This window comes from Blastomonas sp. (genome assembly GCF_046294995.1).
GTDB lineage: Bacteria > Pseudomonadota > Alphaproteobacteria > Sphingomonadales > Sphingomonadaceae > Blastomonas.
The window spans coordinates 113682-226093 of the sequence record NZ_JBKBOG010000003.1 but is presented as its reverse complement, the minus strand read 5'-3'; the positions used below and the strand labels follow the sequence as shown (position 1 = coordinate 226093).

Here is a 112412-nt window from a genome sequence, read left to right as displayed (position 1 = left end):
CCGGACACGGGGCGGGGTGGCGCATGCGGCAGCGGCGCTATCCAGATTGCCCGGCGGATCACCGGTAAGCGTCGCCAGCGCGAACAACGCCGCACGCTGTTCGGCATCGAACTGCGGGATCTGCGCCTGCGCCTGCGCCACGAGCAGTTCGGCATTGGCGACATCGCGCCGCTGGCCGCGCCCGGCAGCCGACAGGCGCTGGGTCAGATCGAGCGTGCGTTGCTGCGCCGCGAGCGATTCGCGGGCGATATCGGACTGCAACCGGCTCGAACAGGCGAGCGCGTAATTGCGCGCCACCTCGGCAGCGACACTGACGCGCGCTGCATCGAGCTCAGCCTGCGCCGCGAGCGCGTCACCGCGCGAGGCCTCGACCGACCGGCGAATGCCGCCGAACAGATCGATCTCGTACGATGCGTCGGTGGCGAGTTGGTAGAAGTCGAAGGTCAGGGGTTCGGCAGGCTCAAAGCCGACCCCGGCATTGGCACCGGTGCCCACCTGATTGGTGCTCGCCGATGCGCTTGACGAAAGGCTGGGCAGCTGGCCCGCCCGTGCTTCGCGCACCAATGCCCTGGCGCGGCGAAGGTTGGCGCTGGCTTCGCGCACGCTGGTGTTGCGCTCGAGCGCGCGGGTGACGAGAGCATCGAGCGCGGGGTCCTCGAACAGCCGCCACCAACCATCGGGCAGCGGGGTCTGGGCAAAGCGCGGGTCGCTGCCCTCGACGAACGCGCCTTCGGCGACAGTGCCGGGGGTGGCAGGCCGTTCAAAGTCCGGGCCGACGGTGCAGGCGGCGAGCGTCGCCGAAAGGGCAGCGCAGGCGAGCAGGCGGGTTTTCAGTATCATGGCTGGCTGCCTTCCACGACAGGCTGGGCAGGGGGGGCAGGCGGCGGGAGATCGCTGCGCTTGCGGTTCGCCGACCACGCCTTGATCCGGTCTTCCAGCGTCCGCACCATCACATAGAAGGCAGGCGTGAACAGCAGACCGAAGATGGTCACGCCGATCATGCCGAAGAACACCGCGATCCCCAGTGCCTGGCGCATCTCCGAGCCCGGACCCGAGGAGATCACCAGCGGCAGCACGCCCAGGATGAAGGCGAGCGAGGTCATCAGAATCGGGCGCAGGCGCTGCGCAGCGGCGTGCCGTGCAGCATCGAGGATCGACTGGCCATGGTCCTCATTGTGCTTGGCGAACTCGACGATCAGGATCGCGTTCTTGGCCGCAAGCCCGATCAGCACGACAAGCCCGATCTGGGTGAGGATGTTGTTGTCCCGTCCCATCAGGTTGACCCCCAGGATCGCAGCCAGCAGGCACATCGGGACGATCAGGATCACCGCGAGCGGCAGCACCAGGCTTTCATATTGCGCCGCCAGCAGCAGGAAGACGAACACCACGCCGAGCAGGAACACGAGCGTTCCGGTGCTGCCCGCCGCCTTTTGCTGGAAGGCAAGTTCGGTCCATTCGAAATCGAAGCCCTGCGGCAAGGTCCGCCGCGCGAGCGCTTCCATGGTGTCGAGCGACTGGCCGCTCGAATAGCCGGGCAATGTATCGCCCTGCAATTCGGCCGAGCGGTAGAGGTTGTAGCGCACCACGCGATAGGCACCCGAATCGTTGCGCAGGTTCATCACCGCATCGAGCGGCACCATCTCGCCGCTGGACGACCGCGTCCGCAGCCGCCCGATGTCCGAGATGTCGTCGCGATAGGGCGCGTCGGCCTGCGCGGTCACGCGGAAGGTACGTCCCAGGAAGTTGAAGTCGTTGATATAGCTGGAGCCCAGATAGGTGCCGAGCGTCGAGAAGATGTTCTCCACCGGAACGCCCAGCTGTTCGGCGCGGGCGCGGTCGATATCGGCAAACAGCCGCGGAGTGCGCGTGTTGAAGGTGGTGAACGCGCCTGCGATGCCCTCGGTCTGCGCCGCTGCGCCCATCATCGCGAACGCTGCGCCTTCCAGTGCCTGCAGCCCGGCGTTGCCGCGATCCTCGATGATCATCTTGAAGCCGCCGCCCGTGCCGAGCCCGGCCACGGGGGGCGGGGCGATGACGAGGATGCTGCCAGCGGTGATGCCGGACATCGCGCCGCGCAGTTCATTGGCAAGGTCGTCCGCGCTGGCGCGGGTGCCTGCTTCCTTCAGCGTGATGAAGATCGCGGCGGCGTTGGGGGCATTGGTGAAGGTCGCGCCATCGAACCCTGCAAAGGCGATGGTGCTGATCACGGCATCGTTCTGAAGCGCGATCTTCTGCGCCGTGTCGAGCGCGGCGGTGGTGCGCTGGAGCGAGGCACCGGGCGGCATCTGCAGAACGCCGATCAGATAGCCCTGATCCTGCGCGGGAATGAACCCGGCCGGCGTCGCGCTGAAGCGCCATCCGGCGACCGCGATCAGGCACAGATAGGCCAGCCCCATGAACATCAGGCTGCGGATGGTGCGTGCCGTCAGGCGACCGTAACGCTCCGACAATTTGGCAAAGCCCCGGTTGAAGCCGCCTGCGAACCTTTTGCCCCAGCCGCGCCAGCCGGCCGGAACGGCGCTGTCATCATGCGTGCGCGGGCGCAGCAGCAAGGCGGCAAGCGCCGGCGACAGCGTCAGCGAAACGAAGGCGGAAAACGCGGTGGCGCCAGCGATGGTCACGGCGAACTGCTGGTAGAACGCGCCGGAAATGCCTGGAATGAACGCGGTCGGGATAAACACCCCGCACAGCACCAGAGCGATCGCGATCAGCGCGCCGGACACTTCGTCCATCGTCTTGTGCGCGGCATCGAGCGGGCTCAGCCCCTCTTCCTCCATCAGTCGCTCGACATTTTCGACCACGACGATCGCGTCATCGACGACGATCCCGATCGCCAGCACCATGCCGAACAGCGAGAGGCTGTTGAGCGAGAAGCCCAGCGCCGCCAGGATGGCGATGGCGCCGGCCAGCGCGATGGGGATGGCGATGATCGGGATGATGGCGGCACGCCAGCTCTGCAGGAACACCAGCACCACAATCGCCACAAGGATGATCGCCTCGACCAGCGTGTCCTGCACCGCCTCGATCGATGCCTCGACGTAAGTGGTGGGGTTATAGGGGATCGAGTAGGTCATGCCCGGAGGGAAATCGCCCGAAGCACGCTTGAGCTCGTCCTCGACCGCCTTGGCCACGGTCAGCGCGTTGGAGCCGGGCAATTGCGAGATTGCCAGCGCCACGGTCGGGCGCCCGTTGTTGAACGCGTTGATGCTGTAATCCTGCGCGCCCAGTTCGATGCGGGCGACGTCGGACAGCCGGGTAAGGGCAAGGCCATTGCGCTTGATGACGATCTGGCCGAACTCTTCGGGCGTGCTCAGCCGGCCTTGCGTCTGCACGCCAAGCTGAAACGCGGTGCCGCTGGTGTTGAACGGCGGCTGGCCGATCGAACCTGCCGAAACCTGCGCGTTCTGTGCGCGGATCTTGCCGACGATTTCATCGACGGTCAGGTTGCGCGATGCGGCGAGCTCGGGATCGATCCAGACCCGCATATTGTAGTCGCGCCCGCCGAACAGACGCGCCGATCCGATGCCGTCGATGCGCGAGATGCGATCGATGATCTGCAGCGTGGCATAGTTGGAGATATATTGCTGGGGCAGCGAACCATCAGGCGAGAAGAAATTGGCCACCAGCAGCAGATCGGGCGAGTTCTTGCGGACGGTGACGCCGATCTGGCGAACCTCCTGCGGCAGACGCGGTTCGGCGGTGCTCACCCGGTTCTGCACCAGCACCTGTGCCTGATCGACATCGGTGCCCTGCGCAAAGGTAACGGTGATTGCCAAATTGCCGTCGCCGGTGGACGAGGACGACATGTACAGCATGTCCTCGACCCCGTTGATCGTCTCTTCCAGCGGCGCGGCGACCACATCGGCGATCGTCTCGGCTGTGGCGCCCGGATAGCTGGCGCTGACCACCACCGTGGGCGGCGCGATCTCGGGATATTGCGACACCGGCAGCGTCGGATAGGCGACGACGCCGAAGATGACGATGAGGATGGACAGCACCGCCGCGAAAATCGGGCGGTCTATGCAGAAATGGGCGATCCGCATCGGCTTAGCGCGCCGTTGCCTGGGCGGGGGCAGGGGCCGTGGTCGGCTGCGCGATCGGCGCATCTCCCTTGGCACGGGCCTTGATCTGCCCCTTACGCGGGGTGACCACCATACCAGGCTGCATCCGGGCGAGGCCATCGATCACGATCCGCTCGGTCGGCACAATGCCATCGCGGATCACGCGCAGCCCCTCGACCATCGGTCCTGTGGTCACCGGGCGCGGGGCAACCTTGTTGTCCTTGCCCAGCACGTACACCAGCTTGCGGGTCTGATCGGTCAGGATCGCCTCGTCGGGCACCAGCATCGCCTTGTAGGTTCCCGATCCCAGCAGCCGCGCGCGGCCGAACATTCCGGGGACGAGGAAACCATCGGCATTGTCGACGATGGCATAAGCCTGGATCGTTCCGGTGTCGGGGCTGATGCCGTTGTTGAGGAACTCCATCCGGCCGCGCCAACGAAATTCCGACTCGTCCGCGAGCTGGATTTCCACTGGATTGGCAGTGTAGCGCGAGCTGCGCCGCTGGCCCTCGGCGTCCTGGCGAATGTATTTGAGGTAAAAGCTCTCGGCGCCATCAAAGCTGAAACGGATCGGGTTGACGCGCATGATGCGGGTCAGTTCGGTCTGGCCGGCGGTGACGAAATCGCCGACATCGACCAGCCGGTTGGAGATGCGGCCGGAGATCGGCGCGCGGACTTCAGTGAAGGAAAGGTCGAGCTGCGCCGCCTGGCGGCGCGCCTCGGCACCGGCCAGCGTCGCGCGCGCCGAACGCAATGTCGCTGACAGATTGTCGGCTTCCTCGCGGCTGATCGCATCGAAGTCCACGAGTTCCTGGCCTCGGGTCGCCTGCGACTGCGCGTTGGCAAGCGATGCGCGCGCGCTGGCAACGCTGGCTTCGGCCTCGGCGAGCGTGGCACGGAACGGCCGCTGGTCGATCACGAACAGCAGGTCGCCCTTGCGGACGTCGCGGCCGTCGCGAAACGCAACGCGGGAGATCGGGCCCGAGACTCGTGCGATCAGTTGCACGTCTTCATCTGCCACGAAACGCCCGATATATTCGTCCCAGTCCACGACCACGCGCTCCAGCGGAGTGGCGATGGTGGCCGTCTGGGGGGGTGGGGCTGGCGGCGGTTCCGAGCCGCAAGCGCCGACCAACAACATGAATGCTGCTGCGACAGGCGCGCATCTGGGGGGGACGCGCATAGAATTCTCCGCATGTGATATTGCACTGCAACAAATGGCGGAAAAGCCACAGCCGGTCCAGCAAAAAAAGTTGCAAACAACAACTAATATATGTGCATTTTATGCAACCCGGCTTCTAAGTGCAGCAATTTAGTGCATTATAGACTATTCGCCAAGCACCGCGGCGGCTGCGGCCAACGCCAGTCCCGGAAACAGGACATGCTCCATGCGCACCGCGCCCGCCCTGGTCATCTCGCCCATTGACGCGGCGACACCTTCGGCCAGCGCCAGGCTGGCGGACTGCCGGGACATTTCCCATCGTGGTTTGAGCGCCGCGGCCAGCACCGAACTGCGAACCAGCATTACATCGACGATCGCCGGCCCTGGAACCGCACCCAGTGCCCGTTTGTAGCCGGTGTCGCCCGATCCCCAGTCGATCCGCTCGATGCCGCGTGCGATCGAGTCGTTGATCAGATGGGTGGTGACGATCTGGCCGGGGCTGAAGCGCGCCATGTCCTCGGCGTAGCTCGATGCTATCCCATACAGCGTGCTGCCTGCTTCCAGATCGAACGAAAAGGCGATCGGCCGCCCCCCGGCGTAGAGCATGGTCGCGCGCAGCCGACTTGCGATCACCGGATCGCTGCAGGCGGTGCGCCAATGCTTGAGGTTGGCGGGGTTGATGAACTTCGCGCCCGAATGGTCGGTCTTCGTACCCACCCAGCTTGCCGATTCGATGGCGGCCAGCTGTTCCCAGACGGTGTCGTTCCATTCCTCGCCGGCGACGACGCGCAGTTCCACATCACCCTGCGTTTCACGCAGCTTGCGCTCATAGCTCTTGTGCTTGCGCAGCCGCGACTTGCCCGGCCAGATGCCGGCCGCGCTCTGCTCTGCGATATTCTGGACGAAGCAGGTGCCCAGTTCGCGTGTCAACACCGACCATCCCAGGCTTTGCGCCACGGTCGTCAGCATGGTGACGCCGCGGTCGTCGGCATAGACCGGACCGATTCGCAGCGCCGCACCGATGGCGCGCTGCACGATCGCGCAGCCCAGCATGGCGGCGACCTCTGCTTCGGTCGCATCGGCGGCGATCGGAAAACTGCGATAGGGCCAGTAGCTGGAGGCGATGCTGCGGGCATTGATCACCATCGGCCCCAACGGATGAGTCGGGATCGCCAGTACCGGCGTGCCGTCGCGGCGGCGCGCCAGCAATGTGCACAACCCTGGCCGCGCCTTGGCCTGGTACCATGCGCGGCGCAGGAAGCTGCGCGCGGGATCGCCAGCTTCGGCAAGCCGGTCCAGATCCGGTGGCAGCGCCGTCTCCAGCGCGCAGGTGATCACGTCCGCGCGCGCGGAATGCCCTGGCATCGCTGCGACGGTGGCGGCGCTCACACTGTGTCCTTGTGACGGTGCATCCGGTACACCTACGCCGGAAATTCTACCGTCAAGTAAACGCGCAGGCATAATTGCATCCAGCGCGTCTTCCAAAGGCCGGTTGTCCAACGCCGGTTGTAGAGCCTGGCCAGGGTACCTATCTGACAGGCCGGTTTGCAATTTGAGGGGGTTTGCCTGCGATGCTGTATCACGATGCCGACGATGATAACGATGTGGCCAACCAATGCAAAATTCCCGTGCCGGAGGACGTCCAGCAGGCAATCGTGACGCTGCTGCGCTGGACGGGCGATGATCCTTCGCGTGAAGGCTTGCGCGACACGCCGTTGCGCGTCGCGCGGGCGTGGAAGGAATATTGCTCGGGCTATGATGACGATCCCAGCATTCACCTGAGCCGCACCTTCGAGGAGGTCGGCGGCTACGACGAACTCGTGCTGCTCAAGGACATTCCGTTCCAGTCGCACTGCGAACACCACATGGCGCCGATCATCGGGAAGGCATCGATCGCCTATATGCCGCGCGACAGGGTTGTCGGAATCTCGAAACTCGCGCGCGTGCTGCACGGCTTTTCGCGTAGGCTGCAGGTGCAGGAAAGGCTGACGGCGGAAGTCGCGGCGTGCATCTGGGAGCACCTGCACCCGCATGGCGTCGCTGTCGTAATCGAGGCCAGCCACAGCTGCATGACCGCACGCGGCGTCCGTACCCCCGGCGTTTCGATGATCACCAGCCGCCTGCTCGGCTGCTTCCTTGACGACCACCGCTCGCGCGAGGAAGTCATGAGCCTGATGGGGTATTGATGAAGTTGCTCTCTCCCCTTCAGGGGAGAGAAGCGAGACTTGGCAGCTTGCTGCCTAGTCGCAGCAGAGAGGGGCGGCGGTACGTCATCCCCCTCTCCCAACCCTCTCCCCTCAAGGGAAGAGGGCTTTAGGGCCGCTTAGAGCTGCTCGAGCATGTAGTCCGCGCTGCTGACCTTGAAGTCGCCGGGTTCTTCGACGAACAGCTTGTCGACGACGCCGTCCTTGACGACCATCGCGAAACGCTGGCCGCGCTTGCCCATGCCGAAGCCGCTGCCGTCCATCGTCAGGCCGACGGCTTCGGCGAAATCGGCATTGCCGTCGGCGAGCATGGTGATCGCGTCGGCATTGGCGCCCTTGCCCCAGGCGCCCATCACGAATGCGTCATTGACCGCGGTGCAAGCGATTTCGTCGATGCCCTTGGCCTTCAGCGCATCGGCCTTTTCGACGAAGCCGGGCAGGTGACGTGCCGAGCAGGTCGGGGTGAACGCACCGGGCACCGAGAACAGCGCGACGGTCTTGCCCGCGAAGTAATCCTTGGATTCGACCTGTTGCGGGCCTTCTGCGGTGGCGCGGACGAATTTGGTGTTGGGGATGGTGTCGCCGACTTTGATCATGGCTTTTGCTCCTGCTGTAAAACGGGTCGTGCCGCATGTTGTCGCGTGCGCGGTGCATTGCAAGGGTTCATCGCGGCGACGCGCTGCCTGCCGGGCGAGGGCTGACACGGAGGCGGGCGAAAACATCATATAAAGGATTCTTTATATTTGCCTGCAAGGGCAAGTCTGGCTATGGGGGCGATAGTTTCCGGTGGCCCTGTTGGTGCACCGGCCGTCTGACTCAGGAGAATTTACGTGGCCAGTGCCCCGACCCTCGACCGCAACGATTACGTCGTCGCCGACATTGCGCTTGCCGATTTCGGCCGCAAGGAAATCACCATCGCGGAAACCGAAATGCCCGGCTTGATGTCGATCCGTGAAGAGTATCGTAACGAACAGCCGCTCAAGGGTGCAAAGATCACCGGATCGCTGCACATGACGATCCAGACCGCCGTGCTGATCGAGACGCTGGTCGCTCTGGGCGCTGAAGTGCGCTGGGCCACCTGCAACATCTATTCGACTCAGGACCACGCCGCTGCCGCGATCGCCGCGCAGGGCATCCCGGTTTTCGCCATCAAGGGTGAGAGCCTGGAAGAGTATTGGGACTATGTCGATCGCATCTTCGACTGGGGCGCCGAAGAGGGCAACACCTGCAACCTGATCCTCGACGATGGTGGCGATGCCACCATGTTCGCGCTGTGGGGCGCACGCGTCGAAGCCGGTGAAGAACTGTTCACGCCTTCGAACGAGGAAGAAGAGTATTTCGTCAAGATCCTGAAGCGTCGTCTGGCGCAGACCCCGGGATACCTCACCAAGACGGTGCAGGCGATCAAGGGCGTTTCGGAAGAAACCACCACCGGCGTTCACCGCCTTTATGACCTCGCCAAGAAGGGCAAACTGCCTTTCCCTGCGATCAACGTGAACGATTCGGTCACCAAGTCGAAGTTCGACAACAAGTACGGCTGCAAGGAATCGCTGGTTGACGGCATCCGTCGCGGCACCGACGTGATGATGGCCGGTAAGGTCGCCGTCGTGTGCGGTTATGGCGATGTCGGCAAGGGTTCGGCAGCATCGCTGCAGGGCGCCGGCGCCCGCGTGATCGTCACCGAAATTGACCCGATCTGCGCGCTTCAGGCGGCGATGGACGGCTTTGCCGTGCAGACCCTCGAAGACGTCGTTGCCACGGCCGACATCTTCGTGACCACCACCGGCAACAAGGACGTCATCACCATCGACCACATGCGGGCGATGAAGGACATGGCGATCGTCGGCAACATCGGTCACTTCGACAATGAAATCCAGATCGGTGCTCTAGAAAACATGAAGTGGACCGAGATCAAGCCGCAGGTCGACATGATCGAGTTCCCCGGCGGCAAGCGCATCATCATGCTGTCGAAGGGCCGTCTGCTCAACCTCGGCAACGCCACCGGCCACCCCAGCTTCGTGATGTCGGCCAGCTTTACCAACCAGGTGCTGGCCCAGATCGAACTGTTCAAGGGTGCCAACAAGTACGAAAACCAGGTCTACGTTCTGCCCAAGCACCTCGACGAGAAGGTCGCGCGCCTTCACCTCGAAAAGCTCGGCGTCAAGCTGACCGAACTGACCAAGGAACAGGCCGATTATATCGACGTTCCGCTGACCGGTCCGTTCAAGAAGGACGAATACCGCTACTGATGCGGGCTCCCTGCTGACCGCAGGGGCGCAAGATCAAGAAAGCCCGTCCCGCAAAGCGCGGGGCGGGCTTTTTTGTATCTCGCGCTTGCTCGTTAATCCGCCTCTCCCTTGATGGGAGAGGCAGCGAGACTTGGCAGCTTGCTGCCTTAGTCGCAGCGGTGAGGGTGATGGTGCGTCTGGGCACCTCCTAACAATCCGGAGAGATCACCCCCACCCAACCCTCCCCCATCGAGGGGGAGGGCTTTATGGGCGGACCCTTGGGACAACATCGGCCCCTCAACTCATCGCGCTGCCCATCGTTTTCCGATTGCGTCCGGGCGCAGCGGGTTTAGCTTGAGCGTATACGATAAAAGACTCCGGGGAACATCACCATGAAAGCACTGCGTTTTTCCGCCGCCATCGCGGCGCTGGCCCTGTCCATGCCTGCGCTGGCCCAGAACAAGCCCGCCGACACGCCTGCCGCATGGGATATCAACGCGCCGCCGATGAAGACGCGGTCCATCCCGATCCGGGTCGACGAGGGCACCTGGATGAACCTCGACGTCAGCCCCGACGGCAGCCGGATCGTCTTCGATCTGCTCGGCGACATCTACACGATGCCCATCGCAGGCGGAGCAGCGACCCGGATCGCCGAAGGCCTGGCCTATGAGCAGCACCCGCGCTTTTCGCCCGACGGCAGCCGCATCGCCTTCACTTCGGATCGCGGCGGTGGCGACAACATCTGGATCATGAATGTGGATGGCTCGGACAAGCGCCAGCTCACCAAGGAAACCTTCCGGCTGCTCAACAACCCGAGCTGGAGCCCTGACGGCCAGTATATCGTTGCGCGCAAGCACTTCACCACCGGGCGCTCGCTCGGCACCGGCGAGCTGTGGCTCTACCATGTCAGCGGCGGCAACGGCGTGCCGCTGGTCAAGCGGCCAAGCGAGGCGCACCAGAAGGAACTGGGTGAGCCGATGTTCGCGCCCGATGGCAAGGGTATCTTCTACAGCAAGGACGCCACCGGCGGGCCGATCTTCGAATATGCGCAGGATTCCAACGGCCAGCTGTTCGTCATCGAACGCTATGACATGGCCAGCGGCAAGGTCGAGCGGATCACCGGCGGCCCCGGCGGCGCGGCCCGGCCGCAGCCGTCGCCCGATGGCCGTTATATGGCGTTCGTCCGCCGCGAACGCGCCAAGACCAAGCTGTATGTCCGCGACATGGCCAGCGGCCAGGAGCGCAAGATCTATGACGCGATGGACCGCGACGTCCAGGAGACATGGGCGGTGCACGGCGTCTACCCGAACATGGGCTGGACCCCCGACAGCGCCCGCGTGATCTTCTGGGCGGGCGGCAAGATCCGCTCGGTCGATGTCACCAGCGGCGCCGAAAGCGTGATCCCGTTCAGCGTCAACGACACCCGGACGATCATCGATCCGATCCGCCCGCAAAAGCCGGTCGCGCCGGATACCGTGGCCGTCACCATGCCGCGCTTTGCCAGCGTCTCGCCCGATGGCAGCCGGATGGTGTTCGAGGCTCTGGGCAAATTGCACCAGCAGCCCGCCAGCGGCGGCGCGGCACAGCCCCTGGTCAGCAATGGTGGGACCGATTTCGAGCTGTTTCCGTCCTATTCGCGCGATGGCAGCCAGATCGTCTATGTCAGCTGGGACGATGCCCGGCTGGGCGAACTGCGCGTCGTGGGCGCAGCCGGCGGCGAGGCGCGGACGATCAGCAAGACGCCGGGCCATTACCGCCGCCCGCAATTTTCGCCCGATGGCCGCTTGGTGGTCTATGAGGCCGGAGGCGGCGGCGGGCTGACGTCGGACAGCTATGGCGCTGCTCCGGGGGTTTACCTGCTCGATATCGCCAGCGGGGAGACCCGCCGGATCACCGATGACGGCGCCGAACCCCACTTCGGTGCGACATCGAACCGGGTCTATTTCAGCCGCGGCGGCGGTGGCAAGCTGGCGCTGGTCAGCAGCGATCTGGGCGGCGAGGCCGAGCGTACCCATGCCAGCGGCGAAATGGTGAGCGGCTATGCGCTCGCGCCCGACGGCAAGACGCTGGCTTTCCGGCAGAATTACGCAGCCTATGTCATGCCGTTCATGGCCGGTGCGGTCGATCTGGGTGCAGGCGGCGGTGCGCTGCCGGCGGTCAAGGTCAGCGATGGCGGCGCGACCTTCATGCAGTGGAGCCACGCGGGCCGCCAGCTCAACTGGTCGCTGGGGCCGGTGGTCTATTCGGCAGACGCGGCGCGTGCAATCTCGTCGGGACCGGTGGCCAAGACCGACGCGAAGTTCGCGCCCCCCAAGACCGGCGTCGCGATCAACGTCACGGCGCCCGCAGACAAGCCCTCGGGCACGGTCGCGTTCACCAACGCGCGCATCGTGACGATGTCCGATGACGCAGGCGGCATCATCGAGCGCGGCACGGTGGTGGTGCGCGACAACCGGATCGTTGCGGTGGGCGCGAACGTTGCCGTCCCGGCAGGCGCGCAGACCGTCGATGTCGCGGGCAAGACGATCATTCCCGGGCTGATCGACGCGCACGCCCACGGGCCGCAGGGGCAGGACGACATCATTCCGCAGCAGAACTGGCATGCGGTGTCGCATCTGGCGCTGGGCGTCACCACGATCCATGACCCCAGCAACTCGGCGAGCGAAATCTTCCCCGCCGCGAGCTATCAGCGGACCGGCAAGTACCTGGCTCCACGCATCTTCTCGACCGGCGAAGTGGTCTATGGCGCCAAGGCGGCGGGCATCTTCGCCGAGATCGACAGCCTGGCCGATGCGCGCGCGCACACCACGCGATTGAAGATGCAGGGCGCGCACAGCGTCAAGAACTACAACCAGCCCCGGCGCGATCAGCGCCAGCAGGTGGTGGCGGCATCGCAGGCAGATGGGCTGGCGAGCGTTGCCGAGGGCGGGTCGCTGTTCAGCCAGGACATCACGATCATCGCCGACGGCAACACCACGCTCGAGCACAACATCCCGCAGGAGCGCTTGTACGAAGACGTGCGCAGCTTCTTCTCGCAGAGCAAGGTGGGATACACGCCCACGCTGGTCGTGACCTTCGGCGGCATGGGAGCAGACCCGTACTGGCGCAGCCACACCGATGTCTGGCAGCACCCGATCCTGAGCAAGCACGTGCCGCGCCGTCGTCTGGAAGCGACGACCGTGCGCCGCGAGATCGGACCCGAAGAGGATTATGCCGACACCGCCTCGGCGCGCGAGGCGATGGAGCTGGCCAGGCGCGGCGTTCCCGTCGGCATCGGTGCGCACGGCCAGGAAGAGGGGCTCGCGTCTCACTGGGAGCTGTGGAGCTTCGTCAAGGGCGGGATGACGCCGATCGAGGCGCTGCGCACCGCGACCATCAGCGGCGCACGCTCGCTGGGCTTCGACAAGGACATCGGTTCGATCGAGCCGGGCAAGCTGGCCGACATGGTGATCATCGATGCCGATCCGGTCGCCGACATCCGCCAGTCCGACAGGATCACCCACGTCATGCTCAACGGGCGGCTGTACGAGGTGCCGACGATGAACGAGACGGTGACGGGGACCGCGACGCTGAGGCCGTGGTATTGGGAGAAGTGAGCTACCGCAATTGTGCGGCCTTGGAGGATGCTTTTAGGGTGACCACAGGGCCGCAATTGGGGCGCGCACGTCCCTCGACTTCGCTCGGGAACACGGACGTGGTGGTCGATCATGACAGTGTTGGGGAACTGCAGGCACCCGAGTCCGCCTGTCCCGAGCGTAGTCGAGGGACGTTGCGGAACCGGTGCAATCATTTCCCTCTCAGCCTGTTTTGCCTTGCGCCGGAATTCGGGTAGGGCAAAGCGGATGAACTGGCTCCTCGCTTCAGACAGACTAACGGCGATTCGGCCATGGTGATTGGCAATGGCAGCCTACTGGTCGTCGCGCTGGTGTTCGCGGCCTGGACAGGCGCAGCGATATGGGCGCTGGTCACCGGCCTGCAGATGCGCACCGCTGCCAGCACCGGACGGCGCCAGTTGCGCAGGCTCACCCGCCTGATCGAATCCGGCCCTGCCGTTCCGCTGATCGTGAGAGCGGATTCGCGGATCGAGGGGCCTGAAAAGGTCGCGCGCTGGCTGGGTCTGGCCAAGCTGCCGCCCTATCTTTCCGAGCTGGCACAAGAGGGCAGGGGGCTCTCGCGCGAGGCGCTCGATGCGCTGGGTACCCAGATCATCACCGCGCAGAAAAGCGGCGCGCGGTTCGAGACCGCAATCACCGCACTGGGATCGAACCGCCGGCTCAGAGTCGAAGGCATGCTCGCCGACCCGCAGACGATCGCGGCCGGTGCGGTACTGCTGTGGCTGTACGACGCGACGGAAAGCGAGACACGGATGGCGGCGTTGGTCGAGGCCGAGGCCGAAGCCAGGCGCGCGTTCGATGCGCTGTCCGGTCTGATCGAAGCCGCGCCGATCCCGATGTGGTTCCGCCGCGAGGACCTGTCGCTGCTGCTGGTCAACACCGCCTATGTGCGCGCGGTGGGCGGATCCAGTGCCGCAGACGTGGCGCAAGCCGGGCAGGAACTGGTCGAGGTTGTCGATGGCGTCACCCCGATGGCGATGGCCGCGCGGGCGATGGAGAGCAACACCCCCTCCAGCCGCACCGTCACCACCACCATCGCCGGAACGCGGCGCACGATGGAAATCGTCGATCTGCCGATCAAGGGCCGCGGCGTTGCGGGCTATGCCATCGACGTGCACGACCTGATCCTGGCGCGGCAGGCGACCGACCGGTTCCGCGATGCCCAGCGCGACATGCTCGACAATCTCTCGGCAGGCGTGGCGCAGTTCGACGCGCAGCGCCGCCTGATTTTCGTCAACCAGCCGTTCGTGCGTATGTTCGCCTTGAAGCCGCAATGGCTGCAGGATGGGCTGGAGTTCGAGCGGCTGATCGACCGGATGCGCGAAGCGGGTCGCGTCCCCGAAGTGCGCGATTTCCCAGCCTGGCGCGACGAGAAGCGCGAGTGGTTCCATTCTGCAGAACCCACCGAAGAGGTGTGGCTGCTTACCGATGGTACGCATCTGCGCGCGATTGCGCAGCCGACGCCGGACAACGGCCTGCTGCTGGTGTTTGAGGACCGCACCGAGCAGGTCCAACTGGCGACCGCGCGCGATACGCTGCTCAGGGTGCGCACGGCGACGTTCAACAATCTGTTCGAGGCGCTCGCGGTGTTCACCTCCGATGGGCGCCTGCATTTGTGGAACACGCGTTTTGGTGCGGTGTGGGATATCGACGAGAATATCCTCGCCCAGCATCCGCGTGCCGACGAACTGCTCAAGGCGATCGCGCCGCAGCTCAAGCGTCCTGCCCAGATTTCCGCGTTGCGTGAAGTGATCCGTGCCGCCACGCTCGACCGGGCGCAACGCGCCGGCCAGCTGGTGATGAAGGACGGACGTGTCTTCGATTTCGTCGGCATTCCTTTGCCCGATGCCAGCGCGCTGTTCACGATGATCGACGTGTCCGATGCCAAGAAGATGGAAGACGCGCTGCGCGAGCGCAACGAGGCGCTGGTCGAAGCCGACGCGATAAAGACGCGGTTCCTCGCCAATATGAGCTATGAATTCCGCACACCGCTGACCTCGATCGGCGGCTTTGCCGAGCTGCTGGCGAGCGGCGTGGCAGGTCCCCTGTCCGAGCAGGGCCAAGATTATGCCAAGGCGATCATCGATTCGGTCGAACGCTTGTCGGCGCAGATCAACATGGTGCTCGATCTCAGCCAGAGCCAGGCGGGCACGCTGCCGCTGAAGCTCGAGCCGACCGATATCGGCGCGCTGCTGGTCGATGTCGCCAAGAGTGCATCGGGGCTCGCCGGCGGCCGCAACATTGCGCTCGAGCTCGACGTCAACGGCGGGCCGGGCGTCGCCGATGTTGATCGCGCGCGCTTCTCGCAGGCGATCGGGGCTGTGGTCGACAATGCGCTGCGGTATACGCAGGAAGGTGGCCGCGTGCTGCTGCTGGCGGATCGCTTCCGCAACAAGCTGCGCATTATCGTGTCGGACAACGGCCCGGGCCTCGACGCGCGGGCACAGGCGCGCGCGCTCGATGGCGTGCTGCAGGCCGATGATGCCGGCGGCAAGCCGGTGCAGAAGCGTTCGGGGCTTGGCCTGCCGTTGGCGAAGAATCTGATCGAAGCACATGGCGGACGAATGGAACTGATGAGCGAACCCGGCGCGGGGACGATCGTCACGATCCTGATGCCATGACGATACGGATCCCATCGCTTGAAGCCATGCAGGTGCTGGGCGCTGCGCTCGCCGAAGCGGCGCAGCCCGGCGATGTCATCGCGCTGTCCGGTGACCTCGGCGCAGGCAAGTCCACTCTTGCGCGGGCGATCCTGGCGGCTTTGGGATTCGCGGGCGAAGTGCCCAGTCCGACCTTCGCGCTGATCCTGCCCTATGATCCGCCCGAGGTGCGCATCCCGGTGATCCACGCCGATTTCTATCGGCTCGACGGAGCTATGGACCTCGATGAACTGGGTCTTGATGCGGGCGAGCCGGCGCTGCTGATCGCCGAATGGCCCGAGCGGGTCGGCGGGCTTGCCGGACCCGACACGCTGGAATTGCGGATCGAGGGCACCGATGCTAGCGAGCGCACGATTACCGCGCAGGCCGGCACCAACTGGCACGCGCGCTGGCAGCAGATTGCAGGTGGCAGGTCTTGAACGAGCGCGATTCGGTTATCCGGGAATTTGCCGATGCGGCTGGATGGGGGGCGGCACAGGTTGCCCCGATCGTCGGCGACGCGTCGTTCCGCCGCTATTTTCGGCTGATAGAGCCCAGCCGCCACGCGATCCTGATGGATGCGCCGCCTCCCGAGGAAGACCCGCGCCCGTTCATCGATGTCGCGAAGTATCTCACCGGACAAGGCCTGCGCGCGCCCGAGATCCTGGCGGCCGATGCGGACGCCGGGCTGGTGCTGCTCGAGGACTTTGGCGATGTCCGCATGCGCGAAACAGTCGATGCCTCGGATGCCGAAACCGAGCGTGCGGTCTACACCCGTGCGATCGAAACGTTGGCGCAGTTGCATGCGTGCCCCGCCGCCCGGGTGCCGCTCTACGACCGCGCTGTGTACCAGCGCGAAGCGGGACTGCTGACCGAATGGTATTGCGCGGCGCGCGGGCTCGATGTCGACGTTGCAGGCTATGCGCAGGCGTGGGACAAAGTGCTCGATACGATGGACGCGGCTGCGCCGCAGGTCACGGTGCTGCGCGATTACCATGCGGAGAACATCATGCTGCTGGAGGATGGCGGGCAGGGGCTGCTCGACTTTCAGGACGCTTTGGTCGGGGACCCTGCGTACGACCTCGTCTCGCTGCTTCAGGATGCGCGCCGTGATGTTGCACCCGCGCTGGAGGCAGAGATGATCGCGCATTATCGTGCCCTCGCGAACCCTGCGTACGATTTCGATACCGCCTATCATGTGCTCGGCGCGCAGCGTAATGCCAAGATCATCGGCATCTTTGTGCGGTTGTGGAAGCGTGACAGCAAGCCGCGTTATCCGCTGATGATTCCGCGGGTCTGGGATGCGCTCGAGCGCGATCTCAAGCACTCTGCGCTTGCGCCCGTGGCGCAATGGTTCGATGCTAACATCCCGGCGGAGCTGCGCGACCCCGCAGGCACGCTCGGCGGGGAGTTCGCGCTATGAGCTCCAGTCCGCCTTTCGCGCGCACCGCGATGGTGATGGCCGCAGGGCTGGGCAACCGCATGCGCCCGCTGACGATCACCACGCCCAAGCCGCTGGTTCGGGTCGGCGGCAAGCCGCTGATCGATCATGTCATGACGCATCTCGCCGAGGCCGGCATGCAGCGCGTCATCGTCAACGTGCATTATCTCGCCGATGCGCTCGAGGCGCATCTGAAGGCGCGCCATTATCCGTTCGAACTGCTGATCTCCGACGAGCGCGACCTGCTGCTCGAAACCGGCGGCGGGCTGGTCAAGGCGCTGCCGATGATCGGCGAGGATCCGTTTTTCTGCCTCAACAGCGATAATGTGTGGTTGGAGAGCGCGCGCTCGTGCTTCGACGAATTGCGCTCCGCCTGGGACGACAGCCGCATGGACGCGCTGTTGCTGCTGGTGCCGCACAGCCGTGCCGCCAATTATCAGGGCGTCGGCGATTTCCACCTCGACCAGATGGGCCGCATCATCCGGCGACGCCCTGCGAAGGTCGCGCCCTATATCTACACCGGTATCCAGCTGCTTTCGCGGCGGCTACTGGCGGGTGCGCCCGAAGGAGCGTTCTCGACCAACGTGCTGTGGAACCGGGCCATCGCCGAGGGCCGATTATACGGGATCGCGCATCTGGGCCAATGGTTCGATGTCGGGACGCCGGGCGCGATCGAGCCGACCGAAGAGGCTCTGTTGAATGCCTGATCGTGTGCAGACCAGCGTTTTTGCCATCGGGGCGCAGCGCGGGTTTGCGGACGTTCTGGCGAGCGGACTGCTGAGCCGGTTCGGCAAGGATCCGATGGGCCTGGCCCGCGTCACGCTGTTGATCCCCAACCACCGCGCCGGGCGCGCGATCACCGAGGCGCTGGTGCGCCATGCCGCCAATGGCCTGCTGCTGCCGCGCATGGCGCAGATCGGCGACATTGATCTGGACGAAAGCCTGGGGGCGTTGCTCGATCCATTGGGTGAGGGTGAGGTGATCCCGCCTGCAATCGACCCGCTCGAACGCCGGTTCAGGCTTGCAGCGATCATCGCGCGCGAAGGCAAGGGGCGCCCCGGGGCGCACGATCCGGCGGAGGCGCTTCGGCTGGCCTGCGACTATGCCCGCGTGCTCGACCAGTTGCAGGTCGAGGAAAAGACGCTCGATCAGCTCGATACCGTCGATGTCGAAGCGGAGCTTGCCGACCACTGGGCGCAGGCGCGCGATCTGTTCCTGCGCGTCGGCCGCGCCTGGGAGCGGGAGTTGGCAGGCGAGGGCAAACTTGACCCCGCCGAACGTCGCAACCGCTTGCTGAACAAGGCGGCCGAGCGTTGGCAGGCGCACCCGCCCGAAACCCCGGTGATCGCAGCAGGGGTCACCACATCGGCGCCAGCGATCGCGCGGTTGCTGCGCAGCATCGCGCATCTGCCGCAGGGGATGGTGGTGCTGCCGGGGCTGGATCTGGAGATGGACGAGGCATTGTGGGCGGCAATCGGCGCGCCGGTGCCGGTCACAACGCCGGTGGAGGCACCGCCTGCCGAGCGACCCGCGATCACCCATCCGCAATATCATCTCAAGCATTTGCTCGACGCGATGAGCATCGACCGCGCCGAGGTCGAGCCATGGCTCCCCGAACCGCGTACCGGACTGGCGGCTGACCGTGCCAATTTGCTGCGCAGCATTTTTCTGCCCGCGCGGCTCAGCGATCGCTGGGTGACCCTGCCTGCTGCCGAACGCCGGACCAAGGGCATCCGCATCATCGAGGCCGCCAATCCCGATGAGGAGGCGCAGACGATCGCGCTGCTGGTGCGGCAGGCGCTCGACATACCGGCGCGCCGCGTTGCGATCGTGACGCCAGACCGTACGCTGGCGGCGCGGATCGTCGCGCATTTGAAGCGCTGGAACATCGAGGCCGACGACAGCGCTGGCGAGCCGCTGCCGGTAACGCCTCCGGGGCGCTTCCTGGTCGCGGTGGCGCATTGCCTGGCGGAGGATTTCGCGCCGGTCGAATTGCTCGATCTGCTCAAGCACCCGTTGGCGCAATCCGGCGACGCGCGGCTGCCCTGGCTCGAGCAGGTTCGTGCGCTCGACATGCGGCTGCGCGGGCCGCGACCGGCGCAGGGGCTGAGCGGGATCGATGCCAGCATCGGCCAGCCCGAATTGCGCGAATGGTGGGCGGGCGCGAAGGCGCTGCTGTCGCCGATCGCCAGGCTTCCGCGCGATCCGCAGCCGCTGTCCGCCGTCGTCACCGCGATCGTGGCTACGGCCGAAGCTCTGAGCGACCAGGCAGTGTGGAACGGCATCGCGGGCCGCAGCGCGTCTGATCTGATGCAGCAGCTTTTGGCACGCACCGGCAGCCACGACCCGCTGGTCACGGCGCGCCAGGCGGCGACCATCCTGTCGCGGCTGATGGGCGAAAAGGCGGTGCGTCCTCCGTTCGGCAAGCATCCGCGCGTCGCGATTTACGGACTGCTCGAGGCGCGGCTGCAAAGCGCCGACCTGGTCATCTGCGCCGGCCTCAACGAAGGCGTCTGGCCGCAGATTCCATCGCCCGATCCCTGGCTGGCACCGATGGTGCGCAATGCGCTCGGCCTGCCGCCGCTCGAGATGCGCGTTGGGCTTGCGGCTCAGGATCTGGCAGGCACGTTCGCCTCGCCCGAGGTGGTGCTCACCCGTGCGCAGCGAGACGGCAGCGCGCCGACGGTCGCCTCGCGCTTTTTGCTGCGGTTGCAAGCGGTCGCGCCAGACAGGCACATGGAGGACACTACCGCCCTGGCGCTGGCCCGCGCGCTCGACCGGCGGATGCCGCAGGTGCGCATCGAAAAGCCTGCTCCCCGGCCATCGCGCGCGCAACGCGCGGTGAAGCTCTCGGTGACCGAGCTTGACCGTCTGCGCGCCGATCCGTTTGCCTTTTATTCCAAGCGGATCCTCGCGCTGCGCTCGCTCGACCCGGTCGATGCCGAACCCAGCGCGGCATGGCGCGGCACGCTGGTGCACGAGATACTGGAGCTGTGGCACAAGGAGGACGGGCTTGATCCCGTCGCTCTGGTGCCGCGCGCCAATCTGTTCCTTGCCCGGGCCAACGTACACCCGCTGATCAAGGCGCTGTGGCGGCCCAGGCTTGTCGCGGGGCTCGAATGGATCGTCCAGCAGACACTCGGCAATGCCGAGACCGGGCGCAGGATGCTCGATGCCGAACGCAGCGGGATTATGATCGTCGATGGGGTCAAGATTTCAGGCAAGGCCGACCGCATCGACCGCATGCCCGACGGAAGCCTCGCGATCGTCGATTACAAGACCGGCAAGCCGCCCTCGGCAGCGCAGGTGGAAACAGGATTTGCACTGCAGCTGGGGCTGTTGGGGATGATGGCCGAGCGCGGCGGGTTCAACGAGGACACTGCGCGCACCCCGATCACCGGCACTGCCACCAATTTCGAATATTGGTCGCTGACCCGCAACAAATACAGCGAAACCGGCTTTGGTCACGTCGACAGCCCGGTGTTGAAAAAGGGCAGGCGCAGCGGCCTTCCTGCAGAGGACATCGTGCCGACCAGCGAGCGTTTTCTGCGCGAGGCTCTGGCAGACTGGATCCTGGGCGACGCGCCGTTCGAGGCGAAACTTGTGCCCGATCATGCGCTCTACACCGAATATGACCAGTTGATGCGCCTCGCCGAATGGTATGGTCGCCAAGGAGGTCTGGCATGAGCAGCGGCACGGCAAGCCTGCATCCGCTGCACGGCGACCAGGCGCTGGCGGTGTCACCCGCCGACCAGGTCTGGCTCAGCGCGTCAGCGGGGACCGGCAAGACCCAGGTGCTCACCGCGCGGGTGTTCCGCTTGCTGCTCGAGCCCGGGGTCAATCCCGATGCGATCCTGTGCCTGACCTTCACCAAGGCGGGCGCCAGCGAAATGGCCAACCGCATCAATGCCCAGCTCGCCGCCTGGGTGCGGATGAGCGATACCGCGCTGGGCGCCGATCTTGCCAATATCGGCGCGCCGGTCGATCGAGACACGCTCACCCGCGCGCGCCGCCTGTTCGCACGCGTGCTCGATGCGCCGCAGGGGGGCCTGCGCATCCAGACGATCCACAGTTTCTGCCAGTCGCTGCTGGCAAGCTTTCCCGAAGAGGCGGGGCTGGCCCCCGGCTTCCGCCCGATCGAGGACCGCGACCGGGTGCAATTGGCGCGCGACACGCTGGGCGCAATGCTGGTCGAGGCCGCGCGCAACGGCGACACGCGGCTGTCCGAAAATCTCGAGGCAATGAGCCTCAAGCTCGGGGCTGAGGCGACCGAGAAGTTCCTGATGCGCTGTGCGGCAAAACCCGATGCGATGGACGCGCTCAAGGGCGACATCCGTCCGTATATCAACGCCGCGCTCGATCTGCGGCGCGACGAGGATGGCAGCGACCTTGCCCGGCTGTGCAGCGACGGGCTGTTCGACATCGCCAATCTTGAGGCGGTGCAGGACAGCAACGTGCGCTGGGGCACCGCCACCGGGCAGAAACATGCCGATGCAATCAAGACCTGGCTCGACATGGACGATGCCGAGCGGCTTGAGCACCTTGACCTGATCTGGTGCGTTGTCGCGATCGGCAACGGCAACCCGCGCTCGTTCACCCAGTCGCCCAAGAAGGTCGATCCCGATTACCCTTACAAGGCCGAAAGCCTGTATTCGGACCTGTTTTCACTGCAGCAGCACAAGGCGCTGGTCGGCTTTTCGGGCGAATATGCGCGCGCGCTTGAGGTGGGCCGGGCCTTTGCGTGGGCGTTTGCCGAGGCGAAACGCCAGGCGGGGCTGCTCGATTTCGACGACCTGATCCGCGCTGCGGCCGAGCTGCTTTCGGGCTCGACGATGGCGCAATGGATCGCGTTCAAGCTCGACCAGCGCTTCGACCATGTGCTGGTCGACGAGGCGCAGGATACCAACCCCAGCCAGTGGGCGATCGTCGGCGGGCTGATTGCGGATTATTTCGCTGGCCAGGGCAGCAAGGCCGACCGGTTCCGTACGCTGTTCACGGTGGGCGATTTCAAGCAGGCGATTTTCGGGTTCCAGGGCACCAGCCCGCAATATTATGCCGCCGCGCGGATGCGCATAGGGCAGCAAGCGATGGATGCCAGCCAGGCGTTTCTTGATCTCAGCCTCGATCGCAGCTTCCGCTCGACCCAGCCGGTGCTCGATATGGTCGATGCGGTGCTCGGCGATCTGGGGCCGGCAGCTTTGGGTATCGCCGATGACGTGCTGCCTCTCCACGAAGGCCGGAACGGCCCCGGAATCGTCGAACTGTGGCGGCCGGTGGGCGAGGGCATCGAGACCGAGGACGGCGAGACCGATGCCGGACCCGAGGGCGAAGCGGCGGAGGAATGGCTGTCGGGCGCAGATCTGCGGTTCGCGCACCAGCTGGCCGATCGCATCGCGGGCTGGTTGCACCCAGCCTCGCCGCAGCGGCTGTGGCTGGCGCGACGGTCGGACGGCAGCGCCGGATGGGCTGGCGCGGGCGATATCATGATCCTGCTGCGCCGCCGCGGCGATCTTGCCGCGCTGATTGTGGCGCGGCTGTATGCTGCGGGCGTTCCGGTGGCGGGGATCGACCGCTTGCGGCTGGGCCAGCCTCTGGCGGTGCAGGATCTGGTCGCCGCGATCCGCTTTGCGCTCCAGCCGCTCGATGATCTCACCTGCGCCGCGCTGCTGGTCTCGCCGCTGTGCGGATGGACGCAGGAAGAACTGCTGAAGTACGGCCACCGCCCAGAAAAGCGTTCGCTCTGGCCGCATCTTCGCGATCAGGCGCGGGACGATGCAGCGATGCGCGCGCGGCTGGAGCCGTTATACGCCCTGCTGGGGATGGCCGATTTCGGCACGGCCTACGATTTCCTCGAGCAGGTGCTGACCGGTCCGATACAGGGCCGCGCAAGACTGGTCGCGCGGCTGGGCGAGGAGTCGCTCGATCCGATTGCCGAGCTGCTAGCGCTGGCGCAGAAGTTCGCAGCGTCGCATGATGGCGGGCTGCAGGCGTTTTTGCACTGGTTCGATGCGGGCGACGAAGAGATCAAGCGCGAGCTTTCGGGCCAGTCGGACATGGTGCGGGTGATGACCGTGCACGGATCGAAGGGCCTGCAGGCGCCGATCGTGATCCTGGCCGATGCGTGTGTCGATCCCACCCGCAAGGTGGACAGCAGCTTCGACTGGCCGGTGGAGATCGCAGGGCTGGGCGCAAGCTTCGACTTCCCCGTCTACAGTCTGCCGAAAGCCGAGCGGGTCGGGCCGCTGGCCGACGCGCACGAGGCGGCACGCGAAGCCGATATGCAGGAACACTGGCGGCTGCTCTATGTCGCGATGACCCGCGCGGCGGAACGACTTTACATCGGCGGCACGCTGGGTCGCCGCGCCAAGGCACCGCCCGACCTCAGCTGGTACGCAGCGATCGAGCGGAGCTTCATGGCGCTGGGTTGCGACTGGCAGGATGAGGGCGATGGCGCTTGTCGGCGCTTCGGAACCGGCGCGCTGCCATCCGATCTGGCTAGGCAACAGGCCGCGCAGCCGACCGCTGCTTCGACTGCATTGCCCGATTGGGCGCTCACCCCCGCCGCGCCCGAACAGCGCCCGCCGACCCCGCTGGCCCCATCGTCGCTGGGCAAGGATGACACCGCCAGCCCGCCGATCTTCGGGCCTGATCTCGCCAAGGCGGCGCAGCGCGGGCTGATCATGCACAGCCTGTTCGAACGGCTGCCTGCGGTTGCACCCGATCAGCGGCGCGATGCGGCGCGGCGCTGGCTCGCGAGCCAGCACGGTATCGCCGATGCCGCCGAGGCCGATGACATCATCGGTTTGGTTTGTGCGGTGATCGACCATCCCGATTGGGCGGACATCTTTCACAGCCATGCATTGGCCGAGGCACCGATTGCCGCGGTGGTGGGGCCCAACGTCGTCACCGGCACGGTCGACCGGCTGCTGATCGAGCCGAACCGCGTGCTCGTCGTCGATTTCAAGACCAGCCGCCGCCCGCCAAGTACGTTGGAACTGCTGCCGGTCGCGCATGTTCGCCAGATGGCGGCCTATGTCGAAGCGTTGCGGCTGATCTTCCCCGGTCGCACGATCCAGGCGGGATTGCTCTATACCGCAACGCCGCAGCTGTTCGTGCTGCCCGATGCCCTGCTCGCCGCGACGAAGCTGGACTAACGGGCGCCACACGAATAGTTGCAGCCCCACGCCTTGAGCGGGTCCCCCGCTGTGCTTACATTCCCGATTAAGTCACGAAAAAGGAGTTACCCCCGATGGCCACCACTGCAATCAGCGATGCAAGCTTCGATGCCGATGTTCTGAAATCCGACAAGCCCGTTCTGGTCGATTTCTGGGCAGAGTGGTGCGGCCCGTGCAAGATGATCGGCCCCGCTCTCGAAGAGATCAGCGACGAGCTCGGCGACAAGGTTACGATCGCCAAGATCAACATCGACGACAATCCCGATGCCCCCGCCAAGTACGGCGTGCGCGGCATCCCGACGATGATCCTGTTCGACAAGGGCCAGATCGTCGAAACCAAGGTCGGCGCCGCCCCCAAGAGCGCACTCAAGAGCTGGCTCGAAGGCGCGCTTCCCGCCTGATCCCGATACCGCCGCAAAAACTGCGCCTCCGACATCCGCAAAGGGGTCGGTGGCGCAGTGCTTTGTGGGCCAGCAAACCCTTTGCGCGCGGCTAGCAAAGGGCTAAGTTGCGCCTCGCAAACGGCAAGCGGGGGTGTTGCGATGCGCGGTTGGACGGTAACGGCAGGGCTTTTCGGACTGGCGGTCGCCAGCCTGGTCAACGCCCAGACGCCACTGAGCTTTTCGGCCAGTGGGCATGTCGTCGCGCCCGTCCGCATCGATGGCGAGGACCAGTATCTGTTCGTGGTGGATACAGGCGCCGAAGGTTCCGCTGTCTACGAACGCTTCGCCCGCGAGGCTGATCTTGCGCCTGCCGGCGAGGAACAGATCGTGGGTCAGACGGGGTCGGCATCGCTCCCCCTGCGGCGGATCACGCGGCTCGAAGTCGATAGGAGGACGTTTGGGCCGATCGTGGCGAGCGAACTGCCCGACCGCCGCGATGGTGCGGTGATGGCGGGCATCATCGGCCTGGATGTCATGGGCGGCCATACCGTCGATTTCGATCTGCCTTCCGCGCGCTTGTCGCTGCTCGACGGTGCCGAGGCAAAGGCGCTGATCAAGACGCTGGGACCGGCACAATCGGCCCGCGCCATCATTGGTGGGCTGCTCGCCGTGCCTGTCGAAGTGAACGGCGTCACCGGATGGGGCGTCATCGACACCGGCGCCCGCGAAACGCGTATCAACACCCGTTTCGCGACCATGGCAAAAGTTGAAGAGGACAAGGGCGGCGTGGCCGCGACGGTCCATGGTGCGACCAATGCGGCTTCCTCGTTGCGGCCTGGAAGAGCCCGCTCGGTCCGTATGCTCGGCAAGGATTTGGGGGAAACTTCGATCCGCATCGCGGACTTGCCCGTGTTCGAATCATTCGGCCTGCAGGACGAACCTGCGATGATCATCGGTGCGGACTATCTTGGGCGCTTTCGACTGGTGATCGACTTTCCTACGCGCCGAGCATGGCTGCAGTGATGCCGACAAGGATGCGGTAGAAGATCTGGCCGCCCCGGTCGATTATCAGTGGCGTCTGCGGCCTAACCCAGTATCGCAACCGCCTCATCCCACAGCCGGGGTGAGGCGGCGGCGATCATGCCTGTGCGCTTGTCGCCGGGCAGATAGCGCGATCCATCGAGCCGTGCAGCCTTGCCGCCGGCTTCCTCGACGAACAAGACGCCTGCCGCATGATCCCAGGGCAAGGTGCGTTCGAACAGCGTGATATCGTTTTCGCCCAGCACCAGCCGGGGATATTGCTCGGCGGCGCAGCGGGGGATGTCCACCAGCGCGAACTTGCCGTCTGCTGCCTGGTTGATCGCGCTGCGGCGCGGCTCCTCGATGAACACCGTCGAGATCGCCGCAACGGGCAGGGGCTTGCCGCTTTCGCGTGCGGTCACCGGCGCATCGTCGATGAATGCGCCACCGCCGTGCACCGCATGGCACATCCGGTCGGCGAGCGGATCGTACAGCCAGCCTGCGACCGTCTCGCCAGCCTCCACCAGCGCGATCAGGATACCGAACGGGGGGCGTCCGTGCGCATAATTGTGCGTGCCGTCGATCGGGTCGATGATCCACGCGACCGCGTCGTTGACGCGGTCGATCAGCGCGGGATCGGCCTCGACCGCCTCCTCGCCGACGATGCTGGCTTCAGGCAGGATCGCCGCCAGCCCCGCGCTCAGCCACCGCTCGCTCTCCTTGTCGGCGATCGTCACCAGATCGCCAGGCGACTTTTCGTCAATCTGCGAGGCGCTGAGCTCCTGATAATGGTGCAGCACCACGTCACGCGCGACAGTGCGGATCAGGTCGGCAACCGGGGAATACAGCGCATGCATGCGGTCAGCTCCGGTAATCGGCGTTGATGGAGATATAGCCGTGGGTCAGGTCGCAGGTCCACACTGTGGCGCGGCCCTGACCCAACCCGATATCGGCCTCGACCAGGATTTCGTCGCCCTTGAGGTGCGCTGCGACCGGCGCTTCGTCATAGCCTTCGACCACCACACCCTGTGCTGCAACCTCGACCCCGCCGAAGCGGATCGCCAGCAGGTCGCGCTCGGCCGGCTCACCCGCCTTGCCCACCGCCATCACGACGCGGCCCCAGTTGGCGTCCTCGCCTGCGATCGCGGTTTTGACCAAAGGCGAGTTGGCGATGCTGAGCGCAATCCGGTGCGCGCTGTCGTCCGACACGGCTCCCGTGACGCGCACCTCGATGAACTTGCTCGCACCCTCGCCATCACGGACCACCAGATGCGCGAGCTGGCGGCACAGATCGGCAAGCGCAGCCGCGAACGCGTCCGCGCCGACGCTGTCCATCGTCTCGAGCCGCGGGTGGTCGGCCTGGCCGGTGGCGAAGGCGAGCACGGTGTCGCTGGTCGATGTATCGCTGTCGACGGTGATGCAGTTGAACGTGCTGCGATTGGCCGCGCTCAGCATCTGCTGGAGCAGCGCCGGGGCGATCGCGGCATCGGTGAAGATATAGCCGAGCATCGTCGCCATATCGGGCGCGATCATGCCCGACCCCTTGATCACGCCGACCAGATCAACACGGCGTTCGCCGATCATCGCGCTGGTGGTCGCGGCCTTGGCGAAGGTGTCGGTGGTGCCGATCGCGTCGGTAAGGTCGCGCCAGGTGCACGGGGCGGCGCCGAACGCGGTTTCAAGCCCGGCGCGCGCCTTGTCCTGCGGCAGCGGCACGCCGATCACGCCGGTCGCCGAGACGAACACCTGTTCTGCGGCACAGCCCAGCTGCGTTGCGACGGTATCGACCACCATCGCCACCGCATCGCGGCCCTTGCCGCCGGTGAACGCGTTGGCATTGCCCGCGCTCACGACCAGCGCCCGCGCGCTGCCCTGTGGCAGCGCGTTGCGGCACCATTCGACTTCGGGCGAGGGGCATTTGCTGGTGGTGGTGACGCCCGCGACTGCCGTGCCGGTGGCCAGCTCGACGAAGCTCAGGTCGCAGCGGTCCCAGTCCTTGTAACGCGCCCGTGCGACGCGCGGGGTTACGCCGGCAATGGCGGGCAGATCGGCGAAGGGGAGCGCGAGCGGCGAAACCGAATGGGACATTGTGCAATCCACAAAAGCGAACACTGCGTCTGGCACTAACCCGGAAAACAGCGCGCGCAAGCATTTTGCCCGGTTGTCCGGCGGATGGCGTCTGGATGGCTCTGTAGGGGGCTCTTGGTGCGGGCGGTGGGACTCGAACCCACACTCCTTGCGGAACCGGATTTTGAGTCCGGCGCGTCTACCATTCCACCACGCCCGCCAAGAAGCGGCAGCCTATAGCGGTTCGCAAAATTCCTGCAACCCGCAAAAGCCGCCGCTGATGACCCCCGCGATCAGAGCTTCAGATCGCGATCGATCGCCTTCTTGGTGGCACTGCCATAAGGGGGCAGGAAGCCGCCCAGCTTGGCGACATCGATGCGCGGCTGGCTGTAGATCGATTTGGCATGGCTGAAGGTGCGGAAGCCATCGAGCCCGTGATACGCGCCCATTCCCGAAGGACCGACGCCGCCGAACGGCAGGTCTTCCATCGCGACATGGAAAATCGTGTCGTTGAGGGTCACGCCGCCGCTTATCGTGCGATCGGTAACCTTCTTCGCTTCGGCGGTGTCTTCACCGAAATAATACAGCGCCAGCGGGCGGTCGCGACCGTTCACGTAGTCGATCGCCTCATCGACGGTCGAATAGGTCTTGATCGGCAGGATCGGGCCGAAAATCTCGTCCTGCATCACCTTCATGTCGTCGGTGACGTTGCGCAGGATATGCAACGGCATCTTGCGGCTGTTGGCCGATTTGAAATCCTCGCCTGCGGGATTGACCTCGATCACTTCGGCGCCCTTTTCGCGCGCGTCGTCGAGATAGCCGGTCAGCCGCTCGTGGTGGCGCTCGTTGACCACTGCGGTGTAGTCATCATTGGCCAGCAGAGTGGGGTACAAGGTGCCCGCCGACTGCTTGATATTGTCGATGATCTCGCTTTCATCCTCGCGCGGGACATAGAGGTAATCGGGCGCGATGCAGATCTGTCCGGCATTGAGCATCTTGCCCATGGTGACACGCTGCGCGGCCTTGGCCTTGTCCGCGCCGCGACCGATGATCGCTGGCGACTTACCGCCGAGTTCCAGGGTGACAGGAACGAGGTTGTTGGCCGCGGCACGCATGATGTGATGGCCGACGCTGGTCGCGCCGGTGAACAGCAGATGGTTGAACGGCAGCTCCGAAAACGCCTTGCCTACGTCGGGCCCCCCGGTGAAGAAGGCGACCTCGCTCACATCGAAAAACTGTGGGCCAAGCTCGGCGAGCAGGTTCGACGTATTTTCGGTGAACTCGCTGTTCTTGATCATCACCCGGTTGCCTGCGGCGAGCGCGCCGATGGCAGGCGTCAGGCACAGCTGAATCGGGAAGTTCCACGGCGCAATGATGCCGACCACGCCCAGCGGCTGATATTCGACCCGGGCGCGGGCGCCCAGGATGCCGAGTGGAAACTGTACCGGGCGCTTTTCGGATTTGGCCCAGCTGTCCATGTTCTTGAGCGCATGGCGCGCGCAGTTGAGCACGCTGACGATGTCGGTCATCTTGGACTGGTCGGCGCTGCGATGACCGAAATCCTCGCTCATCGCTGCGACCAGTGCGTCGGCATTGTCGTGCACCATCTTCATCATGCGCTTGATGCGATCCTTGCGGACCGACATCGGCACCGGAAGTTCGGCGAGGAACGCGGATTTCTGCCGGTCGAGCACGTCGGACAGCTGATCAGCCTTCAAGGGGGCGTCGGTCATGGTCGCCATTCATCATCTCCCGGTATCATTGTGGTTTCGCCACGCGTAGCGCGGTAGGTTGCAAATTGAAATGGCATTGCTGCCTGACCGCCGCACTGCAACGGTCGCAGCGTCATTGCGTCGGGGTCAGCTTGAGCAGCCGGCCGTTGGAACCGCGTCCACCATCTTCAAGCACCCAGATCGCGCCATCGGGACCCTGCTCGACCTCGCGGATGCGGGCTTCCATCGGCCAGTTGTCGGCCTTTTCCGCATTTTCACCGTTCAGCTTGACCCGGACCAGTGCCTGGCCGCTCAGCGCGCCGATAAAGGCGCTGTTCTTCCACGCGGGGAACATGTCGCCAGTGTAGATCATCAGGCTGCTGGGCGAGATCACCGGGGTCCATGAGAGTTTCGGCGCGGTAAAGCCATCGTCGGGCGAGTGATCGGGGATCTCCTTGCCGTCATAATGGTCGCCATTGGAAACCTTCGGGTAGCCGTAATTCTGGTTGCGCTTGACGAGGTTAAACTCGTCGCCGCCCTTCGGACCCATTTCCGACACCCACAGGTTGCCACTGGGGTCAAACGCAATGCCCAACGGATTGCGATGGCCGTACGACCAGATCTGCGCCTTGATGCGGCCCTGGTTATACATCGGATTGTCCGACGGAATACCGCCGGTGGGCGTCAGCCGGACGACCTTGCCGAGGTTCTGGTCGAGATCCTGCGCCGGATCGAACTTCTGTCGCTCGCCCGACGAAATGTACATCATGCCATCGGGACCGAAGGCGATGCGGTGGCCGTAATGCCCCTTGCCGCTGACCTTGGGTTCCTGCCGCCAGATGACCTGCATGTCGTTGAGGCTCGCGCTGCCGTCTGCGGCGGTGACCATCTTGGCGCGGGCAACCGCAGCGCCGCTGGTGTCGCCATCACCCGCTTCGGCATAGCTCAGATAGACGTAGCCATCGTTGGTGAAATCGGGCGACAGCACGACATCGCCGAGACCGCCCTGGCCGCCATAGGCAACCTTCGGGGTGCCCGAGACATCGACCATTGACGGCGTGCCGTCGGCGCCGAAGCTCACAAGCTTGAGCACACCCTTTTTCTCGGTCACCAGCGCGCGGCCATCGGGCAGGAATGTCATTGCCCAGGGCTCGTCGAATGCTGCGACCTGAGAGGTCTGGAAGGGCAGGCGATCAACCGGCGAAATCGCTGCGACCTCGGTTTCGTTGTCGCCGCTCGCAACGGCTTCCTCGCTGCTGGTGCACGCAATCAGGATGAGCGGCAATGCTGCGCTCAGGGTCAGTCGATGCATCAGGTGAACTCCAATTTTCATGAACACGATCATCGTCATCCGGTAAGAGATTGCAAATGATTCGGGATATTGTCGCGCGGGGTGGCGATGTGGTCGAGACGGCGCTTGCGGTTACAAATGCCTTGCGGCACAGACGCACGATGACCCATCCTGGTTCCCTGAAATCGCCTGGCATCGACCCATCGCCCGCCGCATGCGGATCGGTGGCGGGGGTCGATGAGGCGGGGAGGGGCCCGCTGGCGGGGCCGGTGGTTGCAGCAGCGGTCATCCTGTGTCCCGAAGGGATCGCAGGGCTCGCCGACAGCAAGGTGCTCAGCGCAGCCCAGCGGGCTAGGCTGGAAATCGAAATCCGCGCGCATTGCGTGTTCGGGATCGGTATTGCGAGCGTCGAGGAGATCGATGCGATCAATATCCTGCAGGCAACCATGCTGGCGATGACCCGCGCGGTCGAAGCGCTGGGCGATGCTCCAGGCCATGTGCTGGTTGACGGCAACCGGTTGCCACGCTGGAGCTATAGCGCCGAGGCCATCGTCAAGGGCGATGCGCTGCATCCGTGCATTTCGGCTGCGTCGATCATCGCCAAGCAGGAGCGTGACCGGATGATGCAACGCGCCGCCGCCGAACATCCGCATTATGGCTGGGAGCGTAACATGGGATATGGCACGCCTGAGCACCTCGCCGCATTGCGCCAGCACGGATCAACCACCCTCCACCGCCGCAGCTTTGCTCCGGTGGCGCAGATGGCGCTGCTGTAGCGCACTTTTTTGGGTGCCGAGTCCTTGTGGTCACACCACTAGCCCTTGAGTCTCCATTGGTTAACAAGACTCAACATCTGGATTTGGACTCTGTGTGTTCCGGCGCGGGGCCGCGTCGTTAACCAATTCAGCACCCGGAATCCCTAGGGTTTTGACCTTGACCGATGGTCGCCGAGGACTCATGCAGGGCCCTGTTACAGGGCAAGCGGGGGTAGATAATGGTTTTGACTGGCGAGATGATGGCGCCTGTTGTGCGCAAGGCGAAGGCGCCGGTGCGCCTCAAGCCAGCAGTGCGTCCCGAGCTGCCGTTGGGCCAGATCCTGCGCGGCGACTGCATCGAGGAAATGCGCAAGCTGCCGAGCGGATCGATCGACATGGTCTTCGCCGACCCGCCGTACAACCTGCAGCTCGGCGGCGACCTTTTCCGTCCCGAAGGGGGCCGCGTCGATGCGGTCGACAACGACTGGGACAAGTTCGACACGTTCGCCGCCTATGACCGGTTCACCCGCGAATGGATGGCCGAGGCGCGGCGCATCCTCAAGCCCGATGGGTCGATGTGGGTGATCGGCAGCTATCACAACATCTTCCGCGTCGGCGCGACGCTGCAGGATCTGGGCTTCTGGATTCTCAACGACATCGTCTGGCGCAAGGCCAATCCCATGCCCAATTTCCGCGGCACGCGCTTCACCAATGCGCACGAAACGCTGATCTGGGCATCGCGCGACGAAAAGTCGAAATACACCTTCAACTATCGCGCGATGAAGACCTTGAACGATGAGCTGCAGATGCGCTCGGACTGGGTGATCCCGATCTGCGGCGGCCAGGAGCGATTGAAGCGCGGCGGCGTCAAGGCGCACCCGACGCAGAAGCCCGAGGCGCTCCTCTATCGCATCCTGCTCGCTTGCACCAATCCGGGCGATGTGGTGCTCGATCCGTTCTTCGGCACCGGTACCACCGGCGCGGTCGCCAAGCGGCTGGGCCGCGAGTGGATCGGCTGCGAGCGCGATGACACCTATATTGACGTCGCCGAAGAGCGCATTGCCGCCGCGCTGCCGCTCGATGAATCGGGCTTGAAGACGATGCAATCGCCCAAGAGCCAGCCGCGCGTCGCGTTCGGTACATTGGTGGAAACCGGCTACATCCCGGTCGGCGCAGTGTTGATGGACAAGGCCGGCAAGCATCGGGCAACCGTGCGTGCCGATGGTTCGCTGCTCACCGGCGAGCTTACCGGATCGATCCACAAGGTCGGCGCGAGCCTGCAGAATGCGCCTTCGTGCAACGGCTGGACCTATTGGCACATCGAGACCACGGGCGGATTGAAGCCGGTCGATAGCCTGCGCCAGACCTATCTGCTCGCCACCGAGCCCTGAGGCATATGCCGACCCGCGTCTATGTCCGCCCGGTGGGGCTGGCGGAAAGCCCGCAAACCTTTGACGGGGCGACCATCCGGCTGGGCAGCAGCCTGGTGTGGTGCCATCTGGTCGCGGTGGAGACTTTCGAGCGGGGCCGGCTGATTGCGCGGAAGATTGTCGCGGTCGACCGGTTCGAAGATGCGCTTGAAACGCTGCCCGGCGATCAGACGGAGCGGGCGCGGGTCCAGTTCACCAATTTGTCGCGCCAGCACGCGCCGCTGGCGCTGGGCGAGCGGATGCTGCGCTTCGACCAGCCGCAGGTGATGGGCATATTGAACGTCACGCCCGACAGCTTCTCCGATGGCGGTCGCTTCACCGATGACCCGGCTGGCGCCGCCGATGCAGGGTTCGAGATGTTGACCGCAGGCGCCTCGCTGATCGATATCGGCGGCGAATCCACCCGGCCCGATGCGCCGGTGGTGTGGGAAGGCGACGAGATCGCCCGCGTGGTCCCCGCAATTCGCGCGCTGGCACACAGCGGCGCGATCCTCTCGATCGATACGCGCAAGGCTGCGGTGATGGAGGCGGCGCTCGATGCGGGCGCGCATATCGTCAACGATGTCTCGGCACTGCTGTTCGATTCGCGCGCGCTGGATGTCGTCCGCCAGGCCGGGTGCCCGGTGGTGCTGATGCACGCGCCGTCGCAGGGGCAGAACCCGCACAGCGGCGCAGGCTATGGCAATGTCGTCACGCAGGTGTTCGACTGGCTCGAGGCCCGCATTGCTGCCGTTGTCGAGGCGGGGATAGCCCGCGACCGGATCATGATCGATCCGGGCATCGGCTTCGGCAAGTCGCTCTCCGACAATCTGGCGTTGATCAACGCGCTGCCGCTGTTCCATGCGCTGGGCCAGCCGATCCTGTTCGGCGCGAGCCGCAAGCGGATGATCGGCGCGCTATCCAACGAGGCGCCGGTGGGCCAACGGCTGGGCGGATCGCTGGCATTGGCGCTGAGCGCAATCGGCGCAGGTGCGCAGATCGTGCGCGTCCATGACGTGCCCGAGACCGTCCAGGCCGCGCGCATATGGCGCGGCTTGCGCGATGCCGCCTTGACGATGCCGGGCCTGGACTGACACACGGGCAGCCATGACAAGCTTTGTTCTCTCGCTCGCCATGCTCACCGCAATGGCGCTCGTCGCCGGTGCGATCGTCCTGCTGCGCCGGGGCTTGCGCAAGCAACCCGTCCTGATGCTGATCCTGGCGGCAGTGATGATCGGCAATGTGGTGATCTGGTCGATTCCGACCGAGGGCGGAGCATCCCTGGTGGATCGCGCCGAACAGCCGTAAGGCTGGGGTTGAGGTAATTGGTCGGGAGCGAGGATTCGAACATGGTCCCTGCCTCCCGAAAGCGTTGCCCTTGAGAATCGGCGTCAGAGCAAACTCCATCGCTCTTTGCTTGCGGTGAGCGGTAAGTGCGATTCAGCCTGATTACAGATTCATGACATCAGCCTCGATTTTCTCGCCAATTACCCTATATCCCGTCACTGGCGTGCGGGGGCAGGCACAAACTTGCCGAGGATTTTCGTATGACCGTAACTATATTCTCTACAAATCAACGAGCTAGCGCACGGCTGCGGCGATGAGCAGCGTCAACCGGATACAGGGCAACATGCTTGCGGCCGCTGAACGGAGGCTGCTAAACTGGCTGTGCGCGCGCCTGCCTGCATGGCTATCGCCCGATGGCCTGACGCTGATGGGCTTTTGCGGCGCGCTGACCATTTTTGCAGGCTATGGCCTCAGTCTGTACCAGATCGAATGGCTATGGCTCGCGATCGCCGGATTTTTCATCAACTGGTTCGGCGATTCGCTGGATGGCAGCCTGGCACGCTACCGCAAGATCGAGCGGCCGAATTATGGGTATTTCATTGATCACAGCATGGACGCGTTGTCCAACCTCATCATCGTCGTTGGACTCGGCCTCACCGCCTTCATTCGCATGGACGTGGCGATGTTCGCCCTGGGCAGCTATCTGCTGCTGTCGATCCACACATTTCTGGCTGCCCGTGTCACCGGCGAATTTCGGTTGTCCTATCTGGCTGCCGGGCCCACCGAATTGCGTCTGATCCTGATTGCCATGAGTCTGGCGATGTTTACCACACGGCCGACCACGGTAATGGGTACGGGCCTTTCGCCATTCGATCTGTTTATCACGGCTATGGGCGCAGGGATGATGGTCCTGTTCATCGTCCAGACCGCCATCACGGGGCGCAAGCTGCACGCGCTGAGCAAATAAACTTGATACCGTGGGGACATTAAATGGTCGGGGAGAGAGGATTCGAACCTCCGGCCCCTGCCTCCCGAAGACAGTGCTCTACCAGGCTGAGCTACTCCCCGACCCAGACTTCATGGTGCCTTGCGGCGCCTGGGAGGCAGGGGCGTGCCTATAGTCAAGGTGGGGCGGCCATGCAAGCGAGCATTTTGGCTTTTCGCATCGGCTGCAATGGCACGCCGTTGGGCAGCATGCTAAGCCCCCTGGCATGGACATCGCATTGCAGAGTCGCGCGGCAAAAGACGCGCAGCCGCGCCATTTCGAATGGCAGTATCTTGATCTGATGGAGCAGGTCTGGACCACTGGGCATGAGCGTTCCGACCGCACCGGCGTCGGCACGCGATCGCTGTTCGGGGCGACGATGCGGTTCGACCTCTCGGACAATGCAATTCCGCTGCTGACCACCAAGCGGGTCTACTGGAAGGCGGCCGCGCGCGAGATGCTGTGGTTCCTGACCGGCGATACCAACATCCGTGCGCTGGTAGCGCAGGGGGTACACATCTGGACCGACTGGCCGCTCGACAGCTATCGCAAGGCCACGGGTGAGACGATCGATCGCGCCGGCTTCGAGGCTCGGATCATCGAGGATGCCGATTTTGCCGCGCGCTGGGGTGATCTGGGGCCGGTCTATGGCAAGCAATGGGTAGACTGGCCGGTGTACGAGCCGGTCCAAGGCGAGGGTGGCCTGTTCCGCAAGCGATCGCGCGGCATCAACCAGATCGCCGAACTGGTCGAGAGCCTGCGTACCAATCCGGGATCGCGCCGCCACATCTTCGAGGGATGGAATGTTGCCGAACTCGACCAGATGGCGCTGCCGCCATGCCACAAGACCTATCAATTCTTCGTTGCCGACGGGAAGCTGACCGGGCTGCTGTATCAGCGGTCGTGCGATCTGGCGCTTGGCGTGCCGTTCAACATCTTCTCTGCGGCGTTGATCATCCGGATGCTGGCGCAGCAATGCGATCTCGAGCCGGGCGAGCTCATCTGGAACGGCGGCGATGTCCATCTGTATCTCAATCATGCAGAGCTTGTCGAAACCCAGCTCGGGCGCGTTCCTGCCGGTGCACCCGTGCTCGAAATCCGGCGGCGTCCGCCAAGCATTTTTGATTACGCAATCGACGATTTCGAGGTCCGCGAATATACCCCGCAACCGCACATCTCCGCGCCCGTGGCGGTATGACCACAAAGTGAAGGGCAGCACTATTGACCTATCGCGAATCTTGAAATAATATGTCTCGACAGTGCAATTAGTCGAAAGGCCATCAAGAGCCTCTCCGGCTGACCGAGCACCGACCCGAGAGGATTTTTGATGGCCGATGGTCCCTTGAGATCGAACCTGCAACCGCTTGCGCTTCACGTTCCCGAACCGCGCTCGCGCCCCGGCGACCCCGTCGACTTCAGCGATGTGGTCGTTCCTGCCGCTGGCAGCCTGGGGCGGCCCGACGAGGCGGTCTCTCCCCACGACATGCGCGAGCTCAGCTTCGGTCTGGTGCGCGTGCTCGATGACGACCAGCGCGCGGTCGGCGCATGGGATCCGCGCCTGCCGCACGAAACCCTGCTCAAGATGCTGCGCACCATGGCGTTGACCCGCGCCTTCGACGAGCGGCTGTATCGCGCTCAGCGGCAGGGCAAAACCAGCTTCTATATGAAGTGCACCGGCGAGGAAGCGACATCGGTTGCCGCTGCTGCCGCGATGCAGGGCGATGACATGGTGTTCCCCAGCTATCGCCAGCAGGGCATCCTGATGTGGCGCGGCTATGCGCTCACCGAAATGATCAACCAGATCTATTCGAACCGCGGCGACAAGTTGAAGGGCCGCCAGCTGCCGATCATGTATTCGGTGCCTGAACTCAGCTTCTTCACCATCTCGGGCAATCTCGCGACGCAATATCCGCAGGCCGTGGGCTGGGCGATGGCGAGCGCGATCAAGGGCGATACCCGCATCGCCAGCTGCTGGTGCGGCGAGGGCTCGACCGCGGAAGGCGACTTCCACAGCGCGATGACCTTTGCCTCGGTGTACAACGCGCCGACCATCCTCAACGTCGTCAACAACCAGTGGGCGATTTCGAGCTTCTCCGGTTTCGCCGGCGCCGAGCGCACGACCTTCGCCGCACGCGCGATCGGCTATGGCATCGCCGGGCTTCGCGTCGATGGCAACGATGCGCTTGCCGTCTATGCCGCGACGCAATGGGCGGCCGAGCGCGCGCGCTCGAACAAGGGCCCGACGTTGATCGAGCACTTCACCTATCGCGCCGAAGGGCACAGTACCTCGGACGATCCGTCCGCGTATCGCAGCGCGCAGGAAAGCGCCGAATGGCCGCTGGGAGATCCGATCCACCGTTTGAAGCAGCACTGCATCGGTCTGGGCATCTGGGACGACGAGCGGCATGCCGCGATGGACCTGGAACTGGCCGAAATGGTCAAGGCCGCGACCAAGGAGGCCGAAAGGAACGGCGTGCTCGGCCACGGAATGCACCAGCCGTTCGAGACGATGTTCGAGGACGTGTTCGAGGAACTACCCTGGCATCTGCAAGAGCAGATGGCACAGGCGCTCGAAGAAAGGGCTGCGAAATGGCCGAAGTGATGCAGGATAATGCGTCGTCCAATGCTGCTGCAGAGGACATGGCGACCAAGACGATGAACATGATCGAGGCGATCAACAGCGCCATGGACGTCATGATGGAGCGCGACCCCGATGTCGTGGTGATGGGTGAAGACGTCGGCTATTTCGGCGGCGTCTTCCGCTGCACCGCAGGGCTGCAGGCGAAATACGGCAAGACCCGGGTGTTCGACACGCCGATTAGCGAATGCGGCATCGTCGGTGTCGCGGTCGGAATGGGAGCGTACGGCCTGCGCCCGGTGCCCGAAATCCAGTTCGCCGACTATATCTATCCCGGGATCGACCAGCTGATCTCCGAAGCCGCGCGGCTGCGGTATCGCTCGGCGGGCGAGTTCATCGCCCCGATCACCGTGCGCTCGCCCTTCGGTGGCGGCATCTTCGGCGGCCAGACCCACAGCCAGAGCCCCGAGAGCCTGTTCACGCATGTTTCGGGCCTCAAGACGGTGATCCCCTCGACGCCCTATGACGCCAAGGGGCTGCTGATCTCGGCAATTGAAGACAACGATCCGGTCATCTTCTTCGAGCCCAAGCGGATCTATAACGGCCCGTTCACCGGCTATTATGACCGCCCGGTCGAACCCTGGTCGAAGCATGCGGCATCCAAGGTGCCGACCGGCCATTATCGCATCCCCCTGGGCAAGGCCAACATCGTGCGCGCGGGCGAAGCGCTGACCATCCTGGCTTATGGCACGATGGTGCATGTGGCGCAGGCCGTGGTCGAGGCCAATGGCGTCGATGCCGAGGTGATCGATCTGCGCACGCTGCTGCCGCTCGACATCGAGACGATCGAGGCGTCGGTCAAGAAGACCGGTCGCTGCCTGATCGTCCATGAGGCGACGCGGACCAGCGGCTTTGGCGCGGAGCTTTCCGCCTTGGTGCAGGAGCGCTGCTTCTATCACCTCGAAGCCCCGGTCGAGCGCGTCACCGGCTTCGACACGCCTTATCCGCACAGCCTCGAATGGGCGTATTTTCCCGGCCCGATCCGTATCGGTCGCGCCATTGCCAAGATCATGAAGGACTGACCCGCCATGGCAACCTATACCTTCAACCTGCCCGATATCGGCGAGGGCATTGCCGAGGCGGAAATCGTGGCGTGGCACGTCAAGATCGGTGACCGGATCGAGGAAGACGGCCGCATCGCCGACATGATGACAGACAAGGCGACCGTCGAGATGGAATCGCCGGTCTCGGGCACCGTCACCAAGGTGGCGGGCGCCGAGGGCGATGTCATCGCGATCGGTTCGATGCTGGTCGAGATCGAGATCGAAGGTGAAGTCTCTGACAGCGACGCTGAGCCCGGTTTCGATGTCGCGCCCGAGCCTGAGACGATCGAGGCAGAGAACCCCAAGCTGCCTCCGGTGGAAGAGGCTGCATCCGCGCCCGTCGCGGCACCTGCTCCTGCTCCTGCACCGGTGGCTCCCAAGGCTGTGTCAGGTGATGGGCCCCTGCCTTCGCAGGGGAACGGCAGTGACAGCGCCAAGGTGCTGGCATCGCCGGTGGTGCGCCAGCGCGCGCGAGACCTCGGCATCGATCTCGCCAAGGTGCGGCCTTCGGAAGGCACCCGCATTCGCCACGCCGATCTGGACGCCTATCTGAACTATGGCGGCACGCGTTCCGGTCCGGGCCGCGCCGCCGACGAAGAAATCCGCGTTATCGGCATGCGCAAGCGCATCGCGCAGAACATGGCCGAATCGAAGCGCAACATCCCGCACTTCACTTATGTCGACGAGATCGACGTGACGAAGATGGAGGAGATGCGCGGGGAAATGAATGCCAGTCGGGGCGATCGTCCCAAGCTGACCGCACTCCCGATCCTGATCGCCGCGATCTGCAAGACCTTGCGCGATTATCCGATGCTCAACGCCCGCTACGACGATGAGGCCAATGTGGTCACCCGCTCGGGTGCGGTGCATCTCGGGATAGCGACGCAGACCGATGCAGGGTTGATGGTGCCGGTGCTGCGCGGTGCCGAAAGTTTGAGCGTCTGGGATATGGCGAGCGAGATCGCGCGCCTCGCCGATGCCGCGCGCAGCGGCAAGGCGAAGAGCGAGGAGCTTTCTGGCTCGACACTGACGCTGACCTCGCTCGGCCCGCTCGGCGGCATCGCGACGACGCCGGTGATCAACCGGCCCGAGGTCGCGATCATCGGCCCCAACAAGATCGTCGAACGCCCGATGGTGGTCGATGGCGCGGTGGTCATCCGCAAGATGATGAACCTGTCGATCTCGTGCGATCACCGCGTCGTTGACGGCTATGATGCGGCCAGCTTCGTCCAGGCGCTCAAGCGCCGGATCGAAACCCCGATCTATATCTTCGCGGATTGAATTTGGGGCTCAACAGATAGTCGTCACCCCCGCGAAGGCGGGGGTCCCGCTTTTGCGCTGCCGTTCGATAGCGGGATTCCCGCGTTCGCGGGAATGACGGGGTCTTTCGACTTTGAGCTGTTAGCGCACGATCGCCCGGAAGGTCATCCGGCGGCTCTCGCCCTGCATCAGCCGGTCGCCGACGCGCCAGCGCAGGTGGGTGACGTCGTCGGGATTGGCGGGGCGCCAGCTGTCCTGGCCCAGCGACACGCGCAGTTCCGACAGCAGGCCCCAATTGCGACCGCCATCGATCGATACCAGCTCGCTGCCATCGACCGTCTCGTCCAGACGAACGGTACGGGGCAGGGGGTTGGTCACGGTGAATCCCTGCACGGGCTGGTTGCCCATGTTGCGGTATTCGACGACGTAGATCAGCCGTTCGCCAGAACTGACCTGGCGCGCAGGCTCCAGCCGGACGCGGCGCGCGCCGCTGCCCTGCGGGTCGATCCGCTCGACGAAAATGGATGATCTTGTCCGAACATCGCCCGATGCCAAGGCCGCTACCGGCCCGGCCAAGGCGAGCAGCGCGATTGTGATGCGCAGCATTCCCTACCCCGATTTGCCCCCGCCGGCAGTGTCCGGCTGGATGCGGGCCTAGCGCCCAGACCGCCAACATATGGTTAACGTTGCACGAGATTTTCCTCGCGTGCTGGCCATCAAACCCGCTGGATTGTGCACGGCAATCGGTGCAGATATAGCCGCTAGCGTCCGGATTGCGGACCAGGGGCCTTATCATCCATGTCGTTACCCCCAGCAGATCATTCGCCTACAGACGAGTTGCGGCGCGACAGGCTGCTCGCTGCGCTCACGCTCATCGCTGGGGTGGCCTTGTTTCTCGCCTTTCCGTTCGCGATGCGGGCAGGGGCGGAGTTCTTCCTGCCGCTGGCGGTGGCGATCGTGCTGTCGATCGCGCTGGTCCCGGCGCTCGAGTGGATGGAGCGGCGGGGTCTGCCGTCGATGGCGGCGGCATTCCTGTGCCTGGTGCTGTTCCTTGCGATCGCCAACGGGGCGGTTGCGGTGATCGTCGTGCCTGCGGCGGACTGGTTCCTGCTGCTGCCCGACAGGATCCCGAAGATCATGGAGAACCTGTCTCCCTTGATCGAATTGTACTCAGATCTGCAAAGGTTCGTCGACGATACCACCCGGCTGGTTTCGGGATCGATGGTGAAGGCACAAAACGCGGCGGTGGCTTCACCCGAATCGCTGCTCGACCTGTTTGCCAGCGCAGCGCCGGGGGTGGCACTGCAGATGGCGTTCGTCATCCTGCTGATCTTCTTCTTTCTCGCCGGATGGACCAAGCTACGCGAAAACGCGATCAGCAGCCGGGGCAGCTTCACCGGCGCGATGGCCACCGCGCGGGTGATCCAGAACGTCGTTTCGGCGACATCGGCGTATCTTACCACGATCACCCTGATCAACCTGATGCTGGGGGTGTCGGTCGGCGTCGTCGTCTGGATGCTGGGGATGGAATCGCCCGCGATGTGGGGCGGCATCGTCGCATTGCTCAACTTTGTTCCCTATCTGGGGCCCGTGCTTGCGGCGATACTGCTCGCGCTGGGTGGTCTGATGAGCTTTGGCGACCTGTGGACCGCGCTGATTCCCGCCAGCGTTCAGGTCGGTTTCCACTTGGTCGAAGCCAACCTGATCACGCCTGCGGTGCTGGGCCGCAGGCTGACGATGAACCCGCTGCTGATTCTGGTCTCGCTCAGCTATTGGGCATGGGTGTGGGGCACCACCGGCGCGCTGCTGGCGGTTCCTTTGCTGATCATCATCCAGACCGTCGTCGCGGCAGCAGGCAAGCCGGATATCGCTGGTTTCCTGTTCGAAGCCGGTACGCTCACGCGATCTCCGCGCGACGCGGAAATACCGCCGACGGAACCATTATCGCCGGTTCGCGGGAAAATTTGATTCACGTGTTGACAGGTCGGCGGGTCGCTTATATCAGCCGCGCTCCAACACGATGCGGGTGTAGCTCAGTTGGTTAGAGCGCCGGCCTGTCACGCCGGAGGTCGCGGGTTCGAGCCCCGTCACTCGCGCCATTGGACTGGGGTTTTGCCCCGGAAAAATGGCCACTCGCAGGTGTTGGAAACCTTCCCAACCATTCGCGGTCCCCAGCATAATCGGGGCACGTCTGATCAGTTTTCGCCATGAGGGCAGGCGGCAATGTGCGCGCGGTTCAGGCGCGCCAGCGACCGGTTTCCATCCAGATCATCAGCGGCCGCATCGGCGCGATCCAGATGATCCCGGCGATGCAATAAATCACCGATTGCACGGCGATGTGCCAGCTGCCGATCACGGTCGAGAAGCTGGCGACGATCACCGCCCAGACCGTGATGATCGCCAGAATCGCGAGGATGCCTACGGGCTTGCGCAAGGTCGGCTTCATGTCAGGGGTCTTTCGCTAACCGGCAGCAGAACCTGCTGTTCGGTGATCACCGCATCGAGCGGCATGTCGTGGTGCTCTGCAGGGACGGCATCGACCTGCTGAACGGTCCAGCCCAGCCCGATACGCCGCGTGGCGGGGTGCTGGGCGCACCAGCCATCATAATGGCCGCCGCCCTGGCCCAGCCGGTTCAATGCGCTGTCGAACGCCACCAGCGGCATGAACAGCGCGTCGGGGACGACCTCGGGCATTGCAGCATGCGGCTGCGTTCCCCATGGGCCCTGTACCAGCGTCTCCTGCGACCCCGTCCACACTCTGAAGGTCATCGGGCCTTGGTGCTCGCGGGTCCAAGGGAGCGCGATCATCTTGCCCATGTCGAGCAGATGCGCGGCATAGTTGGCGGTCGGCACTTCGCCTGGAACGGCGTGGTACAGGCCTATGATCTCGGCATTTTCGATCAGCGGCAGGATGATTCGCGGAGGGCGCCCGAAGATCAACGCACGGTGCGTATCTGGAAGCGCCTGCCAGTGGGCGAGGCGCGCGGCGCGCATCCTGCGCCGCATTTCCTGCTTTTCGCTGATCACGCCGGTCACAGTAACGTTCCGCCCAAAATCATATCCGGCCGACCGTCATGGCCGGCAAGCGCGCAGGCCATGGTTGGAACCGCCTTGGCCGTTTGCTGGAATATCCTCTGACGCCAGTAACGTCAGGTGGGCGCCGTGTACCGTTGGCCGGAGCCAGGGCAGGGACAGCTCCCTTGGAAGATGTATCGCCTCAGGGATGTTCTCTGCAGCTCGTACCAGGCAGTCCCGTCACTGATTTAGGACTTATCGCTGCTCTTCTCAAGGTCTTCCGCCAGATTCTCGATGCGGTTGGCGAGATGCTCGATGGCGCGCGCGGCCATATCGATCTGATCGTCGCGCTCGGACTGTTCGGTCTGGTTCACTGCAGGCTCGGATTGCGCCGGTTCGGCTGCCTGGCGATCCTGCGCTTCGGCCAGTTCGTCGGCCAGCAGTAACCCGGCAAACAGCAGCGCTCGGGTCTCGGTGAGGCCGCTCGTCGCCCCCGCCTTGCGCGCGGCGGCATCCATCATCATGCCCAGCCGGGCGAGATGGTCTTCCTCTCCGGGTTGGCAGGTGACGGAGTAGATGCGACCCGCGATGGTCAGGCGTGTATCCGGCATATTCCTTTATCCCCTGTCCGCAAGCAGGGCATCGATCCCGGCGAGAGCTTCGGCCGCTGCCGCCTTGAGCTTGTCGTGCCGCTCGGCCAGATTGCCCGCCTCGCTGCCGCCTTGCACAGCCGCATCGTCCGTCTGCCTGGCCCGGACTGTTTCCAGCCGGGTCAAAGCTCGCTCCAATTGTCCGATAGCAAGGATAAGTCGTTCATTTGCCATGATATGAGCTTAGCAGGAAATGTGACAAACGCAATAAATCGCGATTTGGCACAGTTTGCAGAACTTGACGCGGTGCAACATGGATACCAAAGGGTGACGCCAAAGCCGACTCGGCGTGCGTATTTGCAATAGCGAACGCGAGCAGCGGGCCGTTTGCACGGCCCTGACCTGCGATCAGCATGGAGAATATACAGGCGATGTCAGTGGTTTTCGAAGATCTCGCCAATGCCGTCCGGGCACTGTCGATGGACGCGGTTCAGGCAGCCAATAGCGGCCACCCCGGAATGCCCATGGGCATGGCCGATGTCGCCACGGTGCTTTTCGGCGAGTATCTGAAGTTCGATGCCGCCGCGCCCGACTGGGCCGATCGTGACCGGTTTGTGCTTTCTGCCGGCCATGGGTCGATGCTGATCTATTCGACGCTTCACCTGACCGGCTATGCGCGTCCGACGATCGAGGACATCCGCAACTTCCGTCAGCTGCACAGCCCGTGCGCAGGGCACCCTGAGAATTTCGAACTCGCAGGGGTTGAATGCACCACCGGTCCGCTGGGCCAGGGGCTGGCGATGGCGGTGGGCATGGCGATGGCCGAGCGGCACCTCAATGCCGAGTTCGGTGACGATCTGGTCGATCACCGCACCTGGGTCGTCGCAGGCGACGGCTGCCTGATGGAAGGCATCAACCATGAGGCCGTGGGCCTTGCCGGACACCTCAAGCTTGGCCGGCTTAACGTGCTGTGGGACGACAACCGCATCACCATCGACGGCGCGACCGATCTTTCGACCAGCGAAGACATCCGTGCGCGTCACACCGCATCGGGCTGGCATGTCGTCGATTGCGACGGTCATGACCTTGAATCGATCCGCGCCGCAATGGACGCCGCGATAGCCGATCCGCGCCCGTCGCTGATCGCCTGTGCAACGATCATCGGTAAGGGTTCGCCCAACAAGCAGGGCACGTCTGCCACGCACGGTTCGCCGCTGGGTGCCGCAGAGGTCGATGCGGTGCGCGCTACCCTGGGCTGGAAGCACGCGCCTTTCGATGTGCCGCAGGACATCCGCGACGCCTGGTTGACCTTTGGCCGCCGCGGTGCGGAAACCCACGCTGCCTGGTCCGATCGCCTCGCCGCATCGGGCAAGAGCAACGAACTCAAGCGCCGCATGGCAGGCGATCTGCCCCAGGGTTTCGGCCTGTCGCAGCATATCGCCACGTTGCTGGCCGAGCCGCAAAAGGTCGCAACCCGCAAGGCATCGGAACTGGCGCTCGAAGCGATCAACCCGCGCCTGCCCGAAACCGTTGGCGGGTCGGCCGATCTCACCGGATCGAACAACACCAAGACCGCAGGGCTCGGCGTGTTCAACGCCGACAATTATGGCGGCCGTTACGTCAATTACGGCATCCGCGAATTCGGCATGGCCGCCGCGATGAACGGCATGGCGCTGCATGGCGGTGTGATCCCCTATGGCGGCACCTTCCTGGTGTTCTCCGATTATTGTCGCGCCGCGATCCGCCTGTCGGCGCTGCAGCGGCAGCGGGTGATCTATGTGATGACGCATGACAGCATCGGCCTGGGCGAGGATGGTCCGACCCATCAGCCCGTCGAGCATGTCATGAGCCTGCGCATGATGCCGAACCTGCTGGTGTTCCGTCCTGGTGACGCGGTGGAAACCGCCGAGTGCTGGGAACTGGCGCTGCAGGCCAAGGACACTCCCACGGTGCTGGCATTGACCCGGCAGAACCTGCCGCAGTTCCGCCGCGTCGAGGCGGACGGCAATCCGTGCGCGCGCGGCGCCTATCGCATCAAGTCGTCGGGCAACAAGCGCCAGGTGGTGCTGATCGGCACTGGATCGGAAGTCTCGCTGGCATTGTCGGTCGCCGATGCGCTCGAGGCAGCCGGAGTTGGCGCCGATGTCGTTTCGATGCCGTGCTGGTCGCTGTTCGACGCGCAGCCGGACAGCTATCGCGCCGATCTGCTGCCCGCCGATGTGCTCAAGGTTTCGATGGAAGCCGGTGTCACGTTCGGATGGGAACGTTATGTCGGCCCCGATGGCCTCAGCTTCGGCATCGATACCTTCGGTGCCTCGGCGCCGATCGAGGCATTGTTCGATCATTTCGGTCTGACCGCAGACAAGATCACCCCCGCCGTGCGCACCGCGCTGGGCCGGGGCTGAACCTTTTACGACAATAATCGCAGGAGAATTTTCGATGGCAGTCAAGGTTGCAATCAATGGTTTTGGCCGCATCGGCCGCCTCGTCGCGCGTGCGCTGCTCGAGCGGACCGATCATGACCTTGAGCTGGTCGCGATCAACGATCTGGCCGATGCCAAGTCGAACGCACTGCTGTTCAAGCGCGACAGCGTCCACGGCCCGTTCCCCGGCACCGTCGAAGCTGTCGGCGACACCATCGTCGTCAACGGCAAGGCGATCAAGGTGACGTCGGAGCGCGATCCGGCCAAGCTGCCGCATGGCGACATGGGCGTCGACATCGCGCTCGAGTGCACGGGCTTCTTCGCCGACAAGGAAAAAGCCAGCGCACACCTGACCGCCGGCGCCAAGCGCGTGCTGATCTCGGCGCCTGCCGGCGGCGCGGACAAGACCATCGTGTTCGGCGTCAACCACGACGTGCTGACCGCTGACGATCTGGTCGTTTCGAACGCCAGCTGCACCACCAATTGCCTGGCTCCGATGGCCAAGGTCCTGCACGAAACCGTCGGTATCGAGCGCGGCCTGATGACCACGGTCCACAGCTATACCAACGACCAGAAGATCCTCGACCAGATTCACGGTGACATGCGCCGTGCGCGTGCTGCTGCGATGTCGATGATCCCCACCACCACCGGCGCTGCGCGTGCGGTTGGCCTCGTTCTGCCCGAACTCAAGGGCAAGCTCGATGGCTCGGCGATCCGCGTGCCGACTGCCAATGTCAGCCTCGTCGATCTGACGTTCACCCCGAGCCGCGACACCACCGTCGAGGAAATCAACGGCGCGCTCAAGGCAGCGTCTGAAGGGGCGCTCAAGGGCGTGCTCGCCTTTACCGACGAGCCGCTGGTTTCGATCGACTTCAACCATGATCCGGCCAGCTCGACCATCGACAGCCTGGAAACATCGGTGATCGACGGCAAGCTGGTCCGCGTGATCAGCTGGTACGACAACGAGTGGGGCTTCTCGAACCGCATGGTCGATACCGCAGGCGTGATGGCCGGCCTGCTCTGATCGTTCCTGAAACTGCGAGAAACACCGGTATGTTCAAGACCCTCGATGATCTGATTGCCGACCGTCACGGCGTGGCGGGAAAGCCTGTTCTGGTTCGCGAAGACTTGAACGTACCGATGCACGAGGGCCGGGTATCCGACGATACCCGGCTTCGTTCGGCGATGCCGACACTGGCGGAGCTGGCCGATCACGGCGCCAAGGTGTTGGTGCTCGCACATTTCGGCCGCCCCAAGGGCCAGGTCGACCCCGAATACACCTTGCGCCCGATTGCCGAGGCGCTGGGCGACGTAATGGGGCGGCATGTCGGTTTTCTGGCATCGCCTGACCGTCATGCGATCGATGTCCTTGAGCCAGGCAGCATTACCGTGCTCGAGAACAGCCGCTTCTATCCCGGCGAGGAAAAGAACGACCCGGTGCTGGCCAAGCAGATCGCGGCCTTGGGCGACTTCTATGTCAACGATGCCTTTTCCGCTGCGCACCGCGCGCATGTGACCACCGAAGGTCTGGCACATCTGCTGCCCGCATTTGCGGGCCGCGCGATGGAGGCCGAACTCAAGGCTTTGGAAGCTGCACTGGGCAAGCCCGAGCATCCGGTCGCCGCAGTTGTCGGTGGCGCCAAGGTCTCTACCAAGCTTGACGTCCTGACGCATCTCGTCGGCAAGGTCGATCATCTGATCATCGGTGGCGGCATGGCCAACACCTTCCTCGCCGCGCGCGGGGTCGATGTCGGCAAATCCTTGTGCGAGCATGACCTTGCAGACACCGCCAATGCAATTTTGGATGCAGCCGACAAGGCAAATTGCACCGTCCACCTGCCCTATGACGTCGTTGTCGCCAAGGAATTCGGCGCGAACGTGCCTTGCCGCACCGCCAACGTCCACGAAGTCGCGGCCGACGAGATGATCCTCGATGTCGGCGCGTCGGCGGTCGAGGCGCTGTCCGATGTGCTCAAGACCTGCCGGACCCTGGTGTGGAACGGCCCGCTTGGTGCGTTCGAATATCCCCCGTTCGACACCGCAACGGTCGCGCTGGCGAGGACGGCGGCTGCCTTGACCCGCGAAGGTACATTGGTATCGGTTGCAGGCGGCGGGGACACCGTCGCTGCGCTCAACCATGCCGGCGTTGCGGATGATTTCTCTTTTGTTTCAACCGCTGGCGGCGCTTTCCTCGAATGGATGGAAGGCAAGATCCTGCCCGGCGTCAAGGCGCTCGAGGCCTGACGCCGCCACCCGATTCCACTATTAAGCCTGGCTCAGACCCAAGGGGACCTCACATGACCGACACCGCAACCTTCGACAAGATGCTCGCCCAGATCGAGACCGGCGCAGGCTTCATCGCCGCGCTCGACCAGAGCGGCGGTTCGACCCCTAAAGCGTTGAAGGGCTATGGCATCGAAGAAGGTGCCTGGGGCAGCGACGAGGAAATGTTCGCGCTGATCCACTCCATGCGCAGCCGCATCGTTACCTCGCCGTGCTTCAACGGCGAGAAAGTGATCGGCGCGATCCTGTTCGAACGCACGATGGATGGCGAAGCGGGCGGCAAGAGCGTGCCCGCATTGCTGTGGGAGCGCGGCGTGGTGCCGTTCCTCAAGGTCGACAAGGGCCTGGAAGACGAAGCCGACGGCGTCCAGATGATGAAGCCGATCGGTGGCCTGGGTGACCTGCTCACCCGCGCCAAGGCCAAGGGCGTCTTCGGCACCAAGATGCGCTCGGTGATCAACTCGGCTTCGGAAAGCGGCATCGCCGCCATCGTGAAACAGCAGTTTGAAGTTGCAGGCGAAATCCTCGACCACGGGCTGGTCCCGATCATCGAGCCCGAAGTGAACATCAAGAGCGAGACGCGGGGCCAGTGCGATGCAATCCTGCTCGCCGAAACGAAAAAGGCGCTCGATGCGCTGCCCGAAGGCCGCCGCGTGATGCTCAAGCTCTCCTTGCCTGAAACTGCAGGCCTTTTTGCCGATCTGGTTGCGCACCCGGCGGTGATCCGCGTCGTCGCGCTGTCGGGTGGCTTCAGCCGCGCCGATGCGTGCGTCGAACTCGCCAAGAACACCGGCATCATCGCCAGCTTCTCGCGCGCGCTGCTCAACGATCTCAAGCACCAGATGAGCGACGACGAGTTCAACGCCTCGCTCGGCGGCGCGATCGACGAGATCCACGCCGCTTCGGTCGCCTGATCGCGTGACCGGCTGCGAACTCTATCTGATCTCTCCGCTCGACGTCGGCGGGGATTTTCCTGACCGGCTGCGCGCGGCGCTGGAGGCGGGACCCGTTGCGGCGTTCCAGTTTCGGGTCAAGAATGTCGACCAGCACGAGGCTGCGCGGCTTGCAGCACCGCTGCTCGAGATTTGCCGCGAGCATGATTGCGCGTTCATCGTCAACGATGATGTGGCGCTCGCCAAAAGGCTGGGCGCTGACGGCGTGCATCTGGGGCAGGGCGATGGCGACCCGCGCGAGGCGCGCGAAGAGCTGGGCAAGGATGCGCAGATCGGCGTGACCTGCCACAACAGCCGCCATCTCGCGCTGGAAGCTGGCGAGATGGGCGCAGATTATGTCGCGTTCGGCGCTTTCTTTCCGAGCAGCACCAAGGACGCCAAGGTGCAGGCGGAGCCGGAAATTCTGGAGTGGTGGTCATCAATGATGGAGCCGCCCTGCGTCGCCATCGGCGGGATCACGGTGGACAACGCCGCATCGATCATCGCCACGGGCACTGACTTCATCGCTGTGTCGGGCGGCGTTTGGAACCACCCCGAAGGTCCGGCCTCAGCCGTGCGACAGTTCTTTGCGCTGATTGCCAAGCACAGCGGTCGAGACGCTGGCTGATGCTTCCAGCCGGGTGAGGTAGCTGACGAAATCGGCTTCAAAGTCTTCCACTCCCGGCACCGCCTCGCCGCGCGCCGAATGGGCGGTGTCGATCTGGTTGCGGGCCTTGCCGAAAATGCCGGCAGCAGGCGTCTTGAGGCTGAACAATGGCATGGTCTGTTGATCCGGTTTCGGGCGCTTTATAGCAGCTTTTGCCGATGGTTAGCACCTACTATCCCCTGCCGATGGGTAATAGGAAGAAACAGCCATTCGTGCGGTATATCGACCGGCAACGCAGAATCGTCGATCAAAGCCCTTTATCGGCGATCGACATCGGAACGGGCGGCCAAAGCACTTGCCTTGCCCGCCGCCAGCGCCTAGAGCGCCTGTCCATTCCCTGAAACCTGATGAAACGAGCCTCGCATGAAGATCAGCGGTGTCGATATTCGCCCCGGCAACATTCTGGAACATGAAGGTGGTATCTGGAAAGTCGGCAAGATCCAGCATACCCAGCCCGGCAAGGGCGGTGCTTTCATGCAGGTCGAGATGAAGAATCTCGAAGACGGCCGCAAGACCAACATCCGCTATCGCAGCCAGGATACGGTCGAGAAGGTTCGGCTCGATACCAAGGATTTCCAGTTCCTGTTCGCCGACGGCGAGTCCTTCGTGTTCATGGACGAGGAAAATTTCGAGCAGATCACCATCGCGGCCAAGCTGCTGGGTGACGAAGCCGCCTTCCTGCAGGATGGCATGCAGGTTACCCTCGAAATGTACGACGAGCGCCCGATCTCGGTGCAGTTGCCCGACCATATCGAAGCGACGATCGTCGAGGCCGACGCCGTGGTGAAGGGGCAGACCGCTTCTTCCAGCTACAAGCCCGCGATTCTCGATAATGGCGTGCGCGTCATGGTGCCGCCGCACATCAGCAGCGGCACGCGCATTGTCGTCGATGTCTACGCCAAGGAATATGTCCGCAAGGCGGATTGATCGGACCTTATTGCAATGCCTGCCATCTCAGCCATCATCCGTGTCATGGAAAGCGCCGCGCGCAAGGCGGGCGGCCGTCTGCGCCGTGACTTCGGCGAGGTCGAGCACCTGCAGGTGTCGCAAAAGGGGCCGGCCGACTTCGTGTCCAAAGCCGATCAGCGCGCCGAACGCATCCTGTATGACGAACTGAGCAAGGCGCGCCCTGGCTGGGGCTTCATGCTCGAAGAGGGCGGCGACATCGCTGCCGAACCCGGCAAGCCGCGCTTCATCATCGATCCGCTCGACGGCACCAGCAATTTCCTCCACGGCATTCCGCATTTCGCGATCTCGATCGCGGTGCAGGAGCCCACGCTGGACGGCAAGGGCTGGGGCGAGATCAGCGCCGCATTGATCTATCAGCCGGTGACCGATGAAAGCTATTGGGCAGAAAAGTCGCGCGGCGCGTGGCTGCATGATCGCCGCCTGCGCGTGTCGGGTCGCCGCAGCCTCAACGAGGCATTGATCGCCACCGGCATCCCGTTTCTTGGCCATGGCGACATCGCCGAGTGGACCCGCATTTTTGGGGCCATCGCGCCTGAAGTGGCAGGGATTCGCCGGTTCGGGGCAGCATCGCTCGATCTGGCCTGGGTCGCAGCCGGCAAGTTCGACGCCTTCTGGGAAAGCGGCCTCAAGCCGTGGGACGTGGCTGCCGGAATTCTGCTGGTGCGCGAAGCGGGCGGTTTCGTGACCGATTTTCGCGGTGGATCGCAGCCGATGGAACGCCAGCAGATCCTCGCGGGCAACGATTCGCTGCATTCGCGCGTCCACAAGCTGATGGTTAGCGCGCTGCGCTGATCCCCCAGCGGGCGTCTTGCGCGCTCACTCGTTCACATAACGCCGGTACAGTTGCATCTGGTTCAGCCAGACATCCAGGTTTTCGTTGAACACCGCCTGCGGCACGCCACCCTTGTCGGTATCGATATCCATGACCAGCACCGGATCGTTCTCCTCGTCGCGATAGGCGCGGACAAAGCGCTTGGTGCGGTTCCATTCGTTGAGCTTTTCGACCGCGAACCCCTTGCGGTCGTTGAAGCCGAAATAGAATTGAACGGTCTTGCAGCCGCGCCTGTCCTCGTTGCAGTTCATCAGGGCGATGACAAATGGCATGTCATCGAAGGCGCTCTCGATATATGGGGCGCCGTTCTCGGGTTGCTGGAGCTTGCTGGGCAAGCCGCGCGCGGTCAGCACTGCCGCGATCGTGTCCGGGCGGGTGGCCGAGACGGTCTGCGCCGAGGCGGTGATCGGCAATGCCATGCTTGCCAGTGCCAGGCTGGCCAGAACTATCATGTTTGTGCGCTTCGTCATCTTCGATTCCCCCCTTGCTGGCCGTCGTCACGCCATGCAGCGCAGGTAGCATGACGCCAGCTTGCCGGATTGTGTCCAACAGCACACAAATGCGCAATTTTTTGAGCATTCTCTCGCCTGGCACATTGCCGCAAAAAAGGGGGGTATCTGGCTTGCGATAGGCGCTGGGCTGGCCTAAAGACCGGGCAAGCAGCACGCACAAACGGGATACGCACATGGCCGAATATCTGCCAATTCTGCTGTTCCTGGCGGTCGCACTGGTCCTTTCGGTGGCATTCGTTTTCCTTCCGATCGGGGTATCGCGGCTCACCGGGGCGCACAAACCAACCGTCGCCAAGTTGAGCGAATATGAATGCGGTTTCCCCGCCTTCGAGGATTCGCGCAGCCAATTCGACGTTCGCTTCTATCTGGTCGCGATCCTGTTCATCATCTTCGATCTCGAAGTGGCGTTCCTGTTCCCTTGGGCGGTCACCTTCCTCGATCTGGGCTGGGAGGCCTGGAGCGCGATGATGATCTTCCTAGGCATTCTCACCATAGGCTTTGTCTACGAATGGAAAATGGGAGCACTCGATTGGGAGTAGTGTCGCAAGCCTCCGGAGCACCGGTTGCCAAGCCGGGGACGCTGGTCCCTGGCACCGGCACGCTGCCCGACGTGGGTTTTCTCAACGATATCAACGCTGAAGTTGCGGACAAGGGCTTTCTGGTCACCTCGACCGAAGAGCTTTTCCAATGGGCGCGTACCGGGTCTTTGTGGTGGATGACCTTTGGTCTGGCCTGCTGCGCGGTCGAGATGATCCACGTCAGCATGCCGCGCTATGACATGGAGCGCTTCGGCGTCGCGCCGCGCGCGTCTCCGCGCCAGTCGGACGTGATGATCGTCGCAGGGACCCTGTGCAACAAGATGGCTCCGGCGCTGCGCCGCGTGTATGATCAGATGTCGGAGCCGAAATATGTGATTTCGATGGGCAGCTGCGCCAATGGCGGCGGCTATTACCATTACAGCTATTCGGTGGTGCGTGGCTGCGATCGCATCGTTCCGGTGGACATCTATGTCCCCGGCTGCCCGCCGACCGCCGAGGCGTTGCTTTACGGTGTGATGCAATTGCAGCGCAAGATCCGCCGGATCGGCACGATCGAGCGCTAAGATACGAGTTGAGAAGGTCTGCTGTGGAGGCGGGCCGGATAAGGGACGCACATGGGACATTCGGCGCCACGGTATGCCGTTCTGGAAGGCTTGGGCGAGCACGTCGCCGCGACGCTGGGTGACCGGCTGATCGCGACGCGTTTCACCCAGGGAGAGTATTGCTTCACCGTCCGTCGCGAGGCTATCGCCGAAGCGCTCGACCTGCTGCGCGAGCGGCATGAGTATCAGCAGCTCGTTGAAATTGCAGGTGTGGACTATCCCAATCGGCCCGAACGGTTCGAAATGGTCTATTGCCTGCTGAGCCTGACCAAGAACCACCGCATCCGTGTTGCCTGCACCACCGATGAGGATACGCCGGTGCCTACAGTTACCACGATCTGGCCGGTTGCAGGTTGGCTCGAGCGCGAAGTGTACGACATGTTCGGCGTGATCTTCGCCGGCAACCCGGACCTGCGCCGCATCCTCACCGATTATGGTTTCCGCGGCCATCCCTTCCGCAAGGACTTCCCGCTCACCGGCTACAGTGAGATGCGCTATTCCGAGGAGCAGGGCAGGGTGATCTACGAGCCGGTCAAGCTGGCGCAGGATTTCCGCAATTTCGACTTTACCTCGCCATGGGAAGGCGCCGACTATGTGCTGCCGGGCGACGAAAAGTCGCTGGGTGGTCCGCCGCATGTCGAGACCCCCAAGACCACCGACAAGCCGTCGGAGACCGGTGCGGGCAAGGGTGCCAACAAGGCAGCGGCCAAGCCCAGCCTCGAGGCTGCTGCCGACCAGCCCGCCGACAAGAAGGGGGGCAAGGCATGACCACCGAGACGCTCCACGAGGTTTCCGAACCCGGGCAGATCGAACAGGATTCGGCCGATCTGGAAATCCAGAACTACACGATCAACTTCGGTCCCCAGCACCCCGCGGCACACGGCGTGTTGCGCATGGTCATGGAACTGGAAGGCGAGATCGTCGAGCGCATCGACTGCCATGTCGGGCTGCTCCATCGCGGCACCGAAAAGCTGATCGAGCACAAGACCTATCTGCAAGCACTGCCGTACTTCGACAGGCTCGATTATTGCTCGCCGCTAGCGATGGAATACAGCTATGTCCTGGCGATCGAGAAGCTGCTGAACCTTGAGGTGCCGCTGCGCGCGCAATATCTGCGCGTGCTGATGGCCGAGCTGACGCGCATCAAGAACCACATGCTCAACCTGGGTGCGCATGTGATGGACGTCGGCGCGATGACCCCCAATCTGTGGCTGTTCGAGCTGCGCGAAGATTGCATGAACTTCTATGAGGCGGTGTCCGGCGCGCGGATGCACGCCGCCTGGTTCCGTCCGGGCGGGGTTCATGAAGATATCCCGCTCAAGGTCCTCGCCGAAATCGGCGAATGGGTCGATACCCGGCTGCCCGAGCTTTTCGAGGATGCGATCAGCCTCGTTGCCGACAACCGCATTTTCAAGCAGCGCAACGTCGATATCGCCGTGGTGTCAAAGGACGACGCCGTGCGCTGGGGCTTTTCGGGTCCGATGATCCGCGGCAGCGGCATCCCCTGGGATCTGCGCAAGTCGCAGCCGTATGATGTCTACGACCGGATGGAGTTCGACATTCCGGTCGGCACGCGCGGCGATTGCTATGACCGCTTCATGGTTCGGGTCGAGGAAGTCCGCCAGTCGGCGAAGATCATCAAGCAGTGCCTCGCGCAGATGCCCGAAGGGCCGATCGCGTCGCTGGACCGCAAGGTCGTTCCTCCCAAGCGCGGCGAGATGAAGCAGTCGATGGAAGCGCTGATCCATCACTTCAAGCTGTATACCGAGGGCTTTCATGTTCCCGCCGGCGAGGTGTACGTTGCGACCGAGAGCCCCAAGGGAGAGTTCGGCGTGTATCTGGTCGCCGATGGCACCAACAAACCGTATCGCTGCAAGATCCGCCCGACGGCGTTCAGCCACCTTCAGGCAATGGATTTCATGACGCGCGGCCACATGCTGTCCGATGCGACCGCCATTCTGGGTGCGATCGACGTGGTGTTCGGGGAGTGCGACCGGTGACGCGACCCTTCTTCCCGATCTGGGTGTACTTTGTGGTGGCTTTGCTGATTGCGCTGAGCGCATTCGGCATCGCGCAGGTCGCAGAAGGCATGGGAATGCCCTTCGTGCTGATCGCGACATTTGCGTGGATGGCCTTTTCCATTTCCCGCCAGCGTAAAGAGCAGAACAATGGCTGACGCAGCACACATTCCCGATGAAGCCGAAACCCGCGCGCGCTGGGGTGGTTTCGCGTTTACGGACGAGAACCTCGCCAAGGCGAAAACCTTCATTTCGCGCTATCCGGAAGGGCGGCAGCGCTCTGCGGTAATGCCGCTGCTCGATCTCGCGCAGCGCCAGGTTGGCGCCGATACGCAGACGCAAGGGTGGCTCCCGGTACCGGTGATCGAATACGTCGCCGCGATGCTCGATATGCCGTATATCCGCGCTTATGAGGTCGCGAGCTTCTACACGATGTACAACCTTGCACCGGTGGGGCGCTTCCATGTTCAGGTCTGCGGCACGACGCCGTGCCTGCTGCGCGGATCGGACAACGTGATGGCGGCGTGCGCCAACAAGGGTCTGGTCAAGGGCAAGACCACGCCCGACGGCCTGTTCACGCTGACCGAAGTCGAATGCATGGGCAATTGCGCCAACGCGCCGATGGTCCAGATCAACGACGATAACTTCGAAGACCTGGATTACGATAGCACGACGCGCATTCTCGAGGCGCTGGCAGCGGGCGAGAGCCCCAAGCCGGGCACGCAGATCGCCGGTCGCCACACCAGCGAGCCCGAAGGCGGACCGACCACGCTCAAGGCGATGGTCGATGCCAACCACGATTATCGCGGGGAATGGTGATGACGACACAATCCGACGTCGCGAACCTGACCTATGAACTGCTGAAGAAGGTTCGTGCGGAGCAACAGGAAATGCGCCTTGAACTGACCGACATCAAGTCGCGGTTGACTGATGTCGAGCAGGCCGTCGCATCGACGTCGGTTCGCGTCGCCCAGGTCGAGGTCAGCATGGCAGGCGTAAACCGCAGGCTGGATCATGTCGGTGAGCGCATCGGCCGGATCGACCGCCGCCTTGAACTGCGTGAAGCGGGTGAGAACTGATATGAGTTTCGATTTTCTCAGCGACAAGGATCGCATCTTCACCAACGTCTATGGGTTCCAGCCGTGGAACCTGAAGGCGTCGCAGGCGCGCGGTGACTGGGACAACACCAAGGACCTGATCGCCTGGGGCCAGGACAAGATCATCGACGAGATGAAGGCGTCTGGCCTTCGCGGTCGTGGCGGTGCGGGCTTCCCCACCGGCATGAAGTGGAGCTTCATGCCCAAGGAATCCAAGGATGGCCGCCCCAGCTTCCTCGTCATCAACGCCGATGAATCCGAGCCCGGCAGCTGCAAGGACCGCGAAATCCTGCGCCACGATCCGCACAAGCTGATCGAAGGCGCGCTGATTGCGGGCTTCGCGATGCGTGCGCGCGCGGCGTATATCTATGTGCGCGGTGAGTATATCCGCGAGGCGCAGGTTCTGCAGGCGGCGGTCGACGAGGCCTATGAAGCTGGTCTGATCGGCAAGAACGCGTCGAAATCGGGCTATGACTTCGACGTGTTTGTCCATCGCGGCGCGGGCGCATACATTTGCGGCGAAGAAACCGCGATGATCGAGAGCCTTGAGGGCAAGAAGGGTCAGCCCCGGCTCAAGCCGCCGTTCCCGGCGGGCGCGGGGCTTTATGGCTGCCCGACCACGGTCAACAACGTCGAATCGATCGCGGTGGTGCCGACGATCCTGCGGCGCGGTGCGAGCTGGTTCGCCAGCTTCGGGCGCGAGAACAACAAGGGCACCAAGCTCTTCCAGATCAGCGGCCATGTCGACAAGCCCTGCGTGGTCGAGGAAGCGATGAGCATCCCGTTCCGCGACCTGATCGAAAAGCACTGCGGCGGTATTCGCGGTGGCTGGGACAATCTGCTTGCGGTGATCCCCGGTGGATCGTCGGTGCCTTTGGTCCCGGCAGCGCAAATCATGGACGCACCGATGGATTTCGACGGCCTCAAGGAGGTCGGTTCGGGTCTGGGCACCGCTGCGGTGATCGTCATGGACAAGTCGACCGACATTGTTCAGGCGATCAGCCGGTTGAGCTATTTCTACAAGCACGAAAGCTGCGGCCAGTGCACGCCGTGCCGCGAAGGCACCGGCTGGATGTGGCGGGTGATGGAGCGGATGCGCACCGGTGATGCCGACATCAGCGAAATCGATACGCTTTACGAAGTTACCAAGCAGGTCGAGGGCCACACCATCTGTGCCCTTGGCGATGCTGCAGCCTGGCCGATCCAGGGCCTTATCAAGCATTTCCGCCCAGAAATGGAACGGCGGATCGTCGAGAAGCAGGGTTCGGTTTCGTTGATGGAGGCTGCAGAATGAGAAAGGTTGCCAAGACGACCCTGGCCGCGATGGCCATGGCATCGATGATTTCGCCGGCACTGGCCTCCGGGGCCGGCTGGTGGACTGTTTCCGATGACGCGATCAAGACGTCGCTCAAGCGGATGTCCGTCGGCGGCGCTGACCGGATGCGCGCATTCGCCTTGTGCTCGGTCAAGCGCAATCCCAAGGCGGTGGAAGCCTTGCTTGCCACCCGCCAGGAAAGTGTCGAGGAGCGCGCGATGTCGCGGCGGCTGACACAGGCGAGTTTCGACTGCCTGCCTTCGGGTGATTTCACTCTCGGCGGCATGTCGGTGCGCGGTTCTCTGGCCGAAGCGATGTTCTGGACCAGCTTTGCCGGTGCAGACGTCGAGAGCCTCACGGTGCGATCGGATGAAATCGGCGAGAAGGAGCGGTTTGCCGATTGTGCGGTCGATGGCCAGCTTGCCGAGGTACGTGACCTGATCGCCACGGCGCCCAAAAGCGATGACGAAAGCGCCGCGCTGTCCCCGCTGATGCCGCGCCTGCGCGATTGCATCGCCAAGACCAGCTTCAGCTCGATGGACAACGCATCGGCGCGCTCGCTGATGGCCGAAGCACTTTATCGCGCTGCCAAGCGCGGCGGGGCAGGCTGACCGGCCATGGTGCGCGCTCTTGCCCTTGCCAGCTTCTCGGTTTTGCTCGCCGCACCTGCGCTTGCGGCCCAGGAAAAGCCTGCCTTCATTCCCAAGCAGGAGGTGCTGGCCGACTTTGCCGCGTGCGTGTTCAAGGCCAATCCCGAGCGGACGCGCGCGCTGCTGGCCACCGAGATCGACAGCAGCGACGAGCGTTCGCTCGCCACCAGCCTGATGGTCAGCCAGACCCAGTGCACCGGCGGCAGGGCGTTCGTTTCGATGAACACCGGCGAAGCGCGCGGCGCGCTGGCCGAAGCGGTCTTGAAATCCGATGCCTCGCTGGTGCAAAGCGTTCAGCTGCTCGAGCCTGAGGCTATCACGCGGCCGACCGAAACCGTGGGCCGCAAGTTCGTGATGGCGTATTCGCGGTGCCTGGTCAGCGCCGCACCCGACAAGGCGCGCGGTCTGATCATCACCGACCACGGATCGGGCGAGGAAAATTCGGCGATGATGGCTTTTGGCGAAGCGCTGAAAGACTGCATGCCTCTGGGCTTTGCCTATAACATCAACATCCGCGACGTGCGCAATCACGTCGCAGCAGCATTGTACGACCGGGCGATGGCATCGCCGGTGGGCGGAGATCTGAATGCCTAAGCTTACCGTAGACGGGATCGAGGTCGAGGTGCCCCAGGGCGCGACCGTGCTGCAGGCTTGCGAGGCTGCCGGCAAGGAGATCCCGCGTTTCTGCTATCACGAGCGGCTGAGCATCGCCGGCAACTGCCGGATGTGCCTTGTCGAGGTGAAACCCGGGCCGCCCAAGCCGCAGGCGAGCTGCGCGCTGCCCGCGATGGACAACCAGGAAGTTCGCACCAATTCGGATATGGTGAAGAAGGCACGCGAAGGCGTGATGGAATTCCTGCTGATCAATCATCCGCTCGATTGCCCGATCTGCGATCAGGGCGGCGAGTGCGATCTGCAGGACCAGTCGGTGGCTTATGGCCGCGGCGGATCGCGTTACGACGAGAACAAGCGCGCGGTGACCGAAAAGTACATGGGTCCGATCATCAAGACGATCATGACCCGGTGCATCCACTGCACCCGCTGCGTGCGCTTTGCTGAGGAAGTCGCTGGCACCGAGCAGATCGGCGCGATCGGTCGCGGCGAGAACATGCAGATCACCAGCTATCTCGAAAAAGCTGTGTCGTCCGAGCTTTCGGGCAATGTCATCGATCTGTGCCCCGTCGGCGCGCTAACCTCGCGTCCCTATGCCTATGAGGCGCGGCCGTGGGAGCTCAAGAAAACGCTGGGCATCGACGTGATGGATGCGGTCGGCACCAACATCCGCTTCGACAGCCGGGGCAGGGAAGTGCTGCGCGTGCTGCCGCGCGTCAACGACGACGTCAACGAGGAGTGGGCGCACGACAAGACACGCTATGCGGTCGATGGCCTGATGCGCCGCCGGCTCGACCGGCCCTATGTGCGCCGCGAAGGCAAGCTTGTGCCTGCGAGCTGGGCCGAAGCGTTCGACGCGATCGCTGCGGTGAATGCAGGGTCTAGCGTAGCTGCGGTTGCGGGGGATCTGCTCGATTGCGAAACCATGTTCGCCGCGCGCGAACTGCTGGCGGCGATGGGGTCAACCCTGATCGAAGGCAGGCAGACCGGCCTCAAGTATGACGTGTCCAGCCTGGCTGCGGTCAACTTCAATTCGACGCTCAACGGCATCGAGACCGCTGACGCGATCCTGCTGGTCGGCACCAATCCGCGCTGGGAAGCGCCTTTGGTCAACACCCGCATCCGCAAGGCGATCAAGCACGGCGCAAAGGTCTATGCGATCGGCGACGAGATCGATCTGACCTACAAGGTCGAATGGCTGGGCAACGACATGGCGCTGCTGGGCAATCTGCCCGGTGCCGTGGCCGACGTGTTCAAGGACGCCAAGCGGCCTGCGCTGATCATGGGCGGCGGAGCCTTGGGCGTCGAAGGCGCATTGGGCGCGGCGCTGGCGCTGGCCGACACGTTCAATCTGGTGCGTGACACCGAAGACGGCGCCTGGAACGGTTTCAACGTGCTGCATATGGCGGCCGCGCGCATGGGCGGGCTGATGCTCGGCTGGGCGCAGCCTGGCGGTATCGCCGATCTGGTCGCGGCACAGCCCAGGCTGCTGTTCGCGCTGGGTGCGGACGAGGTCGATTTCAGCCAGTTCGATGGCAGCTTCAAGGTGTTCATCGGCCATCATGGCGACAAGGGCGCGGCTGCTGCCGACGTCATCCTGCCATCGGCGGCGTATCCCGAAAAGAATGGCACCTACGTCAATGTCGAGGGCCGGGTGCAGATGAGCGACAAGGCCGTGTTCGCGCCGGGCGATGCCCGCGAGGACTGGTCGATCCTGCGCGCGCTCTCCGAAGTGCTGGGACACAAATTGCCGTTCGACACCTTTGCGGAGTGCCGCGCAGCGATGATTGCATCGGTTCCCGCGCTGGGTGCCGAAGGACTGGCCTCGTTTGAATGGGCCCCGCCCAGGCTTGACGCCAGCCCCAGCGGACCTGTCGGCTATCCGATCAGGGATTTCTACCTGACCAACGCCATCGCCCGGGCTTCGGCGACGATGCAGCGCTGCTCGGCCGAACTGCTCCATGGCGAAGAAATCCTGGAGGCCGCGGAATGACCGAGTTTTTTCAATCTTCGCTGGGCATGGGCTGGGGCTGGTTCGTCGCCAATCTTATCCTGATCCTGCTGATCGCGCTGCCGGTCATGCTGTCGGTCGCGATCGTCATCTATTTCGATCGCAAGATCTGGGCATCGATGGCATTGCGGCGCGGGCCCAACGTCGTCGGTCCGTTCGGCATCTTGCAGAGCTTTGCCGACGCGCTGAAGGTGTTCCTGCAGGAAACGATCATTCCGTCAGGTGCCAACAAGGGCCTCTTCCTTCTGGCGCCGATCATCACCTTCACCGTGGCGCTGCTGTCATGGGCGGTCATCCCGTTCGATCAGGACATGGTGCTGGCCGATATCAACGTCGGGCTGCTCTACATTTTCGCGGTCAGCTCGCTCGGTGTGTACGGCGTGATGATCGCAGGCTGGGCGTCGAACTCCAAATACCCGTTCTTCTCGGCATTGCGCGCCGCCGCACAGATGATCTCGTATGAAGTTTCGATCGGCTTGATCATCATTGCTGTCGTGATGTGGACCGGAAGCTTCAACCTCAATGCCATTGTCGAGGCGCAGCGCGGACATGGCCTGGGCTTTGTCAATTGGTACGGTTTCAACCTGCTGCTCTTCCCGATGGCGGTGATGTTCCTGATCTCGTCGCTTGCCGAAACTGCGCGTGCGCCGTTCGATCTTACCGAAGCGGAAAGCGAGCTGGTCGCGGGCTATCAGACCGAATATTCTTCGATGGCGTTTGCGCTGTTCTGGCTGGGTGAGTACGCCAACGTGCTGTTGATGTGCACGCTCAATGCGCTTCTGTTCTGGGGAGGCTGGCTGCCGCCGGTGGATTGGGCGCCGCTCTATGCGATCCCAGGAATCTTCTGGCTGATTCTCAAGATTTCGGCGTTCTTCTTCATCTTCAGCTGGGTCAAGGCGACGGTGCCCCGCTATCGGTATGACCAGCTGATGCGGCTGGGCTGGAAGGTGTTCCTGCCGATTTCGCTGCTGTGGGTATTCCTGGTGTCGGGCTATCTGATGCTGACAAGGTACGGTGTATGATCCCGGCTGTGTTTATGGCTCTGGCACTGGCAACAGGATCGCTGCAAAGCTACGATTGCACCTTGGCTACGCCTTATTCTATCTCGGAAGTCGAGGGTCGAGTCGGGGGCAATCCGATTTCCTTCAGCGGCTCTGCCGGAGCGGGCGCTTGGCAATTCGTACTGGGTTACGATGGCGAATATGGCGAGGTAATCTGGCCGGATAGTCCCATGCAACTTTCTGGCAAGGGATCACTCATTCAAACTGGACCGCAGGATTTTGCATTCTTCCTTGTTTCAAAAGGGCCGTGCCTCTTTACCGAGGGGCATTGTGGAAGTCTGGTTCAGTTTTCGCAGAAGCAGGACAGGTCAATGGACCTGCTTTTGAGCCCGATTGCGATCATTGAAATGGAAAACGGTGAACGACGGCCCTTCAATGTCTATTTGACTGGAAAATGTTCAGAGAAAAAGGCTGGCCAATGACCATCGCTCAAACCATCAAGGCGTTCACGCTCTATGAGTTCGTGAAAGCACACGCGCTGACCTTGAAGTATTTCTTCAAGCCCAAGGCGACGATCAACTATCCGTTCGAGAAGAACCCGCTGTCGCCGCGTTTCCGTGGTGAACATGCGCTGCGTCGCTATCCCAATGGCGAGGAACGGTGCATCGCGTGCAAGCTTTGCGAGGCGGTGTGCCCGGCGCTGGCGATCACCATCGAGGCCGAGCCGCGTGACGACGGCAGCCGCCGCACGACGCGTTACGACATCGACATGACCAAGTGCATTTATTGCGGTTTTTGTCAGGAAGCCTGCCCGGTCGACGCCATCGTCGAGGGGCCGAACTTTGAATTTGCGACCGAAACCCGCGAGGAACTGATCTACGACAAGGGCAAGCTGCTTGAGAATGGTGACAAATGGGAACGTGCCATTGCCGCCAACCTTGAAGCCGATGCACCTTATCGGTAAGGCGCACTCGAATTCGATTCACCGCGATGTGGTGGCCGCCGGGAGAAGCGGGCATCGCATCTGAAACCAGACCCGCTCGATTGGGCGCATCGGGGGCTGAAAAGCTTTGATCCAGATATTTGCCTTTTACCTGTTCGCGTCGGTGGTGATCGCCAGCGGTGCGTTCACCATCCTGGCTCGCAACCCGGTGCACTCGGTGCTCTGGCTTATCCTCGCATTCTTCAATGCGGCAGGTCTGATGATCCTGATCGGCGCCGAGTTCATCGCGATGCTGCTGGTGATCGTCTATGTCGGCGCGGTCGCGGTGCTGTTCCTGTTTGTGGTGATGATGCTCGACGTCGACTTTGCCGAGCTTCGCGGCGGCTTCATGAAGAACCTGCCGCTGGGCATTGCGCTTGCTGCGGTGTTTCTGGCGGAGCTGATCTTCGGCATCGGCGCCTATCGTGCGGGCAGCATCGAACTGGGCGAACATGCGCTCAACCCCGCGCGGATCGGCGCGAGCAATATCGAGGCGGTGGGCGAGCTGCTCTACACCCGGTATATCTTCCTGTTTGAAGGCGCAGGTCTCGTGCTGCTGGTTGCGATGGTCGGTGCGATCGTGCTGACCCACCGCAAGCGCCCCGGCGTGCGTCCGCAGAACATCGGTTCGCAGATCCGCCGCCGCCCCGAAGAGGCGACCCGCAACACGCAGCCTGCCGTCGGTGAAGGTGTCGAGCTATGATTGGTATCGAGCATTATCTCGTGGTCAGCGCCATCCTGTTCGTGATGGGCGTGCTGGGCATCTTTCTCAACCGCAAGAACGTCATCATCATTCTGATGGCGATCGAGCTCATCCTGCTCGCGGTCAACATCAACCTGGTCGCCTTCAGCGTGTTCCTGGGCGACATGGTGGGCCAGGTGTTCGCCATGTTCGTGCTGACCGTTGCGGCAGGCGAGGCGGCGATCGGTCTTGCCATCCTGGTCATCTACTTCCGCGGCCGCGGTACGATTGCGGTTGACGACATCAACCAGATGAAGGGTTAAGCACATGGCCATCACCCTGATCGTCTTTCTGCCGTTGCTGGCAGCCATCATCGCTGGCCTGGGCAACCGCATCATCGGCAATGTGCCCGCCAAGCTGGTGACCACGGCTGCATTGTTCGCAGCCTGTGCACTGAGCTGGCCGATCTTCCTGGGCTTCCTGGGCGGCACGACGACCGAATACGTCGTCCCCGTCCTGTCATGGCTGCGATCGGGCGACCTGCAGTTCGATTGGTCGCTTCGCGTCGATACGCTGACCGCGATCATGCTGGTCGTGGTGACATCGGTCTCGGCGCTCGTCCATCTGTATAGCTGGGGCTATATGGAAGAGGATCCCGATCAGCCGCGCTTCTTCGCGTATCTGTCGCTGTTCACTTTCGCCATGCTGATGCTGGTGACCGCCGACAACCTGGTCCAGATGTTCTTTGGCTGGGAAGGCGTCGGCCTCGCCTCGTACCTGCTGATCGGCTTCTGGTTCCGCAAACCCACCGCCAACGCTGCCGCGATCAAGGCGTTCGTCGTCAACCGAGTCGGCGATCTTGGCTTCATGATGGGCATCTTCGGCACCTTCCTGGTGTTCGGTACCGTCTCGATCCCCGCGATCCTCGAAGCTTCGCCTGGCATGGCCGGGTCGACCATCGGGTTCCTTGGCGGACGTTTCGACACGATGACCGTGCTGTGTCTGCTGCTGTTCATCGGCGCGATGGGCAAGTCCGCACAGCTCGGGCTGCACACCTGGTTGCCTGACGCGATGGAAGGCCCGACCCCCGTGTCGGCGCTGATCCATGCTGCGACGATGGTCACCGCCGGCGTGTTCATGGTCTGCCGCCTGTCGCCGATGTTCGAGGCGAGCCCGGTCGCGCTGACCGTGGTCACGATTGTAGGCGCGGCGACATGCTTCTTCGCAGCCACGATCGGCACGACCCAGTGGGACATCAAGCGCGTCATCGCGTATTCGACCTGCTCGCAGCTCGGCTACATGTTCTTTGCCGCCGGCGTCGGTGCTTATGGCGCGGCGATGTTCCACCTGTTTACCCATGCGTTCTTCAAGGCACTATTGTTCCTCGGCGCGGGCTCGGTGATCCATGCGATGCACCACGAGCAGGACATGCGCTATTATGGCGGCCTGCGGAAACACATCCCGCTGACCTTCTGGGCGATGCTGGCCGGTACGCTCGCGATCACCGGCGTTGGCGTCTATCATCTGGGCGCAGGCTTTGCCGGTTTCTGGTCGAAGGATGCCATTCTGGAGGCCGCCTGGGCTTCGGGGTCGCAGGCGGGTAATACCGCTTTCTGGCTGGGCACCGTGTCGGCGTTGCTGACAAGCTTCTACAGTTGGCGGCTCATGTTCCTGACCTTCTGGGGCAAGCCGCGCTGGATCCAGTCCGAACATATTCAGCACAGCGTCCACAAGACGCCTGAGCAGGCAGGTGCGGACACCACCGGTGGCTATCATCCGCATGAAAGCCCGCTGGCCATGCTGCTGCCGCTCGGCCTGCTGTCGATCGGCGCGGTGATCGCAGGGCAGGTCTTCCATGACGCTTTCCTCAACGAGGAAGGCTTCTGGAATGGGGCGATCGCCTATAACGCCGGGCTGATGCACGCGATGCACGACGTTCCGATGCTGGTGAAATATGCCGCCTCGATCGTGATGGTCATCGGCCTGCTGGTCGCCTGGCTGTTCTACATCCGCAACACCGCGCTTCCGGGCAAGGTGGCAGCAGGGCTGGGACCGATCTACCGTTTCGTGCTCAACAAATGGTACTTCGACGAGCTGTACAATGCCATTTTCGTCAAGCCTTCGATGGCGCTGGGCCGCTTCTTCTGGAAGGCGGGCGATGAGGGGACAATCAACCGCTTCGGCCCTGACGGCGCTGCCGTGCTGGTCGCTTCCGGCAGCCGCATGGCGGTGAAGCTGCAATCGGGTTTCCTTTATAGCTATGCTCTGGTGATGCTGCTCGGCCTTGTGGCGGCGCTCACCTGGCTGATGGTGCGCTGACATGAACGATCTGGGATTTCCTGTGCTGTCGCTGATGCTCGCCGTGCCGATGGCGGCCGCGATCGCCTGTCTGTTCGTCAGCGCCAATACCGCGCGCTGGCTGGCGCTGATCGCCACGCTGATCGATCTTGCGCTCGGCATCGTGCTGTGGGCCAATTACGATATCGGCGGCGCGCAGTGGCAGTTCGTCGAGCGCGCTGATCTCTTCGACCGGTTCAGCTGGGCGCTGGGCATCGATGGCATTGCGCTGATGCTGATCATGCTCTCGGTGTTCCTGATGCCGATCTGCATCGGTGCGAGCTGGGAATCGATCCAGACCCGCGTTGGCGAATACATGGCGGCATTCCTGCTCATGGAAGTGCTGATGATCGGTGTGTTCGCCGCGCAGGATATCTTCCTGTTCTACATCTTCTTCGAGGCCGGCCTTATTCCGATGTATCTGATCATCGGAATCTGGGGCGGTGCGAACCGGATCTACGCATCGTACAAATTCTTCCTCTACACGCTGCTCGGATCGGTGCTGATGCTGATCGCGATGTTCTGGATGGTCAACGAGGCGGGCACGTCGGACATCCCGACGCTGATGGCCTATGACTTCCCGCTCGAGGCGCAGTCCTGGCTGTGGCTGGCGTTCTTCGCGAGCTTTGCCGTCAAGATGCCGATGTGGCCTGTGCACACCTGGCTGCCCGATGCGCACGTTCAGGCGCCGACCGCAGGCTCGGTGATCCTGGCAGGCGTGCTGCTTAAGATGGGCGGCTATGGCTTCATCCGCTTCTCGCTGCCGATGTTCCCCGATGCGTCGGTCGAGTACATCTGGCTGGTGTTCATCCTCTCGATGATCGCGGTGGTCTACACTTCGCTGATCGCGCTCGTGCAGAGCGACATGAAGAAGCTGATCGCCTATTCGTCGGTCGCGCATATGGCGATCGTCACCGTCGGGCTGTTCGCGTTCAACCGCCAGGGGCTCGAGGGCGCGCTGGTCGTGATGCTCAGCCATGGTCTGGTGTCGGGCGCATTGTTCCTGTGCGTCGGCGTGATTTACGACCGTCTGCACACCCGCGAGATCGATCGTTACGGTGGCCTCTCGATCAATATGCCGCGCTATGCACTGCTGTTCCTGCTGTTCACCATGGCGTCGATCGGCCTGCCGGGCACCAGCGGCTTCGTCGGCGAGTTCCTCTCGCTGATCGGCGTCTATGAGGTGTCGAGCTGGGTCGCGATCGTCTCGACCACCGGCATCATCCTGGGCGCTGCGTATATGCTCTATCTCTATCGCCGCGTCGCCTATGGCGTGATCAAGTCCGATGACGTTGCGGCGATGCCCGACCTCAACAAGCGCGAGATCGCGCTGTTGTTGCCGATCGCGCTCGTCGTGCTGTGGATGGGGGTCTACCCCGAAAGCTTCATGGCACCGATGCGCAAGGATGTCGGCGCGCTCGAAGCGCGGCTCGCGGCGGCCAAGCCCGTCGGCGACGCGCAGGTCGAAATGGGCGCCGGTCCTGTCCTCACGCCCGCAGCCCATGCTGAAGAAGGCCATCACTGATGAATTACGCGCTCTGGTTCCAGCTGGCCTCGCCGGAAATCGTTCTCAGCCTCTCCAGCTTGGTGCTGCTGCTGATCGCCGCCTGGGGCGGCAACGCGTCCTCGCGCCTGGTCAGCATATTGGCCGTCGTCGCGCTGTCCGGTGCGTTGGCGCTGTCGCTCAACTTCCTGTTCGATCCGGCTTTTGCCGATGGTGCCGATGCGTTTTACGGCCAGTACCGGATGGACAGCTTCGCCTCATTGGCCAAGGTGCTGATCTTCCTGTCGGCAATCGCCTGCATCATCGTGGCCCCCAAGTTTTTCGCGCGCGGCGGCATGATGCGTGCGGAATATCCGGTGCTCATCGTCTTCTCGACGATCGGCATGGGCTTGATGGTCTCCGCCGTCGATCTGTTGACGCTGTACATCGGCCTCGAGATGCAGAGCCTTGCGGCCTATGTTCTCGCCAGCTTCCTGCGCAGCGATGATCGCTCGGCTGAAGCGGGCCTCAAATATTTCGTGCTTGGCGCGCTGGCGAGCGGCATCCTGCTGTACGGCATGTCGTTGCTCTACGGCTTTACCGGAACGACCAGTTTCATCGGCATCCAGACGGCGTTTGCCGATGGCGTATCGACCGGCGCACTGTTCGGCATCGTGTTCGTACTATCGGGGCTGGCATTCAAGATCAGCGCGGTGCCGTTCCACATGTGGACGCCCGACGTGTATGAAGGCGCGCCGACCCCGGTCACCACCTTCTTTGCTACCGCCCCCAAGGTCGCCGCGCTGGCGCTGACGATGCGCGTTGCGATCGAGGCGTTCGGCGGTCAGCAGAGCGTCTGGCAGCAGATCGTGATCTTCGTCGCGATGGCATCGATCATCCTGGGCGCTGCCGGTGCCATCGGCCAGAGCAACATCAAGCGGCTGCTGGCCTATAGCTCGATCAACAATGTCGGCTTTATGCTGATCGGCCTGGCCTGCGGCACGCCCGAAGGCGCGTCGGCGATGATGACCTATCTGATCATCTATGTCGCGATGACGCTCGGCAGCTTCATCTGCGTGCTCGACCTCAACGACCGCACCGGCGCGCCTGTCGAGGAGATCGGCAAGCTGGCTGGCCTGTCGCGGACCCGTCCGGGTCTGGCCGCGGCGCTCGCGATCTTCATGTTCAGCCTGGCCGGTATTCCGCCGCTGTTCGGCTTCTGGGGCAAGTTCGTGGTGTTCGATGCCGCGGTGGCGGCGGGTCTGATCCCGCTGGCCGCGATCGGTATCGCAGCTTCGGTCATCGGCGCGTTCTATTATCTCAAGGTCATCAAGGTGATGTACTTTGATGAGCCCGCCGATGTCATCGCGCCCAGCGATTCGAAGGCACGGATGGTGCTGGTCACGCTGATGGCGGTGTTCCTGTCGCCGCTGGGCTATTTCACCACGCTTGCGCTCAGTCCGGTGACGGCAGGCGCTGCCAGGGCACTGTTCTGGGCGGCCTGATTGAAACGGTCGCGCTGACCGCATCCACCAATGCGGACATGCTCGCGCGCGCCGAAACAGGCGCGCCCGAAGGCCTGTGGATCCGCGCCGAGCAGCAGAGCGGGGGCAGGGGCCGCCTGGGACGGCAATGGCTGAGCCCGCCCGGCAACCTGTATTGCAGCACATTGGTGCGTATCGGGCCGGCTGATCCTGCAGCCCACCTGCTGGCGTTCGTTGCGGGGCTGGCGGTGCTGGATACGGTCAATACGGTCGTGTCCGACGCAGGTGCGCGGCTCAAATGGCCAAACGATGTGCATGTCGGCGGCGCCAAGCTCGCAGGTATTCTGCTCGAGCGGCGCAACGACGCCGTGGTGGTCGGGATCGGGATGAATGTTGCGATTGCGCCGGAAGTTTCCGGGCGCACGGTCACCGCGTTGCATGACCAGGGTGCCATGGCGCAGCTCGATGCGGCGGCGGTGCTCGAGCTGCTCGCTCCGCGCTTTGCATCGCGGCTGCTGCAATGGCGGACGTGCCAGCCTGCAACGCTGCTTGAAGTCTGGTCCGCCGCCGCGCATAAGCCGGGTGAAGCGATGGCGGTTCAGCGCGGGCCGGGTGATCGGGTCGAAGGCGTGTTCGGAGGTCTTGCTGCGGACGGGGCACTGATACTGCGCTGCCCTGATGGCCGGGTCGAGACGATCAGCGCGGGGGATGTCCATCTCATCGCATGAGCCGGATATTCGCAGGGTAAAGGGACGTTCAACATGCTGCTTGCCATCGATGTCGGCAACACCAACGCGGTGTTCGCGCTGTTCAACGGACGTACGATCAAGACCCGTTGGCGGATATCGACCGACGCCCGGCGGACCGGCGACGAATACGCGGTTTGGTTGAACCAGTTGCTGATGCTCGAAGGCTTCATGCGGCAGGACATCAGCCAGGTGATCATCTCCACCGTCGTCCCGCGCGCGCTGCACAACCTGCAGGTGCTGTCGCGCAAGTATTTCAACGTCGAGCCGCTGATTGCAGGGGTCGCACCTGCCGACTGGCAGATGCAGATCGACGTCGATGAACCCAAATCACTGGGCGCCGATCGTGCGGTCAATTCGATCGCCGCGCACGCCCTGCACCCCGGCGACATCATCATCATCGACTTTGGCACCGCAACCACCTATGACGTGGTGGATTATACGGGTGCTTACAAAGGGGGCATCATCGCGCCGGGCATCAACCTGTCGCTCGATGCCCTGGTACAAGCTGCCGCAAAGCTGCCGCGCATCGCCATAGAAACCCCGCGCAACAACCGCTCGGTCATCGGTCGCAACACCGAAGATCAGATGCAGATTGGCGTGTTCTGGGGCTATGTCGCGATGATGGAAGGGCTGGTCGCCCGGATGCGCGCCGAGATCGGCCGCCCGGCGAAGGTCATTGCCACCGGCGGGCTTGCGGTGCTGTTCGATGAGCACACGACGATATTTGATGCGGTCGAACCCGACCTGACCCTGCAGGGTCTAGCCATGATTGCCGAAAGGGCATTTTGATTACATGAAACCTGGAAAAGAACTGTTGTTCCTGGCCCTTGGCGGGTCGGGCGAAATCGGCATGAACGCCAACCTTTACGGCTGCGACGGCAAATGGGTGATGGTCGATCTCGGCATGACCTTCAGCGATCCGGCCTATCCCGGCGTCGAGCTGGTGTTTCCCGATCTCGAATTCATCGAGGAACGCGCCGACGACCTGCTCGGCATCGTGCTGACGCATGGCCATGAAGACCATATCGGTGCGCTGCCCTATCTGGCGGCGGACCTTAATGTGCCGTTGTTCGCAACGCCTTTCACCGCCGACCTGATCCGCCGCAAGCTGGAAGAGCAGGGGCTGGTCAAGGACGTCGAGCTCAACGTCATCGAGAACGAAGGCAGCCTCCAGCTTGGCCCATTCGGGTTCCGTTATCTGCCGCTCGCGCACTCGATCGCCGAGGGCAACGCGCTGCTGATCGACACGCCTTATGGCCGCATCTTCCACACCGGCGACTGGAAACTCGACGACGAACCGATCGTCGGCGTTCCTTCGACGCCCGCAACGCTGAGCGCGCTGGGCGATGAGGGCATACTCGCGATGGTCTGCGATTCGACCAACGTCTTCAATCCGGAAAGCTCGGGCTCCGAGGGCGCGGTGCGTGATGAACTGATCAAGGCGGTCAAGCCGCTCAAGGGTCGCGCGCTGATCACCACCTTCGCCTCCAACGTCGCACGCCTGCACACGCTGGGTGAGGTCGCCAAGGCGACCAATCGCGCCTTCTGTGTCGCCGGGCGCTCGCTCGATCGGATCATTCAGGTCGCCAAGGCAAACGGCTATCTCAAGGACCTGCCCGAGCTGGTCGATTTCGATACCGCGATGGGTCTGCCGCGCCGTGAGGTTCTGGTCGTCGCCACCGGCGGCCAGGGCGAGCCGCGCGCCGCTCTGGCGCGCGTTGCCGACGGGAACCACCAGATCAAGCTCGAGGCAGGCGATACCGTGCTGTTCTCGTCCAAGGTCATTCCGGGCAACGAAATCGCGATTGGGCGCATCCAGAACAGACTGGCCGAAGATGGCATCAACATGGTCACCGACCGCCAAGCCGATATTCATGTCTCTGGTCACCCCGGCAGGCCCGAGCTTGCCGAAATGTACAAGTGGATCAGGCCGCAGGTGCTGGTTCCTGTCCATGGCGAGATGCGGCACATGACCGAACAGGCCCGGTTCGGCACCGAGCAGGGAATCCCTTCGGTGGTGGTGCAGAAGAACGGCGATCTGGTGCGGCTGGCGCCCGGCAAGCCTGGCGTGATCAGCCGCGAGCGCGCTGGCCGGCTGGTGCTGGATGGCGACGTTATCCTTCCCGCCGATGGCATGACGATGGCCGAGCGACGCAAGCTTGCGGTCAACGGTCAGGTCAGCGTGGCGGTTGCGCTCGATGGACGCGGCGCGCTGATCGGCGATCCCGTGGTGCGCTGCCTCGGGCTTCCGGTCGAGGATGATCTCGATGCGTTCCTGGCCGAGACGGTCGAGGATGTCCGTCAGGCGATCGAAAATCCCGGCAAGAGCAAGCCGCGCGGGCGGGGTGGCAAGTCCGAAGGCCGCAACGGCGGCAAATCCGAGGGTCGCACGGGCGGCAGGGGCGATGACGTGCAGGAGGGCATTCGCCTCGCCGTACGCCGCGCCGCTACGCGCTGGACGGGCAAAAAGCCTGTGGTTACCGTCTTGATGATCGGTGGCTGATGCCCCATTTTGGCGGCAATCAATCGAGGTATGACGCATGAGCTGGACGAGCATCGCCGCCATCTATCTGTTGTTCTGGGTGATCACCGCGTTCGTGGTGATGCCTTTCGGTGTGCGCACCGCTGACGAGCTGGGGCTCGAAAAGGTCCGCGGCCAGGCGGACAGCGCGCCTGCCAACTTCAGGCCCAAGCGGGTCATCCTGATCACCACCGCTGTATCGGCGGTGGTGTTCGGGTTGTTCTATGCCAATTATCTCAATGGCTGGATCGGTCCATCGGACGTCAATGTCTTCGGCAAGCCTGCGGGCATGGATTGACCGTTCGGCCCGTGCGTTGAGGCGTGCAAGATTAGTGTGAGACTTTTTCCACTATTGCTGCTATAGACGTGCCATCGCGCGATCCACGATCCAAGCCAGCGCGCGACTGAGAGACTCGCGGCATCCATGCTCCACGCTCTTGCTTGCGCAGCGACAAGAGCAAACGCATGCCAGATATCAATCAGCTTTTTGACGATCTCCACGTTGCGCACATGCGCGCGTTGCATTCGCCCAGCGCGAATGAGCGCGATGCGCAGCGCAACTTGGCGTGTGTCGAAGAGCGGCGCGTTCATGCGATCGCCTATCCACAGCCGGGCAGTTTTATGCCGGGCTGACCCCATTCGGATGCCGGGCCTGCCGCAAGGTTGACCTCAAGCATCCGCATCTTCGCGTGCAATGGCCGGGACCGGGCGTTGCACAGGTCGAAATCGAACTTCCGGTCCCGACTATGCAAGGGGAAATGTCCGCAAATGTGCGGCCTCGTGCAATCTACACTTAAGGAAATGACTATGCCTATTGGCACCGTAAAGTTTTTCAACGCCGACAAGGGCTATGGTTTCATTCAGCCCGATGATGGCGGCAACGACGCGTTCGTTCACATCAGCGCCGTTGAAGCATCGGGCATGCGCACGCTCGATCGCGACCAGCGCGTGAACTTTGAGCTCGAGCAGGATCGCCGCGGCAAGATGGCGGCTGTCCGTCTCTCGGCTGCTGCCTGATTCGCAGATGCTAGGGTGCGGGGTGGCGATTGCGCCGCTCCGCAGCCTGACAGTTACCCCCAGGATGACCCAAAGATTTACGAGGGTTTAACATCTGGGCGCTATCACGGCCCTGACGAATTGGGGGGCCGCAAGATGCTGCACAGAATGCTGCGCGATCACGTTGTGATGCGTGAAAAGGCAGATGCCCTGCTCGCGCTCCTCGATTGCGCAAAAATGCCCGACGGCCTGCTTCTTGCCGACCGGCGCTGGCAGCTCAGCAGCCACATCATGCAACACCTGGCGTTCGAAGACCGCCATCTGTACGCCAAGCTGCTGCGGGACGAACGGCCGCACGTCCGCGAGATCGGCCGCAAATATCAGGCAGAGCTGGCCGAACTTTTCACCGCCTATTCGCAGCATGCCAGGTTCTGGACCCCCGCACGCGTCGCAAACGACTGGAACGGCTTTCGTACCGCGTCGCGCAAGATGACGCTGGGGATGTTCGCCCGGATCGATCGCGAAGAGGCCGAACTCTATCCTCTCGCCGCTGATGCTGCGATCGACATCAGCAGCAATGTCGCGCCCACCACCAACTGGGCCCGCGAAGCTTTCGCGATCAAGGATGCGATCATCCAGGGTGCAGGCCAGGCTACCGCCTGACGACAGCTGCGGCCGCACGTCATAAGGTTTCAACTCGCGCGCTAATCGTCTAAGCGCTGCGCCATGTCAGAGACGAATCCCGATATCCTTCCCGCAGGTCTTGCCGATCTGCTTCCCCCGCGCGCCGAACAGGCCGCACGGCTGACCCGCAATGCCATGGATGTGCTTGCGGGCCACGGCTATGATCGCGTCTCCCCGCCGCTGGTCGAGTACGAGCGGTCGCTGGCATCGCGGATGCAGGGGACGGGGCGACAGCATCTGTTCCGCATGGTCGATCCTTCCTCGATGCGGACATTGGCGATCCGTTCCGACATCACCGTGCAGGTTGGCCGCGTCGCCACCACTCTGATGGCCACCTCGCCGCGTCCGTTGCGGCTAAGCTACGCAGGGCAGGTGCTGCGCATCGCATCCGACCAGCTCAATCCCGAGCGCGAGCGCCTCCAGATTGGCGCCGAGCTCATCGGGCACGACAATATCGCCGCCGCGCAGGAAGTGGTGCGGATCGCGATCGAAGCGCTGGCTCAGGCAGGCGTCACCGGAATCACAGTCGATCTGACGCTGCCCGACCTTGTCGATACGCTCGCCGCCACCGCTTTTCCGCTCGCGCCCACACAGATTTCTGCGGTGCGCCGCGAACTCGACATGAAGGATGCAGGCGGGCTGACCGCGCTTGGCGCGGATGCCTATCTGCCGCTGCTGTATGCGATGGGGCCGTTTGAAGTGGCGATCGACGCGCTGGCGGCGATCGATGCCGGCGGGGTGCTCGCCAGCCGCATCGGTGCGCTGCGCCAGATCGTCGCTGGCCTGCCCGAAGATGTGACGGTCACGCTCGACCCGACCGAACGCCACGGCTTCGAATATCAAAGCTGGTTCGGCTTCTCGCTCTATGCCGATGGTTGTGCGGGAGTCGTCGGGCGCGGCGGGACCTATGCCATTCCCGACGGCAAGGGTGGACAAGAGGTTGCAACCGGCTTCTCGCTTTACCCCGATGCGCTGCTCGATATGGGGCTGGACGGTGACGGTGGGACAGCAGGCAAGCTATTCCTGCCGTTCGGCCATGACCAGGCAGTGGCGGCACGGCTGCGCGCGATCGGATGGCGTACGCTGGCAGCGCTGGCCGAAGCCGATGACGCGCTTGCACTGGGCTGCACACACAGGCTGGATGGCAGCGAGACCGTTCTGCTCTGATCGCGCTCGCAATCAGAATTGCGTCAGGAACTCGGACACTGCCTTGGTGTGCGCATTGCTTTCGTCGCCAAGCTCGCGGTTGATCGTCATATGGTTTTCGCCTGCGATCGATTGGACCACGACCTTCGATCCGGCGGATGTCAGCGCAGCAGCAAGCGCGTTCGATTGAACGGCGGCATCCTTGCGGCTGGCGACATGCAGGATCAGCCAGCGACCGACATTGGGGGCCGCCGCGTGGGTGACCGGTGACAGCCTCGCCTGGCGCGCAGGATCGGTGCCGAACGCGGGGATATAAAGGCTCTTTGCGATCAACGGCTGATCGCGCATCTGCCGCGCGACGTCATAGCCTGCGCCGTCGAGCAGGATGACCCCGGCAATCCGTTGCATGTCGGCTTTGAGATAGCTTGGGTCAGTCGAGACCAAAGCCGCCAGATGAGCGCCCGCGCTGTGGCCCATTACGATGATCCGTTTGGGGTCGATTCCCAGCGTTTTCGCTTGCGCAAGCAGCTCGGCGAGCGCTGCGGCAACGTCTGCGGCTTGCTGCTCGACCGGAGCTTCGGGCAGCAACCGATAGCCGACCGATGCGAACGCCCAGCCCTTGGCGGCGAAAAAGGCCGGCTGCTGGCTGACCATGCGGCGATCGCCATTGCGCCAACCGCCGCCGTGGACGAAGACGACCAGCGGATGTCCGCTGGCGGGCTTCGCACCTTCTGGCAGGTAAAGATCGATGGCTTGCTTGTCAGCTGAGCCATAAGCGATCGTGCGCGCCGAGGAATCGCGGGGCTGCTGGGGTGTGACGGCGGGCAGGCGGTTGGCGATACCCTCCACGAATTGTGCCTTGCAGCGTTGGGACAGTTCGTCGCCGCGCTCGCGCAGGCATGTTCGCATTTCCGAGCGCTTGAGGCCGCACAACCGCACCACCTCGCGGCGGCATTCGCGATCCAGCATTCGCTCGCGCGCGCCGACCTGCTGGGCAAGGAGAGGCGCCACCAGCATGGCGGTCACGATCAGCGCCAACGTCTTCCAGTGCATCGTCCATCTCCGAACAGGCTGCGAGATGACGGCCAGTCTGGCTCAGGCGCCATGGCCGCGTCCATTCGCGAAGTGCATTAATTTGTATCAAGTTTCACCCTAACAGGGTGGACGCAGCCGCCCGCCATCACTAGGACGAGCGCGTTTTGTGCGCCGCTGATCGGTGCGTCCATCTTGCGAAAAGGTTGATGTCGTGGCCAATGTTACGGTGATCGGCGCCCAGTGGGGCGATGAGGGCAAGGGCAAGATCGTGGACTGGCTCGCCGAGCGCGCCGACGCGGTGATCCGCTTTCAGGGCGGTCACAACGCCGGCCACACCCTGGTGATCGGCGAGAAGGTGTTCAAGCTCTCGCTTCTGCCCTCGGGCATCGTGCGCGGAACCTTCAGCGTCATCGGCAACGGCGTCGTGCTTGATCCCTGGGCGCTGCGCGACGAGGTCGCCAAACTGCGCGGGCAGGGCGTGGAGATCACGCCTGACAATCTGGCCGTCGCCGACAACTGCCCGCTGATCCTGCCGTTCCACCGCGATCTTGACGCGCTGCGCGAGGACGCCAGCGGCCAGGGCAAGATCGGCACCACCCGGCGCGGGATCGGCCCTGCTTATGAAGACAAGGTCGGACGGCGCGCGATCCGCGTATGCGATCTGGCGCATCTGGATTCGCTCGATCCGCAGCTCGACCGGCTGTGCGCGCACCATGATGCGCTGCGGGCCGGTTTCGGCGAGCCTCCGATCGATCGTGCAGCCTTGCTCGCCGAACTGGCCGAGATCGCGCCGTTCGTGCTCGAATTCGCGCAGCCGGTGTGGAAGCGCCTGGGCGAAATCCGCCGCGCCGGTGCCCGCATGCTGTTCGAGGGCGCACAGGGCGTGCTGCTTGATGTCGATCATGGCACTTATCCCTTCGTCACCTCGTCGAACACCGTCACCGGCACTGCTTCGGGCGGCAGCGGGCTGGGCCCGCAGGCGAGCGGCTTCGTGCTCGGCATCGTCAAGGCCTATACCACCCGCGTCGGATCGGGCCCTTTCCCGACCGAATTGCAGGACGAGGTAGGGCAGCGGCTGGGCGAGCGCGGGCATGAGTTCGGCACCGTCACCGGTCGCCAGCGCCGCTGCGGCTGGTTCGATGCGACTTTGGTGCGGCAGGCGTGCGCGGTCGCCGGCGTGACCGGGATCGCGCTGACCAAGCTCGATGTGCTCGACGGCTTTGCCAAGCTCAAGATCTGCACCGGCTACCGGCTCAACGGCAAGGTGCTCGATTATTTCCCCGCACACGCGGGCGATCAGGCTGCGGTCCAGCCGATTTACGAGGAAATGGACGGCTGGCACGAATCGACTGCCGGTGCCCGCAGCTGGGTTGACCTGCCCGCGCAGGCGATCAAGTATATCAAGCGCGTGGAGGAGCTGATCCAGTGCCCGGTGGCGCTCGTTTCGACCTCGCCCGAGCGCGAAGATACGATTCTTGTCCGCGATCCCTTTGCGGACTGAGAGTCGGCTTTATGGGGGGAATTCATGTCCGAAGGCGGACGAACGCCATTTGGTAATGGGCCGCCTGCTGCGGGTGACGTGGTCGTGGCGGCGGACAGTGCGGCGCTGCTGCGGCTGATCGAAGCTGCAGGCTGGCCTGCGTCGCGGATTGCTCTGACCGGCACACCATTGGCCGAGACCGCGCGCATTCACGCCTTCGATTGGCAGGCGGGTGTTCCGAACGACTCGCTGCTGGCCAATCTGCCGTCCGACGTCGGCATTTTTTGCCTGGTCAGCCTGGAGACGATCGACGAGGTCGACATGCTGCTTGATGGCCGCAACGCCGCTTGCGTGTTCGGCGACGACCAGGCGTTGATCGCGATCGCGCTCTCCGATCTTGCCGCAGTGCTGCGCGCCGGCAGCGCCTTCGATACCTCCCGCGACGAGCGGGCCCGGCTTCAGGCGCTGGCCATGGACCTCGCGCGGCTTGCCGAGCAGTTGGGACGGATCACCTCGCAGGATGATGATTCGCGCGATGCGCACGATGCGCCCGACGCGCTCGCCGATCGATCGATGGCCTATCATGCCGAGGGACCTGCCGATCATGGTCCGGCAGTCCCGCCCGATCCGCAGCAGATCCGCCATCTGATAAGCCTGCGCAGACTGCGCGAGCGCTTTTTCTCGCCCGAGCTGTTTGCCGATCCTGCGTGGGATATCCTGCTCGACCTCGCCGCAGCGCGGCTCGAACGGCGCTCGGTATCGGTCTCGAGCCTGTGCATCGCAGCGGCCGTGCCGCCGACCACGGCGCTGCGCTGGATCCGGTTGATGACCGACCAGCAGCTGCTCGAACGCCGCGCGGATTCGCTCGATGCGCGGCGCATGTTCGTCGATCTTTCCGATGCGGCATTCGATCAGGTGTGCGGGTGGTTCGCGCTGGCCAATGCGCGCGGCGGCCTGGGTGGATGATGCTGCGGCGTGGCTCATTGCGCGGCATGGCTTGTTAGTATCGGCGGTTGCGCCTAATTTGGCGGAATGACCAGCCCGTTCACCGAACTGAACGACCGCGCGCGCGACGTATTTCGCATCGTCGTCGAAAGCTATCTCGATACCGGGATGCCGGTCGGCTCGCGCACGATATCGAAGTCCTCCGCCGTCAGCCTGTCACCTGCGTCGATCCGCAACGTGATGCAGGATCTCGAGGAACTGGGCCTGCTCGCAGCGCCGCACACCAGCGCCGGGCGGATGCCCACCGAGCAGGGGCTGCGGCTGTTCGTCGACGGAATGATGCAGGTCGCAGAGCCCTCGGTCGAGGAACGCGCCGCGATCGAGAAACAGCTTAACAATGCGGGGCCGATCGAGGCGGCGCTGGCGGCGACCACGCAGGCGCTGTCGGGGCTGTCTGCCTGCGCCGGGATCGTCATGGTGCCGCGGCGCGAGCCAGTGTTGCGCCAGATGAGCTTCGTGCGGTTGTCCGATACCCAGGTGCTCGCGGTGCTCGTCGGCAACGATGGCAGCATCGAGAACCGCGTGCTCGAGATGAGCAGCCGGGTGACCGAAAGCATGCTGGTGCAGGCTGGCAACTTCGTCACCGCCCGGCTTTCCGGACGCAGCCTGCCGCACGCGCTGATGGCGCTGGAGGCCGAGATCAGCAGCGAGAAGGATGCGCTCGATCAGGCGAGTTCGGACCTGGTCCGGCGGGGGCTCGCCCTGTGGTCGCGCGACGGGTCCGACCGCCCGGTGCTGATCGTGCGCGGGCAGGCCAATCTGCTCGACAACGATGCGGTGGCGGATCTGGAACGGGTGAGGCGGCTGCTCGACGAGCTTGAAGCGATGCAGGACATTGCCCATCTGCTCGATAGCGCACGCGAAGCGGCCTCGGCGCGTATCTTCATCGGTGCCGAAAACAAATTGTTTTCGCTTTCCGGATCATCCGTGATAGCGGCGCCGTACCGGGACGGCGAGGGCCGCGTCGTTGGCGTGGTCGGGGTCATCGGCCCCACGCGCCTCAATTATGCGCGTATTGTGCCCATGGTGGACTTTACTGCGCAGAGCCTAACCAGATTGATGAAATGAGCAGGACAGACGTGAATCAGGACGAAAAAGTGAAGCAGGACGACCCCACCGATACCGCCGACACCAACCGGTCGCTTGATCGGGAGGCTGCAGCAGAGCTGGAAGGTGTGCCGGAAAGCCTCAAGGAGCAGGGCGACGACCAATCGGCACTGGAAGAGCGCATCGCCGCGCTCGAAGCGCAGTTGGCTGAAGCCAAGCAGGATGTGCTTTACGCCCGTGCCGATACCCAGAATGTGCGCCGCCGCCTGGAGAAGGACGCGCAGGATGCGCGCGCTTATGCAGCGACCGGCTTTGCCCGTGATATCCTTTCGGTCTCCGATAATCTCGCGCGCGCGCTGCAGCTGATCCCCAAGGATCTGCGCGAAGACGACAAATGGAAGGGCCTGGTCGTGGGCCTCGAAGCAACCGGCCGCGAGCTCGACAACGTGTTCTCGAAGCACAGCATCACCCGCATTGCGGCGATGGGGCTTGCGCTCGATCCAAACCAGCATCAGGCGATGATCGAAATCCCCAGCACCGATGCCGAACCCGGCACGGTCGTGCAGGAGCTGCAGGCGGGCTATATGATCAAGGACCGCTTGCTCCGCCCCGCATTGGTAGCGGTCGCCAAGAAGCCCGACTGAATTTCCTCATTACCCCCGCGAACTCGGGAATCCTGCTTCGGTGTTGACCGAAAGCCAAAGCAGGACCCCCACGTGCGCGGGGGCGACGAAATGATGGGCTGCGTGTTTAGACCGGAAACGGCAGTATCTGCCGATAGGTGTTCAGCGGTGGTGCCCCCGGCACCCCGCTGCCCTGGCGGAGCAGAAAGGCGTGGCGGACCAGCTCGGCCTGCTGCTCTAGCCCGTATTTCTTGAACGGCTGCCCCGGCTTGATCGCATAATCATAGCGGCAGAACGGATGGCGCTTGAGCGGCAGGAAGATACCCTGCTGGTATTGCCACACATGCACCATCTCGTGAATGAACAGCCCTTGGCGGCTGACAGCGGCGCAGCTGAAATCATCGCAATACGCGCTGCCGCCGGGGTGAAAGTGGATATGCCCCATGGGCGCCATGATCGTGCGGCGCGGCTGGAAGAAAATCCATTTCTTGAGCCGGATCCGAACCTTGTCATAGGCGATTGCGTCTCCGAAGACCGACCGCGCCAGCGCGATCTCGGCAGCAACCAGCGGCCGGTCGATCGAAGCGCGGGGCATTACCGGTTCGTGCCACCTGCCGGCTGACCCGCTGGTTGGAGCGCCCTGATGGCGGCGGTCACGGCAATCTTCTCACCGGTGGAAAAAGAAAAGAAGAACTCGGCAGTGCCGCGGTTCCGGGCACCTTGGTCGACGCCCCAGACCATGACGTGCTTGCCACCCGGCTCGAACTCCACCTTGCCGCGGGTCGGCACAGCAACCGAAGATATCGGACGCATCATCGACATTCCGTTCTCCTCGACCGTCTCGTGCATTTCCAGCCGCAGGATCGAGGGCGAACTGATCGAGCGCAAAACCGTGTCCTGGGGGCCGCCGCGAATGGTGAAATACAGGACAGACGGATTGCCCTCGACCGGCGAAAGCTGAACCACGGCCTTTTCGACCAACAGCTGCGCGGGCGGCTGGCACCCAGCCAGCAGCGTCAGGACCAAGCCGGCAATGGCCAGGCAGAGCATGCGGATCATAGCGCGTCGTTCCTTTCAGATCGGCTGTACCGAATTCGGCCAGCCTGCCGATGTGCGTGATGTAGATACTGCGATGCCTTGTGCCAAGTGAAACGAACCCTATATCCGCCGTCGGGGACGGAATCGCCGGATGCTTGGGGGCATGCCGACGGTACGTAATCTTTCATCTGCATATCGAAAGTCACGTGGGAAAAGCACTATGGCAAAAGTAATTGGTATCGACCTTGGCACCACCAACAGCTGCGTATCCGTCATGGACGGCGACAAGCCCAAGGTTATCGAGAATTCCGAAGGCGCGCGCACGACGCCGTCGATCGTCGCGTTCACCAAGGACGGTGAGCGGCTGGTCGGCCAGCCGGCCAAGCGCCAGGCCGTCACCAACCCAGAAAACACCGTGTTCGCGGTCAAGCGCCTGATCGGTCGTCGTTTCGACGATCCGTTGACCAAGAAGGACATGGAACTGGTGCCCTACAGCATCACCAAGGGCTCCAACGGAGATGCCTGGGTGAGCGCGGGCGGCAAGGACTATTCGCCGTCCGAAATCAGCGCGTTCACGCTGCAGAAGATGAAGGAAACCGCCGAGAGCTATCTGGGCGAGACCGTCACGCAGGCCGTGATCACGGTTCCGGCGTACTTCAACGACGCCCAGCGTCAGGCGACCAAGGATGCAGGCCGCATCGCTGGCCTTGAAGTGCTGCGCATCATCAACGAGCCGACCGCAGCGGCACTGGCTTATGGTCTCGACAAGAACGACGGCAAGACCATCGCGGTCTATGACCTTGGCGGCGGCACCTTCGATATCTCGGTGCTCGAAATCGGCGACGGCGTGTTCGAGGTGAAGGCCACCAACGGCGACACCTTCCTGGGCGGCGAGGATTTCGATTCCAAGCTGGTCGAGTTCCTGGCTGAGGATTTCCGCAAGGCCGAGGGCATCGACCTCACCAAGGACAAGCTGGCGCTGCAGCGTCTCAAGGAAGCGTCGGAAAAGGCGAAGATCGAGCTGTCCTCGGCGCAGACCACCGAGGTCAACCTGCCGTTCATCACCGCCGACCAGAACGGACCCAAGCATCTGGTCAAGATGATCAGCCGCTCGGACCTGGAAAAGCTGGTTGCCGATCTGATCAAGCGCACGCTCGACCCGTGCAAGAAGGCGCTCGAAGATGCGGGCCTCAAGGCCTCCGACATCGACGACGTCGTGCTCGTTGGCGGCATGACCCGCATGCCGCGCGTGCGCGAAGTGGTGAAGGAATTCTTCGGCAAGGAGCCGCACACCGGCGTCAACCCCGATGAAGTCGTCGCCATGGGCGCTGCGATCCAGGCAGGCGTGCTGCAGGGCGACGTCAAGGACGTGCTGCTGCTCGACGTGACCCCGCTGTCGCTGGGCATCGAGACGCTGGGCGGCGTGTTCACCCGCATGATCGATCGCAACACCACGATCCCGACCAAGAAGTCGCAGACCTATTCGACCGCTGACGACAACCAGCAGGCCGTGACGATCCGCGTCTTCCAGGGCGAGCGCGAAATGGCGGCGGACAACAAGATGCTCGGCCAGTTCGATCTGGTCGGCATCCCGGCAGCCCCGCGCGGCGTTCCGCAGATCGAGGTCACGTTCGACATCGATGCCAACGGCATCGTCAACGTCTCGGCCAAGGACAAGGGCACCGGCAAGGAACAGCAGATCCGCATCCAGGCCTCTGGCGGCCTCAGCGATGCCGACATCGACCAGATGGTCAAGGATGCCGAGCGTTTTGCCGAGGAAGACAAGAAGCGCCGTGAAGCAGCCGAGGCCAAGAACAACGCCGAGAGCCTGCTGCACAGCACCGAAAAGCAGCTCGAAGAGCATGGTGACAAGGTCGATGCCACGGTCAAGGGCGAGATCGAAACCGCGATCGCCGAGCTCAAGACCGCGATCGAGGGCAACGAGCCCGAAGCGATGAAGTCCAAGACCGAAGCTCTGGCGCAGGCAGCGATGAAGCTGGGCCAGGCGATCTACGAGAAGGAGCAGGCTGCGTCAGCCTCTCCGGCGGCCGATGCCGCTGCGGGTGAAGACAATGTCGTCGACGCCGAGTTCTCGGAAGTTGACGGCGACGCGAAAAACTGATTGCCGGATTGATGACCGACAGTCCGGCCGGGCGGGACGCACTGGCAGGGTGGCACATGCCACCTTGCCGTTCGTTCCGCCTGGTCGCTGCATGAAGAATCGCGACCGATGACTATGGCCACTACCACCGATTATTACGAGCTGCTTGGCGTCTCGCGCACTGCGGACGATGGCACGCTCAAGTCCGCCTATCGCAAGCTGGCGATGCAATGGCACCCCGATCGCAATCCTGGCGACGCCCAGGCCGAAGCGCATTTCAAGGCGATCAGCCAGGCCTATGATTGCCTGAAGGATCCGCAAAAGCGCGCGGCCTATGACCGTTATGGGCACGAAGCCTATGAAAACGGCATGTCCGGCGGCGGGCGTGGCGGTGCGGAGGGATTTTCCGACCTTGGCGATATTTTCGATACCATCTTTGGCGGCGGTTTCGGCGGCGCAGGCGGCAGGCGGGGCCCGGCGCGCGGCGCTGATCTGCGCTATGACATGGAGATCTCGCTCGAAGAGGCCTATCACGGCAAGACCAGCGAAATCTCGATCGATGTTGCTGCGACGTGCGATACCTGCGACGGCTCCGGCGCCGAGCCGGGCACCAAGGTGCGCACCTGCAACCTGTGCGGCGGCAGCGGCAAGATGCGCGCGCAGCAGGGCTTTTTCGTCGTTGAACGCACGTGTCCCAATTGCCATGGCTCGGGCCAGGTCATCGAAAACCCGTGCCGCAGCTGTCGTGGCGAGGGCAGGGTAGACAAGGCCCAGACGCTGTCGGTCGACATACCGCCGGGCGTCGACAACGGCACCCGGATCCGTCTGACAGGCAAGGGCGAGGCGGGTCCCAAGGGATCGCCGCCGGGCGATCTGTACATCTTCATCCATGTCTCGCGCCACCGCATCTTCGAGCGCGATGGTACAACCCTGGTAACGCGCTGTCCGATCAGCATCACGACTGCGGCATTGGGCGGCGAGCTCGAGATTCCGGGGCTCGACGGCAAGCGCCACCGCATCGCCATTCCGGCTGGCATCCAGTCGGGCAAGCAGCTGCGCCAGCGCGGAGCGGGCATGCCGGTGTTGCAGGGCAGGGGCACGGGCGACATGGTCATCCAGATCGACGTCGAGACGCCTACGCGCCTGTCCGCGCGCCAGAAGGAATTGCTGCGCGAATTCCAAGAGACCGAGACCGGTCAGGAGAGCCCGGCTACCACCGGCTTCTTCGCGCGGCTCAAGGAAATGTGGGACGGCATCGGCGAATAAGCGCCGACCGACAGGTTTAGTCGGGCGGGGTCAGCGCGGGCACATCCTTGGCGGCGTCCTCGGGTGAAATGCCCGGTGGCGGCGCCGCTGCGATGGTTTCGCGCCGCCGCATCACCCGGCCTGCCCGTTTGATCGCAGCCCGGACGCGGGGATGGGTGCCGCAGCGACACAGGTTGCGGATGGCGTCGTCGATCTCGGCATCGTTTGGATTGCTGTTCTTGCGCAGCAACACGCTGGCGGCGATGATCATGCCCGGCGTGCAGAAGCCGCACTGCACGGCTTGCTCGGCGACGAACGCCTGCTGCACCGGATGGCTGCGGTCACGGCTGAGCGCCTCGATCGTGGTGACGTAGCGCCCCTCGACTTCGGCGATGCTGACCAGGCAAGAGCGGATCGCTTCGCCATCGATTACCACCATGCACGCGCCGCAATCGCCATTGCCGCAGCCATATTTGGTGCCGGTGAGGTTGGAGGCGTCGCGCAATGCCCACAACAGCGGCGTTGCGGGATCAAGCCGGTACTGCACCGGGCGGTCGTTGACGGTGAACTTGGTCATAAGGCTAGCGCATAACCGGCGGCTGCGGATGTGTCACCCGCAGACCCGCCCAATCAGCTTTCATCGAGATCAATCGCGCCAGCTGGGATCAATCTTGTCGACCTTGCGCACCATCGCCGCGAAATCGGGCACGCCTGCGCCCATCGGCAGTTGCACCTGGCTGAGATCGCGCTGGTGGACGTCAATGACATCCTGCGAAACCAGCAGCGGCTTGCCCATCGACATAGTGGCCAACTGGATCTCGCAGGCTCGCTGCAGTGCCCAATAGGTGATGAACGCCTCGGGCAGGGTGCGGCCCATCACGACCGGGCCATGGTTCCTGAGCATCAGGATGCGCTTGCCGGTGACGGCCTCGACCAGCCGGTCACCTTCCTCCGCGCGGACGGTGACGCCTTCGAAATCATGATAGGCAATGTTGCCGATGAAGTTGCAGGCATAGAAGTTGGTCGGCTGCAGGCCGCCCTCGACCGAGCACACCGCCATCGTCGCCGTGGTGTGCGTATGGATGATGCAGTGCATGTCGGGAATGCGCTTGTGGAACACGCTGTGCTGGGTGAACCCGGCCTTGTTGACCGGATAAAGCGATCCGTCGAGCTTTTCGCCTTCCGAATTGATCTTGACCAGATTGGACGCGCAGACCTCGCTGAAGTGCAGGCCGTAGGGGTTGATCAGAAACGCGTCTTCCTCGCCCGGCACCTTCAAGGTGATGTGGTTGTAGATCATCTCCGACCAGCCCATCATGTCGAAGACCCGATAGCAGGATGCGAGCAGCTTGCGGGCTTCGTGCTCTTCGGTGGACATCTGTTTGCTGGGCTTCAATGCGGTGGCCATCGCGCTCTCCTGTCATTATCATTGGTGGCTATGTGCAACCTGTATCGCATGACTAGCAACGCCGATGCAATCCGGCAGTTGTTCGGTCCGCCTCTCGGCGGGATCGACATGGCAGGGTCGAACCTGGCTATGCTCGAAGCGATCTATCCCGATTACGACGCGCCGGTGATCAGGGCCGATGCAACCACGACAAGGCTGGAAACGATGCGCTGGGGCTGGCCTCCATTCGGTGAGGTCAAGCGCCCGATCACCAATGTCCGCAACCTGCAATCGCCGATGTGGCGGGCGGCATTGCGTGATCCGGAGCGGCGATGCCTGGTCCCGGTGACCGCGTTCTGCGAATATGGCGCAGTGCCCGATCCGGTTACGAAACGAAAGCGCCAGCACTGGTTCGCGCTGGCTTCGGGGCAGCCCTTCGCCTTTGCCGGGATCTGGCGGCCGACCGACAATGGCCCCCGGTTCGCGTTTCTGACCTGCGCGCCCAACACCCTGGTCGGGGCGGTGCATCCCAAGGCCATGCCCGTGATGCTGGCTGACGATGACCTTGGCTGCTGGCTGCACGAGGATTGGGCATTGGCGCAGGCGATGGTGCGACCCTTCGATCCGTCACTGATGCGTGAAGTGGACGAGGGCGCGCCCTCGACGATGCCGCGCGATGATTCAATGTCACAACCGTCGCTGTTCGGCTGAAAAACCGCGAAAACCCTTGAAAACGCCGCCGTGCACTGGTAACGGCCTGCTCGTGACCGACAGCCCGGTGGCTGGCGTGCCCTTTTTTATTGGCCTTTCATCTATGGCTTTTGTGTCCGTTATCCGCGCCCCAAGGCGTGGCGCGAGCGGATCTTATGGCCGAACAAGAATATGGAGCTGACGTAAGTTTATGCAGATTCTCGTACGCGATAACAATGTTGACCAGGCGCTGCGGGCGCTCAAGAAGAAGCTGCAGCGCGAAGGTGTCTATCGCGAAATGAAGCTGCGTCGGCATTACGAGAAGCCGTCTGAAAAGCGTGCGCGTGAAAAGGCCGCCGCCGTGCGTCGCGCCCGCAAGCTCGAGCGCAAGCGCATGGAACGTGACGGCGCGAAATAAGCCCGTTACAGCATCACGAAACTGGCGGAACGGGGTGCCGATTCGCCGCAACTGCCCCTGAGCGGTCTTGCCTGGCTTAACGAGCACGGGCATTCCGGCAGGGGTTCGTGGTATGATAACCGGAGGCTGCCATGTCCGTTACGCGCGTTCCAATCCCACCGATCGAAAAAGGCTCGCTCACCAAATTGTGGCTGGGCGTGGCCGTTGCCGTGTTGGTTGCTGGCGGAACCGCCTGGGCCGGATTGCAGGGTATTCCGCAATCTGCTGCCGGGTTCATGTCGAGCAATGCCGGTGAACCGGGTGTGGTGACGACCGAGAGCGGTCTGCAGATCAAGGAAATCACCAAGGGCACCGGACCATCGCCGACCGACGATGATGTGACGCTGATCAATTACGAGGGCACGCTGATGGACGGCAAGCCGTTCGATGCGAACCAGCGTGTGCCGATGCCCGTCGCCGGGTCGATCCCCGGCTTTTCCGAAGCGCTCAAGCGGATGCAGCGCGGCGGCAAGTACCGCCTGTGGATCCCGCCCGAGCTTGGCTATGGCGCCGAGGAAAAGTCCAATCCCCAGACCGGTGAGGTGGTCATTCCTGCCAACAGCCTGCTGATCTTTGACGTCGAACTGGTCGAGTTCATCCCCGAGGCTCAGCTGCGCGCGATGCAGCAGCAGCTGCAAGGCCAGGGTGGGCCGGGTGGCCCAGGTGGTCCGCCTGAGGGCGTTCCCGGAATGCCGGGCAACTGACACAAACAAAAGGCCGGTGGTTTCACCGGCCTTTTTTGTGTCGACAGTTCGGAAAGCGTGTAGCTAGCTGCCGTCTGGCCGCACCACCTCAAAGGCCATAACCATGTCGCGGAAGAACTGCGGTATGGGAGCGGGCCTGCGGGTCTCCACTGCGAAGTGGACATAGCTGATCGTGACCACGTTGAGCAGCTCTTCGCCCCGGAACATCGCACACTGGCTGGTCATGCTGCTGTTGCCGAAACGAACCATCCGCACCGCCAGATCGATCATGTCATCGGCCACCGCACTTGCGCGGAAGTCGACCGCAGCATGCCGAACCATCATGTCATGATCGGGACCGAACAGGTTGAAGCCGCCGGTCTCGGGCGGCCCGCCTGCGATGCGTAACGCACGAAAATACTCGGTTATGCCCACATCGGCGAACATCAGGTAATTCGCGTTGAAGACGATATTCTGCATATCGACCTCGTGATAATGCACGCGCTTGGGCGCGATGGATCGGAACATGGCCCGGTTCGGCGCGTCCGTCATAGTCTGGTCCCCCGTCATCTTCTGCTGTGTTGCGCAGCGGACTGGCGCAAAAAAAGGGGGGCGTAAAGCCCCCCTATATCCCCGTTTTCAACCGCTTACGTTTCTATCGCCGCAAGGGTCGTGACCAAGCCCGGTCAACTGTGAAGATCAGAACTTGAACCGTACCGTGCCGCCATAGGTGCGCGGCTGGTTGGGGTAGCCCGACACGCTGCCCGACTGGGCAACCGAATCGAACACCGTGGTGATGTACTGTGCATCGAGCAGGTTGCGCGCCCACAGGCTGACCGCCAGGCCGTTGGCCAGTTCGAGCGTCGTCGATGCGTTGATCAGGTTGACCTCGCGGGTGAACTCGCGTGCGCCAGCCTGCTGGTTGCCCGGGCCAAAGGCGTTGAGGCCTTCGATGATCTGCACGCGGCTTTCATAGGCATAGTCACCACGCACCGACAGCGTCATGCCGTTGTCGAATTCGTGCGTGAAGCTGGCGCCCATCGATGCCGACAGCGCAGGGATGCCAGCAGGCGTGGTGCCGCTGAGATCGCCGAATGCCGAGTTGACGAAGCTGTCGTAGGTCGGGTCGAGATAGGTCATCGCAACGAAGATGTTCACGCCGCGTGCAGGCTGAACCGTGCCGTCGAACTCGATGCCGAAGGTGGACTGTTCGCCCGCATTGGCCAGCGCAAAGCCGGTGCCGGTGAAGATGTTGCTCTGGAAACCCTTGATCGACTGCTTGAACACAGCGAGGTTGAACGCGACCAGCGGCCACTGCGCCTTCAGGCCGGCTTCGTAGACTTCAGAGTTTTCCGGACCTGCAAAACGCGAACCGGTGGTCAGGTTGGGCAGCGCCAGACCTGCATCGCGGATCGGCGAAGCGGCAGGGTTGTTCACCGGCGAACCGGGGATGAAGACCGCAGCCGAAGGACGCGAATCGCGGCCCAGGTTGAACGAGCTCGCCTTGAAGCCGGTTGCGTAGGTGGCGTATATGTTGATGTTGTCGGTGACTTCGAAGTTCGCCCGGATGGTGTAGGCGAAATCGTCGTCGCTGGTGCGGCCGTTTTCCACCGCGTTCGGGAAGTTGAGGAACGGCGGGAGGAACTGCAGCGGGCGGAAGGCGAGCAGCGGGTTGACCGCAGGGTTGAGGTTGTTGGCACGTGCGAATGCTGCCGAACCCGCCTGGATCTGACCGAAGGCGGCAGGGTTGGCTGCTGCAAACGCACCGATCTGGGCTGCGTTCGCCTGGCCGGGCAGGCCGAGCGCCTGGCCAACCGTGGTGGCGATACCCTGCTGCGTGATCACCGTGTTGCCGATGCCGACGAGGTCAAGCGCCGAGAATGCGTCGGTGCTGACAGCATCCGAAGACACGCGCTTCTTGTCCTTGGTGTAGTTGAACCCGAAGGTCAGCGTCAGGCGATCGATCGGCTTGAAATCGACCTGACCGAAGATCGAATAGCTGTCGTTCTTGTAGTCATACGAGTCGAACAGGCCCTGGCCCTGCTGGAAGAAGGTGCCGAGCGGAACGCCCAGAATGCCCTGCTCCAGGAACGGCAGCTGGCCGCCGGCGAGCGCGTTGGCATAGGTGCGGAAATCGCTGCCGAATGCCAGAGCGTTGTCGACGTTGATCTTCTCGTTGAAATAGAAGCCGCCGAGCAGGAAGTTGAGCGGGCCGTCGAAGTCCGATGCTACCCGCACTTCCTGCGTGAACGTCTTGATCGCGGTATCGGCCGAGTTCTCGCCGATCAGGTCGGCGCTGGTGAAATCGGAATCCTGGTCGGTGAACGAACGCACTTCGCGATAGGCGGTGATGCTGGTCAGCGAAACCGCGCCAAGGTTGTAATCGGCCTGGACCGATCCACCGTAGTTCTCGATCTCGTTGAGCGAGGCGAAATTGTTGCGGACATTATACGAGAAAGGCGACTGCGGCTCGATCGGGCGGGGGTCGCCGCTCGCCAGCTGCAGCGCACCGAAGATGCCGGGTACCGAGCGGATGTTGGCCGCGATGCAGCAATTCTCGTCGATCTTGTCATAGTCGCCGATCAGACGCACGCTCAGATCCGAGTTGGGCTCCCACAGCAGCTGGCCGCGTACGCCCCAGCGGTCGCGATCGTTGAACTTGATGCCGAGGTTGAGGTCGCGGGCAAAGCCATCACGCTTGTTGATGTTACCGGCAACGCTGAAGGCCAGCGTATCGCTGATCGGGCCGGTGATATCGGCCTTGAGGATGCGGGCATCGAAGTTGCCGTAGGTCGCTTCGACCGAACCGCCGAACTGGAACTGCGGACGTTCGGTAACGATGCTGATGATGCCGGCCGATGCATTCTTGCCGAACAGCGTCGACTGCGGACCACGCAGCACTTCGACGCGCTGGATGTTGGGAAGATCGCCGATCTGGGCGGCCGAGCGCGAACGGTAGACGCCATCGATGAACACGCCGACCGAAGGCTCGATGCCGGGGTTGTTGGCGCCGTTGCCGAAGCCACGGATGATGAAGTTGGTGTTGGCCGAGCTCTGCAGCTGCGATACGCGAAGCGAAGGCACCAGCGTCTGCAGGTCGATGAGATCGCGGATCTGTGCATCTTCGATGTCTTCGCCGCTGGTGACCGATACCGCGATCGGGGTTTCCTGCAGCGTGGTTTCGCGCTTGGATGCGGTCACGATGATGACGTTGGTGTCGACGTTGTCGGCGCCTTGCGCGGCGTCCTGTGCCATCGCGGTGCCCGGCATCGCAAGCGTGCCAAGGGCTGCACCCGAAAGCAGAATCGACTTCAGGCGGGTTTCGGTGAATTTCATGGGTGGGCTCTCCCCTAGGGTGACTGACAAAACGGCTCGATTGTTCGAGCGCTGTTTGGGTTGGCCCCGTCCTTATGTCTGGGGCGTCGCAGTCACAATGGATAACCGAAGGAAATGAACGCGATTCCGCCAGCCGCGTGATATTATTGCAACGGAATATAAGGATTATGCGACGACAATTGCGTCCCAAGCAATTGTGCGTCGCAGCATTCCGTTAACGTCAATTGCCGGAGCGAAAGATCGCGCCTGTCAGCCGATCGGCGCGCACGCCGCTTGCAGCCACTTCAGCGGCTCGCCGTGGAGCTGCGGCCCGACAACGTCCAGCACTTTGGCATGATAGCTGTTCATCCAGGCGAGCTCGTGCGGGCTGAGCAGGGCGGGTTCGATCGCGTTGCGATCGATCGGGGCGAAGGTCAGCGTCTCGAAGCCCAGCATCGGTTGCTCGGCGCCGGCAATCTCGATTTCCTCGACCAGCACCAGGTTTTCGATGCGGATGCCGAATTCGCCCGCCTTGTAATAGCCTGGCTCGTTGGAGCAGATCATTCCCGGACGCAGCGGTTCGCCCATGCCGCCGAATGCCGCGATGCGCTGCGGACCTTCATGCACCGCAAGGAAGCTGCCGACGCCGTGGCCGGTGCCATGCGCATAATCGACACCATCGGCCCACAGAAACTGGCGCGCCAGCGCGTCGAGCTGGCCGCCGGTGGTACCGTGCGGAAAGCGGATCGTGGCGAGCGCAATATGGCCCTTGAGCACTTGCGTGAACCGCCGCTTCATCTCTGCCGTCGGCGTGCCGATAGCGATGGTGCGCGTGATATCGGTGGTGCCGTCGAGATACTGGCCTCCCGAATCCACCAGATAGAGGCTGTCCATCACGATCGGCAGGTTGGTCTCTTCGCTGACCCGGTAGTGGCAGATCGCCCCGTTGGACGACGCACCCGAGATGGTATCGAACGAGGTATCGACCAGCAGGCCCGTCTCCTCGCGGAACGCCAGCAACTGCGCGGCAGCCGAAAGCTCGGTCTCGCCGCCTGCGGGACCTGCAATTGACAGCCAGTGCAGGAACTTGCTCACCGCTGCGCCGTCGCGCGACTGCGCGGCACGCTGCCCGCCGATCTCGGTGTCGTTCTTGATCGCCCGCGGCAGCACGCTCGGGTCACGCCGCGCCACGATCCGGGCACCTGCCGCTTCCAGCCGCGAGAAGATCGCGGCCACTGCGCGTTCGGGATCGACGGCAACGGCCTTGCCGCCAAGTGCATCTAGCCCGGTCTCGAATGCATCATAATCATGCAATGCGACCTGATTGCCCAGATGCGCGCGCAGGGCGTCGCTCACCTTTTCGGGGGCCACGTACAGGTCGGCGGTGCCGTCGGCGCGAACGACGCCGTAAGACAGCGTCACCGGCGTATGGGTGATGTCGCCGCCGCGCACGTTGAAGACCCATGCCACCGAATCCAGCGCGGTGATGACGGCGGCGTCGAGCCCTTCGTCGGTCAGCCAGCGGCCGATGGCGGCGCGCTTGTCTGCGGACTCGCGGCCCGAATACGCGATCGGGTGCGGGTTCATGCTTGCGGCAGGGCGCTCGGGCTGGTCGTGCCATACCGCGTCCACCGGGTTGGCGGTGGTCGCAACCAATGCCGCGCTGCGCTTGGCCAGCCGGGCAGAAGCCTGTTGCACCCAGTCGCGGGTGTGCAGCCAGGCATCATAACCGATCTTGCCGCCTTCGGGCGCATGCTGGCCCAGCCAGTCGGCCACGCTCTGCTGGGCGATGCCGACATATTCGTAAAGCCGTCCATCGACCTGATCGCGCACCTGGATGGTGTAGCGCCCATCGACGAAAATCGCTGCGCGGTCGGCCAGCACGACGGCGGTGCCCGCCGATCCGCCAAAGCCGGTCAGCCATTCGAGCCGCTGGGCATAGTCGCCGATATATTCGCTCATGTGCTCATCGCAGATCGGCACGACGAAACCGTCGAACTGCTGGCGCTTAAGTTGTTCGCGCAGATCGGCCAGGCGGGCTTCATGGGTGGACATCAGCATAAGGCGGCAGCAACTCCTTGCAAAAGCGATAGGGTGGCAAGATAGAGATGATCCGCGCCCGGCGCCACCCCGTCATACCTTTAAGAGCAACCGAAAGGCGTCTTCTTGCCGATCCATCCCTCGCTCAACTCCGCCATCGCCATCGCTGCGTTCGCAACCATGCTGGCGACGTTGCCAGCCGTTCAAGCCAACGAAAGTTCATCCATGTCGCAAGCAACCACTCCGCCGATCGCCCTGCAAAAGCCGTACAGCTTCGAACGTCATGGCGAAACGCTGCACGATCCCTGGCACTGGCTCCGCGACCCGGGCTATCCCAAGGTCGAGGATGCGGACATCCTGACCTATCTGAAGGCCGAGAACAGCTGGTTCGAAGCGCAGATGAAGCCCTACGAACCGCTGGTCGAGACCCTGTTCCAGGAGATGAAGGGGCGGATCAAGGAGGACGATGCCTCGGTCCCGCAGAAGGACGGCGATTGGCTGTATTGGGTCGAGTACGACAAGGGCGCGCAATACAAGAAATGGTATCGCAAACCCGTGGCCGGCGGCGACAAGGTGCTGCTGCTTGACGAAACCGAACTGGCCAGCGACGCCGAGTATTTCCGGCTCGGCGCGTTTTCGGTCAGCCCCGATGGCAATTTGCTGGCCTATGCGGTCGATGACGATGGATCGGAACGGTTCGATGCCCGGATCAAGGATTTGACCACGGGCCAGATTCTTCCCGATGTCATCCCCGGCACCCTGTCCTCGCTGATCTGGCGTGCGGACTCGGGCGCGTTGCTTTATGGCCTGGCCAACGAGAACTGGCGCACCGACAACGCCAGGATGCATGTGCTGGGAACGCCCGTCGAAAGCGATGTCGAGCTGTACAAGGAGGCCGACGAAGGTTTCCGCGTCGATATCGGCATGACCTCGTCCGAGAAGTTTATCGTCATCGCCACCGGCGACAACGAGACCAGCGAGGTTCGGCTGGTGCCTGCCGACAATCCGCAAGCCACCCCCATCCTCGTCCGCCCGCGCAAGAAGGGCGTCGAATATGACGTGGAAGAGCGCGATGGCACGCTGTTCATCCATACCAACGATGACCACATCAACTTTAGCCTCGCGACCGCGAGCGTCGAACAGCCCGATGTGTGGACCACGCTGATCCCCGGATCGGATGATTTCTACATGACCGACATGACCGCCTTCAAGGACTTCTATGTCGTGGAAGGACGGCGCAGCGGCCTCGATCAGATCGAGATCCGCGATTATGCCGACGCTGCAAAGATCACCCCGATCACCTTTCCCGAAGCCAGCTACTCGGCATCGCTCGGCGACAATCCCGAATGGGACATGAAGGTGCTGCGGCTCGCCTATGAATCTATGGTCACCCCCGACACGGTATACGACTATGACGTGGCGACGGGCGGCCTCGCCGTGCTCAAGGTGCAGGAGGTGCCTTCGGGCTACAACCCTGACGATTATGTTACCGAACGGCTGACGATCACCGCACGCGACGGCACGCAGGTGCCGGTGTCGGTGATCCATCGCAAGGGGATGAAGCGCGACGGGACGGCTCCGCTGCATCTTTATGCTTATGGCGCCTATGGCTTTGCGATCCCGCCCAACTTCTCGGTTACCCGGCTCAGCCTGGTTGATCGCGGCTTTGCCTATGCGATTGCGCATATCCGGGGCGGCGACGACCTTGGCCGCCAATGGTATCTCGACGGCAAGCTGACCAAGCGGACCAACACGTTCAACGACTTCGTCGATGTCGCCAAGGGGCTGATCGACCTGGGCTATTCCGCCAAGGGCAGGGTCACCGCGAGCGGCGGATCGGCCGGCGGCGAGCTGATGGGGGCGATCGTCAACTCCGATCCCGATCTGTGGGGCGCGATCGTGGCGCATGTCCCGTTCGTCGATGTGCTCAACACCATGCTCGACGAAACGCTGCCGCTGACGCCGGGCGAGTGGCCCGAATGGGGCAACCCGATCACCGACAAGGCAGCGTTCGACCTGCTGCGGTCGTACAGCCCCTATGACAATGTCGGTGCGCACGCCTATCCGCCGATGCTGGTCACCGCCGGATTGAACGACCCGCGGGTGACCTATTGGGAGCCGGCGAAGTGGGTGGCGAAGCTGCGCGTGACCAAGACCGACGACAACATGCTATTGCTCAAGACCAACATGGGCGCAGGGCATGGCGGCAAATCGGGCAGGTTCGATTCCCTTAAGGAAACCGCAGAAGAGTTCGCCTTCATCCTCTGGCAGATGGGGATGGCGGCCAAGTAGACCGCCATCAAGCCCGGGGCAGGGGCGTCAGCTCCTGCACGGGCCCAGCTGCTGGAGGACGAAGTTGTAGTCTCGGCGGGCAAGGTCGTTGTCCGCCGGGGTATCGGAAACCAGCGCGCGCGCCGGGATCTCCGCAGGCAGCGAGCAGGCAAGGCGATACCATAGCAACGATCCCGGGCGTGGCGGCGCGGCGGCCTCGTCGACGATCTCGGTCAGTGACACCGCCCAGCGCGCGGCCAGCCCGGGGCGCCGCAGGACGCTGATCGAAACCGGGTCGCCTGTCGATGTCGCCAGGAATATCTGGGTTTCGCCTTCACCCTGCAGGTTGCCGCGGACATGCAGCGCCTCGCGGATGCCGCGGATGGTCGGCGGCGCACCGGGCGCGACCAGTTCGGTCACGATCGTGCGGACCTGCTGTTCGGTCTCTGCCGTCCAGGGAATTTGCGCATTCTTGGCGACCAGCTGCACCTCGCCGGGACGGCCGCCAGCGCGTGCGAACAGCAGGAACTGTGCATTTTTGAGCTTCGGCACCTTGCCGCGGGCGTCACGCGGCACATCGACAAGGTACCGAATCGATTCGCTGACACCGGCCTTTCCGCGAATGAGATTGAGCACCTGGGCCTCCACGAACAGTCGCGCCATATTGGTGGGAACGTCCGGCGCACGCGCAGGATCGACGACGGTGGTCTTCTTTATCTGCACCCTGAGGACCTGGGGGGCGGTATCGGCCAACCCGGCAAGCGTTACATAGTCAGAGACGGCAGCGGACGGGAAGTCCTGCGCGGATGCGGCAAAAGTGCCGGAAAACACGGCTGCAAGCGCTGTCGCAGCTGCAATCGGGATCATGGCTGAGCGCATGGAAGTGTCTCCTGGAATGCGGGGATGGGAAGGCAGCTTTCGGGACTCAAGGGTTAATTCAAACTGAATCCATTTAAGCGATTGCCTGCAGATAAGTTGCGCGTTAAATCCTCTTTCGGGCAAGAGAAAAACAAACCAGAGGCGGAAATGCATCGGGAGCGCGGGGCAGCCAGATAGGTTGCAATGCGCAATTTATGCGTTTTCGCACCAGCCGCGGTCATCGGCTGGTTTGTCCGGGTGTCGTATATTGAGAAATAGGCGCGGCCCGGGGGACAGGTTTAATAAGGGTAAGGAGCGTCGTTTCTGAATGGCCTATGCTGATCAACAGGCAAGCGGAAACAAGATAGTTTCCCTCGTGATCGTGGCGCTGATCCACATCGTGGTGATTTACGCTCTGGTGACGGGACTTGCATATAGCGCGGTCAAGTCGGTCGCGGAAAAACTGAACGTCATCGACGTTCAAGAAGAGGTTGTCGAGCCACCGCCGCCACCGCCTCCGCCGCCGGACCAGCCGGTGACACCACCACCGGTCGTAACGCCGCCGCCGATCGTGCGGACTCCGCCGACGTCGGCACCGACCATAACCACCACCAATACGCCGCCGCCGGTGTTCATCCCGCAGCCTATCGCTGCGCCGCCACCAGCACCACCGGCTCCGCCGCCAGCAGCGCCCTCGAAAGCTGCAGGTGCATCACCGCGTGGCAATCCGGGAAGCTGGGCGACGCCAAACGATTATCCGGCACGTGCGCTTCGTGAAGAGCGCGCCGGCACCACCAGGTTCCGTGTGAACATTGGCCCCGATGGCCGTGTCACCAATTGCGAGATCACCGGTTCGAGCGGCCATGCCGATCTTGACGAAGCGACTTGCAAGAACGTGACCCGCAGAGCGCGCTTCAAGCCCGCTGTGGACGCGGCAGGAAATCCCATCGCAGATACCTATTCGAATGCGGTGCGCTGGGAAATCCCGAGGTAATCGATTGGACTGGATGCCGCTGCGGCGGCTTGGGTTTTGGTTTTTAGACGCACCGGTTTTGTGACGGCGCTCTATATATTCTCTGAGAGGAAACTTAGATGTTGATTGAAATGCTTGCAGCGGCTGGAGCCGAGGCGCCGAAAAACGCTTTCGGTTTCATGGAAGCACTCGAGCAGGGCGGTATCATCGCTTATGCGACCGTTGGTATCCTGGGTATCATGTCGTTCGGATCGTTCTTCATCCTGTTCACCAAGCTGTTCGAGCAGCAGAAGGTGCTTTCGCAGGGCGCCAAGGTGCGCGAAACGTTCTGGCGCGCTGGCAGCATGAAGGAAGGTGCCGCCAAGCTCGACAAGAACACCGCCTATCGCCAGATCGTCGACGACGGCATCAAGGCGCAGGAAGAGCATGCCAAGCTGACCGATCCGGTCGAGGCGCATGACTGGCTGCACGGTTCGCTGAACCGTTCGGAAGCTGCCATCAACGCCAAGCTGGCCGGCGGCCTGCCGTTCCTGGCGACCGTGGGTGCGACCTCGCCGTTCATTGGTCTGTTCGGTACCGTTATCGGTATCTACCGCGCACTGATCAAGATCGGCATCTCGGGTTCGGCATCGATCGACCAGGTTGCTGGACCGGTTGGTGAGGCACTGATCATGACCGCACTGGGTCTTGGCGTTGCTGTTCCCGCCGTGCTTGCCTACAACTGGCTGCAGGCGCGCAACAAGCAGATCGCTGCACAGCTCAGCGCCTTCTCGACCGACGTCCTGGGCTACATGGCATCGAACGGTGCAGTTATGCCCGCTGGACCAGCAGTCCCCGGCAAGCCTGCTCCTACGGCCAAGCCGGTCGTTGCAGCGCCGATCAAGAAGTAAGTAGCGTTTCATCGGTCCGACGGGTGGGCGAATGCGTCCCCCGTCGGCTGATGGTGTCGGCATCTGGACCGCTCACATTTGGCGCTCGATCGCCGTTGACGACAGGATGTTCGTGACTGCCAAGCGCCAGTGCGCAAGGCAAAACCACTCCGGGCGATTTTTGGCCCGGTAAGTAGAGAATAGGATTTATTGCGATGGCAATGAGCGTTGGAGGCGACGGCGCCAAGGAAAAGCCGATGTCGGACATCAACACGACGCCGCTCGTGGACGTCATGCTGGTGCTTCTGATCATCTTCCTGATCGCGATTCCGGTGGTTATCCAGACGGTCGATGACCTGACCATTCCGGTGGTCGAATTCGAACCGACCGAAACCAAGGCTGAAAACATGCTGCTGTCGGTCACCTCGACCGACGTCAACGGCCTGAGCCCTGGCGATCCCGGATTTGCTGGAGCCAGCCCGAACGGGGAATGCCGCGTCTACATCAACGTGACGCCGGTGGACAATGCCCAGCTTGAAGAAGCCGCTGTGAAGCGTCTTGAATCGATCATCGCAAGCGTCGGCGGTGTGGAAAACCTGACGGAAGAAGACCTTCCCGAAGTGCACATCCGCGGCGATGTCAATGCTCCCTACCGGTGCATTGGTGGGGCCATCTATACGGTCCAGCGGGCTGGGTTCTCCAAGGTGGGCTTCATCTCCTCGCCGATCGACCTGACTGCAGTTTGATTGTGACCGTTCTTGAACGGTCTCCACTTAAGAAATTTGGAGTAGCTTGATATGGCAATGAGCGGCGGCAGCGATGATGGCGAGCCGATGATGGAGATGAACACGACGCCGTTGATCGACGTCATGCTCGTGCTCCTCATCATGTTCATCATCACCATCCCGGTCCAGACCCATGCGGTGAAAATCGACCTTCCGCAGGATTCCCCCCCGACAGAAACCTTGGTCGATCCGGTCAAGAACAAGCTGATCGTCGACGTCAGCGATACCCTCCTGTGGAATGGTACGCCGGTGTCGCAGAGCCAGCTGGCAGGCATTCTGGCGCAGACCCGCAACATGCAGCCTGAGCCCGAACTGCAGTTCCAGCCCGATGCCCGCGCGCGTTACCAGATCGTCGATGAGGTTCTGGTGGTGATCAAGACCAGCGGTGTCACCAAGCTGGGCTTTGTCGGTAACGAACAGTACGGTACGTTCGAGCGTCCTCCGGGCAAGTGATCGACCGGCCTTTTCCTCACCGGAAATGGACAGAAAAAAGGGCGGCGTAGCGATACGCCGCCCTTTTTCGTTGTGTCCTCAAGCGGCTCAGAGGTTGCGCTGACGATCCGAGAGCTGACGCAATGTCGCCAGCGCATCGCGGAGCGCAGCGTCCATGTCGTCTTCGGCCGCCGGTGTTGCAGCATCGGAAAGAGGCTGTTCATCCTCCTGCTCGATCGTTGCGGCGTCTGCCTCAGGCACCATTGGTTGATGATATTCGGTGGGTTCTTCCCAAACTCCGACATCTGCAGGCCACGTCACCGGCTCGACGTCATTGTCTTCGGCGACCTGATCCACCTTCTCGGCCGAATGCAGGCCAAGGTTGAACCGCATCGGCGAAGGGGCATCCTCTTCGGCGGTGGCTGATGCCAGCGCCAGCGGCACGATCCTGCGCGCAGGCGTTGCATCGGCCTGGGCTGCGGCCAGTTCCTGTGCCTGCGTCCGGCGACGGACGAGGCCGGTTTCGAGCCGATCAAGCAAGGCCGCGATACCAAGACTGGCAAGGTCACTGCTGTGCGTTGCCTCTTCAGCCGCAAAAGGCTGCGTCTCTTCGACCACAAGTGGATACGGCTTTTCCGAAGCCTCGGCAGGCATTGGTGCCGCCATCGGCGCTTGCACGGGGGCTGCCACCGGCATTTCCATCGGCGCTTCGACCGGGGGGGCAAACCGCATCGATGGCGATTGTGCCAGCGGTTCAGGCTGCGCGAGTGCCATCTCGGCATCGAGCGCCAGCGGCTGTGCTTCGGTGACGCGAGCAGGAGGCGTCGGATCGAGCGGCGCACCAAGATCGCTGCTCGCCATGATCGGTGCGCGCACTGGCGCATCGGGATGCTGATCACCCATCCGGACTCGCAGGCGGCTCAATTCAGAAAAGTCAGAAATTTCACCCTCTGCCGGCTCGCTCTTGCCAAAGCGAAGGGTCCGCAGCCAGCCTGCCAGCCTGGTCGCGCCAAAGCCGCTGGCAGTTGCCGCCTGGCCTTGGTTCATGTCATCGGAAGCCGCATCGGGCGTGACGGCAGTTTCATATCCCATATCATCAGTCTCCCCGCGCGGCAGCAGCGCCAGCAGCGCTCCTGCGGTCAGTGTTCCAATCCCCGCACTCAACGCCAACCGGGCGGTTGTGCCCAATGGCGGCGCTGCTGCGGGCAGCAGCTCGGCGATGCCATATGCGCTGACGAAACCTTCGATCGCATTCATCGGGATGAAGCTGCTACCGGCGGCCGCGGCCAGTCCGCCGCCGAGCGCGATGGCGGTGGGGTAGCGAACGGGGGAGGGCGCTGCGGCATCGCTGCGGCCCTGTTCCGCATCAGGTTGCGTATCGGTTGTCATGTTCAAACCTGTGGCTGCGCTTTCGTCAGGCGGCATCGGAAACGGCCCCACCTGCCTGCGGGTCTAGCATGCGTTGGTAAACGGGTTGATAACGCTGAACATTGCGCGCCCAGTTGCGTTCCTCGGCGACGAAACGGCGTGCCGCCTCGCGCCGGACGTCCCAGATGTCGCGCGCATCGGCTAGATCGGCCAGCGCCGTCGCCATCGCTGCGGGATCATCTGCCGGGAACAGCGTGCCCGTCACTCCGTCCGCAATCAGTTCGCGGTGGCCGCCGACATCGGACGCGGCGACCAGCCGACCCTGCGCCATCGCTTCGAGCGGCTTGAGCGGAGTTACAAGCTCGGTCAGCCGCATCGCCTTGCGTGGATAGGCCAGGATGTCGATCAGGCTGTAATACTGTTCGACCTCATGGTGCGGCACACGCCCGGCAAAGCAGATCGCGTGCGCGGCGGGCGAGGCGGCAACCTGTGCGCGCAAGGCGTCTTCGGCAGGGCCACCTCCGACCAAAAGGAGCCGGATGTCGGCATTGCGCATCAGCAGCATCGGCATCGCGGCGATCAGATCGTCCAGGCCCTCATAGGGATAGAAGCTGCCGATGAAGCCGATCACGGTCTTGCCGGTCAGCCCCAGCGCCTCGGCTCGCGCCGGGTCGGCAGGCACCGGTGTGCCGAACATTTCCATATCGACACCATTGGGCGAAACCATGATCTTGGCTGCGGGAAAGCCACGTTCGATCAGATCGGTGCGCAGGCCCTCGCAGATTACCGCGACGGCATCCGCACCAGCCACCGCTCGGCTCTCCATCTGCCGGGTCAGCCAGTATTTGGGCGAACCTTGCGTCCCGGTGCCGTTGCCGACCGCCGCGTCCTCCCAGAAGGCACGGATCTCGTAAAGCACCGGCAGGCCAAGCTTGCGTCCGACCCTGAGCGCGGCAAGACCGTCGAGCGCGGGCGAATGCGCGTGCAGGATATCGGGCTTCCATATCGCGCAGGTCGCCTCGATCGCGCGAGCGAGCGCGGCAATGTCGCGCCATTCGCGCAGGCCGGGCGGACCTGTTACCGTCTCCATCGTGCGGTGGAAGGTCAGGCCATCGTGCACCTCGACCGGCTCCACCGTGGCACCCTTGGCCAGCGACGCCTGGTGCCGGATGCTGGTGACCCCGCGCACGTCGAGCCCCGCGCGCTGCTGCGCGGTCATGATCGCACGGGTGCGGAACGCATAGCCGCTGTGCAGCGGCAGGCTGTGGTCTAGAACATGGAGGATCCGGGTCATGATGGCCAAACCTATGGCGCAAAAGGTTTAACGCCGCGTCAACCCATTGCGGTTAGAGGCTTTAGACATGGATGCGCCGGGTGCATAGTCGCGCGGCGCCACAGGGGCTACGGGACCGGACGAATGGTCGACAACTTTGCCATTGCGGTTTCCCATCTGCTCGTCGCCATCGCGATCTGGCGCCTGACCTGGCGCGCCGATCTCGATCACGAGGATCCGCCTGCACGCGATGAGGTCGCGACCGGTTTTTTCCGGTCCAAGCCGCGCCCGGGCAGCGCTGACCGAAAGGGCGGCACCGATGCGTGATCTGGCCTTTGTCGGTTTCCTGATGGCGTTTCTGGCGCTCGGCTTCAAACGACCGTTCATCTTCGTGCTGGCCTATGCCTATGTCGATATCGTCGCGCCGCAGCGGCTGAGCTACTGGATGCTCAATACGGTGCCGATATCGCTGATCGTGTTCGGTCTCGCGTTTCTGGGCTGGCTGATCGCCGACGACAAGAAGGACATTCGCGTCTCGTTCCGCCAGGGGGTGATGGCGCTGCTGTTCGTCTATTGCGCATATACCACCACCGTCGCCGATTTCCCGATCGACGCGCAGGGCAAATGGGACTGGGTGTGGAAGGCGCTGGTGTTCGCGATGTTCCTGCCGCTGACGTTGCGCACCAAGTTGCGGATCGAGGCGCTTGGGCTGTTGATGGTGCTGTGCGCCTGCTCGATCATCATCACCGGCGGCATCAAGACGCTTGTTTCAGGCGGCGGCTATGGCGTGATGCGGCTGCTGATCGATGACAACAGCGGGCTATACGAGGGCTCGATCATCTCGACGGTAGCGATCTGCATCATCCCGCTGATCCTGTGGCTGTCGAAATATGGCACCGTGTTTCCGCCCGACTGGAAGACCAAGGGCTTTGCCTATGCCCTGGTCGTCGCGTGCATGCTGATCCCGGTGGGCACCCAGGCCCGCACCGGGCTGGTGTGCCTTGGCGTGCTCGCGGTGCTGATGCTCCGTTTTGTCCGGCACCGCTTCCTGTATGCCGGGCTGGCAGCCGCGCTTGCGGTGGTGGCGGTTCCATTTCTGCCGCAAAGCTTCACCAGCCGGATGGCGACGATCGGCGAGTACAAGGCCGACCAGTCGGCCTCCACCCGCGTGGCGGTTTGGGCTTGGACTTGGCAGTACGTCCAGTCGAACCCGATGGGCGGCGGGTTCGAAGCCTATCTGCAGAACAAGGTGAAGTTCGATACCGTGGCGTCCACCGGCGACGGGACCACCACCCAGGTCGAAAAGCAGGAGGTGACCGATGCCGGCCGCGCCTATCACTCCAGCTATTTCGAGATGCTGGGCGAACAGGGCTTCCCCGGTCTCGTCATGTGGCTGGTGATCCATCTGGGCGGGATCTGGCGGATGGAGGTGGTCCAGCGATTGTCCCGCAAGCGAAAGCGCGCCGACGAGGAATGGGTGGTGCCGCTGGCACTGGCGCTGCAGAACGGGCAGATCATCTACATGATCGGCTCGCTGTTTGTGGGGATCGCCTTCCAGCCGTTCATCTACATGCTGATCGCGCTGCAGATCGGGTTGGACACCTATCTTGCGCGCCGTCGCAAGGAGGCTGCCTTCCGCCCCCTGACGGGCGGCAAACGCGCCGTCCGGGTTGCATGAAGCGCTCTGGCTGCCTAATTGGCGCGGATGACAAAAGCGCCCACGCCCACCGAACCCGGCCCCATCCTCCCTGAGCCGCTGACCGCCGCCGAAGTGGAGCAAAGGCTTAACGGACTTTGGGCCTGGATCAGCGCGCATGCGGTCGAGATTGCGATCGCTGCCGGCGTCGGTACCGCGATCTATCTGGCGCTGGCGTTTCTGCAAAGACATGCCCGCCTCTACGCCGAGCGTCAGGTGGACCGGCTGTCCGTCGCCGCGATCATCGCGCGAACGCTGTCGAAGACCAAACAATATTTCCTTATCATGGTGGCCGTCCGACTGGTCGTCGGTTTTTCCGAGGCACCTGCGGGAATCGTGCAGGTGGTCAGCTTCCTGTTCACGATCGCATCGGTGTTCCAGACCGCGATCTGGGCGCGCGAAATCATCTTGGGGATGATCGAGCGCAGGGCCACGGTCAGCGACGATGCCGGCAGCGAGACGCTGGCCAACGCGATGTCGCTGATCCGCCTGCTGGTGACGGTCGTGCTGTTCGCGATCGCAGCGATCATGGTGCTCGACAATCTGGGCGTCAACGTCACCGGCCTCATCGCAGGTCTGGGCATAGGCGGTATCGCCATCGGTCTGGCCGCGCAGGGTATCTTCTCGGACCTTTTCGCAGCGCTTTCGATCATCTTCGACAAGCCGTTCAGGCGCGGCGAAACCATCGGTTTCGACACCACCACCGCGACGGTCGAAAAGATCGGCCTGAAAAGCGCCCGCCTGCGTTCGGTTACGGGTGAGGAGATCATTATCTCCAATACCAATCTGCTGTCGAAGCAGATCATCAACTATACCCGCCTCAACCGCAGGCGGACCCGCTACATGATCGGCCTGGTTTACCAGACGCCGCCGGACAGGGCGCGTCAGGTGCCCAATATGGTGCGCGAGATCGTCGAGCAGGCGAACGCCGTGTTCGTCCGGTGCGGCTTTGTCGGCTTTGGCGCCAGCTCGATCGATTTCGAGCTGGATTTCGACGTGATGAGCAGTGAGTTCGATGTCGTTTTCGAAACGCGCCATCGTGTCGGGCTGGCGATCCTTGAGCGATTTAATGCCGAAGGGCTTGAGTTCGCCTATCCCACGCAGACCACGTTCACCGCTGCGCCCGACGGAAAGATGGTGCTGCCATATCCCGAAGGCGGGTTTGCCGTGGCCGTCGAGGATCACCGCAAGGGCTAGTTCTGACGACCGAGTCGCACGCCTGAGCACGTTTCCGTTTGCGTAAACCCCGACATCCGGTGCGCATGCCGTAGCGGCGTGCGGTCGGGCCTTGTAACGGCCTTGGAAAAGCGCCAAAAGACGCCAGTTCCATCTGGCAGTCTGTCACCAGGGCAGTCGCCGGACCATCGACAGGAGAGCAAATATGAGCGCAATTTCCGCGCAGGAAATGCAGGGCATGGTCGGCAAGTCGCTGGGCACGTCCGAATGGCTGCTGGTTGACCAGGAAATGATCAACAAGTTCGCCGACGCCACCGGCGATCACCAGTTCATCCATGTGAACGAGGAAATGGCCAAGATGACGCCGTTCGGCGGCACCATCGCCCATGGCTTCCTTACTCTGTCGCTGTTCCCGGTGATGATGGAAAAATCGGATTGCCCCCGCGTCAAGGACGTCAAGATGGGCGTCAATTATGGTGGCAACAAGGTTCGCTTCCTGGCGCCGGTCCGTTCGGGCAAGCGTGTTCGCGGCCTTTTCAAGCTGCTCGAGCTTGAAGAAAAGCGGCCCGGCCAGTGGCAGCAGACGCTGGAATTCAGCGTCGAGATCGAAGGCGAAGACAAGCCTGCCCTGATGGCAGAATGGATCAGCCAGTTTTTTGTGTGACCCAGACCGGCCTGCGGACGAACAGTCGCAGGCATATCCAGGAGAATTCCCATGCGTGATGCAGTCATAGTTTCCACTGCCCGTACCCCCATCGGCAAGGCCTATCGCGGGGGCTTCAACGCGACCCCGTCGCCGACGCTCGCCGCCCATTCGATCCGCGCCGCTGTCGAGCGGGCAGGGATCGAAGGCGGCCAGGTCGACGATGTCGTGATGGGTGCCGCGCTCCAGCAGGGCGTGCAGCACACCATCGGCCGCACCGCCGCGCTGCGTGCGGGCCTTCCCGTCACCGTTGCAGGCATGTCGATCGACCGTCAGTGCTCGTCGGGCGTGATGTCGATCGCGACTGCGGCGAAGCAGATCATCGTCGATCGCATGGACATCGTCGTTGCCGGCGGCGTCGAATCCATCTCGATGGTGCAGACCCCGGAAATGCGCGTCGCGCCCGACCCGGAACTGCTGGCGATGCACAACGACGTGTACATGCCGATGCTGCAGACCGCCGAGACTGTGGCGAAGCGCTACAACATCAGCCGCGATCGGATGGACGAATATGCCTATCGCTCGCAGATGCGCACTGCCGCTGCACAGGCCGCAGGCAAGTTCGACGATGAAATCATCCCCGTAAAGGCGAAGATGGCGTTCAAGAACAAGGAAACTGGCGAGGTCACGATGACCGATGTCGAAGTGACCAAGGACGAAGGCAACCGCGCCGATACCACGCTCGAAGGCCTCAAGGGCCTGCAGCCCGTCATGGGCCCGGGCATGAACATCACCGCAGGCAACGCCAGCCAGCTTTCGGATGGCGCCTCTTCGGTGGTGCTGATGGAAGCCAAGCTTGCCGAGCAGAAGGGTCTGCAGCCGCTGGGCCGCTATGTCGGCATGGCCGCCGCTGGCACCGAGCCCGACGAGATGGGCATCGGGCCCGTGTTCGCGGTGCCGCAGCTGCTCAAGCGCTTCGGCCTGAAGATGGACGATATCGGCCTGTGGGAGCTCAACGAAGCCTTCGCGGTGCAGGTGCTGTACTGCCAGGACGTGCTCGGCATTCCTGACGAACTGCTCAACGTCAATGGCGGCTCGATTTCGATCGGCCACCCCTATGGCATGACCGGCGCACGTTGCACCGGCCACGCGCTGATCGAAGGCAAGCGTCGCGGCGCGAAATACGTCGTCGTCACGATGTGCGTCGGCGGCGGCATGGGCGCTGCGGGACTGTTCGAAGTCTTCTGATTCCGGCATCCGTAACGGATAAAAAACCCCGCCCCGGCGCCACGCCGGGGCGGGGTTTTTCTTGGGCTGCTGAGGCGGCCCATACGGGAACGACATGCGGAGCCGACCGTAACCTGCCTGTACACCTTGCAGGAGCCGTAAGCATGATTCACACCCCCACCGCCCCAGCCGATACGCACGAATCGCTCGATGCATTCTGGAGCGCGCTCGAATCGAGCCCGTTCGTGATGCTGGGTCTTCCCGCGCAGAATGCCCACAGCATGCCTATGACCGCGCAGTTCGATGGCCGCCACGGCCCGATCTGGTTTTACGGTTCGCGCTCGAGCCGACTGGTCGAGGGACTGACCTCGACGAACGATGCGATGGCCCAGTATGTCGGTGAAGGGCACAAGCTGTTCGCCTGCATCTCTGGCATGCTGACAATCGACAACAACCCCGAGATCATCGACAAGTTCTGGTCGAATTCGGTCGAGGCCTGGTATCCTCAGGGCAAGTCCGATCCCGATCTGGTGATGTTGCGCTTCGACCTCAACCATGCCGAAATCTGGCAGGCCGATATGTCGCTGATGGGCAAGATCAAGATGATGTTCGGCGGAACGATGAGCGCCGCCGATCTTGAAGGCAAGCACGTCGAAACGTCGATCTGACGTCACGAACGGTATGAGCAGACACGCCGCCTGGCCCGAATATCGGGCGGGCGGCGTTTTTGCGTTTATCCGGGCAGGCTGATCCTGCCGCCTTCGAAGCTGAAGCCGCCATCGCGGTCATTTGCCAGCAAAGCCGGACCATCGAGGTCAACCCAGTCGGCGGTCTGCGCCAGATGAAAGGCGGGGTGAATGCCCAGGCTGGACGACAGCATGCAGCCCACCATCGTCTTCAATCCCCGCGCTCGTGCTGCCTCGCTCAGGCGAATGGCCTCGGTCAGCCCACCTGCCTTGTCGAGCTTGATGTTGACCGCCTGGAAAGTCGTTGCGATGCGCTCGATATCTTCGGCAACATGGCAGCTCTCGTCGGCGCAGAAGGGGAGGGAAGCCATCACACCCATGAGGTCGTCTTCCTGCCCAGCGGCCACGGGTTGCTCGATCAACTCGACCCCTAATGTCTTGAGGGTGGCAGTCATGTGACCGACATCGACGTCTGCCCATGCCTCGTTGGCATCGATGATCAGGCGTGCATCGGGCGCACCGATCCTGACGGCGGCGACGCGAAGCAAATCGTTCTCGCCGTTTAGCTTGAGCTTGAGCAAGGGGTAGCCCTTGGCCGCAGCGGCCCGCGCATCGGCCTTCATGGTGTCGGGGTCGTTCAGGGATATCGTATAGGCCGTGATCAGCGGTCGGGGTTCGGGCAGGCCTGCCAGCTGCCATAAAGGGGTACCGGTAGCCTGGACCTCAAGATCCCACAATGCGGCATCGAGCGCGTTGCGCGCCGCGCCTTCCATCATGGTTTTCAAAAGGGCATCGCGGGTCAAGGGACCGCTTTGCCGCGCGCGCGTCTCTATCGCTTCTGCGCACAGGTCGGCGGTTTCACCCTCGTAATAGATCGGTGTGCCCTCGCCACGTCCGACATATGTGCCGTCGGTGACCTCGCAATAGACGACATCGACTTCGGTCTTCGGACCGCGGCTGATGTTGAAGCTGCCATCGACGGCAAAACGCTCTACGCGAACATTTTTGAGAGTGATCATCCACCGGGAATAGGCGGCGGGCAGGGGGGCGGCAAGGCACAAACGCCAGTTGCCGCCCTCGATATGCCATCAATTGTGAGCGGCGATCCAGTCCTCGACGACGGGCGCGATGCGCTCGCGCCACTTGCTGCCGTTGAAGATGCCATAATGGCCGACGCTTTCGGCCATCAGATACTTTTTCTTCGCCTTGGGCAGCTTCGGCGCCAGGGTCAGCGCGGCGCGGGTCTGGCCCAGCCCGCTGATGTCGTCGCGTTCGCCCTCAATCGCCAGCATGGCGATATCGGTGATCGCCTCGGGATCGATCCGCTTGCCGCGGTGCATGAACTCGCCCTTGGGCAGGCTGTGCTTCTGAAAGACATTCTCGACCGTCTGAAGATAGAATTCAGCGGTCATGTCGCAGACCGAGCGATATTCGTCGTAGAAGTCCTTGGCGGCATCGGCGCTCTCGCCGTCGCCCGCGACGAGGTGCTTGTACATTTCCCAGTGGCTCATCATGTGGTTGCCCAGGTTCATCGACATGAACCCGGTCAGCTGCATGAAGCCGGGATAGACCTTGCGGCCAGCACCCTTGTACTGGAAGGGGACCTTGGCGATCACATTGTGCTCGAACCAGGCCAGCGGACGCTTGGTCGCCATAGTGTTGACGTCGGTCGGTGCCTCGCGGGTATCGATGGGCCCGCCCATCATTGTAAGGGTTTTCGGACGGCAGGGGTGCTTGTCGGCCGACATCAAGGCGGCGGCAGCGAAGCTGGGCACCGAAGGCTGGCATACGGCAAGCATATGCGCGCCGGGGCCGATATGCTCGAGAAAACCGATGAGATAGTCGATGTAATCGTCGAGATCGAAGCGGCCTTCGGACAAGGGGACATCGCGGGCATCGGCCCAGTCGGTGATGTACACTTCGTGTCCGGGAATCATCCGCGCGACAGTGCCACGCAGCAACGTCGCATAATGTCCCGACATCGGCGCGACGATCAGCAGCCGCGGCGCATCTGCAGGCAGCTGCTCGTGCCGAAACCGCAACAGATCACCGAATGGCCGTTCCAGAACGATCTCCTCGTGCACCGCGCTGGCCGTACCGTCGATATCGACGGTCTCGATGCCGAACGACGGCTTGCCATAAGGCGCTGCGGCATGCGCGAACACTTCGAGCGCGGATGCCATCATCGGCTGACCGCCGAGATACGTCATCGGATTGAACGGACTGTTGAGCATGTTCGCGCCGAGGGTCGCCATCGCGCTGGCGCTCGACAGAAAGGAGCGTTGAAGTTCATAAGCGTGGTAAAGCATATCATTCCCCTGCAAACCGTCGTGGCTGCTTTGCGCGGCTCTGTCCGACGGCCTCTCGCAAGACGTTGTTGCGCTGCAGCAACCAAAATACAAGCCATTTACGCGCATCGCAGCCGGGTGGTTGCTTTTGCCGAGTGTTGCACGGGAGGGTTAATGCATCGGATATAACGCGATTTCGTGATGAAAAATCGTGCCGGCCTCGAACATGGCCGTGCGCGCGCCTGCTGCCAAAATCGTTGAGTGGAACTGGCAGGCCTGCTAGGCGCTCAGGCATGGCGGAAACACACATTCCACCGGCCCAAGCGGCTGGTACCGAGCACCAAAGCGCATCGTCTGCACCCGTGGCTGACGAAGCGGCGCCCGCCAAGGCAAAACGCGGCAACCCGCGTCAGCTGGGCAATCTGGCGATGATCATGCGCTTTGCATCTGCCTACCCGCGCCAGATCGCGGGCGCCATGATCGCGTTGGCTGTCGCGGCCGGCGCCACGCTTGCAATTCCTGCCGGTTTCAAGCTGGTGATCGATCGCGGGTTCGATGCCGGCGGCAGTGCCGAGGATATCGGGCGCTGGTTCCGATACCTGTTCCTGATCACCGTGGTGCTTGGGCTGTCGACTGCTTTGCGCTTTTATTTCGTGTCCTGGCTGGGAGAACGCGTCGTCGCCGATATCCGGCTGGCGGTGCAGCGCAATCTGCTGCGGCTGGCGCCAAGCTTCTTCGAGACCAACCGGCCATCCGAGATCGCCTCGCGCATGACATCGGACACGGCGGTCGTCGAACAGGTTGTCGGCACCACGGTATCCGTAGCGCTGCGTAACCTTGTGGTCGGCATCGGCGGAATCATCTATCTGTTCTCGCTCGCACCCAAGCTGACCGGCATGCTGTTGCTGGGCATTCCCGTCATCGTGCTCCCGATCGTGTTTATCGGCCGCAGGCTCGAAAAGGTGGCCCGCTCCAGCCAGGATCGCGTCGCCAATGTCGGTGCGACGATTACAGAGGTGCTGGCGGCGATGAAGATCGTCCAGGCCTTCGGGCAGGAAAACCGCGAGGCCGAACGGTTCGGCGATGCGGTGGAAACCACCTTCGTGACTGCACGCCGCCGCATCACGCTGCGCGCGAGCCTGACCGCAGTGGTGATCACGCTGATCTTCGGCGCGATCACCATGATCATGTGGCAGGGCGCGGTCGATGTGATCGAGGGGCGGCTTTCGGGCGGCGACATCGCGGCGTTCGTGCTCACCGGCGGTCTTGTCGCCGGCGCATTCGGTGCACTGACCGAAGTGTATGGCGATCTGCTGCGCGCAGGCGGTGCAGCCGGGCGGCTCAACGAACTGCTCAACGAACAGCCCGAGATCCGCGCACCTGCAAGCCCAATGGTGCTGCCGCAGCCGCCGCGCGGCCAGATCAGCTTCCAGAATGTCAGCTTCGCTTATCCAACCCGGCCCGAGACTCTTGCGCTCAGGGATTTCTCGCTGCACGTCACGCCGGGCGAAACGGTGGCGATCGTCGGGCCGTCGGGTGCCGGCAAATCGACCCTGTTCCAGCTGGCGCAGCGTTTCTACGACCCTCAGGCGGGCTCGGTCCGCATCGACGGTGTCGCCTTGCCCTCGGCCGATCCCCAGGAAATCCGCCAGCGCATGGCGTTCGTGCCGCAGGACAGCGTGCTGTTCGCTGCCAGTGCGCGTGACAATCTGCGCTACGGCAACTGGCTGGCCACCGACGAGCAGATCTGGGAGGCAGCGCGCGCGGCCAATGCCGAAGAGTTTCTGCGCAAGCTGCCAGAGGGCCTCGACAGCTATATGGGCGAAGGTGGGGCACGGCTTTCAGGCGGCCAGCGCCAGCGCATCTCGATCGCGCGTGCGCTGCTCCGCAATGCGCCGATCCTGCTGCTCGACGAAGCGACCTCGGCGCTTGATGCCGAAAGCGAGAAGCTGGTCCAGGACGCGCTCGAACGCCTGATGCAGGGCCGCACGACGCTGGTGATCGCGCACCGCCTGGCGACAATTCGCTCGGCCGACCGGATTATCGTGATGGCCGACGGCGCGATCGTCGAGCAGGGCACGCATGACGAACTATCGGGACGCAGCGGCCTGTATGCGCGGCTGTCGAGCCTGCAGTTCACCGAAGGACCGCTGGCGGCGGAGTGATCGCCTTGCGGCGCTTGCTACCGCTCCAGATGGCGCTATCGGGGATTCAA

The 112412-nt window shown here is 63.3% G+C and carries 106 protein-coding genes, 3 tRNA genes and 1 other RNA gene (2 of these 110 cut by a window edge); 78 read left to right on the top strand and 32 right to left on the bottom strand.

Annotated features, from left to right (window positions below; genetic code table 11):
• The 4 genes from ACK4R0_RS06955 to ACK4R0_RS06940 all read right to left on the bottom strand — a co-directional run.
• A protein-coding gene (locus tag ACK4R0_RS06955; RefSeq protein ID WP_409672200.1) for an efflux transporter outer membrane subunit crosses the window boundary here: on the bottom strand, positions 1–840 show its 5' portion. It extends 627 nt beyond the left edge of the window; the window shows 840 of its 1467 coding nt (coding positions 1–840); the start codon lies at positions 838–840; its stop codon lies off the left edge, out of view.
• A complete protein-coding gene (locus ACK4R0_RS06950; protein WP_409672198.1) occupies positions 837–4043 on the bottom strand; it encodes an efflux RND transporter permease subunit in 3207 nt (1068 codons plus the stop codon). The genes ACK4R0_RS06955 and ACK4R0_RS06950 overlap by 4 nt, the downstream gene beginning before the upstream one ends.
• A gap of 4 nt (positions 4044–4047) precedes the next feature.
• Positions 4048–5202 carry an efflux RND transporter periplasmic adaptor subunit gene (locus ACK4R0_RS06945; protein WP_409672196.1) on the bottom strand — a complete coding sequence of 385 codons (1155 nt, stop codon included), beginning with the start codon at positions 5200–5202 and terminating at the stop codon, positions 4048–4050.
• 186 nt (positions 5203–5388) lie between these two features.
• Positions 5389–6612: a GNAT family N-acetyltransferase gene (locus tag ACK4R0_RS06940; RefSeq protein ID WP_409672193.1), complete on the bottom strand. Its 1224-nt coding sequence runs from the start codon at positions 6610–6612 to the stop codon at positions 5389–5391.
• Positions 6613–6794: 182 nt separating this feature from the next.
• Between ACK4R0_RS06940 and folE the strand changes: the two genes are divergently transcribed.
• Complete coding sequence (gene folE / locus ACK4R0_RS06935) at positions 6795–7409, top strand: GTP cyclohydrolase I FolE (protein WP_409672190.1); 615 nt, start codon at positions 6795–6797, stop codon at positions 7407–7409.
• A 137-nt stretch (positions 7410–7546) separates the two neighbouring features.
• Here folE and ACK4R0_RS06930 read toward each other — a convergent pair whose 3' ends face one another.
• Complete coding sequence (locus tag ACK4R0_RS06930; RefSeq protein ID WP_409672187.1) at positions 7547–8023, bottom strand: peroxiredoxin; 477 nt, start codon at positions 8021–8023, stop codon at positions 7547–7549.
• Between the two features lie 234 nt (positions 8024–8257).
• Here ACK4R0_RS06930 and ahcY point away from each other — a divergent pair, with 234 nt between their 5' ends.
• From ahcY to ACK4R0_RS06880, 10 genes are all read left to right on the top strand, one after another.
• Positions 8258–9676 (top strand): adenosylhomocysteinase, encoded by a 1419-nt coding sequence (gene ahcY / locus ACK4R0_RS06925; protein ID WP_409672184.1) that lies wholly within the window; start codon positions 8258–8260, stop codon positions 9674–9676.
• 419 nt (positions 9677–10095) lie between these two features.
• Positions 10096–13251, top strand: a complete 3156-nt coding sequence (locus ACK4R0_RS06920; protein WP_409672252.1) for an amidohydrolase family protein — start codon at positions 10096–10098, stop codon at positions 13249–13251.
• Positions 13252–13541: 290 nt separating this feature from the next.
• Complete coding sequence (locus ACK4R0_RS06915; protein ID WP_409672181.1) at positions 13542–15890, top strand: PAS-domain containing protein; 2349 nt, start codon at positions 13542–13544, stop codon at positions 15888–15890.
• Positions 15887–16348, top strand: coding sequence for a tRNA (adenosine(37)-N6)-threonylcarbamoyltransferase complex ATPase subunit type 1 TsaE (tsaE, locus tag ACK4R0_RS06910; protein ID WP_409672178.1), 462 nt, complete (start codon positions 15887–15889; stop codon positions 16346–16348). Before ACK4R0_RS06915 ends, tsaE begins: the two co-directional genes overlap by 4 nt.
• Positions 16345–17331 (top strand): aminoglycoside phosphotransferase family protein, encoded by a 987-nt coding sequence (locus ACK4R0_RS06905; RefSeq protein ID WP_409672175.1) that lies wholly within the window; start codon positions 16345–16347, stop codon positions 17329–17331. Before tsaE ends, ACK4R0_RS06905 begins: the two co-directional genes overlap by 4 nt.
• Positions 17328–18056, top strand: a complete 729-nt coding sequence (locus ACK4R0_RS06900) for a nucleotidyltransferase family protein (protein ID WP_409672173.1) — start codon at positions 17328–17330, stop codon at positions 18054–18056. The genes ACK4R0_RS06905 and ACK4R0_RS06900 overlap by 4 nt, the downstream gene beginning before the upstream one ends.
• Complete coding sequence (gene addB / locus ACK4R0_RS06895) at positions 18049–21036, top strand: double-strand break repair protein AddB (protein ID WP_409672170.1); 2988 nt, start codon at positions 18049–18051, stop codon at positions 21034–21036. Before ACK4R0_RS06900 ends, addB begins: the two co-directional genes overlap by 8 nt.
• Positions 21033–24503 (top strand): double-strand break repair helicase AddA, encoded by a 3471-nt coding sequence (gene addA / locus ACK4R0_RS06890; RefSeq protein WP_409672167.1) that lies wholly within the window; start codon positions 21033–21035, stop codon positions 24501–24503. Before addB ends, addA begins: the two co-directional genes overlap by 4 nt.
• 95 nt (positions 24504–24598) lie before the next feature.
• The gene (trxA, locus tag ACK4R0_RS06885) at positions 24599–24925 is read left to right on the top strand and encodes a thioredoxin TrxA (RefSeq protein WP_409672164.1); all 327 of its coding nucleotides are present in this window, start codon (positions 24599–24601) and stop codon (positions 24923–24925) included.
• Between the two features lie 141 nt (positions 24926–25066).
• The gene (locus tag ACK4R0_RS06880) at positions 25067–25930 is read left to right on the top strand and encodes a retroviral-like aspartic protease family protein (protein WP_409672161.1); all 864 of its coding nucleotides are present in this window, start codon (positions 25067–25069) and stop codon (positions 25928–25930) included.
• Positions 25931–25992: 62 nt separating this feature from the next.
• Here ACK4R0_RS06880 and ACK4R0_RS06875 read toward each other — a convergent pair whose 3' ends face one another.
• The 5 genes from ACK4R0_RS06875 to ACK4R0_RS06855 all read right to left on the bottom strand — a co-directional run bounded on the left by ACK4R0_RS06875 (position 25993) and on the right by ACK4R0_RS06855 (position 31039).
• A complete protein-coding gene (locus ACK4R0_RS06875; protein WP_409672158.1) occupies positions 25993–26784 on the bottom strand; it encodes an inositol monophosphatase family protein in 792 nt (263 codons plus the stop codon).
• 4 nt (positions 26785–26788) lie between these two features.
• Complete coding sequence (gene argJ, locus ACK4R0_RS06870; protein WP_409672155.1) at positions 26789–28015, bottom strand: bifunctional glutamate N-acetyltransferase/amino-acid acetyltransferase ArgJ; 1227 nt, start codon at positions 28013–28015, stop codon at positions 26789–26791.
• A gap of 115 nt (positions 28016–28130) precedes the next feature.
• Positions 28131–28214, bottom strand: a tRNA-Leu gene (locus ACK4R0_RS06865).
• A gap of 73 nt (positions 28215–28287) precedes the next feature.
• Positions 28288–29736, bottom strand: coding sequence for a coniferyl aldehyde dehydrogenase (locus ACK4R0_RS06860; protein ID WP_409672152.1), 1449 nt, complete (start codon positions 29734–29736; stop codon positions 28288–28290).
• A 103-nt stretch (positions 29737–29839) separates the two neighbouring features.
• Complete coding sequence (locus ACK4R0_RS06855; RefSeq protein WP_409672149.1) at positions 29840–31039, bottom strand: PQQ-dependent sugar dehydrogenase; 1200 nt, start codon at positions 31037–31039, stop codon at positions 29840–29842.
• 119 nt (positions 31040–31158) lie between these two features.
• Between ACK4R0_RS06855 and ACK4R0_RS06850 the strand changes: the two genes are divergently transcribed.
• From ACK4R0_RS06850 to ACK4R0_RS06830, 5 genes are all read left to right on the top strand, one after another.
• Complete coding sequence (locus ACK4R0_RS06850; protein WP_409672249.1) at positions 31159–31773, top strand: ribonuclease HII; 615 nt, start codon at positions 31159–31161, stop codon at positions 31771–31773.
• Positions 31774–32009: 236 nt separating this feature from the next.
• Entirely contained in the window at positions 32010–33143 is a 1134-nt protein-coding gene (locus ACK4R0_RS06845; protein WP_409672146.1) for a site-specific DNA-methyltransferase, read from the top strand.
• Between the two features lie 5 nt (positions 33144–33148).
• On the top strand, positions 33149–34255 hold the full coding sequence (gene folP / locus ACK4R0_RS06840) for a dihydropteroate synthase (RefSeq protein ID WP_409672143.1): 1107 nt from the start codon (positions 33149–33151) through the stop codon (positions 34253–34255).
• Positions 34256–34268: 13 nt separating this feature from the next.
• On the top strand, positions 34269–34469 hold the full coding sequence (locus tag ACK4R0_RS06835) for a hypothetical protein (protein WP_409672140.1): 201 nt from the start codon (positions 34269–34271) through the stop codon (positions 34467–34469).
• A 292-nt stretch (positions 34470–34761) separates the two neighbouring features.
• The gene (locus ACK4R0_RS06830; RefSeq protein WP_409672137.1) at positions 34762–35415 is read left to right on the top strand and encodes a CDP-alcohol phosphatidyltransferase family protein; all 654 of its coding nucleotides are present in this window, start codon (positions 34762–34764) and stop codon (positions 35413–35415) included.
• A 24-nt stretch (positions 35416–35439) separates the two neighbouring features.
• On the opposite strand, the gene ACK4R0_RS06825 is transcribed toward ACK4R0_RS06830, so the two are convergent.
• Positions 35440–35516, bottom strand: a tRNA-Pro gene (locus ACK4R0_RS06825).
• A gap of 143 nt (positions 35517–35659) precedes the next feature.
• Here ACK4R0_RS06825 and ACK4R0_RS06820 point away from each other — a divergent pair.
• The 4 genes from ACK4R0_RS06820 (at position 35660) to ACK4R0_RS06805 (ending at position 40395) form a co-directional block, all read left to right on the top strand.
• Complete coding sequence (locus tag ACK4R0_RS06820) at positions 35660–36631, top strand: thymidylate synthase (RefSeq protein WP_409672134.1); 972 nt, start codon at positions 35660–35662, stop codon at positions 36629–36631.
• A 129-nt stretch (positions 36632–36760) separates the two neighbouring features.
• Entirely contained in the window at positions 36761–38035 is a 1275-nt protein-coding gene (locus tag ACK4R0_RS06815) for a thiamine pyrophosphate-dependent enzyme (protein ID WP_409672132.1), read from the top strand.
• 53 nt (positions 38036–38088) lie between these two features.
• Positions 38089–39093, top strand: a complete 1005-nt coding sequence (locus ACK4R0_RS06810) for an alpha-ketoacid dehydrogenase subunit beta (RefSeq protein WP_409672246.1) — start codon at positions 38089–38091, stop codon at positions 39091–39093.
• Positions 39094–39099: 6 nt separating this feature from the next.
• On the top strand, positions 39100–40395 hold the full coding sequence (locus tag ACK4R0_RS06805) for a dihydrolipoamide acetyltransferase family protein (RefSeq protein ID WP_409672129.1): 1296 nt from the start codon (positions 39100–39102) through the stop codon (positions 40393–40395).
• 120 nt (positions 40396–40515) lie between these two features.
• Here the strand turns inward: ACK4R0_RS06805 and ACK4R0_RS06800 are convergent, their stop codons facing one another.
• Positions 40516–40980, bottom strand: a complete 465-nt coding sequence (locus tag ACK4R0_RS06800; protein ID WP_409672125.1) for a hypothetical protein — start codon at positions 40978–40980, stop codon at positions 40516–40518.
• A 192-nt stretch (positions 40981–41172) separates the two neighbouring features.
• On the opposite strand from ACK4R0_RS06800, the gene ACK4R0_RS06795 reads away from it, so the two are divergent.
• Together ACK4R0_RS06795 and ACK4R0_RS06790 are read left to right on the top strand one after the other, a co-directional pair.
• A complete protein-coding gene (locus ACK4R0_RS06795) occupies positions 41173–42342 on the top strand; it encodes an AI-2E family transporter (protein WP_409672122.1) in 1170 nt (389 codons plus the stop codon).
• Between the two features lie 54 nt (positions 42343–42396).
• Positions 42397–42473 (top strand) — tRNA-Asp (locus ACK4R0_RS06790).
• Between the two features lie 137 nt (positions 42474–42610).
• Here ACK4R0_RS06790 and ACK4R0_RS06785 read toward each other — a convergent pair.
• The 5 genes from ACK4R0_RS06785 to ACK4R0_RS06765 all read right to left on the bottom strand — a co-directional run bounded on the left by ACK4R0_RS06785 (position 42611) and on the right by ACK4R0_RS06765 (position 44165).
• Entirely contained in the window at positions 42611–42820 is a 210-nt protein-coding gene (locus ACK4R0_RS06785) for a DUF2842 domain-containing protein (protein ID WP_409672120.1), read from the bottom strand.
• Positions 42817–43410, bottom strand: coding sequence for a 5-formyltetrahydrofolate cyclo-ligase (locus tag ACK4R0_RS06780; protein ID WP_409672117.1), 594 nt, complete (start codon positions 43408–43410; stop codon positions 42817–42819). Before ACK4R0_RS06780 ends, ACK4R0_RS06785 begins: the two co-directional genes overlap by 4 nt.
• A 63-nt stretch (positions 43411–43473) precedes the next feature.
• Positions 43474–43630, bottom strand: a non-coding RNA gene (gene ssrS / locus ACK4R0_RS06775) — 6S RNA.
• 7 nt (positions 43631–43637) lie between these two features.
• A complete protein-coding gene (zapA, locus tag ACK4R0_RS06770; protein WP_409672114.1) occupies positions 43638–44000 on the bottom strand; it encodes a cell division protein ZapA in 363 nt (120 codons plus the stop codon).
• Positions 44001–44006: 6 nt separating this feature from the next.
• Positions 44007–44165: a hypothetical protein gene (locus ACK4R0_RS06765; RefSeq protein WP_409672111.1), complete on the bottom strand. Its 159-nt coding sequence runs from the start codon at positions 44163–44165 to the stop codon at positions 44007–44009.
• A 245-nt stretch (positions 44166–44410) separates the two neighbouring features.
• Here ACK4R0_RS06765 and tkt point away from each other — a divergent pair, with 245 nt between their 5' ends.
• The 5 genes from tkt to thiE are packed head-to-tail and all read left to right on the top strand — an operon-like array spanning position 44411 to position 50245.
• Positions 44411–46384: a transketolase gene (gene tkt / locus ACK4R0_RS06760; protein WP_409672244.1), complete on the top strand. Its 1974-nt coding sequence runs from the start codon at positions 44411–44413 to the stop codon at positions 46382–46384.
• Between the two features lie 34 nt (positions 46385–46418).
• The gene (gene gap, locus ACK4R0_RS06755) at positions 46419–47426 is read left to right on the top strand and encodes a type I glyceraldehyde-3-phosphate dehydrogenase (RefSeq protein ID WP_409672108.1); all 1008 of its coding nucleotides are present in this window, start codon (positions 46419–46421) and stop codon (positions 47424–47426) included.
• Positions 47427–47455: 29 nt separating this feature from the next.
• On the top strand, positions 47456–48646 hold the full coding sequence (locus ACK4R0_RS06750; RefSeq protein ID WP_409672105.1) for a phosphoglycerate kinase: 1191 nt from the start codon (positions 47456–47458) through the stop codon (positions 48644–48646).
• Positions 48647–48699: 53 nt separating this feature from the next.
• Positions 48700–49599: a fructose bisphosphate aldolase gene (locus tag ACK4R0_RS06745; RefSeq protein WP_409672102.1), complete on the top strand. Its 900-nt coding sequence runs from the start codon at positions 48700–48702 to the stop codon at positions 49597–49599.
• Positions 49600–49603: 4 nt separating this feature from the next.
• Positions 49604–50245, top strand: a complete 642-nt coding sequence (thiE, locus tag ACK4R0_RS06740) for a thiamine phosphate synthase (protein ID WP_409672099.1) — start codon at positions 49604–49606, stop codon at positions 50243–50245.
• Here thiE and ACK4R0_RS06735 read toward each other — a convergent pair.
• Entirely contained in the window at positions 50186–50398 is a 213-nt protein-coding gene (locus ACK4R0_RS06735) for a hypothetical protein (protein WP_409672096.1), read from the bottom strand. The two genes, thiE and ACK4R0_RS06735, sit on opposite strands and share 60 nt — an antisense overlap.
• A 249-nt stretch (positions 50399–50647) precedes the next feature.
• Between ACK4R0_RS06735 and efp the strand changes: the two genes are divergently transcribed.
• Positions 50648–51211, top strand: a complete 564-nt coding sequence (efp, locus tag ACK4R0_RS06730) for an elongation factor P (protein WP_188514462.1) — start codon at positions 50648–50650, stop codon at positions 51209–51211.
• Between the two features lie 15 nt (positions 51212–51226).
• On the top strand, positions 51227–52045 hold the full coding sequence (locus tag ACK4R0_RS06725) for an inositol monophosphatase family protein (protein WP_409672093.1): 819 nt from the start codon (positions 51227–51229) through the stop codon (positions 52043–52045).
• Between the two features lie 24 nt (positions 52046–52069).
• On the opposite strand, the gene ACK4R0_RS06720 is transcribed toward ACK4R0_RS06725, so the two are convergent.
• A complete protein-coding gene (locus ACK4R0_RS06720) occupies positions 52070–52555 on the bottom strand; it encodes a YbjN domain-containing protein (RefSeq protein WP_409672090.1) in 486 nt (161 codons plus the stop codon).
• A 215-nt stretch (positions 52556–52770) separates the two neighbouring features.
• Here ACK4R0_RS06720 and ACK4R0_RS06715 point away from each other — a divergent pair, with 215 nt between their 5' ends.
• The 27 genes from ACK4R0_RS06715 (at position 52771) to ACK4R0_RS06585 (ending at position 75527) form a co-directional block, all read left to right on the top strand.
• Positions 52771–53136 carry an NADH-quinone oxidoreductase subunit A gene (locus ACK4R0_RS06715; protein ID WP_409672088.1) on the top strand — a complete coding sequence of 122 codons (366 nt, stop codon included), beginning with the start codon at positions 52771–52773 and terminating at the stop codon, positions 53134–53136.
• The gene (locus tag ACK4R0_RS06710; protein ID WP_409672085.1) at positions 53106–53699 is read left to right on the top strand and encodes a NuoB/complex I 20 kDa subunit family protein; all 594 of its coding nucleotides are present in this window, start codon (positions 53106–53108) and stop codon (positions 53697–53699) included. The genes ACK4R0_RS06715 and ACK4R0_RS06710 overlap by 31 nt, the downstream gene beginning before the upstream one ends.
• 51 nt (positions 53700–53750) lie before the next feature.
• A complete protein-coding gene (locus ACK4R0_RS06705) occupies positions 53751–54506 on the top strand; it encodes an NADH-quinone oxidoreductase subunit C (protein WP_409672082.1) in 756 nt (251 codons plus the stop codon).
• Entirely contained in the window at positions 54503–55738 is a 1236-nt protein-coding gene (locus ACK4R0_RS06700; protein ID WP_409672080.1) for an NADH-quinone oxidoreductase subunit D, read from the top strand. The genes ACK4R0_RS06705 and ACK4R0_RS06700 overlap by 4 nt, the downstream gene beginning before the upstream one ends.
• Positions 55735–55914 (top strand): hypothetical protein, encoded by a 180-nt coding sequence (locus tag ACK4R0_RS06695; protein WP_409672077.1) that lies wholly within the window; start codon positions 55735–55737, stop codon positions 55912–55914. The genes ACK4R0_RS06700 and ACK4R0_RS06695 overlap by 4 nt, the downstream gene beginning before the upstream one ends.
• The gene (gene nuoE, locus ACK4R0_RS06690; protein ID WP_409672074.1) at positions 55907–56575 is read left to right on the top strand and encodes an NADH-quinone oxidoreductase subunit NuoE; all 669 of its coding nucleotides are present in this window, start codon (positions 55907–55909) and stop codon (positions 56573–56575) included. Before ACK4R0_RS06695 ends, nuoE begins: the two co-directional genes overlap by 8 nt.
• Positions 56575–56835, top strand: a complete 261-nt coding sequence (locus ACK4R0_RS06685; RefSeq protein WP_409672072.1) for a hypothetical protein — start codon at positions 56575–56577, stop codon at positions 56833–56835. The genes nuoE and ACK4R0_RS06685 overlap by 1 nt, the downstream gene beginning before the upstream one ends.
• Position 56836: 1 nt before the next feature.
• Entirely contained in the window at positions 56837–58147 is a 1311-nt protein-coding gene (gene nuoF / locus ACK4R0_RS06680) for an NADH-quinone oxidoreductase subunit NuoF (RefSeq protein WP_409672069.1), read from the top strand.
• A complete protein-coding gene (locus tag ACK4R0_RS06675; protein WP_409672066.1) occupies positions 58144–58779 on the top strand; it encodes a hypothetical protein in 636 nt (211 codons plus the stop codon). The genes nuoF and ACK4R0_RS06675 overlap by 4 nt, the downstream gene beginning before the upstream one ends.
• A 6-nt stretch (positions 58780–58785) precedes the next feature.
• Positions 58786–59412 (top strand): hypothetical protein, encoded by a 627-nt coding sequence (locus tag ACK4R0_RS06670; protein ID WP_409672063.1) that lies wholly within the window; start codon positions 58786–58788, stop codon positions 59410–59412.
• Positions 59405–61423 carry an NADH-quinone oxidoreductase subunit NuoG gene (gene nuoG, locus ACK4R0_RS06665; protein WP_409672060.1) on the top strand — a complete coding sequence of 673 codons (2019 nt, stop codon included), beginning with the start codon at positions 59405–59407 and terminating at the stop codon, positions 61421–61423. Before ACK4R0_RS06670 ends, nuoG begins: the two co-directional genes overlap by 8 nt.
• The gene (gene nuoH, locus ACK4R0_RS06660; RefSeq protein ID WP_409672058.1) at positions 61420–62463 is read left to right on the top strand and encodes an NADH-quinone oxidoreductase subunit NuoH; all 1044 of its coding nucleotides are present in this window, start codon (positions 61420–61422) and stop codon (positions 62461–62463) included. The genes nuoG and nuoH overlap by 4 nt, the downstream gene beginning before the upstream one ends.
• A 14-nt stretch (positions 62464–62477) precedes the next feature.
• Complete coding sequence (locus ACK4R0_RS06655) at positions 62478–62924, top strand: hypothetical protein (protein WP_409672055.1); 447 nt, start codon at positions 62478–62480, stop codon at positions 62922–62924.
• Positions 62921–63406: an NADH-quinone oxidoreductase subunit NuoI gene (gene nuoI / locus ACK4R0_RS06650; protein WP_409672052.1), complete on the top strand. Its 486-nt coding sequence runs from the start codon at positions 62921–62923 to the stop codon at positions 63404–63406. Before ACK4R0_RS06655 ends, nuoI begins: the two co-directional genes overlap by 4 nt.
• Before the next feature lie 106 nt (positions 63407–63512).
• Entirely contained in the window at positions 63513–64127 is a 615-nt protein-coding gene (locus ACK4R0_RS06645; RefSeq protein WP_409672049.1) for an NADH-quinone oxidoreductase subunit J, read from the top strand.
• Entirely contained in the window at positions 64124–64429 is a 306-nt protein-coding gene (nuoK, locus tag ACK4R0_RS06640; protein WP_409672046.1) for an NADH-quinone oxidoreductase subunit NuoK, read from the top strand. Before ACK4R0_RS06645 ends, nuoK begins: the two co-directional genes overlap by 4 nt.
• A 4-nt stretch (positions 64430–64433) precedes the next feature.
• On the top strand, positions 64434–66425 hold the full coding sequence (gene nuoL / locus ACK4R0_RS06635; RefSeq protein ID WP_409672043.1) for an NADH-quinone oxidoreductase subunit L: 1992 nt from the start codon (positions 64434–64436) through the stop codon (positions 66423–66425).
• 1 nt (position 66426) lies between these two features.
• Positions 66427–67968, top strand: coding sequence for an NADH-quinone oxidoreductase subunit M (locus ACK4R0_RS06630; RefSeq protein ID WP_409672041.1), 1542 nt, complete (start codon positions 66427–66429; stop codon positions 67966–67968).
• Complete coding sequence (nuoN, locus tag ACK4R0_RS06625; protein ID WP_409672039.1) at positions 67968–69431, top strand: NADH-quinone oxidoreductase subunit NuoN; 1464 nt, start codon at positions 67968–67970, stop codon at positions 69429–69431. The genes ACK4R0_RS06630 and nuoN overlap by 1 nt, the downstream gene beginning before the upstream one ends.
• Positions 69419–70138 carry a biotin--[acetyl-CoA-carboxylase] ligase gene (locus tag ACK4R0_RS06620; protein WP_409672241.1) on the top strand — a complete coding sequence of 240 codons (720 nt, stop codon included), beginning with the start codon at positions 69419–69421 and terminating at the stop codon, positions 70136–70138. Before nuoN ends, ACK4R0_RS06620 begins: the two co-directional genes overlap by 13 nt.
• Positions 70139–70171: 33 nt before the next feature.
• A complete protein-coding gene (locus ACK4R0_RS06615; protein ID WP_409672036.1) occupies positions 70172–70948 on the top strand; it encodes a type III pantothenate kinase in 777 nt (258 codons plus the stop codon).
• Between the two features lie 4 nt (positions 70949–70952).
• Positions 70953–72662 (top strand): ribonuclease J, encoded by a 1710-nt coding sequence (locus ACK4R0_RS06610; protein ID WP_409672034.1) that lies wholly within the window; start codon positions 70953–70955, stop codon positions 72660–72662.
• 37 nt (positions 72663–72699) lie between these two features.
• On the top strand, positions 72700–72978 hold the full coding sequence (locus ACK4R0_RS06605; protein WP_409672031.1) for a DUF1467 family protein: 279 nt from the start codon (positions 72700–72702) through the stop codon (positions 72976–72978).
• A 167-nt stretch (positions 72979–73145) separates the two neighbouring features.
• The gene (locus tag ACK4R0_RS06600; protein ID WP_409672029.1) at positions 73146–73313 is read left to right on the top strand and encodes a hypothetical protein; all 168 of its coding nucleotides are present in this window, start codon (positions 73146–73148) and stop codon (positions 73311–73313) included.
• Positions 73314–73487: 174 nt separating this feature from the next.
• Positions 73488–73697, top strand: coding sequence for a cold-shock protein (locus ACK4R0_RS06595; protein ID WP_017671033.1), 210 nt, complete (start codon positions 73488–73490; stop codon positions 73695–73697).
• A gap of 135 nt (positions 73698–73832) precedes the next feature.
• A complete protein-coding gene (locus ACK4R0_RS06590) occupies positions 73833–74339 on the top strand; it encodes a hemerythrin domain-containing protein (RefSeq protein WP_409672026.1) in 507 nt (168 codons plus the stop codon).
• 63 nt (positions 74340–74402) lie between these two features.
• Positions 74403–75527, top strand: coding sequence for an ATP phosphoribosyltransferase regulatory subunit (locus ACK4R0_RS06585; protein ID WP_409672023.1), 1125 nt, complete (start codon positions 74403–74405; stop codon positions 75525–75527).
• A gap of 12 nt (positions 75528–75539) precedes the next feature.
• Here ACK4R0_RS06585 and ACK4R0_RS06580 read toward each other — a convergent pair whose 3' ends face one another.
• Positions 75540–76559: an alpha/beta hydrolase gene (locus tag ACK4R0_RS06580; RefSeq protein WP_409672020.1), complete on the bottom strand. Its 1020-nt coding sequence runs from the start codon at positions 76557–76559 to the stop codon at positions 75540–75542.
• A 193-nt stretch (positions 76560–76752) separates the two neighbouring features.
• On the opposite strand from ACK4R0_RS06580, the gene ACK4R0_RS06575 reads away from it, so the two are divergent.
• The 4 genes from ACK4R0_RS06575 to grpE all read left to right on the top strand — a co-directional run bounded on the left by ACK4R0_RS06575 (position 76753) and on the right by grpE (position 80717).
• Complete coding sequence (locus ACK4R0_RS06575; protein WP_409672017.1) at positions 76753–78042, top strand: adenylosuccinate synthase; 1290 nt, start codon at positions 76753–76755, stop codon at positions 78040–78042.
• An 84-nt stretch (positions 78043–78126) separates the two neighbouring features.
• On the top strand, positions 78127–78987 hold the full coding sequence (locus ACK4R0_RS06570; protein ID WP_409672014.1) for a MarR family transcriptional regulator: 861 nt from the start codon (positions 78127–78129) through the stop codon (positions 78985–78987).
• 66 nt (positions 78988–79053) lie between these two features.
• Entirely contained in the window at positions 79054–80094 is a 1041-nt protein-coding gene (gene hrcA, locus ACK4R0_RS06565) for a heat-inducible transcriptional repressor HrcA (RefSeq protein ID WP_409672011.1), read from the top strand.
• A complete protein-coding gene (gene grpE, locus ACK4R0_RS06560; protein ID WP_409672008.1) occupies positions 80091–80717 on the top strand; it encodes a nucleotide exchange factor GrpE in 627 nt (208 codons plus the stop codon). The genes hrcA and grpE overlap by 4 nt, the downstream gene beginning before the upstream one ends.
• 106 nt (positions 80718–80823) lie before the next feature.
• Here the strand turns inward: grpE and ACK4R0_RS06555 are convergent, their stop codons facing one another.
• On the bottom strand, positions 80824–81291 hold the full coding sequence (locus tag ACK4R0_RS06555) for a vgr related protein (RefSeq protein WP_409672005.1): 468 nt from the start codon (positions 81289–81291) through the stop codon (positions 80824–80826).
• The gene (locus tag ACK4R0_RS06550) at positions 81291–81755 is read right to left on the bottom strand and encodes a copper chaperone PCu(A)C (protein ID WP_409672002.1); all 465 of its coding nucleotides are present in this window, start codon (positions 81753–81755) and stop codon (positions 81291–81293) included. Before ACK4R0_RS06550 ends, ACK4R0_RS06555 begins: the two co-directional genes overlap by 1 nt.
• Positions 81756–81954: 199 nt before the next feature.
• On the opposite strand from ACK4R0_RS06550, the gene dnaK reads away from it, so the two are divergent.
• The gene (gene dnaK / locus ACK4R0_RS06545; RefSeq protein ID WP_409671999.1) at positions 81955–83856 is read left to right on the top strand and encodes a molecular chaperone DnaK; all 1902 of its coding nucleotides are present in this window, start codon (positions 81955–81957) and stop codon (positions 83854–83856) included.
• 114 nt (positions 83857–83970) lie between these two features.
• Positions 83971–85101 (top strand): molecular chaperone DnaJ, encoded by a 1131-nt coding sequence (dnaJ, locus tag ACK4R0_RS06540; RefSeq protein WP_409672238.1) that lies wholly within the window; start codon positions 83971–83973, stop codon positions 85099–85101.
• Positions 85102–85117: 16 nt separating this feature from the next.
• On the opposite strand, the gene ACK4R0_RS06535 is transcribed toward dnaJ, so the two are convergent.
• Complete coding sequence (locus tag ACK4R0_RS06535) at positions 85118–85657, bottom strand: (2Fe-2S)-binding protein (protein ID WP_409671996.1); 540 nt, start codon at positions 85655–85657, stop codon at positions 85118–85120.
• A gap of 69 nt (positions 85658–85726) precedes the next feature.
• Positions 85727–86488 (bottom strand): class II aldolase/adducin family protein, encoded by a 762-nt coding sequence (locus ACK4R0_RS06530; RefSeq protein ID WP_409671993.1) that lies wholly within the window; start codon positions 86486–86488, stop codon positions 85727–85729.
• Positions 86489–86518: 30 nt separating this feature from the next.
• On the opposite strand from ACK4R0_RS06530, the gene ACK4R0_RS06525 reads away from it, so the two are divergent.
• The 3 genes from ACK4R0_RS06525 (at position 86519) to ACK4R0_RS06515 (ending at position 88318) form a co-directional block, all read left to right on the top strand.
• Complete coding sequence (locus ACK4R0_RS06525; RefSeq protein ID WP_409672235.1) at positions 86519–87178, top strand: SOS response-associated peptidase; 660 nt, start codon at positions 86519–86521, stop codon at positions 87176–87178.
• Positions 87179–87368: 190 nt separating this feature from the next.
• The gene (rpsU, locus tag ACK4R0_RS06520; protein WP_007688176.1) at positions 87369–87575 is read left to right on the top strand and encodes a 30S ribosomal protein S21; all 207 of its coding nucleotides are present in this window, start codon (positions 87369–87371) and stop codon (positions 87573–87575) included.
• A gap of 131 nt (positions 87576–87706) precedes the next feature.
• A complete protein-coding gene (locus tag ACK4R0_RS06515; protein WP_409671989.1) occupies positions 87707–88318 on the top strand; it encodes an FKBP-type peptidyl-prolyl cis-trans isomerase in 612 nt (203 codons plus the stop codon).
• A 63-nt stretch (positions 88319–88381) separates the two neighbouring features.
• Here the strand turns inward: ACK4R0_RS06515 and ACK4R0_RS06510 are convergent, their stop codons facing one another.
• The 3 genes from ACK4R0_RS06510 to ACK4R0_RS06500 form a co-directional block, all read right to left on the bottom strand.
• Positions 88382–88825, bottom strand: coding sequence for an acyl-CoA thioesterase (locus tag ACK4R0_RS06510; RefSeq protein ID WP_409671986.1), 444 nt, complete (start codon positions 88823–88825; stop codon positions 88382–88384).
• A 171-nt stretch (positions 88826–88996) separates the two neighbouring features.
• On the bottom strand, positions 88997–91633 hold the full coding sequence (locus ACK4R0_RS06505) for a TonB-dependent receptor (protein ID WP_409671983.1): 2637 nt from the start codon (positions 91631–91633) through the stop codon (positions 88997–88999).
• 249 nt (positions 91634–91882) lie between these two features.
• On the bottom strand, positions 91883–93667 hold the full coding sequence (locus ACK4R0_RS06500; protein ID WP_409671980.1) for an aminopeptidase P family protein: 1785 nt from the start codon (positions 93665–93667) through the stop codon (positions 91883–91885).
• 210 nt (positions 93668–93877) lie between these two features.
• Between ACK4R0_RS06500 and ACK4R0_RS06495 the strand changes: the two genes are divergently transcribed.
• Positions 93878–95944 carry a S9 family peptidase gene (locus ACK4R0_RS06495; protein WP_409672233.1) on the top strand — a complete coding sequence of 689 codons (2067 nt, stop codon included), beginning with the start codon at positions 93878–93880 and terminating at the stop codon, positions 95942–95944.
• A 27-nt stretch (positions 95945–95971) separates the two neighbouring features.
• On the opposite strand, the gene ACK4R0_RS06490 is transcribed toward ACK4R0_RS06495, so the two are convergent.
• On the bottom strand, positions 95972–96802 hold the full coding sequence (locus ACK4R0_RS06490) for a hypothetical protein (protein WP_409671977.1): 831 nt from the start codon (positions 96800–96802) through the stop codon (positions 95972–95974).
• Between the two features lie 307 nt (positions 96803–97109).
• On the opposite strand from ACK4R0_RS06490, the gene ACK4R0_RS06485 reads away from it, so the two are divergent.
• From ACK4R0_RS06485 to ACK4R0_RS06470, 4 genes are all read left to right on the top strand, one after another.
• Positions 97110–97775 (top strand): energy transducer TonB, encoded by a 666-nt coding sequence (locus tag ACK4R0_RS06485; RefSeq protein WP_409671974.1) that lies wholly within the window; start codon positions 97110–97112, stop codon positions 97773–97775.
• 98 nt (positions 97776–97873) lie between these two features.
• Entirely contained in the window at positions 97874–98644 is a 771-nt protein-coding gene (locus tag ACK4R0_RS06480) for a MotA/TolQ/ExbB proton channel family protein (RefSeq protein ID WP_409671971.1), read from the top strand.
• 194 nt (positions 98645–98838) lie between these two features.
• Positions 98839–99369, top strand: coding sequence for an ExbD/TolR family protein (locus ACK4R0_RS06475; protein ID WP_409671968.1), 531 nt, complete (start codon positions 98839–98841; stop codon positions 99367–99369).
• 51 nt (positions 99370–99420) lie between these two features.
• Positions 99421–99861, top strand: coding sequence for an ExbD/TolR family protein (locus tag ACK4R0_RS06470; protein WP_409671965.1), 441 nt, complete (start codon positions 99421–99423; stop codon positions 99859–99861).
• Between the two features lie 87 nt (positions 99862–99948).
• Here the strand turns inward: ACK4R0_RS06470 and ACK4R0_RS06465 are convergent, their stop codons facing one another.
• The gene (locus ACK4R0_RS06465; protein WP_409671962.1) at positions 99949–101229 is read right to left on the bottom strand and encodes a hypothetical protein; all 1281 of its coding nucleotides are present in this window, start codon (positions 101227–101229) and stop codon (positions 99949–99951) included.
• Positions 101230–101254: 25 nt separating this feature from the next.
• Positions 101255–102502, bottom strand: coding sequence for a TIGR04063 family PEP-CTERM/XrtA system glycosyltransferase (locus ACK4R0_RS06460; protein WP_409671959.1), 1248 nt, complete (start codon positions 102500–102502; stop codon positions 101255–101257).
• Positions 102503–102625: 123 nt separating this feature from the next.
• On the opposite strand from ACK4R0_RS06460, the gene ACK4R0_RS06455 reads away from it, so the two are divergent.
• From ACK4R0_RS06455 to ACK4R0_RS06430, 6 genes are all read left to right on the top strand, one after another.
• A complete protein-coding gene (locus ACK4R0_RS06455; RefSeq protein WP_409671956.1) occupies positions 102626–102808 on the top strand; it encodes a hypothetical protein in 183 nt (60 codons plus the stop codon).
• Complete coding sequence (locus tag ACK4R0_RS06450) at positions 102801–104159, top strand: putative O-glycosylation ligase, exosortase A system-associated (RefSeq protein WP_409671953.1); 1359 nt, start codon at positions 102801–102803, stop codon at positions 104157–104159. Before ACK4R0_RS06455 ends, ACK4R0_RS06450 begins: the two co-directional genes overlap by 8 nt.
• Before the next feature lie 27 nt (positions 104160–104186).
• Positions 104187–105374: a mechanosensitive ion channel family protein gene (locus tag ACK4R0_RS06445; protein WP_409671950.1), complete on the top strand. Its 1188-nt coding sequence runs from the start codon at positions 104187–104189 to the stop codon at positions 105372–105374.
• Between the two features lie 184 nt (positions 105375–105558).
• The gene (locus ACK4R0_RS06440; protein WP_409671947.1) at positions 105559–106017 is read left to right on the top strand and encodes a MaoC family dehydratase; all 459 of its coding nucleotides are present in this window, start codon (positions 105559–105561) and stop codon (positions 106015–106017) included.
• Between the two features lie 51 nt (positions 106018–106068).
• Positions 106069–107244, top strand: a complete 1176-nt coding sequence (locus ACK4R0_RS06435; protein ID WP_409671944.1) for an acetyl-CoA C-acyltransferase — start codon at positions 106069–106071, stop codon at positions 107242–107244.
• Between the two features lie 143 nt (positions 107245–107387).
• Positions 107388–107891 carry a pyridoxamine 5'-phosphate oxidase family protein gene (locus ACK4R0_RS06430; RefSeq protein WP_409671941.1) on the top strand — a complete coding sequence of 168 codons (504 nt, stop codon included), beginning with the start codon at positions 107388–107390 and terminating at the stop codon, positions 107889–107891.
• 65 nt (positions 107892–107956) lie between these two features.
• Here ACK4R0_RS06430 and ACK4R0_RS06425 read toward each other — a convergent pair whose 3' ends face one another.
• Positions 107957–108928 carry a dipeptide epimerase gene (locus ACK4R0_RS06425; protein WP_409671939.1) on the bottom strand — a complete coding sequence of 324 codons (972 nt, stop codon included), beginning with the start codon at positions 108926–108928 and terminating at the stop codon, positions 107957–107959.
• A gap of 69 nt (positions 108929–108997) precedes the next feature.
• Complete coding sequence (locus ACK4R0_RS06420) at positions 108998–110218, bottom strand: polyhydroxyalkanoate depolymerase (protein WP_409671936.1); 1221 nt, start codon at positions 110216–110218, stop codon at positions 108998–109000.
• Positions 110219–110559: 341 nt separating this feature from the next.
• Between ACK4R0_RS06420 and ACK4R0_RS06415 the strand changes: the two genes are divergently transcribed.
• Both ACK4R0_RS06415 and ACK4R0_RS06410 read left to right on the top strand, forming a co-directional pair.
• A complete protein-coding gene (locus tag ACK4R0_RS06415) occupies positions 110560–112362 on the top strand; it encodes an ABC transporter transmembrane domain-containing protein (protein WP_409671934.1) in 1803 nt (600 codons plus the stop codon).
• A 49-nt stretch (positions 112363–112411) separates the two neighbouring features.
• Position 112412, top strand: a 1-nt sliver of a protein-coding gene (locus ACK4R0_RS06410; protein WP_409671931.1) for an esterase-like activity of phytase family protein. Its footprint extends 1004 nt past the window's final position; just 1 of its 1005 coding nucleotides falls inside the window; its start codon straddles the right edge of the window (only 1 of its three bases is visible, at position 112412); its stop codon lies beyond the right edge, outside the window.

Bases quoted from the DNA above. Each gene is read 5' to 3' on its own strand.
- ACK4R0_RS06950 (WP_409672198.1), bottom strand. From the start codon at position 4,043: ATGCGGATCGCCCATTTCTGCATAGACCGCCCGATTTTCGCGGCGGTG.
- ACK4R0_RS06945 (WP_409672196.1), bottom strand. From the start codon at position 5,202: ATGTTGTTGGTCGGCGCTTGCGGCTCGGAACCGCCGCCAGCCCCACCC.
- folE (WP_409672190.1), top strand. From the start codon at position 6,795: ATGCTGTATCACGATGCCGACGATGATAACGATGTGGCCAACCAATGC.
- ACK4R0_RS06930 (WP_409672187.1), bottom strand. From the start codon at position 8,023: ATGATCAAAGTCGGCGACACCATCCCCAACACCAAATTCGTCCGCGCC.
- ACK4R0_RS06920 (WP_409672252.1), top strand. From the start codon at position 10,096: ATGCCTGCGCTGGCCCAGAACAAGCCCGCCGACACGCCTGCCGCATGG.
- ACK4R0_RS06915 (WP_409672181.1), top strand. From the start codon at position 13,542: ATGGTGATTGGCAATGGCAGCCTACTGGTCGTCGCGCTGGTGTTCGCG.
- tsaE (WP_409672178.1), top strand. From the start codon at position 15,887: ATGACGATACGGATCCCATCGCTTGAAGCCATGCAGGTGCTGGGCGCT.
- ACK4R0_RS06900 (WP_409672173.1), top strand. From the start codon at position 17,328: ATGAGCTCCAGTCCGCCTTTCGCGCGCACCGCGATGGTGATGGCCGCA.
- addB (WP_409672170.1), top strand. From the start codon at position 18,049: ATGCCTGATCGTGTGCAGACCAGCGTTTTTGCCATCGGGGCGCAGCGC.
- addA (WP_409672167.1), top strand. From the start codon at position 21,033: ATGAGCAGCGGCACGGCAAGCCTGCATCCGCTGCACGGCGACCAGGCG.
- trxA (WP_409672164.1), top strand. From the start codon at position 24,599: ATGGCCACCACTGCAATCAGCGATGCAAGCTTCGATGCCGATGTTCTG.
- ACK4R0_RS06880 (WP_409672161.1), top strand. From the start codon at position 25,067: ATGCGCGGTTGGACGGTAACGGCAGGGCTTTTCGGACTGGCGGTCGCC.
- ACK4R0_RS06875 (WP_409672158.1), bottom strand. From the start codon at position 26,784: ATGCATGCGCTGTATTCCCCGGTTGCCGACCTGATCCGCACTGTCGCG.
- argJ (WP_409672155.1), bottom strand. From the start codon at position 28,015: ATGTCCCATTCGGTTTCGCCGCTCGCGCTCCCCTTCGCCGATCTGCCC.
- ACK4R0_RS06860 (WP_409672152.1), bottom strand. From the start codon at position 29,736: ATGGCGACCATGACCGACGCCCCCTTGAAGGCTGATCAGCTGTCCGAC.
- ACK4R0_RS06855 (WP_409672149.1), bottom strand. From the start codon at position 31,039: ATGAAAATTGGAGTTCACCTGATGCATCGACTGACCCTGAGCGCAGCA.
- ACK4R0_RS06850 (WP_409672249.1), top strand. From the start codon at position 31,159: ATGACCCATCCTGGTTCCCTGAAATCGCCTGGCATCGACCCATCGCCC.
- ACK4R0_RS06845 (WP_409672146.1), top strand. From the start codon at position 32,010: ATGATGGCGCCTGTTGTGCGCAAGGCGAAGGCGCCGGTGCGCCTCAAG.
- folP (WP_409672143.1), top strand. From the start codon at position 33,149: ATGCCGACCCGCGTCTATGTCCGCCCGGTGGGGCTGGCGGAAAGCCCG.
- ACK4R0_RS06835 (WP_409672140.1), top strand. From the start codon at position 34,269: ATGACAAGCTTTGTTCTCTCGCTCGCCATGCTCACCGCAATGGCGCTC.
- ACK4R0_RS06830 (WP_409672137.1), top strand. From the start codon at position 34,762: ATGAGCAGCGTCAACCGGATACAGGGCAACATGCTTGCGGCCGCTGAA.
- ACK4R0_RS06820 (WP_409672134.1), top strand. From the start codon at position 35,660: ATGGACATCGCATTGCAGAGTCGCGCGGCAAAAGACGCGCAGCCGCGC.
- ACK4R0_RS06815 (WP_409672132.1), top strand. From the start codon at position 36,761: ATGGCCGATGGTCCCTTGAGATCGAACCTGCAACCGCTTGCGCTTCAC.
- ACK4R0_RS06810 (WP_409672246.1), top strand. From the start codon at position 38,089: ATGAACATGATCGAGGCGATCAACAGCGCCATGGACGTCATGATGGAG.
- ACK4R0_RS06805 (WP_409672129.1), top strand. From the start codon at position 39,100: ATGGCAACCTATACCTTCAACCTGCCCGATATCGGCGAGGGCATTGCC.
- ACK4R0_RS06800 (WP_409672125.1), bottom strand. From the start codon at position 40,980: ATGCTGCGCATCACAATCGCGCTGCTCGCCTTGGCCGGGCCGGTAGCG.
- ACK4R0_RS06795 (WP_409672122.1), top strand. From the start codon at position 41,173: ATGTCGTTACCCCCAGCAGATCATTCGCCTACAGACGAGTTGCGGCGC.
- ACK4R0_RS06785 (WP_409672120.1), bottom strand. From the start codon at position 42,820: ATGAAGCCGACCTTGCGCAAGCCCGTAGGCATCCTCGCGATTCTGGCG.
- zapA (WP_409672114.1), bottom strand. From the start codon at position 44,000: ATGCCGGATACACGCCTGACCATCGCGGGTCGCATCTACTCCGTCACC.
- tkt (WP_409672244.1), top strand. From the start codon at position 44,411: ATGTCAGTGGTTTTCGAAGATCTCGCCAATGCCGTCCGGGCACTGTCG.
- gap (WP_409672108.1), top strand. From the start codon at position 46,419: ATGGCAGTCAAGGTTGCAATCAATGGTTTTGGCCGCATCGGCCGCCTC.
- ACK4R0_RS06750 (WP_409672105.1), top strand. From the start codon at position 47,456: ATGTTCAAGACCCTCGATGATCTGATTGCCGACCGTCACGGCGTGGCG.
- ACK4R0_RS06745 (WP_409672102.1), top strand. From the start codon at position 48,700: ATGACCGACACCGCAACCTTCGACAAGATGCTCGCCCAGATCGAGACC.
- ACK4R0_RS06735 (WP_409672096.1), bottom strand. From the start codon at position 50,398: ATGCCATTGTTCAGCCTCAAGACGCCTGCTGCCGGCATTTTCGGCAAG.
- efp (WP_188514462.1), top strand. From the start codon at position 50,648: ATGAAGATCAGCGGTGTCGATATTCGCCCCGGCAACATTCTGGAACAT.
- ACK4R0_RS06725 (WP_409672093.1), top strand. From the start codon at position 51,227: ATGCCTGCCATCTCAGCCATCATCCGTGTCATGGAAAGCGCCGCGCGC.
- ACK4R0_RS06720 (WP_409672090.1), bottom strand. From the start codon at position 52,555: ATGACGAAGCGCACAAACATGATAGTTCTGGCCAGCCTGGCACTGGCA.
- ACK4R0_RS06715 (WP_409672088.1), top strand. From the start codon at position 52,771: ATGGCCGAATATCTGCCAATTCTGCTGTTCCTGGCGGTCGCACTGGTC.
- ACK4R0_RS06710 (WP_409672085.1), top strand. From the start codon at position 53,106: ATGGAAAATGGGAGCACTCGATTGGGAGTAGTGTCGCAAGCCTCCGGA.
- ACK4R0_RS06705 (WP_409672082.1), top strand. From the start codon at position 53,751: ATGGGACATTCGGCGCCACGGTATGCCGTTCTGGAAGGCTTGGGCGAG.
- ACK4R0_RS06700 (WP_409672080.1), top strand. From the start codon at position 54,503: ATGACCACCGAGACGCTCCACGAGGTTTCCGAACCCGGGCAGATCGAA.
- nuoE (WP_409672074.1), top strand. From the start codon at position 55,907: ATGGCTGACGCAGCACACATTCCCGATGAAGCCGAAACCCGCGCGCGC.
- ACK4R0_RS06685 (WP_409672072.1), top strand. From the start codon at position 56,575: ATGACGACACAATCCGACGTCGCGAACCTGACCTATGAACTGCTGAAG.
- nuoF (WP_409672069.1), top strand. From the start codon at position 56,837: ATGAGTTTCGATTTTCTCAGCGACAAGGATCGCATCTTCACCAACGTC.
- ACK4R0_RS06675 (WP_409672066.1), top strand. From the start codon at position 58,144: ATGAGAAAGGTTGCCAAGACGACCCTGGCCGCGATGGCCATGGCATCG.
- ACK4R0_RS06670 (WP_409672063.1), top strand. From the start codon at position 58,786: ATGGTGCGCGCTCTTGCCCTTGCCAGCTTCTCGGTTTTGCTCGCCGCA.
- nuoG (WP_409672060.1), top strand. From the start codon at position 59,405: ATGCCTAAGCTTACCGTAGACGGGATCGAGGTCGAGGTGCCCCAGGGC.
- nuoH (WP_409672058.1), top strand. From the start codon at position 61,420: ATGACCGAGTTTTTTCAATCTTCGCTGGGCATGGGCTGGGGCTGGTTC.
- ACK4R0_RS06655 (WP_409672055.1), top strand. From the start codon at position 62,478: ATGGCTCTGGCACTGGCAACAGGATCGCTGCAAAGCTACGATTGCACC.
- nuoI (WP_409672052.1), top strand. From the start codon at position 62,921: ATGACCATCGCTCAAACCATCAAGGCGTTCACGCTCTATGAGTTCGTG.
- nuoK (WP_409672046.1), top strand. From the start codon at position 64,124: ATGATTGGTATCGAGCATTATCTCGTGGTCAGCGCCATCCTGTTCGTG.
- nuoL (WP_409672043.1), top strand. From the start codon at position 64,434: ATGGCCATCACCCTGATCGTCTTTCTGCCGTTGCTGGCAGCCATCATC.
- ACK4R0_RS06630 (WP_409672041.1), top strand. From the start codon at position 66,427: ATGAACGATCTGGGATTTCCTGTGCTGTCGCTGATGCTCGCCGTGCCG.
- nuoN (WP_409672039.1), top strand. From the start codon at position 67,968: ATGAATTACGCGCTCTGGTTCCAGCTGGCCTCGCCGGAAATCGTTCTC.
- ACK4R0_RS06615 (WP_409672036.1), top strand. From the start codon at position 70,172: ATGCTGCTTGCCATCGATGTCGGCAACACCAACGCGGTGTTCGCGCTG.
- ACK4R0_RS06610 (WP_409672034.1), top strand. From the start codon at position 70,953: ATGAAACCTGGAAAAGAACTGTTGTTCCTGGCCCTTGGCGGGTCGGGC.
- ACK4R0_RS06605 (WP_409672031.1), top strand. From the start codon at position 72,700: ATGAGCTGGACGAGCATCGCCGCCATCTATCTGTTGTTCTGGGTGATC.
- ACK4R0_RS06600 (WP_409672029.1), top strand. From the start codon at position 73,146: ATGCCAGATATCAATCAGCTTTTTGACGATCTCCACGTTGCGCACATG.
- ACK4R0_RS06595 (WP_017671033.1), top strand. From the start codon at position 73,488: ATGCCTATTGGCACCGTAAAGTTTTTCAACGCCGACAAGGGCTATGGT.
- ACK4R0_RS06590 (WP_409672026.1), top strand. From the start codon at position 73,833: ATGCTGCACAGAATGCTGCGCGATCACGTTGTGATGCGTGAAAAGGCA.
- ACK4R0_RS06585 (WP_409672023.1), top strand. From the start codon at position 74,403: ATGTCAGAGACGAATCCCGATATCCTTCCCGCAGGTCTTGCCGATCTG.
- ACK4R0_RS06580 (WP_409672020.1), bottom strand. From the start codon at position 76,559: ATGCACTGGAAGACGTTGGCGCTGATCGTGACCGCCATGCTGGTGGCG.
- hrcA (WP_409672011.1), top strand. From the start codon at position 79,054: ATGACCAGCCCGTTCACCGAACTGAACGACCGCGCGCGCGACGTATTT.
- grpE (WP_409672008.1), top strand. From the start codon at position 80,091: ATGAGCAGGACAGACGTGAATCAGGACGAAAAAGTGAAGCAGGACGAC.
- ACK4R0_RS06555 (WP_409672005.1), bottom strand. From the start codon at position 81,291: ATGCCCCGCGCTTCGATCGACCGGCCGCTGGTTGCTGCCGAGATCGCG.
- ACK4R0_RS06550 (WP_409672002.1), bottom strand. From the start codon at position 81,755: ATGATCCGCATGCTCTGCCTGGCCATTGCCGGCTTGGTCCTGACGCTG.
- dnaK (WP_409671999.1), top strand. From the start codon at position 81,955: ATGGCAAAAGTAATTGGTATCGACCTTGGCACCACCAACAGCTGCGTA.
- dnaJ (WP_409672238.1), top strand. From the start codon at position 83,971: ATGGCCACTACCACCGATTATTACGAGCTGCTTGGCGTCTCGCGCACT.
- ACK4R0_RS06535 (WP_409671996.1), bottom strand. From the start codon at position 85,657: ATGACCAAGTTCACCGTCAACGACCGCCCGGTGCAGTACCGGCTTGAT.
- ACK4R0_RS06530 (WP_409671993.1), bottom strand. From the start codon at position 86,488: ATGGCCACCGCATTGAAGCCCAGCAAACAGATGTCCACCGAAGAGCAC.
- ACK4R0_RS06525 (WP_409672235.1), top strand. From the start codon at position 86,519: ATGTGCAACCTGTATCGCATGACTAGCAACGCCGATGCAATCCGGCAG.
- rpsU (WP_007688176.1), top strand. From the start codon at position 87,369: ATGCAGATTCTCGTACGCGATAACAATGTTGACCAGGCGCTGCGGGCG.
- ACK4R0_RS06515 (WP_409671989.1), top strand. From the start codon at position 87,707: ATGTCCGTTACGCGCGTTCCAATCCCACCGATCGAAAAAGGCTCGCTC.
- ACK4R0_RS06510 (WP_409671986.1), bottom strand. From the start codon at position 88,825: ATGTTCCGATCCATCGCGCCCAAGCGCGTGCATTATCACGAGGTCGAT.
- ACK4R0_RS06505 (WP_409671983.1), bottom strand. From the start codon at position 91,633: ATGAAATTCACCGAAACCCGCCTGAAGTCGATTCTGCTTTCGGGTGCA.
- ACK4R0_RS06500 (WP_409671980.1), bottom strand. From the start codon at position 93,667: ATGTCCACCCATGAAGCCCGCCTGGCCGATCTGCGCGAACAACTTAAG.
- ACK4R0_RS06495 (WP_409672233.1), top strand. From the start codon at position 93,878: ATGTCGCAAGCAACCACTCCGCCGATCGCCCTGCAAAAGCCGTACAGC.
- ACK4R0_RS06490 (WP_409671977.1), bottom strand. From the start codon at position 96,802: ATGCGCTCAGCCATGATCCCGATTGCAGCTGCGACAGCGCTTGCAGCC.
- ACK4R0_RS06485 (WP_409671974.1), top strand. From the start codon at position 97,110: ATGGCCTATGCTGATCAACAGGCAAGCGGAAACAAGATAGTTTCCCTC.
- ACK4R0_RS06480 (WP_409671971.1), top strand. From the start codon at position 97,874: ATGTTGATTGAAATGCTTGCAGCGGCTGGAGCCGAGGCGCCGAAAAAC.
- ACK4R0_RS06475 (WP_409671968.1), top strand. From the start codon at position 98,839: ATGGCAATGAGCGTTGGAGGCGACGGCGCCAAGGAAAAGCCGATGTCG.
- ACK4R0_RS06470 (WP_409671965.1), top strand. From the start codon at position 99,421: ATGGCAATGAGCGGCGGCAGCGATGATGGCGAGCCGATGATGGAGATG.
- ACK4R0_RS06465 (WP_409671962.1), bottom strand. From the start codon at position 101,229: ATGACAACCGATACGCAACCTGATGCGGAACAGGGCCGCAGCGATGCC.
- ACK4R0_RS06460 (WP_409671959.1), bottom strand. From the start codon at position 102,502: ATGACCCGGATCCTCCATGTTCTAGACCACAGCCTGCCGCTGCACAGC.
- ACK4R0_RS06455 (WP_409671956.1), top strand. From the start codon at position 102,626: ATGGTCGACAACTTTGCCATTGCGGTTTCCCATCTGCTCGTCGCCATC.
- ACK4R0_RS06450 (WP_409671953.1), top strand. From the start codon at position 102,801: ATGCGTGATCTGGCCTTTGTCGGTTTCCTGATGGCGTTTCTGGCGCTC.
- ACK4R0_RS06445 (WP_409671950.1), top strand. From the start codon at position 104,187: ATGACAAAAGCGCCCACGCCCACCGAACCCGGCCCCATCCTCCCTGAG.
- ACK4R0_RS06440 (WP_409671947.1), top strand. From the start codon at position 105,559: ATGAGCGCAATTTCCGCGCAGGAAATGCAGGGCATGGTCGGCAAGTCG.
- ACK4R0_RS06435 (WP_409671944.1), top strand. From the start codon at position 106,069: ATGCGTGATGCAGTCATAGTTTCCACTGCCCGTACCCCCATCGGCAAG.
- ACK4R0_RS06430 (WP_409671941.1), top strand. From the start codon at position 107,388: ATGATTCACACCCCCACCGCCCCAGCCGATACGCACGAATCGCTCGAT.
- ACK4R0_RS06425 (WP_409671939.1), bottom strand. From the start codon at position 108,928: ATGATCACTCTCAAAAATGTTCGCGTAGAGCGTTTTGCCGTCGATGGC.
- ACK4R0_RS06420 (WP_409671936.1), bottom strand. From the start codon at position 110,218: ATGCTTTACCACGCTTATGAACTTCAACGCTCCTTTCTGTCGAGCGCC.